Origin of the sequence: Nitrosospira lacus, from assembly GCF_000355765.4 — a bacterium.
Lineage (GTDB): Bacteria > Pseudomonadota > Gammaproteobacteria > Burkholderiales > Nitrosomonadaceae > Nitrosospira > Nitrosospira lacus.
On sequence record NZ_CP021106.3, the window covers coordinates 2,360,867 to 2,476,209 of the forward strand.

At 52.2% G+C, this 115,343-nt stretch carries 93 protein-coding genes, 4 tRNA genes and 1 pseudogene (1 of these 98 cut by a window edge); 42 read left to right on the forward strand and 56 right to left on the reverse strand.

Annotation, left to right across the window (positions count from 1 at the left end; all coding sequences use genetic code 11):
- A protein-coding gene (locus tag EBAPG3_RS10735) for a Tex family protein (protein WP_004181320.1) crosses the window boundary here: on the reverse strand, positions 1–1,231 show its 5' portion. The gene continues 1,136 nt to the left of window position 1, outside the view; the window shows 1,231 of its 2,367 coding nt (coding positions 1–1,231); it begins with the start codon at positions 1,229–1,231; its stop codon lies off the left edge, out of view.
- A 1,003-nt stretch (positions 1,232–2,234) separates the two neighbouring features.
- Here EBAPG3_RS10735 and EBAPG3_RS10740 point away from each other — a divergent pair.
- Positions 2,235–2,612, forward strand: coding sequence for a DUF2238 domain-containing protein (locus tag EBAPG3_RS10740; RefSeq protein ID WP_081607308.1), 378 nt, complete (start codon positions 2,235–2,237; stop codon positions 2,610–2,612).
- Between the two features lie 102 nt (positions 2,613–2,714).
- On the opposite strand, the gene EBAPG3_RS10745 is transcribed toward EBAPG3_RS10740, so the two are convergent.
- From EBAPG3_RS10745 to EBAPG3_RS15570, 8 genes are all read right to left on the reverse strand, one after another.
- Positions 2,715–3,284, reverse strand: a complete 570-nt coding sequence (locus tag EBAPG3_RS10745) for a lipocalin family protein (protein ID WP_004181315.1) — start codon at positions 3,282–3,284, stop codon at positions 2,715–2,717.
- A gap of 94 nt (positions 3,285–3,378) precedes the next feature.
- The gene (gene mnhG / locus EBAPG3_RS10750; RefSeq protein WP_004181314.1) at positions 3,379–3,744 is read right to left on the reverse strand and encodes a monovalent cation/H(+) antiporter subunit G; all 366 of its coding nucleotides are present in this window, start codon (positions 3,742–3,744) and stop codon (positions 3,379–3,381) included.
- Positions 3,741–4,022 (reverse strand): K+/H+ antiporter subunit F, encoded by a 282-nt coding sequence (locus EBAPG3_RS10755; RefSeq protein ID WP_004181313.1) that lies wholly within the window; start codon positions 4,020–4,022, stop codon positions 3,741–3,743. The genes mnhG and EBAPG3_RS10755 overlap by 4 nt, the downstream gene beginning before the upstream one ends.
- Positions 4,019–4,507 carry a Na+/H+ antiporter subunit E gene (locus tag EBAPG3_RS10760; RefSeq protein WP_004181312.1) on the reverse strand — a complete coding sequence of 163 codons (489 nt, stop codon included), beginning with the start codon at positions 4,505–4,507 and terminating at the stop codon, positions 4,019–4,021. Before EBAPG3_RS10760 ends, EBAPG3_RS10755 begins: the two co-directional genes overlap by 4 nt.
- A complete protein-coding gene (locus EBAPG3_RS10765) occupies positions 4,504–6,210 on the reverse strand; it encodes a monovalent cation/H+ antiporter subunit D (RefSeq protein WP_004181310.1) in 1,707 nt (568 codons plus the stop codon). Before EBAPG3_RS10765 ends, EBAPG3_RS10760 begins: the two co-directional genes overlap by 4 nt.
- The gene (locus EBAPG3_RS10770) at positions 6,207–6,551 is read right to left on the reverse strand and encodes a Na+/H+ antiporter subunit C (protein WP_004181309.1); all 345 of its coding nucleotides are present in this window, start codon (positions 6,549–6,551) and stop codon (positions 6,207–6,209) included. Before EBAPG3_RS10770 ends, EBAPG3_RS10765 begins: the two co-directional genes overlap by 4 nt.
- A complete protein-coding gene (locus tag EBAPG3_RS10775) occupies positions 6,551–9,538 on the reverse strand; it encodes a monovalent cation/H+ antiporter subunit A (RefSeq protein ID WP_051049127.1) in 2,988 nt (995 codons plus the stop codon). The genes EBAPG3_RS10770 and EBAPG3_RS10775 overlap by 1 nt, the downstream gene beginning before the upstream one ends.
- Positions 9,539–10,011: 473 nt before the next feature.
- Complete coding sequence (locus tag EBAPG3_RS15570; RefSeq protein ID WP_257789914.1) at positions 10,012–10,137, reverse strand: hypothetical protein; 126 nt, start codon at positions 10,135–10,137, stop codon at positions 10,012–10,014.
- A gap of 130 nt (positions 10,138–10,267) precedes the next feature.
- Here EBAPG3_RS15570 and msrB point away from each other — a divergent pair, with 130 nt between their 5' ends.
- Positions 10,268–11,455, forward strand: a complete 1,188-nt coding sequence (gene msrB, locus EBAPG3_RS10780) for a peptide-methionine (R)-S-oxide reductase MsrB (RefSeq protein ID WP_237089671.1) — start codon at positions 10,268–10,270, stop codon at positions 11,453–11,455.
- 228 nt (positions 11,456–11,683) lie between these two features.
- Positions 11,684–12,145 carry a universal stress protein gene (locus tag EBAPG3_RS10785; protein ID WP_004181298.1) on the forward strand — a complete coding sequence of 154 codons (462 nt, stop codon included), beginning with the start codon at positions 11,684–11,686 and terminating at the stop codon, positions 12,143–12,145.
- Between the two features lie 67 nt (positions 12,146–12,212).
- Here EBAPG3_RS10785 and EBAPG3_RS10790 read toward each other — a convergent pair whose 3' ends face one another.
- The 4 genes from EBAPG3_RS10790 to EBAPG3_RS10805 all read right to left on the reverse strand — a co-directional run bounded on the left by EBAPG3_RS10790 (position 12,213) and on the right by EBAPG3_RS10805 (position 14,944).
- Positions 12,213–12,626, reverse strand: coding sequence for a hypothetical protein (locus tag EBAPG3_RS10790; RefSeq protein WP_004181295.1), 414 nt, complete (start codon positions 12,624–12,626; stop codon positions 12,213–12,215).
- A 443-nt stretch (positions 12,627–13,069) separates the two neighbouring features.
- Positions 13,070–13,615, reverse strand: coding sequence for an NlpC/P60 family protein (locus EBAPG3_RS10795; RefSeq protein ID WP_004181293.1), 546 nt, complete (start codon positions 13,613–13,615; stop codon positions 13,070–13,072).
- 347 nt (positions 13,616–13,962) lie between these two features.
- Positions 13,963–14,217 (reverse strand): hypothetical protein, encoded by a 255-nt coding sequence (locus tag EBAPG3_RS10800; protein WP_004181284.1) that lies wholly within the window; start codon positions 14,215–14,217, stop codon positions 13,963–13,965.
- 349 nt (positions 14,218–14,566) lie between these two features.
- Positions 14,567–14,944, reverse strand: a complete 378-nt coding sequence (locus tag EBAPG3_RS10805) for a VOC family protein (protein WP_004181282.1) — start codon at positions 14,942–14,944, stop codon at positions 14,567–14,569.
- Between the two features lie 273 nt (positions 14,945–15,217).
- Here EBAPG3_RS10805 and EBAPG3_RS10810 point away from each other — a divergent pair, with 273 nt between their 5' ends.
- On the forward strand, positions 15,218–15,553 hold the full coding sequence (locus EBAPG3_RS10810; protein ID WP_004181280.1) for a YegP family protein: 336 nt from the start codon (positions 15,218–15,220) through the stop codon (positions 15,551–15,553).
- 183 nt (positions 15,554–15,736) lie between these two features.
- Here the strand turns inward: EBAPG3_RS10810 and EBAPG3_RS10815 are convergent, their stop codons facing one another.
- The 8 genes from EBAPG3_RS10815 to gltX all read right to left on the reverse strand — a co-directional run bounded on the left by EBAPG3_RS10815 (position 15,737) and on the right by gltX (position 25,386).
- On the reverse strand, positions 15,737–16,057 hold the full coding sequence (locus EBAPG3_RS10815) for a hypothetical protein (RefSeq protein ID WP_004181278.1): 321 nt from the start codon (positions 16,055–16,057) through the stop codon (positions 15,737–15,739).
- 314 nt (positions 16,058–16,371) lie between these two features.
- On the reverse strand, positions 16,372–17,715 hold the full coding sequence (astB, locus tag EBAPG3_RS10820) for an N-succinylarginine dihydrolase (protein ID WP_004181277.1): 1,344 nt from the start codon (positions 17,713–17,715) through the stop codon (positions 16,372–16,374).
- Positions 17,716–17,763: 48 nt separating this feature from the next.
- Positions 17,764–18,441: an HNH endonuclease gene (locus EBAPG3_RS10825; protein WP_004181276.1), complete on the reverse strand. Its 678-nt coding sequence runs from the start codon at positions 18,439–18,441 to the stop codon at positions 17,764–17,766.
- 73 nt (positions 18,442–18,514) lie between these two features.
- Positions 18,515–20,302, reverse strand: coding sequence for an ABC1 kinase family protein (locus EBAPG3_RS10830; RefSeq protein WP_004181275.1), 1,788 nt, complete (start codon positions 20,300–20,302; stop codon positions 18,515–18,517).
- A 1,927-nt stretch (positions 20,303–22,229) separates the two neighbouring features.
- Positions 22,230–22,580: an exosortase system-associated protein, TIGR04073 family gene (locus EBAPG3_RS10845; RefSeq protein WP_004181272.1), complete on the reverse strand. Its 351-nt coding sequence runs from the start codon at positions 22,578–22,580 to the stop codon at positions 22,230–22,232.
- A 1,110-nt stretch (positions 22,581–23,690) separates the two neighbouring features.
- Positions 23,691–23,766 (reverse strand) — tRNA-Glu (locus EBAPG3_RS10860).
- A 48-nt stretch (positions 23,767–23,814) separates the two neighbouring features.
- A tRNA-Ala gene (locus EBAPG3_RS10865) sits at positions 23,815–23,890 on the reverse strand.
- Positions 23,891–23,994: 104 nt separating this feature from the next.
- The gene (gene gltX, locus EBAPG3_RS10870) at positions 23,995–25,386 is read right to left on the reverse strand and encodes a glutamate--tRNA ligase (RefSeq protein WP_004181262.1); all 1,392 of its coding nucleotides are present in this window, start codon (positions 25,384–25,386) and stop codon (positions 23,995–23,997) included.
- Between the two features lie 260 nt (positions 25,387–25,646).
- Between gltX and EBAPG3_RS10880 the strand changes: the two genes are divergently transcribed.
- Positions 25,647–25,721: transfer RNA gene (locus tag EBAPG3_RS10880), tRNA-Val, on the forward strand.
- 278 nt (positions 25,722–25,999) lie between these two features.
- Here the strand turns inward: EBAPG3_RS10880 and EBAPG3_RS10885 are convergent.
- The 8 genes from EBAPG3_RS10885 to EBAPG3_RS10920 all read right to left on the reverse strand — a co-directional run bounded on the left by EBAPG3_RS10885 (position 26,000) and on the right by EBAPG3_RS10920 (position 43,501).
- Complete coding sequence (locus EBAPG3_RS10885) at positions 26,000–27,502, reverse strand: glycosyltransferase family 4 protein (RefSeq protein ID WP_161493796.1); 1,503 nt, start codon at positions 27,500–27,502, stop codon at positions 26,000–26,002.
- A gap of 158 nt (positions 27,503–27,660) precedes the next feature.
- The gene (locus EBAPG3_RS10890; protein WP_161493797.1) at positions 27,661–29,328 is read right to left on the reverse strand and encodes an asparagine synthase; all 1,668 of its coding nucleotides are present in this window, start codon (positions 29,326–29,328) and stop codon (positions 27,661–27,663) included.
- A 117-nt stretch (positions 29,329–29,445) separates the two neighbouring features.
- Positions 29,446–31,797, reverse strand: a complete 2,352-nt coding sequence (locus EBAPG3_RS10895; RefSeq protein ID WP_004181257.1) for a hypothetical protein — start codon at positions 31,795–31,797, stop codon at positions 29,446–29,448.
- A gap of 56 nt (positions 31,798–31,853) precedes the next feature.
- Positions 31,854–32,423 (reverse strand): hypothetical protein, encoded by a 570-nt coding sequence (locus EBAPG3_RS10900; protein WP_004181255.1) that lies wholly within the window; start codon positions 32,421–32,423, stop codon positions 31,854–31,856.
- A gap of 131 nt (positions 32,424–32,554) precedes the next feature.
- Positions 32,555–38,833: a laminin G domain-containing protein gene (locus EBAPG3_RS10905; RefSeq protein ID WP_004181254.1), complete on the reverse strand. Its 6,279-nt coding sequence runs from the start codon at positions 38,831–38,833 to the stop codon at positions 32,555–32,557.
- Positions 38,834–39,679: 846 nt separating this feature from the next.
- Positions 39,680–40,177: a VOC family protein gene (locus EBAPG3_RS10910; protein WP_004181252.1), complete on the reverse strand. Its 498-nt coding sequence runs from the start codon at positions 40,175–40,177 to the stop codon at positions 39,680–39,682.
- Between the two features lie 148 nt (positions 40,178–40,325).
- Positions 40,326–42,884, reverse strand: coding sequence for a PEP/pyruvate-binding domain-containing protein (locus EBAPG3_RS10915; protein ID WP_004181251.1), 2,559 nt, complete (start codon positions 42,882–42,884; stop codon positions 40,326–40,328).
- A 2-nt stretch (positions 42,885–42,886) separates the two neighbouring features.
- On the reverse strand, positions 42,887–43,501 hold the full coding sequence (locus EBAPG3_RS10920; RefSeq protein WP_004181250.1) for a TetR/AcrR family transcriptional regulator: 615 nt from the start codon (positions 43,499–43,501) through the stop codon (positions 42,887–42,889).
- Between the two features lie 315 nt (positions 43,502–43,816).
- Here EBAPG3_RS10920 and EBAPG3_RS10925 point away from each other — a divergent pair, with 315 nt between their 5' ends.
- Positions 43,817–44,758 (forward strand): c-type cytochrome, encoded by a 942-nt coding sequence (locus EBAPG3_RS10925; RefSeq protein ID WP_004181246.1) that lies wholly within the window; start codon positions 43,817–43,819, stop codon positions 44,756–44,758.
- 345 nt (positions 44,759–45,103) lie between these two features.
- Here EBAPG3_RS10925 and EBAPG3_RS10930 read toward each other — a convergent pair whose 3' ends face one another.
- Together EBAPG3_RS10930 and EBAPG3_RS10935 are read right to left on the reverse strand one after the other, a co-directional pair.
- Positions 45,104–47,020, reverse strand: coding sequence for an Lnb N-terminal periplasmic domain-containing protein (locus tag EBAPG3_RS10930; RefSeq protein ID WP_151898933.1), 1,917 nt, complete (start codon positions 47,018–47,020; stop codon positions 45,104–45,106).
- A 66-nt stretch (positions 47,021–47,086) separates the two neighbouring features.
- A complete protein-coding gene (locus tag EBAPG3_RS10935; protein ID WP_040853301.1) occupies positions 47,087–47,596 on the reverse strand; it encodes a DUF3015 domain-containing protein in 510 nt (169 codons plus the stop codon).
- Positions 47,597–48,748: 1,152 nt separating this feature from the next.
- On the opposite strand from EBAPG3_RS10935, the gene EBAPG3_RS10940 reads away from it, so the two are divergent.
- Positions 48,749–49,249: a methylated-DNA--[protein]-cysteine S-methyltransferase gene (locus tag EBAPG3_RS10940; protein WP_040853299.1), complete on the forward strand. Its 501-nt coding sequence runs from the start codon at positions 48,749–48,751 to the stop codon at positions 49,247–49,249.
- A gap of 251 nt (positions 49,250–49,500) precedes the next feature.
- Here EBAPG3_RS10940 and EBAPG3_RS10945 read toward each other — a convergent pair whose 3' ends face one another.
- From EBAPG3_RS10945 to EBAPG3_RS10960, 4 genes are all read right to left on the reverse strand, one after another.
- Positions 49,501–51,438: a S41 family peptidase gene (locus EBAPG3_RS10945; RefSeq protein ID WP_227869200.1), complete on the reverse strand. Its 1,938-nt coding sequence runs from the start codon at positions 51,436–51,438 to the stop codon at positions 49,501–49,503.
- Between the two features lie 14 nt (positions 51,439–51,452).
- The gene (locus EBAPG3_RS10950) at positions 51,453–53,009 is read right to left on the reverse strand and encodes an amidohydrolase family protein (protein ID WP_004178292.1); all 1,557 of its coding nucleotides are present in this window, start codon (positions 53,007–53,009) and stop codon (positions 51,453–51,455) included.
- Positions 53,010–53,027: 18 nt separating this feature from the next.
- Positions 53,028–53,849 carry a uracil-DNA glycosylase family protein gene (locus EBAPG3_RS10955; RefSeq protein WP_004178290.1) on the reverse strand — a complete coding sequence of 274 codons (822 nt, stop codon included), beginning with the start codon at positions 53,847–53,849 and terminating at the stop codon, positions 53,028–53,030.
- 393 nt (positions 53,850–54,242) lie between these two features.
- Positions 54,243–54,698 (reverse strand): hypothetical protein, encoded by a 456-nt coding sequence (locus EBAPG3_RS10960; RefSeq protein WP_004178287.1) that lies wholly within the window; start codon positions 54,696–54,698, stop codon positions 54,243–54,245.
- A 118-nt stretch (positions 54,699–54,816) separates the two neighbouring features.
- Between EBAPG3_RS10960 and EBAPG3_RS10965 the strand changes: the two genes are divergently transcribed.
- From EBAPG3_RS10965 to EBAPG3_RS10975, 3 genes are all read left to right on the forward strand, one after another.
- Positions 54,817–56,046 carry a PA0069 family radical SAM protein gene (locus EBAPG3_RS10965; protein WP_040852502.1) on the forward strand — a complete coding sequence of 410 codons (1,230 nt, stop codon included), beginning with the start codon at positions 54,817–54,819 and terminating at the stop codon, positions 56,044–56,046.
- 139 nt (positions 56,047–56,185) lie between these two features.
- Entirely contained in the window at positions 56,186–56,719 is a 534-nt protein-coding gene (locus EBAPG3_RS10970) for a hypothetical protein (protein WP_004178281.1), read from the forward strand.
- 155 nt (positions 56,720–56,874) lie between these two features.
- Positions 56,875–57,666, forward strand: a complete 792-nt coding sequence (locus EBAPG3_RS10975) for a hypothetical protein (protein WP_004178279.1) — start codon at positions 56,875–56,877, stop codon at positions 57,664–57,666.
- Between the two features lie 403 nt (positions 57,667–58,069).
- Here EBAPG3_RS10975 and EBAPG3_RS10980 read toward each other — a convergent pair whose 3' ends face one another.
- From EBAPG3_RS10980 to EBAPG3_RS11015, 8 genes are all read right to left on the reverse strand, one after another.
- Positions 58,070–60,340, reverse strand: a complete 2,271-nt coding sequence (locus tag EBAPG3_RS10980) for a tetratricopeptide repeat protein (RefSeq protein ID WP_151898934.1) — start codon at positions 60,338–60,340, stop codon at positions 58,070–58,072.
- A gap of 249 nt (positions 60,341–60,589) precedes the next feature.
- Positions 60,590–60,910, reverse strand: coding sequence for a P-II family nitrogen regulator (locus EBAPG3_RS10985; protein WP_004176093.1), 321 nt, complete (start codon positions 60,908–60,910; stop codon positions 60,590–60,592).
- Between the two features lie 9 nt (positions 60,911–60,919).
- Complete coding sequence (locus EBAPG3_RS10990; protein ID WP_004176091.1) at positions 60,920–63,985, reverse strand: efflux RND transporter permease subunit; 3,066 nt, start codon at positions 63,983–63,985, stop codon at positions 60,920–60,922.
- Positions 63,982–65,139, reverse strand: coding sequence for an efflux RND transporter periplasmic adaptor subunit (locus EBAPG3_RS10995; protein ID WP_004176089.1), 1,158 nt, complete (start codon positions 65,137–65,139; stop codon positions 63,982–63,984). The genes EBAPG3_RS10990 and EBAPG3_RS10995 overlap by 4 nt, the downstream gene beginning before the upstream one ends.
- 70 nt (positions 65,140–65,209) lie before the next feature.
- Positions 65,210–66,526, reverse strand: coding sequence for a TolC family protein (locus EBAPG3_RS11000; protein WP_004176086.1), 1,317 nt, complete (start codon positions 66,524–66,526; stop codon positions 65,210–65,212).
- 329 nt (positions 66,527–66,855) lie between these two features.
- Positions 66,856–67,581, reverse strand: coding sequence for a DNA polymerase III subunit epsilon (gene dnaQ / locus EBAPG3_RS11005; RefSeq protein WP_004176081.1), 726 nt, complete (start codon positions 67,579–67,581; stop codon positions 66,856–66,858).
- Positions 67,582–67,677: 96 nt separating this feature from the next.
- Entirely contained in the window at positions 67,678–68,151 is a 474-nt protein-coding gene (rnhA, locus tag EBAPG3_RS11010; RefSeq protein ID WP_040851696.1) for a ribonuclease HI, read from the reverse strand.
- A complete protein-coding gene (locus EBAPG3_RS11015) occupies positions 68,148–68,993 on the reverse strand; it encodes a class I SAM-dependent methyltransferase (RefSeq protein WP_004176078.1) in 846 nt (281 codons plus the stop codon). The genes rnhA and EBAPG3_RS11015 overlap by 4 nt, the downstream gene beginning before the upstream one ends.
- 141 nt (positions 68,994–69,134) lie before the next feature.
- On the opposite strand from EBAPG3_RS11015, the gene gloB reads away from it, so the two are divergent.
- The 6 genes from gloB to EBAPG3_RS11045 all read left to right on the forward strand — a co-directional run bounded on the left by gloB (position 69,135) and on the right by EBAPG3_RS11045 (position 75,824).
- The gene (gloB, locus tag EBAPG3_RS11020) at positions 69,135–69,920 is read left to right on the forward strand and encodes a hydroxyacylglutathione hydrolase (RefSeq protein WP_040851716.1); all 786 of its coding nucleotides are present in this window, start codon (positions 69,135–69,137) and stop codon (positions 69,918–69,920) included.
- A gap of 265 nt (positions 69,921–70,185) precedes the next feature.
- Positions 70,186–71,313 carry a transaldolase gene (gene tal / locus EBAPG3_RS11025; protein WP_004176073.1) on the forward strand — a complete coding sequence of 376 codons (1,128 nt, stop codon included), beginning with the start codon at positions 70,186–70,188 and terminating at the stop codon, positions 71,311–71,313.
- 184 nt (positions 71,314–71,497) lie between these two features.
- Positions 71,498–72,403 carry a phosphogluconate dehydrogenase (NAD(+)-dependent, decarboxylating) gene (gene gnd / locus EBAPG3_RS11030; RefSeq protein ID WP_004176071.1) on the forward strand — a complete coding sequence of 302 codons (906 nt, stop codon included), beginning with the start codon at positions 71,498–71,500 and terminating at the stop codon, positions 72,401–72,403.
- A gap of 370 nt (positions 72,404–72,773) precedes the next feature.
- Positions 72,774–73,190 (forward strand): hypothetical protein, encoded by a 417-nt coding sequence (locus EBAPG3_RS11035; protein ID WP_004176069.1) that lies wholly within the window; start codon positions 72,774–72,776, stop codon positions 73,188–73,190.
- A gap of 95 nt (positions 73,191–73,285) precedes the next feature.
- Complete coding sequence (locus EBAPG3_RS11040) at positions 73,286–73,882, forward strand: TetR/AcrR family transcriptional regulator (protein WP_004176067.1); 597 nt, start codon at positions 73,286–73,288, stop codon at positions 73,880–73,882.
- A 169-nt stretch (positions 73,883–74,051) separates the two neighbouring features.
- Positions 74,052–75,824: a hypothetical protein gene (locus EBAPG3_RS11045; RefSeq protein WP_004176063.1), complete on the forward strand. Its 1,773-nt coding sequence runs from the start codon at positions 74,052–74,054 to the stop codon at positions 75,822–75,824.
- Between the two features lie 160 nt (positions 75,825–75,984).
- Here EBAPG3_RS11045 and EBAPG3_RS11050 read toward each other — a convergent pair whose 3' ends face one another.
- Positions 75,985–76,230: a hypothetical protein gene (locus EBAPG3_RS11050; RefSeq protein ID WP_227869201.1), complete on the reverse strand. Its 246-nt coding sequence runs from the start codon at positions 76,228–76,230 to the stop codon at positions 75,985–75,987.
- Positions 76,231–76,662: 432 nt separating this feature from the next.
- On the opposite strand from EBAPG3_RS11050, the gene EBAPG3_RS11055 reads away from it, so the two are divergent.
- Together EBAPG3_RS11055 and pgl are read left to right on the forward strand one after the other, a co-directional pair.
- Entirely contained in the window at positions 76,663–77,067 is a 405-nt protein-coding gene (locus tag EBAPG3_RS11055; protein WP_004176060.1) for a DoxX family protein, read from the forward strand.
- Positions 77,068–77,235: 168 nt separating this feature from the next.
- Entirely contained in the window at positions 77,236–77,886 is a 651-nt protein-coding gene (gene pgl, locus EBAPG3_RS11060; protein WP_004176058.1) for a 6-phosphogluconolactonase, read from the forward strand.
- A gap of 32 nt (positions 77,887–77,918) precedes the next feature.
- On the opposite strand, the gene EBAPG3_RS11065 is transcribed toward pgl, so the two are convergent.
- On the reverse strand, positions 77,919–78,578 hold the full coding sequence (locus EBAPG3_RS11065) for a helix-turn-helix transcriptional regulator (RefSeq protein WP_004176055.1): 660 nt from the start codon (positions 78,576–78,578) through the stop codon (positions 77,919–77,921).
- A gap of 210 nt (positions 78,579–78,788) precedes the next feature.
- Here EBAPG3_RS11065 and EBAPG3_RS11070 point away from each other — a divergent pair, with 210 nt between their 5' ends.
- A complete protein-coding gene (locus EBAPG3_RS11070) occupies positions 78,789–79,205 on the forward strand; it encodes a hypothetical protein (protein WP_004176053.1) in 417 nt (138 codons plus the stop codon).
- 61 nt (positions 79,206–79,266) lie between these two features.
- Here the strand turns inward: EBAPG3_RS11070 and EBAPG3_RS11075 are convergent, their stop codons facing one another.
- Entirely contained in the window at positions 79,267–80,052 is a 786-nt protein-coding gene (locus EBAPG3_RS11075; protein WP_004176051.1) for an N-acyl homoserine lactonase family protein, read from the reverse strand.
- A 318-nt stretch (positions 80,053–80,370) separates the two neighbouring features.
- Between EBAPG3_RS11075 and tal (EBAPG3_RS11085) the strand changes: the two genes are divergently transcribed.
- Positions 80,371–81,498 (forward strand): transaldolase, encoded by a 1,128-nt coding sequence (gene tal, locus EBAPG3_RS11085; protein WP_004176049.1) that lies wholly within the window; start codon positions 80,371–80,373, stop codon positions 81,496–81,498.
- Here the strand turns inward: tal (EBAPG3_RS11085) and EBAPG3_RS11090 are convergent.
- Positions 81,470–81,715 carry a hypothetical protein gene (locus EBAPG3_RS11090; protein WP_004176046.1) on the reverse strand — a complete coding sequence of 82 codons (246 nt, stop codon included), beginning with the start codon at positions 81,713–81,715 and terminating at the stop codon, positions 81,470–81,472. The two genes, tal (EBAPG3_RS11085) and EBAPG3_RS11090, sit on opposite strands and share 29 nt — an antisense overlap.
- 412 nt (positions 81,716–82,127) lie before the next feature.
- On the opposite strand from EBAPG3_RS11090, the gene EBAPG3_RS11095 reads away from it, so the two are divergent.
- From EBAPG3_RS11095 to EBAPG3_RS11115, 5 genes and pseudogenes are all read left to right on the forward strand, one after another.
- Positions 82,128–82,203: transfer RNA gene (locus EBAPG3_RS11095), tRNA-Asn, on the forward strand.
- 419 nt (positions 82,204–82,622) lie between these two features.
- The gene (locus tag EBAPG3_RS11100; protein WP_040851686.1) at positions 82,623–83,549 is read left to right on the forward strand and encodes a PEP-CTERM sorting domain-containing protein; all 927 of its coding nucleotides are present in this window, start codon (positions 82,623–82,625) and stop codon (positions 83,547–83,549) included.
- Positions 83,550–84,089: 540 nt separating this feature from the next.
- Positions 84,090–86,192: an ATP-dependent nuclease gene (locus EBAPG3_RS11105; RefSeq protein WP_004176039.1), complete on the forward strand. Its 2,103-nt coding sequence runs from the start codon at positions 84,090–84,092 to the stop codon at positions 86,190–86,192.
- On the forward strand, positions 86,189–88,480 hold the full coding sequence (locus EBAPG3_RS11110) for an nSTAND3 domain-containing NTPase (RefSeq protein ID WP_004176037.1): 2,292 nt from the start codon (positions 86,189–86,191) through the stop codon (positions 88,478–88,480). Before EBAPG3_RS11105 ends, EBAPG3_RS11110 begins: the two co-directional genes overlap by 4 nt.
- A 136-nt stretch (positions 88,481–88,616) precedes the next feature.
- A pseudogene (locus EBAPG3_RS11115) lies at positions 88,617–88,847 on the forward strand (transposase); the annotation flags it as partial.
- A gap of 14 nt (positions 88,848–88,861) precedes the next feature.
- Here the strand turns inward: EBAPG3_RS11115 and EBAPG3_RS11120 are convergent.
- From EBAPG3_RS11120 to EBAPG3_RS11135, 4 genes are all read right to left on the reverse strand, one after another.
- Positions 88,862–89,976 (reverse strand): IS3 family transposase gene (locus tag EBAPG3_RS11120; RefSeq protein WP_418304113.1). Its coding sequence is split into 2 segments (ribosomal slippage): positions 88,862–89,715 and positions 89,715–89,976, totalling 1,116 coding nucleotides; the frame shifts between segments, so codons are not numbered across the junction.
- A complete protein-coding gene (locus EBAPG3_RS11125; RefSeq protein WP_004176034.1) occupies positions 89,918–91,567 on the reverse strand; it encodes a replication endonuclease in 1,650 nt (549 codons plus the stop codon). Before EBAPG3_RS11125 ends, EBAPG3_RS11120 begins: the two co-directional genes overlap by 59 nt.
- Positions 91,564–91,767 (reverse strand): helix-turn-helix transcriptional regulator, encoded by a 204-nt coding sequence (locus EBAPG3_RS11130; RefSeq protein ID WP_004176031.1) that lies wholly within the window; start codon positions 91,765–91,767, stop codon positions 91,564–91,566. The genes EBAPG3_RS11125 and EBAPG3_RS11130 overlap by 4 nt, the downstream gene beginning before the upstream one ends.
- A gap of 223 nt (positions 91,768–91,990) precedes the next feature.
- Positions 91,991–92,569, reverse strand: a complete 579-nt coding sequence (locus tag EBAPG3_RS11135; RefSeq protein WP_040851706.1) for a hypothetical protein — start codon at positions 92,567–92,569, stop codon at positions 91,991–91,993.
- A gap of 134 nt (positions 92,570–92,703) precedes the next feature.
- Here EBAPG3_RS11135 and EBAPG3_RS11140 point away from each other — a divergent pair, with 134 nt between their 5' ends.
- From EBAPG3_RS11140 to EBAPG3_RS15220, 4 genes are all read left to right on the forward strand, one after another.
- Complete coding sequence (locus EBAPG3_RS11140; protein ID WP_004176024.1) at positions 92,704–93,501, forward strand: hypothetical protein; 798 nt, start codon at positions 92,704–92,706, stop codon at positions 93,499–93,501.
- Positions 93,502–94,691: 1,190 nt separating this feature from the next.
- Positions 94,692–94,952: a hypothetical protein gene (locus tag EBAPG3_RS11145; protein WP_004176017.1), complete on the forward strand. Its 261-nt coding sequence runs from the start codon at positions 94,692–94,694 to the stop codon at positions 94,950–94,952.
- Positions 94,953–95,542: 590 nt separating this feature from the next.
- A complete protein-coding gene (locus EBAPG3_RS11150; protein ID WP_004176016.1) occupies positions 95,543–95,953 on the forward strand; it encodes a nitrosocyanin in 411 nt (136 codons plus the stop codon).
- A 518-nt stretch (positions 95,954–96,471) separates the two neighbouring features.
- Complete coding sequence (locus EBAPG3_RS15220; RefSeq protein ID WP_004176014.1) at positions 96,472–96,729, forward strand: hypothetical protein; 258 nt, start codon at positions 96,472–96,474, stop codon at positions 96,727–96,729.
- A gap of 242 nt (positions 96,730–96,971) precedes the next feature.
- Here the strand turns inward: EBAPG3_RS15220 and EBAPG3_RS11160 are convergent, their stop codons facing one another.
- Positions 96,972–97,754, reverse strand: a complete 783-nt coding sequence (locus EBAPG3_RS11160) for a Crp/Fnr family transcriptional regulator (RefSeq protein WP_004176012.1) — start codon at positions 97,752–97,754, stop codon at positions 96,972–96,974.
- 356 nt (positions 97,755–98,110) lie between these two features.
- Here EBAPG3_RS11160 and EBAPG3_RS11165 point away from each other — a divergent pair, with 356 nt between their 5' ends.
- From EBAPG3_RS11165 to EBAPG3_RS11180, 3 genes are all read left to right on the forward strand, one after another.
- The gene (locus EBAPG3_RS11165) at positions 98,111–98,827 is read left to right on the forward strand and encodes a class I SAM-dependent methyltransferase (RefSeq protein ID WP_004176010.1); all 717 of its coding nucleotides are present in this window, start codon (positions 98,111–98,113) and stop codon (positions 98,825–98,827) included.
- Positions 98,828–98,881: 54 nt separating this feature from the next.
- Entirely contained in the window at positions 98,882–99,781 is a 900-nt protein-coding gene (locus EBAPG3_RS11170; protein WP_227869297.1) for a bile acid:sodium symporter family protein, read from the forward strand.
- A gap of 1,516 nt (positions 99,782–101,297) precedes the next feature.
- Positions 101,298–101,741 carry a flagellar hook assembly protein FlgD gene (locus tag EBAPG3_RS11180; RefSeq protein WP_004176002.1) on the forward strand — a complete coding sequence of 148 codons (444 nt, stop codon included), beginning with the start codon at positions 101,298–101,300 and terminating at the stop codon, positions 101,739–101,741.
- A gap of 67 nt (positions 101,742–101,808) precedes the next feature.
- On the opposite strand, the gene EBAPG3_RS11185 is transcribed toward EBAPG3_RS11180, so the two are convergent.
- Positions 101,809–102,639, reverse strand: a complete 831-nt coding sequence (locus EBAPG3_RS11185; RefSeq protein ID WP_004176001.1) for a Cof-type HAD-IIB family hydrolase — start codon at positions 102,637–102,639, stop codon at positions 101,809–101,811.
- Positions 102,640–103,389: 750 nt separating this feature from the next.
- Between EBAPG3_RS11185 and EBAPG3_RS11190 the strand changes: the two genes are divergently transcribed.
- From EBAPG3_RS11190 to bfr, 5 genes are all read left to right on the forward strand, one after another.
- Positions 103,390–104,202: a hypothetical protein gene (locus tag EBAPG3_RS11190; RefSeq protein ID WP_004175998.1), complete on the forward strand. Its 813-nt coding sequence runs from the start codon at positions 103,390–103,392 to the stop codon at positions 104,200–104,202.
- A gap of 56 nt (positions 104,203–104,258) precedes the next feature.
- On the forward strand, positions 104,259–104,621 hold the full coding sequence (locus tag EBAPG3_RS11195) for an exosortase system-associated protein, TIGR04073 family (RefSeq protein WP_004175997.1): 363 nt from the start codon (positions 104,259–104,261) through the stop codon (positions 104,619–104,621).
- A gap of 371 nt (positions 104,622–104,992) precedes the next feature.
- Entirely contained in the window at positions 104,993–105,175 is a 183-nt protein-coding gene (gene hemP, locus EBAPG3_RS11200) for a hemin uptake protein HemP (protein ID WP_418304114.1), read from the forward strand.
- 19 nt (positions 105,176–105,194) lie between these two features.
- Positions 105,195–105,389 carry a (2Fe-2S)-binding protein gene (locus tag EBAPG3_RS11205; RefSeq protein WP_085921873.1) on the forward strand — a complete coding sequence of 65 codons (195 nt, stop codon included), beginning with the start codon at positions 105,195–105,197 and terminating at the stop codon, positions 105,387–105,389.
- A 39-nt stretch (positions 105,390–105,428) separates the two neighbouring features.
- Positions 105,429–105,893, forward strand: coding sequence for a bacterioferritin (gene bfr, locus EBAPG3_RS11210; RefSeq protein WP_085922027.1), 465 nt, complete (start codon positions 105,429–105,431; stop codon positions 105,891–105,893).
- Positions 105,894–106,025: 132 nt separating this feature from the next.
- Here bfr and EBAPG3_RS11215 read toward each other — a convergent pair whose 3' ends face one another.
- From EBAPG3_RS11215 to EBAPG3_RS15450, 3 genes are all read right to left on the reverse strand, one after another.
- On the reverse strand, positions 106,026–107,267 hold the full coding sequence (locus EBAPG3_RS11215; RefSeq protein WP_051048886.1) for a sialidase family protein: 1,242 nt from the start codon (positions 107,265–107,267) through the stop codon (positions 106,026–106,028).
- A gap of 86 nt (positions 107,268–107,353) precedes the next feature.
- Positions 107,354–108,370, reverse strand: a complete 1,017-nt coding sequence (locus EBAPG3_RS11220; protein WP_151898935.1) for a transporter — start codon at positions 108,368–108,370, stop codon at positions 107,354–107,356.
- Positions 108,371–109,390: 1,020 nt separating this feature from the next.
- Positions 109,391–109,657, reverse strand: a complete 267-nt coding sequence (locus EBAPG3_RS15450) for a hypothetical protein (protein ID WP_227869202.1) — start codon at positions 109,655–109,657, stop codon at positions 109,391–109,393.
- Here EBAPG3_RS15450 and EBAPG3_RS11225 point away from each other — a divergent pair.
- The 5 genes from EBAPG3_RS11225 (at position 109,647) to EBAPG3_RS11245 (ending at position 115,339) form a co-directional block, all read left to right on the forward strand.
- Entirely contained in the window at positions 109,647–111,056 is a 1,410-nt protein-coding gene (locus EBAPG3_RS11225; RefSeq protein WP_227869203.1) for an alginate export family protein, read from the forward strand. The genes EBAPG3_RS15450 and EBAPG3_RS11225 overlap by 11 nt on opposite strands.
- A gap of 180 nt (positions 111,057–111,236) precedes the next feature.
- Complete coding sequence (locus tag EBAPG3_RS11230; RefSeq protein WP_004174702.1) at positions 111,237–112,322, forward strand: urease accessory protein UreH domain-containing protein; 1,086 nt, start codon at positions 111,237–111,239, stop codon at positions 112,320–112,322.
- 49 nt (positions 112,323–112,371) lie between these two features.
- On the forward strand, positions 112,372–114,780 hold the full coding sequence (locus tag EBAPG3_RS11235; RefSeq protein WP_004174704.1) for a heavy metal translocating P-type ATPase: 2,409 nt from the start codon (positions 112,372–112,374) through the stop codon (positions 114,778–114,780).
- Between the two features lie 39 nt (positions 114,781–114,819).
- A complete protein-coding gene (locus tag EBAPG3_RS11240; protein ID WP_004174705.1) occupies positions 114,820–115,029 on the forward strand; it encodes a heavy-metal-associated domain-containing protein in 210 nt (69 codons plus the stop codon).
- Complete coding sequence (locus EBAPG3_RS11245; RefSeq protein WP_335582679.1) at positions 115,013–115,339, forward strand: metal-sensitive transcriptional regulator; 327 nt, start codon at positions 115,013–115,015, stop codon at positions 115,337–115,339. The genes EBAPG3_RS11240 and EBAPG3_RS11245 overlap by 17 nt, the downstream gene beginning before the upstream one ends.
- Positions 115,340–115,343 lie beyond the last annotated feature (4 nt).

A 115,343-nucleotide genomic window follows, 5' to 3' on the forward strand; every position in this document is an offset into this window, starting at 1 on the left:
TCGCCAGCTTGTCGGTTTCCCGCGAGGCCGTGCCGTTACCGATGGAAATCAGCGATACTCCATGTTTTTCAGCCAGTTTTCCCAGAGCATGCAGTGATCCCTCCCAATCGTTCTTCGGCTGGTGGGGATAAATCACGGCGGTTTCCATGACCTTGCCGGTGGCATCCACCACCGCCACCTTTACGCCGGTGCGCAGGCCAGGGTCGAGGCCCATGGTGGCGCGCGGCCCGGCGGGTGCCGCCAGCAGCAGCGCCTTCAAGTTGCGCGCAAAAACATGGATGGCCTCGGTTTCTGCACGCTTGCGCAGTGCGCCCATCAATTCGTTTTCCAGATGCGGAAAACTCTTCACCCGCCAAGTCCAGCGGACGGTATCGCTGAGCCATGCGTCAGCCGGCCGGCCCTGATTTTTGATGCGGAAGCGGGTGGCAATATGCGCCTCGCAGGGATTGAGCGGTGCATCCCATTTGGGTTTTTCCGCTTCGGAATCGAGCCGCAAGCCGACATGCAGGATTTCCTCGCGGCGGCCACGCAGCATCGCCAGGGCGCGGTGCGAAGGGATGGTATTGATCGTTTCGGAAGAGTCGAAGTAATCGGCAAATTTGGCGCCCTCTTCTTCTTTTCCCTTGATGATCTTCGACTCCACTACGCCATGCGCCAGCAGGTATTCACGTAGCCATTGAAGCAGCGTTGCATCTTCGGCAAAGCGCTCCACCAGGATCTGGCGCGCGCCTTCAAGCGCGGCTTTGGCATCTTCCACACCCGGGTTGTCGCCCTGATCGGTGGTAAAAGCGGCTTTCAGGTATTTACCGGCTTCTTCCTCGGGTTGCAGCATTGGGTTAGCCAGCAACGCATCCGCCAACGGTTCCAACCCGGCCTCCAGTGCGATTTGCGCCTTGGTGCGGCGCTTTTTCTTGAAGGGCAGATACAGGTCTTCGAGGCGCGTCTTGTCTTCCGCCTGGTTGATCGAGGCCAGCAATGCCGGTGTCATCTTTCCCTGCTCCTCGATGGAAGCAATGATCGCGGCGCGCCGGTCCTCCAGTTCGCGCAGATAGGTCAGCCGCTCCTCCAGCAGGCGCAACTGGATATCGTCCAGCCCGCCGGTAGCCTCCTTGCGGTAGCGTGCGATAAACGGCACAGTAGCGCCTTCATCGAGCAAGGCAATGGCGGCGGCAACCTGTGCAGGCTTGGCGGCAAGTTCATGGGATAAACGTTGTTCGATGGATGGCAGCATAGGTCTGATTGGGGAATAATGTTTTTGAATATGCCTGATACGGCATGGCGAGGCAGGTCTGACGCAGGACCGCGCCCATCATATCATCGATGGCGGCTGATCCGGAGGCGAGTGCCGCGCAGACAGGTTAAAACCCGGATTCACGAGTCCAACGAAATAACCCGTGAGTGCCAAATAGTCCACCCCGCTCGGGCTGGGCTATTTTTTTCAGGCTTTGAGTTTTCGTATTTCCTCTGCCAGTACCCACAAGGCGCGGTTGATCCTTATCTTTTGGTCAATGCCGGTAACAGCGCGAGCGGTGGTGGCGCGTCCGTTGCTGCTGCGGCCACGCAAACCGCCCCTCTTCCCTTTATCTGACCTTGCAGGCAATTAACATTGTTCTTTCATTTGTCTTAGCACCAAATGCACCTTGAAAACCGCCACCTATCGCTGCCATACTTTCACTGTTTCTATCAAGTACGTCGTAGCCGTGTGTGCCGCATATTTCACCTGCTGCTGAGTAACACTTATCCCAGCCTCTTGCAGTTCCACTACAATTGAGTGCATATGCTTTACGGCCGTCTGGCCCATAACTTTCTCGTACAGTCGCACAGCCTGTTAAGAGCATTGCTACAAGGAATGCGGTTATCCCACTTTTAAACATTGAAAGGCCCTAAAGGTGAAAAATTATGGATGTTTACATTTTATTCTTATATTTTAGGCTTTATGGCTGAGCTAGCGAATTGGACTTAAGTACAGCAGAACATCTACTCAACCAAAGGTTTGCCAAGCAAGAGAAAACTTTTGTTTGGCAGGCCTAAAAAGCCGGAAATTTCCATTTTAGACCGGTGCTGATTTTGGGTCCCACCATTGAGTATTAAAGTAAAATTTGGTGAATCAAATACGCTGTATGCGACTTTGGAAAGCGTGAAGCTGTCAGAGTGCTAATGGGGTCATGACCACGTCTATTATTCATTCACCGCAAACAGGTTCCTGCACCTGGCTCTGATAGCTTCTTAAAAATATTCTTGTCATTATCTTTGCTGGTTTGCTCACGGTCACCTACCGCCGATTTACCTTTTCAAACCTTTTGTATCTGTTAATAGCAATCTTCCTCACCTGCATGCCGTCGGCACAAATACCGGCTATGCCCAATCCCTATCGGGGTTGGTTGAAAGAATTGTTCGGCCTGAGCAGAAATCCATATGATCGCGTTATCCATTTCGGGTTTGAGTTCCTGCTGACCTATCCGTTTCGAGGGCTTATGGTACGCACCAGCAACGTTCGAGGCTGGGCGGCGAACTGGCTGCCGGTAAGCTTGATCCTGACCGCGAGTATTGGCTTTGAGGTAATGGAATCATTGGTAGCCAAAATTGTCAGTCCCGGCACTGGGCCGGCGTAATAGACGGCAATCAAATCAATGGCATTGATCTCTCAATCACGCCGCGTTCAGCCGGAATAGATAACGAGAATTTTCTCTACTGGACGCTTCAGGGGCAAGCGCTTAATCCTTGGCGCCCATCGCCTGGGTTTTCGGAGCCGCAACCCCTCCCTGGTCTACATAGATAAGCTTCTTTGTATCGAACCCCAGCTCGTCAGCTTTTTTTATAAACCTTTGCAATGCTTCGTCGTCGACGTGCGGCGTTCTGGAAAGAAACCATAAATAACTGCGATCCGGTCCGGTGACGTACGAATACTGGTAGGCGGCTTCATCCAGGTCGAACACCACGTATGAACCATAAAATGGGCCAAAGAACGACACCTTGAGATAACCGATGTCAGGGCTTTCCACGAAATACGCCTTGCCCTCCGCTGTCCGCCACACTTTTTTCTGCGGATCATATCCGCTGTTCAGGACCCGGATGCCGCCGTCCTCACGGAGGCTGTAATTGGCCGTGATGTTGCTCAACCCTTTTTCATACGAATGCTCGAGCCGCGCAATCTCGAACCAGTCTCCGAGATATCGCTGGGTATCGAAGTTCTTCACCGGGGTAATCCCCTTGGGAACCCCCACCGCGCATCCTGTCAGTATCAGCGAATATGCCGCTACCAGTATAAGCAATAATTTTTGCATTGGGCTTCCTCTCCAATTTGTTGAACGGCGACGTGCCCTCATGGCGGATCAGCGTTACCGCTAGAATATCGCAACCCGCCGCCCGCGGAAAGATCTATTCAGAGACTCCCTCGGCACCACCCCGAGGGTGCGTGGCTTTCTTGCCCGCATCCGCGCGCCTGCGGTACATCCCCGCCCGCATCAGCAGCATCGCGGTTACGGGCGACGTGCCTACCACAAACAGCGTGATCAGCACCTCCTGGAACACCAGCCGGTGTGCCTGCAAGGAAGCAATCAATATCGACGCCAGCAATACGCAACCCAAACCAAGCGTATTGCCCATGGTAGGCCCGTGTATGCGCGCGAACAAATCGGGCAATCTCAGCAAGCTGAATGAGCCGATCAGCGTCAGCACGCCGCTGGCTATCAATAGCAGTGAAGCCAGCAGATCGGCCCATGGAGGAATATCCGGGATTGTCATGGCTCGATCACCTCTCCGCGCAGCAGGAACTTCGCCATCGCGGCTGAACCGACGAAACCGAACAGGGCAATCAGCAGGGCGATATCGAAATAGATTCTTGAGCCGAACTGGATACCCAGCGTCAGCACCGTCAACATGCTATTAACATATAATGTATCGAGCGCCAGCACGCGGTCTTCGGCGGCTGGTCCCCGCAACAGGCGGATCGCCGCGCATAGCATGGCCAGCGCGAACGCGATCAGCGCGAAGGATAGGGCCCAGGGCAACAGTGTAGTCATTCGAAAATCTCCATCAATGGACGTTCGTAACGGTGCTTGATCGTGCGAATCCAGGTTTCCTCATCCTGCAGATCCAGCACATGAAGCGTCAGGTCGCTCCCATCCGCCGACAGGCCGGCCCAGACGGTGCCCGGTGTCGCGGTAATTATACAGGCCAGCGCCGCCAGCCCGTATGGATCGCGCAGATCGATGGGTATCTTCATGAAGCCCGAATTGGAGCGCCGTTTTGCCGAGCCCAGGATGACGCCCGCGACGGCAATATTCGAGCGGGCGATATCCAGCAGCACAACAAAAATGAGCCTTGCCGCGACCAGCAGATGGTGGGGGCGTGCGCGTAATGGCCGCATGACAGCCGTCCCGAGCGTGATGGCAACCGTCAGTAACAGGCCCAGCAGCAGCTGGCCGGGCGCCAGCGTATCGTTGAGCAGGAACCATAAGGCAAGCAGCATCACTGTGAATAATGTCAGGGACGGCCAGCGCTTCATCGCCTTATTCCCCCTATTCCCCCGATGATCTCGATTACCTCTGTCTCTTGCAAGGAATGCGGTACCGCTCCGCCTCCCAGTACCGTGTCGATGTACGTCTGCGGCGAGGACAACGAATGTCCCGCGAGACCCAAAAAATCCGATGCCGGGCCCGCCCCTGCCGTCAGCGCCACACTGAGCAGAAGCAGCACGGCGACGGGTGCCGCTTCGATCAGGTGCAACTGCGGCGTCACGATCTCGTCCGAACTCCAGAACAGCCGCACGCCCATTTTGCACAGCGCGATGATGCCGACCAGGCTCGACCCCAGCACCGCCCCCCACAGCACCCACACCGATATCGGCAGCGCCTCGAGCGGCGTGTCGAGTGGTACGGTATCCAGCGCCGCGGAAAGAATCCAGAACTTGGCGACGAAACCCGATAATGGAGGCAGCCCGGTCACCAGGAGCGCGCATGCGATGAAGCTCATGCCCAGAAATGCCATTGCCGCCGGTATGACGATTCCCACGGCCTCGTCGGGACGGCTGGGATCAAGCGGTTCCTCAAGACCGGATGATTCGTCCGTATCTTCCGCAACGTCCTTGCCGGATCGCTGGGTACGCTCGATCATCTCGCTCAGCATGAAGAAAGCACCCGTCGCCAGCACCGAGCTGACCAGATAAAACAATGCGGCGCTCTTCATCCCGGCGCCGCCCAGACCGAGCGCTGTCAGCAGCGTGCCGGCCGATGCGATGACACAATATGCGGCCAGCCGCTGCAGCTGGCGCGCGGCCAGCATGCCGGCGGTGCCCAGCAAAAGGGTGGCCAGGCCGATGCCGAACAGCCAGTCGTCACCGAACGGGGCCGGGGCACCCAGGTGGCCGGCTGAAATGAATGAGTCGGATAACAGCGAGCCCAGGCGCAGCAACGCGTAAATCCCTACCTTTGTCATGATCGAAAATATGGCCGCCACCGGCGGCGCGGCGGCGCTATAAGTGGTCGGCAGCCAGAAGTTCAGCGGCCACGCTCCCGCCTTGAGCAGGAAAGCCACGCCCAGGATCGCCGCGCCGGTCTCGAACAGGATACGGTCGCCGTCCGCCAGTGCCGGAACGCGTACGGCGAGATCCGCCATGTTCAGCGTTCCGCTTGCACCGTAGATCAATGAAACCCCGATCAGGAAAACAAACGATCCCGCCAGATTGACGGCGATATAGTGCAGGCCTGCCTTGACCCTGGCCGCGCCCAGGCCATGCAGCGCCAGGCCATAGGAAGCGGCCAGCAGTACTTCCACGAATACGAACAGGTTGAACAGATCGCCGGTCAGGAATGCGCCGTTTATTCCCATGACGATAAACTGGAACAGCGACTGGAAATGCGGCCCCATCCGTTTCCAGCGCGCCAGTGCATACACCAGCGATGCCAGTGCCAGCACCGCGTTGAGCAGCAGCATCACCGCCGACAGCCGGTCCACCACCAGCACAATGCCGAATGGCGCCTCCCAGCCTCCCAGCAGATAGACAGCAATGCCTTCCGGCCAGGTCTCCGGCATTGCGTCGCTGACCACGTAAGTCAGCGCAACCGCGACCGCCAGATTCGCCAGTGCGGCGCAAAGGGCAACGATCGTGCGTTCCGTGCGCCGCGCTTCAGCGAACAGCAGCATGGTCGCCCCCGCCAGCAGCGGGATGACTATCGGAAATATGGGAAGATGCTGTATCCAGGTATTCATGGCTCCAGCTCTTCGCCTTCGACATGGTCAGTGCCCGTCAGGCCGCGTGAAGCCAGCAGCACCACCAGAAACAGCGCCGTGGTGGCAAAACCAATCACGATTGCCGTCAGGACCAGTGCCTGCGGCACGGGATCATCGTAGAGCGATGAATCGGCTTGCCTGAGGGTATCGATGATGGGAACGAGCCCTACGGTCAGCCGCCCCATTCCGAAAATGAACAGGTTTACCGCATACGACAGCAAGGTAAGTCCCATGATGACCTGAAAGGTGCGCGGACGCAGAAGCAGCCACACCCCCGATCCGGTCAATACGCCAATTGCCAGGGCATAGATAACTTCCATCAATTCTCCTTGCTGGCGTACGCTGAAGTACCGGCCGGAGTCTCTGAGGCCTGCGCGGTGGGCGCCGTTGCCAGCCCGGCTCCGGGTTCCACGTATGCGGTGCCCTGCTTGCGATGTCCGCGCCGCGATTGGTGTGCCAGCGCCACCAGGATCAGTACCGTGGCGCCGATCACCAGCAGAAATACACCGATATCAAACAACATCACGGTGGAAAGATGCAGCTCGCCGATTAGCGGCAAGACCGTATGCCATGTCAGGGCAGAGAGGAATGGACGCGCCGCCAGCCATGCCGCCAAACCGGCGCCCAAAGCGCACAACAGGCCCAGCGCGATCCAGTATTGCGGAAAAATCCGGGTGCGCGATTCTGCCCAGGCGGTACCCCCCACCAGATATTGGAGGATGACCGCCGTCGCCACGATCAATCCGGCGACAAAACCGCCGCCCGGCTCATTATGTCCGCGGAGGAGAAAGAAAACCGCTACCATGCCCGCGATCGGCAGCAGCAATTGCACGATCACCCCCGGCAGCATCATCGGTCCCGTTGGAAGCAATGCATGCGGGTCCGGCGGTAATGCACCGGTTTGCCCGTCCTGATCCCGCTGCTGGACCGGCAGTTCCATGCTCTCGGGTGCAGGGCGGAAGCGTCGCAGCAATGCGAAAACCGTCAGCGCCACGATTCCCAGGACTGTGATTTCGCCCAGCGTATCGAAACCCCGGAAGTCGACCAGGATCACATTGATGACATTGGCGCCACCAGCGAGCGGCAGGGAATTCTCGATGAAAAATGGTGAAATGCCTTCCACCGCCTGCCGTGTCAGTACCGCATAGCTCAACACGGCCAGGCCGGTGCCCGCAATTATCGCCAGCACCAAGTCCCGCAGCCGCCGGGTTCGGGCACGCAGGCGTACACGAAGCGGGACCTGTTTGTCGTCCACCGATTTATAGCGCGGAGGAAGCCAGCGCAAACCCAGCAGGAGCAGGACAAGCGTCACCACCTCCACGATGAGCTGTGTCAGCGCCAGGTCGGGCGCGGAAAACCAGACGAAGGTCATGCAAGTGGCGAGCCCCGCCGCACCCGCCAAGCTGAGTGCCGCGAGACGATGGTACTTGGCCTGGGTGGCGGCGCCGATCGCGCAGGCCGCGCCGACGAGCCACATGAGCGCGAAAGCCGGTTCAACCGGTGCCACGGACATATTGCTCCTGGGCAGCCCCCCGTTTGACAACGGGATCAGCGCGCTCGCAAATACCGCGCAGATCAGCAGCAGCAATTGAACTTGCAGCCGCTCTGTCGACAGCCACTGCGTCAACCAAACCGCCAGGGCGTCCAGCTTTACAAGAAGGAATTCAAAAATGAGTTTGCCGTCCAGGTGGAAGCGGTCGATCAACGGCACCACCGCCGTACCCTGTTGATATTTGCCAAGCATCCTGTACAGCACGACGCCGCCGGCCATTGCCGCCAGGCTCATGATCAGGGGCAGATTCCAGCCATGCCATACAGCCAGGCTGTAGAACGGCATGTCCGGCCCCAGCACGGATCGCGCTGCCATATCCAGATATGGCCCGACAGCTCTCGCGGGAATCATGCCGACCACAAGACAGGTCATCACCAGCAGCGCACTGGGAAACAGCATCCAGAACGGGGGTTCGTGCGGTTTTCTTGGCAAATCCGTGGCGGATGGCCCGAAATATACTTGCAGGATAAAACGCAGTGAATAGGCGACGCTGAATATTCCCCAGATCACAGCCATTGCTGGCAAGCCGATGCGCGTGATCGCGTTGCCGCTGATGAATATCGTCTCGGTGAAAAACATCTCCTTCGAGATGAAACCATTGAGCAATGGCACCCCCGCCATCGCTGCCGCCCCAACCGTGGCAAGCGTGGCGGTGAGAGGCATCGCGCGGTACAAGCCGCTCAGCCGCGACAGGTCGCGTGTACCGGTTTCGTGGTCGACTATGCCGGCCGCCATGAATAGCGACGCCTTGAACGTCGCATGGCTCATGATATGAAAAATGGCCGCTATCAATGCAAGTGAACTGTTAAGTCCGAGCAGCAGCGTAATCAGACCCAGATGGCTAATGGTCGAATACGCCAGCACGCCCTTCATGTCACGTTGAAAAATTGCCATGTATGCGCCCAGGACCAGCGAGCAAAGACCCGCGCTGCCAATGATCCAGAACCACTCATCGGTGCCTGCGAGCACGGGCCAGAGCCGCACGAGCAGAAACACGCCCGCTTTAACCATCGTCGCCGAATGCAGATAAACGGATACCGGCGTGGGTGCCGCCATCGCATGCGGCAGCCAGAAGTGAAACGGAAACTGGGCACTCTTGGTCAGGGCTCCCAGCGCGACCAGGATCAGCGCCGGCAGGTACCATGAATGCGCCCGAATCAGCTCGCCCGAAGCCAGCACTACATCCAGATCATAACTGCCCGCGATGCGCCCCAGTATCATCACCCCCGCAAGCAGGCACAACCCGCCTGCCGCGGTGACGGTCAGCGCCATGCGGGCGCCGTGACGCGCATCGGCACGGTGGTACCAGTATGCAATAAGCATGAATGATGTCAGGCTGGTCAACTCCCAGAACACCACCAGCTGAATCAGGTTGCCCGACAACACCACGCCGAGCATGGCGCCCATGAAAGCCAGCAGGAATGAGAAAAAACGCGGCACGGGATCCTGCGCAGACATGTAGTAGCGCGCATACAGCACCACCAGCGCGCCCATCACGGTCACCAGCATGGCAAACAGCCATGCGAAGCCATCCATGCGAAACACCAGATCCAGACCCAGGCCCGGTGCCCATTGCAACGTCTCCCGCAGCACCTCCCCTTCGGTTATTTGCGGATAGCACTGCAACGTCATTGCCACGCAGGCAACCGCGACCGCACCCGCAAGCCAGGCCTCGGCATTGCGGGAGTGGGAAGGCACAAACGCAGCACAGAGACTGCCTACGAATGGCAGGACGACGATCCAGACTAGCGACATGACATGTTGATTTAACCTAAATCCGGCAGGTGGATAGGGGAAGCGGATTCACCAAAAAGAAGATTAAGTTACGCAAAAATATTCCTAAATCATAATACGAGAAGCGGTCATCCGCCGGAGTCAGGGTTGATTCTCCCAGGAAGGGGCAGACCCTGACCAGTCCGCTCGATCCGGCGAATATGCCCACCTGCGGGCAAGAGCATCCGATACATTGAGATGAAAGCAGAACGGGCGGAAGCGAGCGATGCGCCACAACCCGGGCTAAGCAGTTTACATGCCAGCCCTAATAATATCATTATCTGTGAGACGCTCGCCCTGAAGAACTGGTACTCATGGCGGCACGGGTAAATGAAGAAATTACCATCCGGCGGTAAAATGGACTTGAATGCCGGACAATGATTTACCATGCTCGTTCTTATATGGCGGCTGCGTTAAAAAGCAAGTAATATCTAAAGCGGCGTTTATCGACAAGATCAACGCATACATTCGGCACTCCCTTTACCGGCTTTTAATGAACGAACCGACGCCGCCTTGAGGATGTCGAACTCACCGTGGTTAAATAACGGATCATCGTTCAGAATGAAAGCTGCGATTGCCATGGCAACCGCTTCAAGTATTATCATCCCGGCCTATGCGATGTAGAGAACCGTGACACCCACTCAAAAAACAGATTTGAAAACGGATTTCATTGTCCTGGGCATGGGTTGCTTTTGGGGCGCTGAAAAGCGCATGGGAGAAATTCCCGGGGTCGTGGATGTGGAAAGCGGCTATGCAGGGGGCGATCTACCCGGCGCGGGCTACCAGGACGTCCTTGATCACGAAAGGGCGCTTCGTACCGGTAAAGCAACCGCACGTAATCATGCGGAAGTCGTCAAAGTGACTTTCGATCCTGCCAAAGCAACGCTGGAAACGATTTTAGGCAAATTCTGGGAAAGCCATGACCCCACCCAGGGCGATCGTCAGGGCAATGATATTGGCAGCAATTACCGCAGCGCGATTTATTATCATGATATCGCCCAGAGAACCACGGCGCTGGCTACCCAAGCGGCATACCAGGCAGCGCTCGATGCTGCGGGTATTGGCTGGATAACCACCGAAATTCTGCCGGTGAAAAACTATATCGCGGCCGAGGAATATCATCAGAACTATCTGAAGAAAAATCCCGGTGGTTACTGCGGCCTGGGCGGTACCGGCGTAAAATACCCCAAACCGGCTGAGAACGTTGCGCAGAGCGACGTTCCAGCCGATGCTGCGGGCAGCTCCCTCAAGTCCCGTACACCCCTGGATAGCGGCAATCTGAATCTCGCGCAGCAACTCATCGTGTTCGAAGCTGAGAATTGCGAGTTTTGCAGGCTCTTCGACCAAGACATACTGAACCACTGGCAAGCCGAAGTTCCCATCGTCGCGACCATGAACGTCAATCCGCCCGCTGGCTGGGAATTGGAGAAACCCTTGTTCGCCGCACCCACCATTGTGCTGTTCAGAGATGGCAGGGAGGTGACCCGTTACACCGGCTACAATGGTGAGAAAGCCAATTTCTGGAAATGGCTGGGTTTTCAGCTGTTATCCCCTGAACAGCAAAAAATTGCCTTCCAGCAAGGCACCGAGCCTCCCTTTACCGCCACTAACCTGGATGAAAAACGTCCCGGAAAATTTGTTGACCCCATCACGGGTGCAACCCTTTTTCTCAGCAATGCCAAATTCGACAGCGGAACAGGCTGGCCCAGCTTTTTCGATCCAATTGAAGGGGCCGTTACCGAGCATGAAGATAAGACGCATGGGATGAGGCGGGTCGAAGTGCGCAGCGCGAGCTCCGGCATTCACCTTGGGCACGTGTTTAACGATGGGCCCGCTCCCACCTTCAAACGCTATTGCATCAATGGAAATGTCTTGAAATTTGTGCCCGACAAGAAATAACTGTGGCATGTTGCAGTTTTCTGGGGATGGGTACCGGTCAGAATCCGAATCCGGCACGATTGATTGCAGTTTTTGGAAGTGCAGAAACAGCCCGATGATGGGGGCGCTTTCGCTCATCCATCCCCATGGACTCAAGCCGGGAGTCAGCAGTCTCTGACGGAATTGAGCCGCCTATTATTTTCAGCCTCACGGAAACCCGATGATTCTTGTTGAATAAGGAGCGCACGCATGGAACCACTCATCCGGAAAATCATTCTGGCGACCGATTTTTCAGAGGCTTCTCAAGATGCCATTCGCTATGCCGTGTGGATGGCTAAGTCACTCCAGGCAGAGCTGAAGGTTCTGCATGTGTTTGAACCGAGCGGGTGGATGGTTCCCTCACCCTACTACTTCACGCCTGGATTCGAACAATGGGTGGATGCCAGCCTCGATAAAACCCGGCAGGCAGGAAAAGAATCCCTTGAAGCCCTGGCCGAGTCGCTGGACATGCAAGCCGAAACTATCTTTGCCGAAGGCCCGACGGGTAAAGAAATTGTCCGGATCGCCGCCGAACACCGTGCCGATCTGCTCATTCTTGGTACGCATGGCTACACCGGTTGGAATCATTTAACTTTGGGGAGTATCGCGGAATATGTGGTCAGGCATGCCGCCTGCCCGGTCCTCACTGTCAAGCCACGCCAGCCTTCCTGACGAGAAGCAAGGATTAACATGAAAATCGGGCCGTGCAGCCGCAACGGCTCTGCCAGGGTAAGTTTACCTATTGCTGCTTGATATCCCTGTCTTTTGCATCCTTCGCATTGCCGGTGAGGACGAGCACCATCGCTTCGGTTTTTGCATTTTTCACTATTGTGTCCACATAGGATTGCGCGAAAACCGGGTCTGTCTTTTCAGCGACCAATGCCAGCTGGAGCCGCTGAACATTCTTTTTGCATGAATCCTCCGCTGTATCCACGACCAGGCGGGCATCGGGCGAACCCGCTCTCATTTTTTCAGCGTTCGACCAGACACAGATCGAATACTCTTTCGCGGCCTTTTTGGCGATCTCTCCCACTGTTGTCTTTAACGGAGGCGCTGAGATTTGGGGCACCGGGATTGAAGGAGGTATGTTTTTGCATCCCGTAAGCGTAAGGAAACACATCCCGGTCATGGTAACGACTTGTCGCATCTGCATGGATATTCTCCGCCATAATCCGGTTTAATTGGCACCCGGTTCATCGGCACGGTTACCGGCACGGACCCGTATGGGCCGAGCCAGGATTAAACCATATTATATCCTTAAATCTGAAGCAACTTGCATGCCATAATCTAAAAGTCCTATTTAATAATTTAAAAACATATTGTTATAAAAATCAATCAAACCCGCTGAAGTAGAAGTGTCATAATTCCCGTCAATTGCACAGCGTGCGATGGCGCATAAAATAGCGCAACTGAACGTGGGAGGCAGGAATTCAAAATCAGATTTAATGAGCGGGTCGCGATCTGGCTACTTTACCTGGAAAAGATACGCTCCCTGCAGGGAATGGAAGGTATTCAAGCCGGGTGATCCATCAGAGCGCCACACGGTGCCGTCTGAGATAATGCCCTTTTATGAACCGGGAAGGTTAAACCAGGTTCTCAAATATCCAGCCGCTTCGCCTTCCAGTAGGCAGACTTCCAATAGGTCTCGCTCAAACGGGAAATAGTAACGCCCTGCTTTGTCGAGGCATGCAGAAACCTGCCTTCCTCCAGATAGACGCCCACGTGCCGGACCACTATACCGGTCTTGAAAAATACCAGATCACCTGCCCTGAGCTGACTTTTGTCAACGTCCTGCCCCAGCTCAGACTGAAATTCCGTCGATCTCGGCAGCACGATACCCAGTCTTGTCTTGAAGGTGACATGAACGAGGCCGGAGCAATCGATGCCATTTTTACTCAAACCACCAAGCTGGTATTTTGTATTTTTCCATTGACTGTACTGCGCATAAAGGCTTTCCTTCACCAGCGCAGTATTATCCAGATCAGACTTTGCACCGGTTACGTAGACAGCCTTGGGCGCTTCCCTTTCCGGAACGCTACTGCAACCGGCGAGAGCGGTGATGATGAGGACGCTCGCCAGCCACCGCAATCTATTCATCGCAAGCAGCGATTTCTTATAGAGAATAAAGTGATTCTGCGGCATAACGATTCTTCCAGTAATATCTCCCGATTGACCACCCCGCCATGAAGTATTATGACGTCAGGATAGTCAGGCGGCCCGCTCAATCACAATAACTCAGGACCGGCCCGGAGAAATATCCAGGCACCTGGCGAATTCTATAGGATTATGCGTAAACTCAGCAATAGACAGTTTCGTTTGCCACCGCGCCATTACGATGAATGACGTCGTCCCGGAGCAATACGCGCTGCCCCACAGACCACATGAACAAAATAGTGCAGCAGAAACAGCGCCCCGATACCGCGTGCGTGCCGGTACGGGGCGCCACGAATAGAATCAGTTATTAACCACGATAATCGATGACTCCTGTGTCATTCTTTTAGCACCCCCGTATGCTGGGCTCCCCGATGCCGGGCTCCAGCAGGCTGCGCATCTTTTTCATGAGTCATTTCCGGAGGACAATCGCGGCCGGGCATTGTTTTCGAGCTACCAGTCTTATCAACTTTTTTCATCTTGGACGGCTCATTTCCAATAGCCTCTGGATTGGGTTCCCCCGCCCATGCGGCTGAAGAAGAGAAACCCACGGTAATCAGCAAGAAAAACAATAATGAGTGTACGGTTTTCATATGAACCTCCTTCGTGCGAAAAACGGGTTTTACGCACAACCAGCGTGATCCATGGCTGGACAGCGATTCATGATGCTTGCAGCGCCCAGCTACAGGAAAACAATCCACCGGCTGCCGTTTTTTTATAGCATAATAACCATTATTTGTAAATGGTTATACGAGGGACGGATTGTCTCAATGAAAGGAACAGCAGGCTGAATTACGGAGAGGACCGGCAGGGGAACGATGACGCTGTTGCCTTATCGGGGAATCGCGCGAAAGACTGCTGGATTTCCTTGCTGAAGCCCCTGCTATTCGCTATTTGCGATCCTTTTGCCGCATGTTGAGCGGAGACTCCGTCGGGATGAACTCACGACATCTTGTAATCAACCGTCAGCATTTCCAGAAGATGCCCGCCGGGATCGCGGAAATAAACGCCACGCCCGCCATCGTTGTGATTGATGCTCATATTTTCCGGTTCGAAGGGACCACTGCCATAGGGAATATTCTCCGCTTTCAGGTGCTCGAATATTCCATCGAACTCTTCCTCGGGTACTTTAAACGCATAGTGATGAGGTTCATAATTCGCCTTATTATCAAAATCCAGAGAAAGCGTATCATTTACTTTCACCACAACAAAATGATGAAACTCACCTATGTAATCGAAACCGAATACCCGCGAATAGAACCTGGCGGACTCCACCTTGTCGTGTGAAGGCACAATAGTGTGATTTAGCGTAATAGCCATATTTTCTTCTCCATTGACGAGAAAGCTGCCTTACCCGCAATCATAGGGAACCTGCTTCGACATTTCAACGCTCGATGGCAAATTTGCTTTTCAGATCATGATCTCTGGCACATAATAGGAACGTCAACCATAGCCATTCGCTCTGGGTTGATTCTTCTGTCTTATGACTATTTAAACGCAACTCGAGAGTCAGAAGATTACTCCGTAAAATCAAGTAATTAAGAACGATATAGTTTTTTTCAGGCTTTATAACAATAAGAGGGGGATTTCAAAATGGCTGGGAAATTCGAGATTTATAAAGATAAAGCGGGTGAGTTCAGATTCAGATTAAAAGCAAGCAATGGCCAGTCTATTCTTGCAAGCGAGGGTTATAAGGCTAAATCCGGCTGTACCAACGGCATAGCGTCTGTCAGGAAAAATGCCCCTGACGATGCGCGCTATGAGCGTAAAACAACCGAAAGCGGTAAATTCAGGTTCAATCTTAAATCAGGCAATCATCAGATCATCGGCACGAGCGAGTCTTATGAATCAGAATCCGCTCGGGATAACGGCATAGAGTCGGTTAAGAAAAATGCCCCTGATGCTTTGATAAACGACACTACAGACTAACCTGGATAGGGCTTCCATCAGGAAGCCCTTTTTGTTTGCTTTCCGTATTAAGGCTGGCCAAGGGCGGGACGGCATAACTTATTCTGACGAAGTCCGCCGATTTGAATGTTTCATGATTTGAAGGCATCAAAAAACCCGCTTGAAGCGGGTTTAATTTAAACGGGAATGAATTGAATTCCGGTTTCAGGTGATGCCGCGGCGAGCGCGAGATTTCTGGGTTTTGCGCTGCGGCGCTCCGATAAGACCGGCCAGCGCAACGCCAATAAGCACGAGGGTTCCCAGTTCAGAGACTCCTTTTACCTCCATAAGATGCACAGGGCCTTGATCCTGGTTTTTCTTTTCCGCGACATCCGTATCCAGCGCGACTGATGCCCCAGTGAAATCCTGAAAGGATGCGTGATTTGACACCAAGGCATGGTTAGGTCCTGTTCCGCCTTCTTGCACCGTATCCATCACCAACGACGTCAAACCTATCAGCGCAATGATTACGATTGTAGTACGCATACTATTCTCCTTAGGTAAAAGGCTGCATATTTATCTCAGCCCAGCTAAAACAAACCTCTGACAGAGATACCTGCCGTCAGGCTCAAGCGTACAATGCCTGATTACATCCTACTCGTTTCGACACCATTTTCTATCGGACTTCAGTACAATTACCCCAATTACCCTACATTTAATGTGACTATAATCTAGCGGAAGAGTTCCCGATGCCAAATAACCGCCGACCCACGCTAATGCTGAGGGATCCGGATTCAAGGTTAGAAATAATGACTTCGAGTGGCGGATTTTCAAACCACCGCCACGAGACCGGGTTTACGCTATGCCTCCTGAAAGTCGTAAATCGATCCCAGCGAAAGGATAGTGGTGAGCTCATCCAGCGCGGTGCGGCTCTCTCGCAACAATAACGGATCCGCCAGATCCGGCGGCAAGATGCATTCACGATAGTTTTTCTCGATCCACGCCTTGAGCTCATCGTGAAGAGGCTGATCCAGAATAACGCGGCTCATTCTGGCGACAGCCTCGAATTCCCCCTTGGCAAGTACAACACGCAGCCGCAGACAAGCCGGGCCACCGCCATTTTTCATGCTTTGGCGCAAATTTACATACTCTATACGCGTAATGGGGTTAGTTGTGTCCTGGACGATACGCTCGAGAAAAGTTCGCGCCGAATCGCAGTCCTCGCATTCAACAGGCGCCAGCACTATCATTTCCCCGCCGGGAAGGCTTATCAGCTGGCTATTAAACAGGTAGGTGTTGATTGCGTCAGCGATAGGAATCTCGGATTCAGCGGCTCTTATGAATTGGATCGGGTAATCACATGCTGCTGCTATTTTTTCTTCGATTTCCCACCAATCATCAAATGCCGCCTCGTGATAGAGCAGAACGTTGCAGTTACTTACAGCAAGCACGTCATTGTGAAACGCACCGGCGTCGATAGCGGCCGGACTCTGCTGAATAAACAGTTTTTTCCCGGCCTTGATCTTATGGAGGCGAGCAATTGCCTCGCATGCTTCCAGCGATTGGCGGGCAGGAAATTTCAACGGTTTGGGTGCGGCCTGATCGGCGGACCGGCCAAACACGAAAATCTCAAGACCGGTGTCAGCATGATCCGAACATAGGCGCATATGATTCGCCGCGCCTTCATCGGCAAAATAAAGACCCGCCGGGAGCGGGTCATGATGCTGGAAATAGCGCTCTTCGCTGAAAATCTTCCTGAGAATCGCCGACGTGGCGGGTGGCTCAATACTTCTATGGAATTGAGAGGGCAGATTGGCTGGGGTGAGATGCACTTTTGCATCATCTGTATCTGCGCCCGGCGAAACCGTGGCGGCATTCGCGACCCACATGCTTGACGCGGAATAACAGGCGCGCAGCAATATGGGCGCAGCCGCGGCAGCTTGGCTGATAACGGATAAATCATCGCCGGCAAAACCCAACTTCCTGAGCATATCAGCAGCCGGTCGGTTTTGGGGGGGCAGCACGCCTTGCCTGATACCCAGATCGAAAAGACGTTTCATTTTCGCCAGACCCTGGAGCGCTGCTTCCCTGGGGTTGGAGCTGGTCAGCGCATTCTCCGCCGCCGCGACATTTCCCACCGCCAGTCCGCCGTAATTATGCGTGGGACCCACCAGGCCATCAAAATTAACTTCAAATGCGTTCACGTGGGCACCAGGCGTCTTAAAATGCTTGATCGATCATGCGCATACCCGCTATTCGGGAATGAGTCTGGCAACGTTATCGTATAACCAGGCCACCAGCGCATGGGCATTGGCCCCGTAATGGATCTCGCGATGACAATTGGGACAAAGCGCCACGGCATTGGATATGATGTCCTGGCCCCCATCGGCCAGTTGCCGCATGTAATGCAATTCAAGATGGGGCAGCCCATCCACATTCTTGAAAGGCGCGGCCTTCTCGCAGCACTCGCAAACCCCTCCCGCCTGCTGCAATACCCATGCTTTCACGGGCGCATTTCGTCGAAATTGCGTCACCGTCACGCGCCGGGATTTCGGGCTGGTGCTGCCATGTGGAGTAGCAGGATTTTTTTGCTTCATCTCGTCCCTTACCGCGATCTTGAATGCAGCAACAGGCATCGCCTTTTGTCGCTGGGCTTCCCACAGAAATTTTTCGATCCTTGCCGCAACGGCAGCATCAATATTTCGTGCGGGTTTGAGACCCGTCACCCAGCTGCGTCCCATGAGCGCCAGCACATACGAAATGTTTTGCATCCGGTATTCATATGCCTTTTCACTGCGGCCGAACGTCTGCGCGAGCCGTTTATAGTAATGTTTCTTTATAAAAGGCTGACCTAAACGCTCGTCGCGTTGCATCTCGACGTAGGCTTCCACGGAAGCTTTCAGTTCTTCGTCGTTCCACTCATCATTCATCCTGATATCCGTTAACATAATTAAGCCATTCGTTCGGAATGGGTTGCCCTATATTTTTCAAAAAAAGTCACGGTTAAGATTTTCTGTCCCGGTCAGCCTTGTTGCTGCGCGAAATGGAAAGCAACAGCCATATCCCCCCGATTGTCGCGCACAGAAAACCGAGCAGCCCGAAAAGAGGCAGCCCCAGCAAGGTGGGACCGCCGGACACGGTCATTACAATGGACGAAGCCACTATGATCGCCGCGACAACGATACCGATGACCATGCGGTTGGCAGCGCCATCCAGTTGGTCACCCACATGTTTGAGATGTGCGACCTCAATGTGAATATCCAGTTTGCCACGCCGGGCGGCGCGCAGCAACCGTATAAGATCACGAGGCAGGTCAGCGATAAGGGCTGCTATATCAGAGGCCGCGCGCCAGCCTCGTTTGACCACGGACAAGGGCGCGTAACGGGCAGCCAGCTCATCCCGCAGCAATGGCAGAACCTCCCCGGCCAGATCCAGGTCCGGATCGAGCTCGCGCCCCATGCCCTCCAGCGTAATGAAAGCCTTGACGAACAATGCCAAATCGGGTGGCAGGGAAAGTCGATGCCCGCGCAAGATAGTCACCAGATCGGAAAGCATATTGCCTAACTTTAGCTGCTTCAACGGCACGCCGAAATATTGATCGACAAATGTCTCGATCTCGCTGGTCAACGCATCCTCATTGATGTCGCTATCCATCGCACTACTGCCTGTCCAATCGAGCAGTACATTGGCGACATGCATGGATTCATGCTGAACCAATCCCAGCAGGAGGCGGGCCAATTGGTCGCGGCGTTCTTCGCTCAACCGCCCGACCATGCCGAAATCGATAAAAGCGATGCGATTACCAGGCAGATAAAATATGTTGCCGGGATGCGGGTCGGCGTGGAACAAACCGTCCTCGACAATCATCTTTATCACCGCATGCACACCACGGCGTGCAAGGACCTTGCGATCAAGACCGGCATGATCGGCAGCGGCGAGATTGCGGCCGGGAATGCCGCCGATATATTCCTGCACGCATACCCGCTCGCCTGTCCATTGCCAATAGACACGAGGAATGACGATGAGCGGGGGCATGGAGCCGGGCTCGGCCGTTGCCGCGGCGTTATCGCTGTGGGCAGTCGGATCACGCAGGGAATCGGGGCCGGAATATCCAGAGAAATTCGCCGCAATGCGCTCGGCATTACGGCACTCAGCGCCAAAATCCAGCTCCCGCCGAAGGGATTGTGTAAACTGCCTGACGACCTCCTCCCAGTGGAAATGGCGCAGTTCCGAATTTCCCGTTTCGATGATTTCCGCCAGCCTTGAGAGCCAGCGCAGATCCGCCTCGATGATTGACCGGATTCCGGGCCGGCGTACTTTTACCACCACCTCGCCGCCATCGTCCAGGCGGGCGCGGTGCACCTGCGCGATGGACCCCGTTGCCAGTGGCTGGGAATCAAATGCAGCGAATATTTCCTCGGGCGGCGCGCCGAGATCCTCGATTAATTGCTTATGAACCTCGGGATAGGGAGAAGCAGGCGTGCTGTCCTGCAGCTTGCTGAATTCAGCAATCCACTCGGGCTCGAAGAGATCGACACGGGTAGCCAGAATTTGGCCGAGCTTGACGAAAGTAGGTCCCATCTCCTCCAGTGCTCGCCGCACCCTCGCGTGAGGCGCTAGGTGAGCCAATTCTCCAGCCTCATGCCAGTGCAATACCCGCCCAGCCCGCTCCAGCGCATTGGCAAGTCCCATCCGGCGCACCATATCGCCAAAACCATAACGAATCAGGATTGATGCGATCTCATGCAAGCGTCCAAGATCGCGGGCCGCCACAAGTGCCTGCCAAAGCATCAGGCATCCTCCGTAGAACCGTGAACCGACCGGCTGGAAAGGCTCATGGAAAAACTCATCTAATATGATAATTGGAAATCATATGATAGCTGTTGTGAGCCTTATATCCTATTGCAAAACCCATAAAAAAACTCAGACTCTGAACAACCGTAAGATCCCTGAATAAACGGCCATTTTTTCATGAGCAGCCGCCAAAGTGGGTAACCGCACAGAACCAGACAAGTTTATTCACTAGTATAGTGCGGCTCAAGAATGATGAGCTCATTCGCGAAGAATGAAGTCGTTACTTTACTCTTTTTTCGTTTTTTCCAATCGGAGGTAATCGTGAAGCTTTATTCGACGTTAAATATAACGGCGCAACTTGTCGCACTGATTGCTTTAATCTTCGGTTTAAGCGGAGGTGTGCATGCCCAGGCCAGCATGTCTGGCGGGGACGTCCCGGCCTCGCAATCAAAGTCAGCCAAAGTCCCAAAACAACCTTGCGCGGGACCTAGTGCAATAACCTGTCCTGGCGGCATGAAGTGTATTGATGATCCATCCGACAAGTGCGACCCCACCAAGGATGGCATCAATTGCATGGGCATCTGTGTGGCTGGCGCACCCGCAAGTAAGGTAAAACAGCCCTGTGGCGGACCTAGTGGAATTGTGTGCCCTGGTGGAATGATCTGCGTGGATGATACCACGGACACCTGCGACCCCACTAAAGACGGGGTCAATTGCATTGGTCTCTGTATAAACCGCCAATAACAGGTATTAATTGTTTGTACCGCTCACCGTCAAAATTTCTTTTCTGGCCAACTGAGGGTGAGCGGTTACAGTCCCGCATGGCTGATGGGCTTTCTCGGCGGACTGCCAAGAAAATTGATAGACCTGTGGCGTGGCGCCGCAATGTCCTAATGGCGGTCTACGATACGCGGCAATAGCAAGATCAGGTTACCAAAGCTCCCGAACCAGCCAGAAGAATCAGAATAAAGACGCCCCAATAAATCATGTTGTCCATGGCATCACCTTCCTGTTCAGTTAGATAATCTTCGCTCATGATCCTCGCAAATTGTTACACCAGTTCGTTAGGGTGCCAGTGCGAGCTCGAATGGATTCCGATTGCTAAAGAGTGTACGTCAACATGAATCTGGAAAACTTTGGCCTGTCCCCCGCAATATTCAAATCAGAAAACCTGTACCCAAAACATGGATATAGACTTTTCTCATTGATATTCATCTATATGCGAGACCAGGACGGCCATGTCGAGCGTGTGGATTACGCTTTCGCAAACTATCCAGACGGGCCGGTACAATTTTTACGTGTATGAGGAACAGCTATCCGGTTTTCCTGAATCCAAAGTTTACTGGGCATCCTGTACAGGACCGTGTCTCGGAATAGCTCTTCGTTCCCCTTGTGCCGATTCAACTTTGGACGATACAAACCAATGTCAACTCGATGGGCTAGAAACAAAAAACCCGCCAAATAGCGGGTTCTGAAATAAGCATTCGGAAAGCGATGTAAAAGCCATGTTTGTGGCCCATGGCGGATAATCCGCCAAATGAAGATTTCGTAGCGCCCCCAAGGGGATTCGTTCAAATCCCCGCCATTTCCAAGTGTGTAAATTTCCAGATTACACACATTGCGGAACGTGCTAACGTAGCGTAAATGCTCATATTTCTGACTTGACGTACTCGGCATCCTCAGGCCTGATTGCCATGCCGTTGCACGAAACGATGCAAGCTTCAGTGTGCCAGATGCGGAATGCTGGCCTGCAGCGGATAAAACAGGCAGCCATCAAGCGGCACCAAGTATAAAACGCCGAAACACCACAATATGCTGCTTGTGTTCGGTCCCGTGCGGACAACCGTCACATGCGTCTATTTGCGCTATTTCACTTTCTCCAACGCTGGCAATATTCATACCAGCGCCCAGCGGGACTAAATAGTTAGATATTGAAGGTGGTTTGCTTATTAAAATCCTCCCAAATGACTTCAGGGCTGACTAGTTTCTTGGTGGGAATTATAAATGTTGCCGCATCAAAAATGCCGAGTCCTGTACGAAAAACTGCATTCCAGAGCCCCTTGGTAAGCCCGAATGTCATACCGTAAACGGGACCCTTACTTTGACTGTCTACCATTATGGTCTTGGGGATTTCCAGAAAACCAGTAGTTGCGTTAGCGACGCCATTTGTCAGTTTCTGGCCTGCTTTCTCCGTATAGTCTTCAGCCATGGCTGCCTGCGGTGATAAAAAAAATAGCGCGAATAGTACCAGCAGGGATTTGAACGTTGTTTTCATTAGTAGCTCCATAAAAGGAATTAAATAAAAATTTGCACGCGTTTTCACATTATTATTGGAGATGCTGGCTACCGCAAACTTAATAATATCCTGTTTTATTTGACGGTAGAAAAGTATCTTAGCTCAATATGATCAGGATCGTCAGCGTTCTGTGGGAAAGTTGAGTCTAATATCGCTCTCACGAAGCGGCAAATGCTATCTGGGCCCGATTGTTTGAACAACGACCTGAGTATTTTAGTGGAATCTCTGCTGATTTTCACGCGGCCAATTCAACCGTCGGCAGCATCACGGCATAAGTTAATCAAGTGTTTTCCTGGCAAAGCTCGAATATGGCCTGGACCGGTTGTACCAGTTCCTGTATTGCATGACTGACTTTCAGGCTTCGGTGACAAAAATCATAGATTGCAAATATACCTGCTTGTTTTTTCACCGATTTCCACAGACAATCGATGAACACGCTGTATTTCCAGGCTCCGCGCCCATCCATGCTGAGGCTGCGGCCGCCCGACTCTTGACGGCTTGTACGAACTCATGCGCAGGGAACTGACTGCCTTGGTCAGCATTTACAATCTCGGGACCATCAAAAGGTAGCAGATTTTCACTTCTAGGTTTATTCAAATTCCTTGGGGCCGCTTCTCTCAGGTACTTGCGCACGTCGCCAGAGATCTCCAATCGCCGATATTCATCAAATCATGACTGAAAGTACGAGAAATCGGGAGAATTAACAGATAACGATGTCGAAGGACAGGAAATCCCAAGCGAAATAAAAGAACTTGATATGAAGATAAGCAAATTATCCGATCAGCTTTCCGAAACAACGGCAACCGAGTCGCTTATTAAAAAATAGAAGAATTTGCAGATCGCCGGGATTCGCTGAATGATCAGCTATGGACGCTTGAAGGAGTGCGGCGGCAATCAAAGGCAATGCAGGAAATAAAGGAATGAACGCAAAGGCAATGCTGTCAGCAATGGTCAATAATTTACCGAACCTTGACCACAATGATGCACTCAAAGACCTGATGCGCGGTCTTGTTGAACGTATTACGCTCAATCATCCTGATCTAGCTTATTGTATTCATTACAAAATCAAGCTACGAACAGGTGATTTGGTGGCGTCCCCAGGGGGATTCGAACCCCCGTACTCACCGTGAAAGGGTGATGTCCTAGGCCTCTAGACGATGGGGACTAAAGGACTTTTTGAATCGATTGCGACAACTGCATCATTGCCGGAATCTGGTGGAGGTAAGCGGGATCGAACCGCTGACCTCTTGCATGCCATGCAAGCGCTCTCCCAGCTGAGCTATACCCCCAATACCTGCCAATACCCGACAAAACGAAGGCGAATTATACTGAGCCACCCTGCCCCAGTCAATGTAAAGCGGGTGCAGGAAAAACGGGTCGACAATGAATTGCCTCAGGCAGGGAAGCAGCCGAGCCGCTCGTGCATGCGCTTAAGGGTTTCTTCCCTGCCGAGCAATTCCAGCACTGCGTTTATGGAGGGTGTCTGCGCTTCTCCCGTCACCATCACCCGCAGCGGCATGGCCACTTTGGGCATCTTCATGCCATGCGCCGTGGCGGCAGCCTTGATTGTATCCTGGATGGCATGGCTATCCCATTCGATAATGGCAAGCCGCTCCATCAGATCAACCAGCGCCGGTTTTGCCTCAACGGTGAAATGCTGCGTTTTGAGTTCCTCGGCAGGCTCCAGAAAACGGTAAAAATATACGGCTGCATCAGCCAGCTCCGCCACGGTGCTGACACGTTCCTTGAGAAGGTTCGTCACCTTCGGCAGGTCGGGACCCACGTCAACATTGCAGCCATCCGTTTCAAGAAAGGGCATGACGAGTTTCGCCAGGCGCGCATCATCGGCGGTTTTGAGATACTGCTGGTTGAGCCATTGCAGCTTCTCCGGGTTAAACTTCGCCGGCGAGCAATTGATCGACGCCAGATCAAACCATTCGACCAGCTGCTCGCGGCTGAATATTTCCTCGTCGCCATGCGACCAGCCGAGACGCGCGAGATAATTCACCAGTGCTTCAGGCAAATAGCCATCGTCCCGGTACTGCACCACCGACACCGCGCCGTGTCGCTTGGAAAGCCGCTCGCCGTCCGATCCCAGTATCATCGGCACATGCGCGTATTGCGGCAGCGGTGCCCCCAATGCCTTAAGAATGTTGATCTGGCGCGGCGTGTTATTGACGTGATCATCGCCGCGAATCACATGGGTGATGTTCATATCCAGATCATCGATCATCACGCCAAAGTTATAAGTCGGCACCCCGTCAGCGCGCAGCAGCACCAGATCGTCCAGCTCGCTGTTGGCGACAGTAATTTCCCCCTTGACCAGATCACGGAATGTAACCGCGCCATCCAGCGGATTTTTCAAGCGCACCACTGGCTTCACCCCGTCGGGCGGCGCTTGCTTCGAATCGCGCCAGCGCCCATCGTACCGGGGCTTCAGTCCCGCCGCGCGCTGCTGCTCGCGCATTGCATCCAACTCTTCCTTGCTGGCGTAGCAATGATACGCGTTCCCCGACCGTAGCAACTGTTCCGCCACCTCTTGGTAGCGCGACAGCCGCTGCATCTGATAAAACGGCCCCTCATCGTAATCCAGCCCCAGCCAGGCCATCCCGTCGAGTATCGCCTGCGTGGATTGCGCCGTGGAGCGCTCAAGATCGGTATCCTCGATCCGCAAAATAAATTTGCCGCCATGTCGGCGGGCATAAGCCCAGGAAAACAGCGCAGTACGCGCGCCGCCGATATGAAGATAGCCGGTGGGGCTGGGGGCGAAACGGGTGCGGATCATGGGATGCCGATTCCTGGCGATTGAAAAAGAGCGCTATTTTACGCGAAATACCGAGGCAATCGTGACTTACCTGGGATATCACCGGGCCGGCTCCTGGCAGGAGCATTGTCTTTCCCGCGAAAGCGGAATCCATGTTTTATCCAAACCATGGCCTGACCCGCTCGATCGCACGCTTCCGCGCGTTGACCAGAAGCGAGGATTCATGCTCTAATTGCGCCTCCCCGAGCGGTTATCCATGAATTAATAGGATCAAACTCAGCGGGCGGTTAACTCAGCGGTAGAGTGCCACCTTCACACGGTGGAAGCCACTGGTTCGATCCCAGTACCGCCCACCAAAATATAATCCAGAAAAATCCGAACAAAAGCATAGAAACTACAGTCTTTCTGGATCTTTCCTGCACACCAGTTGCATGCTCCAGGACTGACCTTGCGGGAAGCATAAAACATAAGAGGCTGCGAGATGACCGCTACGTCCACAGTCGGATCACCAGAAGCAATTGACTGTTCACACCAAATTGCTTACACCCTCAGTCTTAAAAACATACGCCCTAGGTGTTCCCACTTGAGCATAGCCTGAATTCTTTGAAGAACTGCGTTGGAATTTAAAACAATGCTAGAACTGAGGCACTCGCCTGACGATCCCCATTTTCATCAACCACAGAATGTGCCTGTTGGCTTGATCTTGAGAAACGTGGAATTTCGCACTTAAGCTGGCAGCCATCATGCCTAGCGAACTGGATGTGCGACTGAGTTGCATCAAGGCTGCGTGCAGTAATGGTATTAACAGTACCCCGAGTGCGCTGTGGTATGCAGGCAGTTGCGCTTCGCCATGGCAAACCTGGACGCCTAATTCACTCAGCGCAATCTTGGTATGCTGATCCAGATTTTCTGTTGGGTAGTGAGAAAATACCTGGGAAATCAACATCAGGTTGTAGTCTTTCTTTGGTTTGGCTTGCCAGGCCGTGTTGTTGGCGATGTCCGCAAGCTCGTCCCATAAGGCTTCATGTTGTCTGACCACGACTTGCCAGTCGTAATTGGCGACTGCCTGCGCCCGCGAAGCTGCGCCCAGGCATCGGCGTAAATCGGTAGAATCAATCAGTGACTGCAGACGAAATTGCAGCGCGTCCGGGTCGACCACCACGCGTTGCCCGCTCAAGAGATGATCATACATATCGTAAGCATCGTAGATGCCAGCGGAGCGGCTGATATCCTCGTCGCAGGAGGCACTCCAGGTTGGCACGCGAAAACCCGTGACGTCATGCACCACCGTATCGCGATAGCCGTTCCAGTCGGAGACCACTTGCGGCACACCACAGGACATGGCTTCTATTGGCGTAATCCCAAAGGTCTCCTGGATGCTATCTATCGGCGAAACAAAAATATCGGCAGCAGCGTGATACAACTGGCGTGTATGCGCAGGAATGGGGCACAGCAAGACCCGCTCCGCCACCCCCAGTTCTGTCGCATACGCCTTCAGCGTCTGGCTGACAAATTTGTGGCCTGAGCCACCAATGACAAGGTAGAGCGGCTGCCTGTCAATACCACGCTGCAAACGGGAAAACACTTGTACCAAGGGCAGCAGATCGGCTTTATCCAGCGGCGACAAGCGTCCAACCCACAGAATAATCACGGCATCCACTGGTAAATTGAGTTGTTCGCGCAAGGCCGTTTTTGGTCTGGGTTTAAATATCTTGCTATCCACCCCCAAGGGAATAGTTGCCAGGCGCGGCACGAATCTCAGCTTGAGTCCATGCGAACGCGACAAGTCTTCAGCAACACTGGTAATCAGATTGGAAAAAACCTGCTTTGCGGACGCGGTCGGGCAGATCATCGCATCGCAAGTTTCGCCACCCTGCAATAGCATCCTGAGTATCCAATTGTGATTCAGACCGGCATAACTAAATACATGTGGTGTCGCGGTAATCGGGTATAGGCGCGTGGAATAACGCTGGCGCAGATCATTGGCACTTTGCAGATTTCCATCCAGATCATGCCAGACAGAAAATGGGTGCGCAGCAAAATGATCGCGCAGTGCACGCATTTCACTCAAAATCGGATGCACATCCGGCGCGGCCAGCTGTTCAAAGCGCCGCAGGCTACCGGTGCGTCTTTGCAAGACCGGGCTGTTTTGAAAAAAGTGTAAATCTCCGGGTCTGGAATACCGCAATAGCGCATCACAAAAACCTTCGACTGCTATATCGCGTCCAAACACACCATCGGCATCTGGTTCCGGATCGCTGATATCCAAGTATAAACCTACCCGCGCCATGCCATTCATGCTCGTGCCCCGATGCTGCGCAAGCTCATTTCCAGGCTGGCGGCGCTGTAAAACGGCAGTGCCTCGTCGTCCGTGCCATTCTCACACCAGTCAAGGAAGCGATTTCTAAGCTGGCGCGGATCGACCAGATCCAGTTCCGCCAATAGCGGTTGATCAAACAGTTCGCACAATTGCTGCCCCGCGCTGTGCCGCAAGCCGGATGACAAGGAACTCTGAAAGCTATCGACGGTGCGACTTTCCACCACTTCCGACGGGCAATCAAGTTGGCGCAACATGGCTCTTTCTATCGTGCGACCCACCCGCCATGACCATGGCAGCGCGCCACAAAAGCGATTCAGTTCAGGCGTGCACAAGGGATGGATGGGCCAGATGCCGTGGCGCAGATAAATCGCCGAGCCAAAAGCGGCTGACTCCAGCGAAGATGCGTCGATCATGGCCCGTGGTGCAGCATCGGACAGCGTCGATCGCATAGCCCGCATGGCGCGTCGCGTCAGAAAATCCGGCGCGCTAGGCGTGGCAGAGGCAGGTTCCAGCACCGCCAATTCGGGCGGTGCCGGGTCTTCAAAGGCATAAAGCGGGCATAGCTCATCACCACCAAACCCGGTAAACATGGCTTGCACACCTTGCCTGGCGGCCGTGGCCAGCATTGCGTTGACGCCTTCATCATAGATTTCCCCCCAGGGAACCATCGTCGCTGCATGCCAACGCGGAGAATCTGCGGCCAATGGCAGATGCGCGTTCAGGTCAACGCTGGCGTCATGAAAGCCGAAGCGCTCGATCAGTGACTGGCGGCGCTGCTGCTGCCCTGGTGCGTCCAGATGAATGCCAAAGGTCGATAAACCTGGCTGGTACTGGCGGCAAAGAATGGACACCAGGCTTGAATCCAGCCCACCGCTAAGTTCCGACCCATATTGTATATCGGCATGTATCCAGCGTTTCACCGCCCCCTCCAATATCTTGAGCGCCGCCTCGGCAGGTCTGGCATCTGCACACAAGGTTCTCACACCGGCCACGGATGCTGGATTGGGGTAGCTGATTCTGAGCCCGGTGTTGCCATTCCACAGCGCACAACTGAGCGCAGTGAGCATCTGCAATTCAAAAAATAAGGTACGGCGCGAATAAGGCATATCGAAGGAATGCAAGAAACGCGATGCTCGCCCCAGATCAAGGCAGTCTAGATAGGGATAAAATTCCAGCGGATCCCAGTGTCCACGCAGGGTATGCGCTGACTCCATCAGATAGATCGGTGCGGTGCCCCATGCACCTTGTCGTAACGACATCGCGCCTGCCTGATGATCGATGACCAGAATGGTGGTTTGTAAAGGCCATGCACGCGCGGCAAGCACCGCCCTGTAAAAATTCGCAGCATCAAGGACTTGGTTGGCCGGTGCTTCTGCACCGCGCTCACGAACGATCATTGCACTAGCCTGGGGACAGCGCAAAGTGTAAGACTCCAGCATGGGATGTTGCAGAGAACGGATCCAGCTTTGCCCGCAACGCATTTCAGTTGCAGACATGCGCCATGGTCGTTTCAGGGAAGACGCCTTGATTTCCAAACTCAGCATACCGACCTCATGAAGGATTTTTTTCTGGCGAGCTTCAATCGCCGCCAGATGAAAATTTGAGCGTGCTGGTGGAATGATGCGGGCCAAGTGCATTGCCATTTGCATTTGTATTCTTGCCTGCCGCAGCATCCACGGCTAAAACCATCGTGCCCGCCTGGGAGCAGTCTGTCACCAGGCGGGTCTAAACGATATGACTACACTACAAGTACAGGGCACTCATTTCTTTTTCTTCGCTTGCCGGTCGCGTGCACCGCCGATTTTTGCCAGATAGTCTTGCCCGACAAGTTCCATCAGTTCATGAATCAAGGCAGTCAGCAAGGAAGGTCCGCCATCATCCTCATTAACCAGACTGCGCTTTTTACGACGTTGGCGATCGCGCGCACCACTGATCTTCGCCAGCAATTCGGCTTCCGCAACATCGCTCAGACGCATTTTCTTGCGACGCTGGCGATCACGCGCACCGGATATTTTTGCATTCGGCTCCAGCGCTTCATCTTCCTCGTCGCCCTCTTCAAACTGATCTGAACCATCAGCGATGTAGAGATTCTCTTCATCAGCCAGACTGCGTTTTTTACGACGCTGGCGATCGCGCGCACCGCTGATCTTCGCCAGCAATTCAGCTTCCGCAACATCACTCAGGCGCATCTTCTTGCGACGCTGGCGATCGCGCGCACCGGATATTTTTGCATTCGGCTCCAGCGCTTCATCTTCCTCATCGCCCTCTTCAAACTGATCTGAACCATCAGCGATGTCGAAATCGTCTTCATCAGCCAGACTGCGTTTTTTACGTCGTTGGCGATCGCGCGCACCGCTGATCTTCGCCAGCAATTCGGCTTCCTCAACATCGCTCAGACGCATTTTCTTGCGACGCTGGCGATCACGCGCACCGGATATTTTTGCACTTGGCTCCGGCGCTTCATCTTCCTCATCACGCTCTTCAAACTGATCTGAACCATCAGCAATGTCAAGATTCTCTTCATCAGCCAGACTGCGTTTTTTACGGCGCTGGCGATCGCGCGCACCACTGATCTTCGCCAGCAAATCGGTTTCATCACCCGCACTTGGGAGCGCCTTTTTCCTGCGTTGACGATCACGCGCACCTGCTGATTTGGCATCTCCGGTGGATAGTTGCAGATCGTCTTCCTGATCTTCATCCTCTTCCTCAGCCTCTACTGGATAGCACTGCGAGCATTTCGGCGCGGTCGGCGAAGTCATGGCGGTTTCATAGGTATTGATGCGGCAGCGATTGCTTGGGTAAGGCTGGCCTGCAAGATCTTCCGGCGCTGGGGTAATATCCAGCGTGGCATCCGATTTCTTTGCCAATTTCAGATAGGAATACAACAATTCCAACTGATCGATGGCTTTCGGCAGGCGTTCAAAATATTCTTCGCCAAACCAGATCGTGCGCAAGGCAACCGATGCGGCAAACCAATCAGCCTGCCCTTCGCAAGTCACACCGCCATCCAGTTTTGGTTTGCCCAGCAGATGCCCAACTTCGTGCGCCAATACCATGGACACGCCTTCTATGACAAAGCCTTTGATGCGCGCCAACCCGCCCGACAGGTACACATTCTGTTGACCAGTCACGGTATCAACCCAGGAATACGAATTCACCGTATCGTCATACCAGTTGAAGTTGAACTTGATGTCAGGGTAATGCGGCTCAAATACAAACTCGATCAGATATTCACACATATCGAGCAGATATTGATTCGAGGTCGGTTCTTTTGGCGCCCACCAGCCTAGTATTGCTGCCTGAATTTCTGGCAAAAAGGCACTTGCATGCACAGGAATGGCGACCTCAAAGGCAGCGGCTGGAATAAATATACCATGCTCCATTTCTATCGCCGCATCCAGCTCGTTATGCTCGCTGACATTGCGCTCCAGCCAATCGCTGGAGCCAACCACCGGCCGGTCTTCATCCCCTTTGCTCTCTGCCTCAATGGCATCGGTTGGATAGTTTTCATACACAGAGACGGCATAGTCACCCGTTACCACACCTTCGGTAATGACAAGATGACCATCCAGATTGGCATTGGGTTTTTCCACGCTGGTGGCAAATTCCCAAAATTGCCCTATGTAAGAACCCCACCTTATCGTTTCTATCGTGATCGGGTTACCTTGTTCATCGATCAGCCTGTCCTTGAGCTGCAGCGCGCCGGCACCAACCAGTTTTTTGTCGGCCAATAGAAAAGGATGATCCATGGTTACCACTCGCTCCACCATCGTGCCGTCACGCTTACGGTATTTGAGATAGATTGTATTTTTGGTTTCACCCCGATTGGTGCCGACCAGAGTTTCTACTTTCTTGGAAATAAACTTCAAATCCTTGCCAGCGGCCTTGACCTCTGTTTTGCGCTCGATTATGTCTTCCACCTTCAGTTCAGTGCCATTCGCCAGCGTCACCAATGTGCCGTTACCAAGGCAACTGCAAACGCAATAACAGGTTTTGCCGTTTACCTGGTACATGATCCATTTTCCAGCTTCTTTGCCCAGATCGTGACAAGTCACATCGATATTCTTTTTCTCGGGAATACAAAAGCCATCACCGCAATATCCCACTGCCATGTTATTTCTCCTCTGTTTGAATACTTTAATAAATATGCTACTGTCCTACTTCCTACTTACATCCCGGATTTATGTGCGTCGATGTCAAGAAGTTCACCCCAGCGGGAATATCCAGGACGATCTGTATCCTCACTGGGGCATGTTTCATGAGGAAAACGTCCTTTCGCGCGGACATTGCATCCGCACAATCTGCAGATCTTTTTTTCTGCTGAAATCAGGCTGGCAGCCGCGTACGCCAGGTTTTGCGGCGGGTCCGCCAGTTGCGGACAAGACATGCAGGCTTGCCAGCGGCGATCACGGGTTTCGCTATCCACTTGCCTGGCCCCGTCACGCATCCACCGCACCAGCGAGCCACCCGCTTTTGCCATCAGTTCGCGGCTGCTGTGGGTCGGTGCGCTTGGCAAAAGGTGAGCAGGTATGGCTGGCGGGTGATCGAGCAAATGCATTACCGCATTCGCATGATTACGCATGGCACCAAGTTTTGTTGCATAACCACGATGATTCATGACGGCCATCAGCGCCGCGTCGCTGATGGGGGCATCAACATTGAGCCAGTCGCGCAAGCGCTCCCGGATTTGCTCACGTGATCCGCTGCTTAAATCAATTTCCATAGTCTGATCTGTCATGGTCTTCACCTTTCTGATAATGGATTTCGTTAAGATTGACGCCCTGATGTCAATGCGGCAGCTCGCTTCTTGCTGCACACTTCAGCGAAGCCACCGCACTCACAATTTCTGATACTTCCGGCTGATAAAGTTTATGAAGGAATACGATAGTAAGAACGCATATAGCGCATGATGTCCTCTTTGTATTCGGCTTTTTTCTTCAACAAATCGGCGCCCCATACCGGGTTTTTACTGAGCCGCGCCAATAATTCATCCGCTTCAATACTCACTCTCGCCATGGGGTTTTGTGCATTCAGGTCAGTCGGCAATTCGGCAATCATGACCGCATTCGACAGCACGCTGTCTTCGTCCGGCAGCTGCACATTGGCGGCAATGGTCTGCCCTTTGTCCTGGACGCTGGGTGGAGTACGGTTGACATAGGTGACGCGATAAAGTACCCGCCACACCTCGTTCGGATTGTGCAAGGCAGAGCGCAATGCCAGTGCATCGGGATCGTATTTGCCAGCGTATTCGCCCTGTCCGTACAACCAGTTCTGATCAATCACTTCACTGAATTTCTCGAAATTTTGTTTGGACGGCGAGCGGTAAAAACTCATGAATCGATAGCCTTGAACCTTGCCCGGCGAGGGTTTGTTGGTGTAGCGATAATCTTCATCCGGATCTTCTTCTATCAGTCCGATATACCGCTGGTCTCCAGGCAAATCAATTTCCAGCGTGAACATTGCCGAGTCGTGATCGGTTTTCATGGATTGCGTGGTGATGCTGGTGCCAAACATTGCATCCAGACTGAAGGTGGGACCGACGCTCAGCGTCGCTTCGGTATAGAAACCGGCCTTGGTCGAGATGGAGAAAGTGCCGCCACTCGATTCTTCTCTTAATGCCATGAACTGTTGCTGCTCGGCATACAAACCGCCAAGTGCGGTCCAGACATAGGTATTCACCATACTTCTGCGTGCCATTTGCGCGCGCCATTCCTTGACCGACAAGGCAGCCTTTTGCCTGAGGCCGATCAACGCATTCACCAGGCTCTGGCTACTATCGGCAATGTCGGTACCCCGTGGCGAAAGTATGTTGGCTCTTTGCCCCAGCGCCTCGGCATCGAAATTTTCAAAGCGTGATTCTCTTTGCTTTTGTTCCCGCTCGATGGATGCTTTCATCGCATAGGCTTCCAGTGGTTTGAAATAACTGGCCTGGTCGCCCACTTGCAAATTCGGGTAGCTCTTGTCTGGCTGGAAGCCTATCCAGCCATCCAGCGTGCCATTTTTCACATACTGGTCATTCAGCTTGAACATGATGATATTCATGTCTTCCGGTATGTCAGGATTCGGGCGCGAGGTGTAACCCACCAGAGTGCCTGTCCCTTCTATGCGCATGGCAAACAGATCGGCGGTGCCGGAGCGCACCAGCGCATAGCCGACATTATTGGGATAATGGATATCGCCGACACCGGCATCGATCTGATACACATTCGGCTTCCACTCGCCGCGTGATTCCAGAAACTTGCGTGCCGTCACCGTTAGCTCTTCACTTGCCAGCCCTTCACCCAGAATGCCGACACTGCTGTCAGTCTGCAGTGCCAGTCCGGCATTGAAACCATAGGCCAAAATTTGCTGTTGCACACCGATCCCCGCACTGGTTTCTCCTTCAACCGCAAAACCGTAACGCACATTCATATCCATTACCGTGCTGCGGTCACGCGAAGCGGTATACGAGTAGGTCTTGATATCGGTTTCATCGATCAGCACGCTGGAGGCACCCACATAAGACAACGGATCGCCCGGGAACAGTTTCATGTTTTCAGCCGGGAGTGGCGGCGCCCCTTCGATATAACCAATCAATGTTGGCTCGACCTGGGCCTGGCCTATGTATTGCAGAATCAGATTGCCTATCCTGAAATCGGCAAACAGCACCATGCTGGCATCAAGCTGGTCAACGATAGCCAGCGTCTGCAACAGGCTGGCATATAGATTGCCACGCGCATCAACCTGGGTTTGGCCATAGCGACCCACCGTGGGCGCGAAGGCCGTTTTCAGGTTTTCTGGTTTGGCGATATCGCCCGGTGTGCTTTGCAATGCCGGTTCTTCCAGACCGGCTGGCGCAGTCGAGATCAACCAGACCGCATCATCATTGGCGATGCCGGTATTGCCCCAGCCTGAATAATCTGTGATGTATTGGCCGGAGCCATTATTAATTGCCCAAAATGCCGCCATGCCGGGCTCTTTCCCGCTCAACAGGGTGAACATGGCGCCGCGAATTTGTGCACCGGTTCTTTGCGTGCTCCAGATACGGGTCTGGCTGATCTGGCCGGTGAAGAAGCGCGAAATCGAGCCGCGCAAGGAAAATGCCCCCAGGTTGGCTTGTTCGCTGCCATAGTCGCCGGATGGCAAGGCACCGGGCATGCTGTTGATGGGATCCCCATTGATGAAAAAACTCCAGCCCGATTTAAAGGCGGTTTGTATCCACATCGCATCCATGATTTCGTCCGTCAGATCGACGCGCCCGTCTCGTATCAAGGCATTATTGTTGCTCTTGTCATCAAACACCGTGCCGCCTTTGCCGGTACGAAAGGGCCAGTTGGCTAGCAAGCCCTTAGCATTCGGCTCCAGTGGTTCAGTCCTGAAATAATCGATTTGCCAGTTCATCCGGCCAACTTTCCAGAGGCGTGATTCCGACACCGCACCTTGCAGGTATTTGGTAAAGACACTCGAACCCATGGTCAGGCTGGAATTGGAAATGGCGATCGGGTCCACCACTCTTTCGAAGGCTTCCATGCTACCGTTGATAAATAGCTTGTGCGCGAATGCTCCCTTGTCGATGCGAATGAAATTCCCGGTCACCAGGCTGCCATTGGCCGTGCCAGCCAGATCCATGACGGTGTTGCCAAACAGATCGTTGAATTTCCAATAGCCAGCCAGGCCACGCTCATTGGATGCCAGAGGCTGCAAAATCTTTTGCCTGACTTCATTCAGGCTCAGGCCGCGATCCCACAGGCTGACTTCATTCATGGTGCCGATAAAGCTGAGCTGGGCAGCAATACCGCCGACCGAATAGGCGGCTTCTGCCTCTCCCTGTGCCGCTTTGGCAGCTTGCAGGCCAAGCAATGACACACCCGTCGATGTCAGGGTTCGGCGGCTACCGACGCGTTCAGCAACTCCGGTCATAGGTAGTATCGGCACGCCATCAATAATCAAGGCAATGCCACGCACGGGGTCATAGGTGCCGGCGATGTGCACCCAATCGTCACGGCGCAAAGTGGCGCTGTCCTTGATGCTGTAGGTGCCATCGTCAACATACACGGTAAATTGCGGCACGCCCTTGTACAAACTCAGGGTAAACACCAGGCTGGCGGCGGCGTCGGTGGAGGAGAACATCACCTCTTCGGTATTCGAACTGTTTTGCGTGCGTTTGAGCCACATCATCACGCTGACGCCGGTCTTGGGTGGAGTTCCGACTTGCGGAATCTTCACATAAGATTTTTGATCAAAGGCAATCGCCACTTGACGTTCGAAGGCGACATCATAGACACCGGCGACATGGGTCCAACTGCCTATGCTGAGTGCCGATCTGGAGGTGACGGCACGCTCATAGGTGCCGGTTTCTGTCGATTGATTGACGCGAAACACCAGCTTGCCTTTGCTGTCTATGGCAAGCGACCAGCTGCTGTCGGTGCCAGTGCCAGTCTTGGCGATGACGACTTGCTCTGCGCCCAGCGCATCGAGCCTGACCCAGGCTTCTACGGTGACGGCTTCGGCGGTGTTTAAACTTTCGTCGGAACCGGCATTCAGGTAACGGCTACCCCCCAGCTGCAGACCGAAGGATGTTCGATACGAAGCGGCAAGATGGCTCCAGCCCTGATCGAGCGGCACTTTCTCACTTGCGACATTGATCACCTCGCCTTTGCCAGCGAATGGACGACCATCATTCAGCCCTAAAATATAGCGTACCGTCTGTTCCTTGGTTTTTCCATTTTTGTTGAACACAAATACGGTGTGCACATTATCCATCTCATTGCTAAGAGGATTCAGCCATGCCTCTATCGTCATATCGCGGTCTAACAGCAAACTTCCCTGATAATCCACCATCTCATTGGGGCTGATGATCTCTATGTATTGCCCCAGGTCTTGCATATCCAGACCCAATAAAGGCGCGTACGGCAACCAGCGCCCGCCCGCGCCTATCCTGCCGCGTGCCGGTGGGGCCGTATCACTGGTCTCCTGCACTAAGGCCGCCATGCCATTGGCTGGTTCGGCATCAATGAACACCACGAAGATTGATGAGCCCGTGCCAGCGGCAGGTGCCGGACCGCTCTGACCGTACCCGGGCGTAATCGTCACCTTGGTGTAGTCATACATCAATTGATCTTCATCGATTTCTGCAGGGTCATTGCTTAACTGCGCGGCCTGTCCGTTGATGACCTGGACAAACTCATCGACGGCTTGCGGTACACCCGGCCAGACTTCGGTGTAGCCGGTGTAACTGCTCAACGTGACTTGGCACTTTTGCTTGGGTTTTTTGACGATCTTGATCCAGACCTGTTTGGTATTCTTATTGTTCATCGCGGTGCCAGCCATGCGCGCCACAAAGCTGAGTTGTCCTGATTCTGAATTCTCTGGCGTGCTCGCATCGGCAGCGATCCACGGCACCAGATAACTCGCACGCGTGACGACAGGGCAAAAATGCGCGGCGCAAGCTTGCTGACTGCCCTTTTCCGCGTAATAAAGGTGCAACAGCGAGTCCGCTCCTTCATCAATACTTGGCGTCGCATCGGTGGCGGCGTAAGCCAGCATGCCGCTTAAAAACGTCAGGCCACGCGGGTCTATCGCCAACGCCACACCGGTGTTGGTGCTTGGCACCCGGCTGGCGACCCAGCGTGCCCCAGCTAGCACGCCATCATTCGCTGCTCCGGCCTGGGATTGATTCGGCACCGTGGTGAAGCGGCGTGCATCGTTAGGCTCGTTCATTTGCCAAGCCCCAAGCAGATGCGGCCAGTCCGGATCTTGATCGGTGATGATGGTATTCATGCCCGCCCAGATTTGCTCCTGGCTGCGGACGCTGTTCCACAAACGTACCGCCGCCAAATCACCGGTAAAACCCTGTTCACCACCGAGACGATATCCGCTTGCCGGTGCTTCGGCATTCTCGCCCTCGACCCCATTATCTGTGGTGTATGCCTGGCCGTTGATATACAAGGTGCAGCTCGCATCCCACACCGCCGCCACATGCGTCCAGTCATGATTACTGATTGCATCTGTGCCAGCGACGGTATGCCCGTCCGGGCCAATAAAATACGGTATGCCGCCATCCAGCCCAAGAGTAAACAACACCGCCTCGCTCGCGGCACTGGCAGCGATGATGCAGGCACCCTCCGGGTTTTTCGACGGCAGCAGCCAAGTCTCAAATGTCATGGTCGGGCCTGTTGCGATGGACGGCAGATCAACCTGGGCGGCAATTTCAGGACAAAAATTCAATGCCCCCTGCAATACCGCCTTATCGGCAACCGTTAGTTTATTGCCGACCTGCGCCAGCATTCCATCCTTACCCAGGCCAAAATCCAGATAGGCAATCTGCCTGGCACTGCCAACAGCCAGCGCGACCATCACGCGCACTTCGCGTTTTTGTAAATTGATTTTTCCGTATTCGTCCAACTGCCATTCTTGCTGATCGTAGCGGCAGATCGCCGGGCCCGATTCCAGTGACAACGCGGCACCATTCGCATCGACCAGCTCAAAACTGGCATTCGGAATAATCGCGCCGCTGTCCGGGTCCAGGCTGTCTCCCAGATCAAAGCCGCCATTCTGGCTGCGTGCAATGGAATAGCTGTCCAGCTTCCCGGTTTGGGCATTCTGGCAAAGCATCTGCCACTTGCTGATACCCGCCAATTCCGTAGGCAGTAAAGTCACGCAAAACCGCCCCGGCACCACCCCGTCGGCAAAATCCAGTTCCGTCGTCGGCTCGACGAAGAACACCTCGTTCATATCCCTCGCGCCGAAGCTGTCGCGCCTATCCATGGGTAGATAAGCTTTGCGGCTGCGGCGATAGCGCACCTGCACCGCATTGGTCAGCTTGCCCGTCGTCTGATCGAGCACAAATTTGTCGCAATAAATCGTCTGATTGGTCGACGGCCGGAATACATAAATAAATTCCGCATCTGACATCACATCAAAACCGGCATCGCTCATCGGCGCTGCCTCACTCATTTTGACAACCAGCAGTCCCCTGCCCAGCGTACAAATTTCTTTTGGAAATTGCAGATTTCTTGGTTCACTCCAGGACGAGTCGGAATCGACGTTGTCATTCTCCATGACATGCACCGAATACACCATTTGCGGCGCCAGATCGGCCTCAACAACTATGGAAAAAGCAATGACGGTGCCGGAATGCGCGATGGTCCTTGAATATTTTATTGGCATATATCTATCCCAAGAAAACGGGTTGATGTTCATGAAGGCAACTCTATTCAGTCGCCACGGGTTCCTTCTTGTACCTGCGTGGATTCGACGAATGCAGGCGATCAGTTAAACCGTGCTGTGAATAATTGCTAAGGCTTCCAGCGAGACTGCGATAAAGATGGTGATGAGCACGCCTGAACCTATCCCCGAAAAAATGCAGTGTTTAAGGCGTGATCAAGATTAATGTTGCGTGGCAACTTGTCCAATACGGTCGAGATCAATTTTCATGACGATGGAAACTAAATGGAAAATGAGTTGAAGGGCTGGCAGCATGACCCTTTCTCATTATTCCTTCTCTTATTGCCTACTGAAAACGTCGCTATTAGACAGTGAAGTGAAACACTTGAATAGCTGTAAGATGTTACAGGTAAGGATGAGCTTGAATGGTTGGAATCAACGGCGGGCGAGCTTCAAACACTTGTCGAATGCGTGAATAACAGGATCGACTCGTCTCCAGCACGATAACTAAGCCCAATGCAGCCTGGGAGTTTATGCAATGCCCTGAGTCCAAAATTGAAGGCTAACAGTTGTTCTATTGGCCGAAAAAGCCTTGAAATATGGGCCGGCCAGACGCTTCAGCCGATTTCCTTTAAGTCCGACAGGCTGCTAGAGCGAGCTGCCATGCTGGTAATGAAGACCGATTACGTATTGGGTGCAACCTTTCCGAGAGGTCAGGAGGTGAACGGAAACGCTATGTCGATCCATAGCTTGTACGCTCCCTCCTATACCAGCACTCGATTTCTCACACCGACACTTGCCACACTGAAACAAGGATATCCGAATAGCGGATTTCTGCGGCGCAAAAAACTATCCGGCATATGCCTTCATCAATTCATCAATGTCGAGTTTCTTCATACGGAGCATCGCCTCCATAGCCCTGCCCGACTTTTCCGGGTCGGGATCACTCATTATTTTTGGCAAAACACTGGGGACAATTTGCCAGGACGCGCCATATTTATCCTTCAGCCAACCGCACTGCTGAGCTTTTTCGTCTCCACCCTGGGATAATTTCTCCCAGTAATAGTCGACTTCTTCCTTTGTTTCACAATTGACCTGAAACGAGATGGCCTCGTTGAACTTGAACATGGGGCCGCCGTTAAGCGCGGTGAAATCCTGTCCATCAAGTTCAAACGCGATGGTCATGACTGATCCCGCTGGTTTTCCGTGTATCTCGCGTCCTGCTTCTCCATAGCGGGAAATGTTCAAAATCCTTGAATTCCGGAAAATGCCGGTATAAAACTTGACCGCTTCTTCAGCCTGACTATCGAACCACAAGCAAGGGGTGATCTTTTGAGTATTTGGCATGACGTTTTCTCCGGTTGGGATAATAATAAATATGAATGACCATACCATCGACTAGTCGTTTGCGGAGTGCTGATATCGACACATTGGGGAATTGAAATTATTTTCACACCTCCCACTACTGCCAGATTCCTTTCGCTTGCGATCACCTCTACTGCTCAAGCAATGTCACCACGCCACTTGTACCGTCAACTTCCACCATGTCCCCGTCCTTGAGTCTATCCAGTATTCCCGGCAAATTGACCACCGCGGGAATGCCGAATTCACGGGCAACGATCGCGCCATGCGACAAATAGCCGCCGGCCTCCACCACCAGACCGCCCGCAATGAGGAAAAGCGGTGTCCAACCGGGATCAGTGGAGGGAGCGACGAGAATATCGCCTGGCTGCAACCTGTAACTCTCGGACGGATGGCGAAAAAGACGGGCTTTGCCTCTGGCGCGGCCTGTGCCGGTGGGTATTCCCTGGTAGCGTGATGAATCATTTTCTGGTGCAGCAGTGATATCTTGCTCCCGCAAGCCCCATGTCAAATACTGGGCTGGATCAATCAGAACATCCGGCGCTATTTCCTGCGACCATTGCTCGAACAGCCTGTTCCGCTCGGCCACGCGCGCCCTTACACCGGCTGCGGGAATATCGCCGCCTAGTGCCCGCAGTATTTCAGAGAGCATGAGCTGAAAAATGTCCGCTTCCTGCGCCAGCGCCCCCTGCTCGGCCAAATGGCGCCCGGCAGCCAGCAAGAGCCGGCGTTCCGGTTCCATATAGGCAACCAGCGCGCTGCGTGCGGCTTCACGCTGGTTGCATTCCTGGCGCGCCGCTTTTGCCAGTCCCTCGATAAACGCCCGTTTCCAGAATGGCACGCCGGCCTTGATCCGCGTCAGGGCTTCCGCCACGGCTGCCTGCTGGCGAGCCCGCAGAGCCGCTTCATCAACTTCGGCCAGTTGTGCCAGTGACGACAACAAGTATTCCGGCGCTTCCCGCCATCGCGGATTGCGGAAATAAGTTTCATACAACCCGCGATGGCCGTAATGTTCAAGAAATCTATCGAAAGCATGCTGAAATTCCGGATCTTTCCCGTACTGGCAGAGCTGACGGCTGCCTAAAGCTCCATGGCTTTCTCGCGACGCGATTTCCCGTGACAAACGTGCCAGAGCCATCAGCTCATAGCCTTGACGTGCCGTTACGCTCGACTCGCCGCCTGCGAGCAAGGCCGTACCCAGCGCATATCCCTCGCCCGGAAAATATTTGTCCAGCTGCTCGACCAGCATTGACAAACTTCCGCCGCCGGAGCCCTGCAGAAAGAATAGATCGACCGCGCCCCGCCCTGCTCGAAACTGGCGCAGGATTTCCACCTGCAATCCTGCCGCATCCCCGGGAGGCGTTTGTTTACGCCACTGGCCCGCCTCAATCATCGCGCGCTCAACGGCTCGCATGCCCCGGCGGCGTTGAGCCGGAGAACGCAGCACATAACGAAGCACCCGGCGTAAACGTGCGAGACGATCGCCAAGCCTCGTTGCGGGTACTGCAATTTCCGGTTGATGACCGCCAATCAGCACATTCACCGCCTTGGGAACGACGCCCAGTGCATCAAAACATTCCCACTGCAACAAGGAAAGCGCCAGATAAAGCCGGCCGTGGAAGAGCCCGGCGCGTTGCGCGCCCGGCAGCAGCGGGTAACCGGCCAGTAGGTAACCCTGCGTGAGCAGTCCATTGACGAGCTTGCGTGAATTGCTCCAGTCGATCGGCGATAGCGGCTCGGGCACCACCTCGCAGGTATTGCCGCGCGTCCAGTACGCGGGCTGGGTTTGCAATGGGGTGTAGGTATAATGGGGCCTTGCGGTAACCGGCCGGCCCTGGGTCAGCCAAAATCGGTCGCCATCCCACACCCATTCCAGATCGTAGAACGGATGGGTGAAATCCAGTGCCACAGCGGCGTCACGCAGCAACTCGGCCAAATGCAAGGCTTGACTGGAAGAAAGAACAAAAGCTCCGGCTTCAGCCGCCGGTGTGGGGATCATTGCGGTTCCACCACCCGGCTGGGCGACGGCTTTGGCCGCCTTGCCGCCCATTCGCCGGTGAAGCAATGTCCAGTGATCATCGAGTGGATCTTCGGCAAAAACATATTCATCGCCGTCGGTCTTCCCTCCGACCAGCGCCTCGCCCAAGCCCCATTGTGCGTGAATGACCAGCCGGTCGTCACGGCTGCTAATAGGGTCGCACGTAAAGGCGATGCCGGAAGCAACAGCGGGCAGCAAGGGCATGATAATCACCGCCATGTCCGGCACCGTATCGTCCGTACCCAGCCCCAGTTTCTGCCGGTAAGCGATAGCCGCCGAGGACCACAGCGACGCCCAGACCTCAAGAATAGCCGCCTGTACTTGCTCCATGCCGTATACATTCAGGCACGAGCGGTAAATGCCGGCGAAAGAAACCTTGGCCGAGTCTTCCCCGGCAGCTGAAGAGCGCACGACCAGCGGCTTATTCAACCAGTCACGGACGGCCAGGGCTTCCTGCAATGCGCCCGATAATTCCGGTGGCAGTGCCGCCGCTCCCGTATGTGACGGACACCACCCAGCTGGAATCACCAGCCCCTCCGGTACCGGCAAACCAAATTGCTTGAGCCGCGCCAATTGCCAGGCTTTGCCCCCCACCGTCACCGCATCGGCGGCCAGAACGCCTTGCCAGTCGAGTATCGCCGGTTGCGCTGCCATGATTATGGCCGTGGCCTGAGTCCAAACAGAAAGAGATCAAGCATCCGGGAAAATTCCTCAGTCAATGACAGATCCTCATGCAGCAACCAGCGCAGCAGCGCCGCCAAATAAAGAAATTCCAGGTAGACCGCCAGGATGGCTGGCTCACACGCTGCGCAGAACTCTTCGCTTGCCTGTCCTTGCGCGATAAAATAGCCGAAAATGCAATCTAGACCGCTACGGGAATCATCATCCCGCCGGCGGGGCTCGCTCAGCCGGAACTGTACGTAAGGCAGCAGGAAGGCACGATGCGATTGGGACCATGCGGCGCTGCGTTCCAGAAAAGCCCGTAATTGACCCTCGAAACTCGGCAAGGAAGTAATGTCAGCCAAAACTTCGGGCCATGCCTTTTCCAGTTCGCGATGGAAGCGGTGGCACAGTAAGGCTTCCTTGGCCGAGAAATGCTTGTACAGTGTCCCCTTGGCGACATCGGCCACGTCGGCAATGCGCTCCATGGTCACCACCGCGAAACCCTCGCTTTCAAACAATGCCCAAGCCGTATCCGCCAAGTTATCGAGTAACTGCAGGCGCTTACGCTCGCGGCGGCCGAGCTCAGCGAAATGGTTCTTAATATGCATTTTTATTCCTGAGTTCGGTACACCCACCTCCTATTCAGAAATTACCTATCGTGAAAATATAGACTAGGTGTATAAATATACGATGTTCATTTATTTCTGGCAATAGATGGTTCATATTTTTTGAGATGTAAATCGGCCGCGCACATGGGCAACCCGCTTAAGCTTTCCTGTAAGCGGTAACGTATACTTCATACATTCGCCATCATGAAAGGCAAGGTCAGAGAACACGCCATGCATACGGAAGAGAGAATTACCCGCCTGCTCCGACGATCCTTGAACGCCGGTCTTCATCGCTCCGGTGGATATGACGAGAGTATGAAACAACCTGTTGGTGGCCGCCGTGAACTGGTCATGCTATCCCTGGTCCTCAAAGTTTTGCGATATGCTTTCCATGGCCTGTTCGCCAGTGCTTTATCTCTTGCGCCAGCATTTGCACAAAGCCCAATTACCATCGAGTTCAAAGGCGGGGATCAGGCTGTCAAGGCACTCTCTTTGAAAGACCTTGCGGCCCTTACGCCAGCGGTCTCGCTCAAGGTTTTTGAAGTACACGAAAATGCGGAACGCATTTATCGTGCTTTCCCGGTCCGGCCTGTATTGGATAAGGTATTCGGCAACGAGTGGAAAAAAGCGCAGGAGATCGTATTCACTTCCATCGACGGGTATCAGCCAAGCGTGCCTGTCGCCAAGTTCCTCGCCCATGACGCCTATTTTGCCTTCGCGCATGAAAACGGCAGACCATTCACGATGACCAACACGCTCCAGAACAACGAAATCGTGCAACTCGGACCGTTGTACCTGATCTGGGACAATATCAACTCAAAAGAACTGCTTGAATCCGGCGCCTCGGACATGCCCTACCAGATCAAGAGCATCGAGATTAAGTCCATTGCTCCGTTTCCCAATATGGCTCCCCCGGCAAATGCCTCCGCGGAAGTTCAGCGCGGGTTCACGCATTTTCGCAAGCACTGCATGGCATGCCATACAATCAATGGCGAGGGGGGTGGCAAGGCGGTGGAACTCAACTATCCGGTCAGCGTGGTCGAATACATCAAGCCTGAATACCTGAAGCGCTGGATCGAGAATCCCCAAACCATCCGGTACAACACGACGATGCCGGGACTTGCGAGGGAGATCCCCAACCGGGGAAAGGTCGCGGAAGAACTGATCCTGTATCTCAAGGTAATGAGTATTGCAAAGCGCGCCCCGGCAAAATCGTCTGAAAATATTTCTGAGCAGCCGGAATCCAGATTTCGATAACACATCCGGCAACACGCGCATTCAAAACGATCCCCGCGAGCCTGGCCACCCGGTTCGCGATGCGGTCAGATCAGGGTTCGACCTTTCCCCTCGATACCACGCCGAACTTCAACCCGCTGCTGCCTTCACCGCAGCCGGTAACCTGGCTGGGCCAATCCACAGCAAGCACGTCCTTGGGCATCACGGGCTAGTCGAAGCTGCGGCTCCCCGAGGTGCCCTCTACATGCTTCTCGATGCCCCACACCAGGTTGGCCATTTCGTCGCTTATCATCGGCACGTACTCAGGGGGCGGAGCCTTCGAACGTGTCCAGTTTCGGACATGAATACAAATACATTCTCCGCAATCTAAAAGAAATAATTGACGGAAAAAACACCCTCGTTGTAATGGTCGTAGCGGTTCAATTCCACCCGCACATCCAGATCCTGCGAGAGCGCATAGCGGGTGATGAACTGGGAAGTGAAAAAACGCTTGCTATCCCCCAGGAAAAAAATCTGGTAGCTGCCTGCAAGCTTGACCCTCAAATTTTTCGTGACATCGTAGTACGCACCCACCTCGATATCGCCACCCAGACGGAAATTCTCTTTCAAATGCCCCGAAACCTCCGCTTTTACATCGACAAGGGAAAACAGAAGCAGGGGCGAGAAGAAATCCGGCCGATAGGAAAGGCCTCTGCCATAGCTGCCCTTGATGGAATTGCAATAGTTGCAATTGTAGTCCTTGAGAGTGTCGATCCCCACATCCAGGCGCCAGGAAAATTTGGGAAGCAGGGGGTCGTAGGGGTTGAGCGAGGTGATGGAAAGAATCTTGGCCCGATCCAGCCTTATCCGGTCGGAATCCAGGTAATAGCGGAGCGCGAAATCCAGGAAAATGATTTCCGAGTTCTTATCGTAGCCCACATCCCTGGCCATTAAATCATGGTAGGCTGGGCGATAGGCAAATTCCATGAAAGGTTCGTGCGAGTTGTGGCCGACCCCCACACGAAACCGGTCTGTCCCGTGGCCCTGGTCCGGCCGGGTGGAGAAGTGCGTGATTTCACTTTTGACATCTTCGACAACCTGCAGGCGGCTTCTCGCCCGCAGAACCGAACGCGGTATTTTTATTTCCTTGTCGCTCTTTTCCTGCATGCTCTGATATTGCAGGTAGTCCATATAAGCATTCAGCACGAGCGCTTGCGATGGAGGGGAAAGATTTACAAAAGCAGTGCTTTCGGGCGAGATTTTCCCCTTGACCAGCTTTTCCAAGATCTTTTTTTCGCGCTTGATCATCTTGAGGCGCTTATCGTTCATCTGGGTGAGCACCGCGGGCCGGTACACGACATTTTTCACCAGGCCTTCCTGCGCCATTACGATTTTTACCGTATCGGTCGGGATCACGCTAAAAAAAAACGAGTCTTTCAATCGCAGGTCGGGGTTGGCAATCTCCAGCAGGGCAAGCACATGGTAAGAGCAGTTTTCCTGAAAATAGTAATAATCGAAATAAGTGCCGCCCAGTTCCCATAAGTGCAGAATCATCGTGTTCAACTGGTCTTCGGTAAACTTGAGCTCGTATTCCCAAAGATCCCGGCTTTCCCAATTATTGTATTCCTGCACCTTGGTGTAATAGGGAAAAATGGCAAAACGGCCCTGGAATGCACCCGTCAAGCCCTTGAATGCATAAAGAAACGAATTCTCGGTATCCGTCACCGCGGCATAATTTGCACCATAGTTCATCAGATTATTGCCGCTGCCCGTCCTGCGGCTATCGATGCGCATAAGCGTATGGCCGAACATGGATGCGGGGTTGTTCAGGAAATAGGAGGCAAAGACCAATGTTGCCCCGATCGGATCTAAAGTTTTTACCCAACGGTCGAGCCGGTCACATGGCTGTATTTCCAGGCGATCAAGGTCGAACGATAGTTGCCGGTTCAGCCATTTGAACCGGGCGGGAAAGTTGCACTGCGGATGCTCCTTGCCTTCCGTAACATCGGCTAGCGGAACAAAGAAGCTGGCGAGCGTCGCCGCGAGCTCGGCTTCCGGATCAGTTTTCCCTTGGGGAGAGTTGAAAAACTCCATTCCATCGGCTTCGCTGACCATGCCACCCAGGAGTCTCGTGTCGTACTTTAAAAGCAGGTGCCAAACGCGCTCATGGGCAAGTTTCTTTTGCTTGGCTTGCTGTTGCAGTTCCGCCAGGTAGTGGGTGGCGTCTTTTTGTTTGGAATGGGCAGATGCAGGAAAAAAGCAAAACCAGCAAAGCAGCCCAACTACAATACTGATATGCCGCACAAGGAACCGTAGGAGTGATAGCGATAAAAAACGGGCATAGGCTTCCGCCTATACCCGTTGTCATTTTTAATCCAATGCGGCTTGCTTGATATTACAGGAACTTGCAAGCGTGGGATGGCGGGTTAACTGATTTTCCAGCTGACTCAATAATTCGGTTGAAGTTGTTTGATCACTTGCTACTAAACTGTCAAATTTCTCCTGAACCATTGTGCCAAATTCTTGATGCTTTGCTGCAGGACACTGGTATAAACTGGCTAGTGTAGACAGATTTTCGCCTTTGCCTTGCGCCATTTCTTTAACCAGGCTGGTGTAATTCTCCTGCGCAAATACTTCCCGTTCTTTGCTTATTTTTACTAATCCATGGTCGCCGCAGTTCGAGGTTCCGAACGTAATCCCCAAAGTCTGGGACCCGAATGTTCCATTGGTTGTTGCAGCAAAGACCTGATGGATGCCGGGCTTCGATCCTAGAACCATTGAACCCAGCCCACAACCTGCTGCACCATATCCAGCTGCAAAAACAGAAACAGGAAGTAAAAACAGAGAAGTTGCTGCCGCAATCAGACTATATCGTTTCATAATTCTCTCTCCATAAAGAGGTTGCTGTCACGTCAATTTAGATCAACTATCCAATAGTTTTAAAGTACCCAATTTCAAAAATCATAAAATGATCCAGAAAGAATAATGGCTTCTCGCTAGACCCAAATTGAATTTACTGAACGTCTCTCAGATTGTCAAATTTTTATTGAGTTTTAGGAAGTTAAAGTGAGTTCGGCCTTAATAATTTGGGTATTGCAAGGCAGAGAGTGAACTCACCATCCTCAAGAATGCTATTGATACAATTGGACACATAAGTTGGATTTTCTCGATACAATTCAGCGATTGGGCTTATCTGGCTCCATAGGGGCCAGATCATTTCCCGATCAAGGTGCCTTCCTCTCAAGAACCGCATGAGGAATGTATACCCCAAGACTTCGATTGCTGCAGACGGGCGCACAGGCCAATGACAGGCGGCCAGTCATTCGCGCGGTGTAACGGCTCGAATTGCGATAGACCGGCATATATCATGATCAATCTTTGAACGCATGATGGCTGTTTATCGATCTACAACGGCCGACATTTTAAGGATTACAGGCAGAGACGGCTGCCTGTAATCTGATAGCCCTTCTTGCGGAGTCACTGGTTCGGAGAAACTGCACGCCCTCCGCTAATATCCCGACAGACGGCGGGGTGATTTTCCCGTCGTCAAGGAGTTTATTGATAAATCTTTGGCCTTGGAGTCCTTGGGATGTGGCATTAATGGGACATAAATTTGGTATGTCACATTGACGAGGCTTCAGGGCGGTTCCATGCCTGCATGTGCGATATCTCGCATATACTTGGACTTCCCCTGAAACGGTAGACATTCCGGGGAAAGTCCAGCTCATCGATCCCGTCCAGTCGTTGCCGCCATGGAGAAGTTCTGATTTCCAGTGTTAGGTTTGGAAGACATTGTTCGATATCCCTCCAGACCGAACTACCAGGTGCGATAAGTTGGCCCGAGCGCTCGAATTTGCGTGCATCGTAAGCGCTGACTGTTGGACAGGGCGTGCTGGCGAAGATTGGCGAATCCGTCGAGAGAAAGGTCATTTGACTACCGTCGTCGAATTTTCCTTTGAAATCCACTCACGATTTATGAGCATCAACGAATCGTTGATGGAGGATGTTTCTTCAATCGTAAGGAGTTAGCAAATGTCATATGTATACAAGGTAATAGACTCACCCATCGGCAAATTAAAACTTGTTGCAAATGGGTCAAGGCTCTCTGCAATTTTATGGGAAAACGATAAACCAAATCGAGTACGGCTTGGCCCGATTCACGAAGATAAAGATAATCCCATTCTGGCAGAGACGGAACGGCAACTAAATGAGTATTTCGCGGGAAAAAGAAACTGTTTCGAGCTTGAACTCGACTTTGTTGGAACCGAATTCCAAAGAAAGGTTTGGGAGACGCTATTGACTATTCCATTCGGAGAAACTCGCAGCTACGGGGAAATTGCGGCACAAATTGGCAATGCAAAGGCAGTTCGGGCGGTGGGTGCTGCAACTGGAAAAAATCCGATCTCGATTATCACTCCTTGCCATCGCGTAATAGGTACATCGGGCGATCTCACGGGATTTGCTGGTGGACTCCGAGCAAAAAGGATGTTGCTCACATTAGAGAGCGATAATACGTCGCAAACCGCAGTGTGACCGATGGTGACTTATCGAGCGGCATGTACGAGATGTATTTTTCATATCAAATTCCATGATGCGGACGGCTTGGTGACCTTGGCGCAGCTATGCCGTGTTGCACATTTGGAGCATCAAGAAAGATGCTGCTAAAGTTTAGCGTGGCTACCAAGGCTGCTCATAGTCTACTATTATTCATAGCGCCATGAATAATGACGTCCTTTACCATTCATGAATCACAAGGAAAAGTCACGTCCAGATAAACTTTCGCCTTAGGAGCCTATCTTCCGTCGCTGGCAGACTTCTCCATTCCGCCGGCCGACGAATTCCATGATCTCTGCGTGGGGCCGTGGCAATTCCCACGTCCCATCGCTGATCTTCCGCACCGCCTCGAACGGCCGATCGTCGGCGTATGTTTCCAGTTCATCCAGACCACTTGTGGTCAATGCAACTGTACTATCGTTGACCTCCACCTTCATCGCCGTACGCGGGATGCCCGCAAGGAATCCCGCGCAGAATTCGATCAGGTCCCTGTTTTCGTGAAGCAGATCATCGCGGGTCATCTCGTAGGGAATTCCCGGAATACCCAGATCTTCTATCGGCATCCCGTCGGCGGCGCCGCTGCGAAGCGCGCGGCGAATGGCTACCGTGTAGCCGACATCGGCAGGCAGCCGTTCAAGCTCGAAAGGCGTACCCACCAAGGCTTCACGAAGATCATAATGCGTCCAGACGTTGGCTCCTCCCGCGCCGCTGCCCTCCCCCACGCATACCAGTGTGCCTATCGCATTGTCGACAAAGCCCGCGGCGAACAGATCACCCGCTGAATACGTATTGGGGTCCACCACACACACGATCGGCCCGCTATAGCGCTGGCCGATATCATTGCACCAGTCGGGATCGGTCAACGGCAAGGGTTGTGAATAAGCCTCTCCCGTGGCGATCGCCGCCTCGAGAGACGGCAACCAGGCTTCGAACTCCATCCGGTTGAAAGGACTGCGCGCCAGGGCCCGCATCAGCGGAGTCGCCAGCACGCTAAAGCGCGCGGGCGTAACAGTATTCGGCGTGAACAGCTGCAGCAATCGCTCGGCCGCCCAGATCAACCCCCCGGGATTGCCGCGCAAATCAAGGATCAGGCCGGTTTCCGGCAAAAGATCCAGCAGCCGTATCACCTCGGCGATGAAGGCGTCATCATCATCGACATCGAAGCTCCAGATACGCAAATAACCCAATTCGCCCTGCGCCTTATCTTTGATGACCTTGGCCGCAAGTGTGTCTTGAAACCAGGTCTTGATCCACCCTTTGTCACGTGCAACAGCGACACCGCTGCGCTCGGCCTGCCATACGCTTCCTGAAAACATCATTTTCTTCGCGCGCCGCACGACCTCTGCCGCCGGGTTCGCGGCAATATAACGTGATGCACGCGAGCCCGGCCGCTGGCTGGTTTCCGCGCGGGCAGGATGAACGACACGCCAGGGAATGCGAACCTCCCGGCGCGTCTCGCCGGGCAGAATCCGGTAGCCGATGTCTACCAGCATCTCATCCGGGGGCGGTCCTCCCTCAAGCGCCCTGAAAGTAAGGGACTCCAGCGCCCTGGCACGGCGCGCGTCCGGACGTCCGCCGGTTTCCCGGTCCGAGTACAAATCCACCGCCCTGGCAAAGGGAATGCTATTCCAGCTTTCCAGCACGACGCCTGCCGTAAATTTGGGATCGCGTATCAACTGGGGCGCCGACACTTTCGAAACCACGAAGACCGGATCATCGTGCGAACCATATTGCTCAACGAGAAACGGGAGTGTCGCCACCGCCCCTTGGCCGGCCCTGGGTCCACTATAACGGGTATGCGCATCGCGCAAGCCCAGAACAATCGAAGTAAGCGCCAGGTGGAATTCCCCCTCCGATAACTCGGCAACGCGGCTGCGCAGCAGATGTAATGCCTGCACTGGATCAAGCGCGTAGGCGGCGCGTTTCTGGGGAAGATGACAATAGGCGCCGCTGATTACGGTAATCAGCGCGTCAATGATCCGGAGCCGCTCTCCGCCATCCAGCACGTACGCGAGTTCAATCCGGGCGCCGGCCTCGCCCCCCGTCTCTCCTCGCCTGGCACGCGCCGCCGGGGGGGGGGTGCCAAAGAGAAATTCACTGAGAAGCTGGCCGGTCTGGGCTCTAAGCAGGGTGGCGTCAGCATCCCTGCCACCAGTCATATGGATCATGAGTTTTTCAAGAACTAATTATAAAAATCGGCCAGCCCATCCAGCAGCCCGCCATGGAATCCGCGTCCGGAGATCGAAGCAAAAAATTCGCTATCATGCTCAAGCGGCTGGATCGGCGGAACAATAATCGCCGCCAGATTTTTTGGCAGGCCTCCCACCGGCACTTTTCCCGTGGGCATATCCAGCGCCAGACGCAGGCGTGGTGCGCCACCCGAGCGAATGGATGCGAACGCGAGCCGGCGGGCACGTTCGATCGCGGTCTTGGGGTCGGCCCGGACTTCTTCAAGCCGCTTGAGGACATCATCGAAAGACCAGGGTTGGGCATCCCCGTCAAATCGGGTGAGAGCAAGGCGGCGAGGCTGGCCTCGCAGTTGCCCATCGAGATTGATCTCGCTGGTTTGGGTCGCGCCGCCCTGCCTCATGAGCGCCTCGGTACCATACAAAGGCCGCCCATTCACCACTACCAGCCGTACGTCGGTTTCGGTGGCGCGAAGTATCGTTTTGAAAGGGTCAGCCTTGGGCTTGGCCGCGATCACAGCCACGTCGCCCAGCGCGCCGGGCTGCAGGCGGCCCGCCTGCCGCTGCCACGCCTGGGCCAGCACGTCTCCCGGATTGGCGGTGATCATTTTAACAAGATCGAAGTCTGTCAACCCCCATCCATTGGCTTCGCTTACCAGCGAAGCCACCTTTACTTCACCAAGCACGTTTCGCGTGCCGGAGGGACCCCAGTCCGAACCCACGCAAAGGTTGATGCCCCGCATCAATGCCGCCGGGACATCTGTTGTAGTGCCGTACAGCCACAGATTTGAGAATGGCGACCACACAATCGCACCTGGTTCACGCCAGGTATCGTAGGCTGCCGGGTCGACCGAATTGGTATGGATGGCCACAAGGTGGCGCTGCAAGCAGCCCGCGGTGCGGGTTGCCAAGTATTCCCGCTGCACGATCGACCCCGGCCGGCCCTCGGCACAATGATAAATAAATGTCGCTCCCTGCCGCATGCGGGTGGCCCGCTCGCCAAGCTGGTCTGATTTGAGCGTGAGTGTTGACGCCAGCACCTGATGACGGCCAATTTCCCCACCCAGCGTTTCATCCTCGATATTGCGCACCAGCCATCCATCCAGCGGGCGATTACTGGGCGGTGAACCCTGGATGCTGGTTGTTCCGCCAATCAATGCACGAACCTCGGCGTAGGCAAGCAGTTCCACCGGCGTCGACTCGATAAAGGCATAAGCGGGCCAGGTCACGCTCTCGGGATAGGTAGGCCGCGTGGGCCATATATCATGATGCGCGAAGGGTACGGTACGATCGGGCTCGACCCAGAGGGGAAGCGTAGCATATGCGAGATGGCTGTGCAGGTCGATAAAGCCGGGAATGACAAGATCATTATCGACATCTGCCACCGGCGCGGTTTCGAACCCCGTCGGCCCCTGGGCTGAACCCTTCGTAACGGCGGCGATGCGCCCATCATCCCCGATCCATACCTTGCCCTGGAAGGTCGCATTCTCGCTCGGCGCAACTTTCAAAGCGCGGCTGATCGGGACAATGCGGCCGGCGACGACGAGACTCATCGGGTCATTGACGCAACCCTAAGCGGGAAGCACGCCCTTGGGTACACGGACGATAATGGTTCTGCGCTTCTCCAGCGGAGTCTCGCCCGTTCGATCCGCCCAGCCTTCCTCGGTGCGCATCCAGGCCGGTGTGCCCGGCGGCAGATCATCCGGCAGGATATCCGGCAAATCGCCGGGAGCAAAGGCAGCTCCATACAACGCAAGCGGTTCTGTTACATCGGGGTGATTAATAACCGGCCTCAGAGCCGCCAGCCCATCGTTCCAGTTCTCAAGCATTTTCGTCACCGCCACCTGCCGCTCCGCGTTCGTGCGGGCCGAACTCTCGGGCCAGGTCGGATGCGTCAGATGCCCGAATGGCAGCGGAGAACGTCCGGCCGCATCGGGAGAAACGAGCCAGCTCTGCCATGCCGTATTGGCGAGCCCGCCCAAGGCCACAACCGCTTCAATCTGGCTGCGATCGAGAATCGCCTTAATCCATCGATTGCGATAGGCAGTAATCGCGGAATCGCCGATATGGCGGGCTCCGCCGCCTTGACCGTACACGCTATAGAGAAAAGTGTTGATAAAAACGTAGCTGCGGATGATTCCGAGTCGCTGCAGGAAGCCTTGCGCGCGCTTGCCCGCCGTGCCGGCGAGAATACGCCGCACGACTACTTCATGCTGCGCGGGGTCCTGCCCGATAATGAGCACGCGTGCGCTGCCATCCAGCCGGCCCCGATGAAAAACAGGACCCCACTCCACACGGAAATCGGCTGGAGGATAAACGTCTTCCGCAGGATATTCCGATACAAGCTTGACGAAGGGCTGCCTGTAATAGCCACGATCAAACGGAATAGGCATGGATTTATTCCCTCCCGGACATAGACCTTTCGCACTCGCCCGGTTACGCTGCCGGCATACTGTTCGCCCGGCTTATTTTCTGAAGCCGAATATTATGGCCTGATGGTTAAACCTGAATCCAGCGGTTGACCGCCCGCTTGTTTGTTTAATACAACGCTACGTATGGATTTCTTGTTGCTTGATCCTCGCTGCACCGGATTTCTCGATTCCCCTCTCTGTTTCCGGATTCTGAATATCCAGGCAAAATCACGGATGGCATTTTCCGAAGGACGGAAATTGCAACCTCCCCCTTGCAACCTCCGTCCGGTTGAAAATTTACGCTCAACATACTGCTGTGTCAACGATGCCTTTCTTCTGCACAAGGCCTCTTCCTGCTCCGCCAACACGATACGGCTATTTGGCAAGTTCGATCAACTGATCGAGCAACGCCCTCTTCTGCTCGCCCAATTCAGCGTAACGCGAATACAGGCGATTGAGGTCGCGGGTGTATTGCTCGATACGTTCCTGGCGCTCCCTCTGTATCCGCACGTTATCGTCATAGCTTTGAGGAGGGTTATCCTTGAGGCCGCCCATGGCGTAAGGCGCCTGCATCATCGAGTTAGGCGTTTGTATCGCCTGGGGGTAATTCTCCTGTATCTCATTGCGGCGCAATTCCTGCGTCATCTGGAATTGCTGGTACACGGCCTGCTGCTCCTGTTGCACGTGATTTAATGCCGTTTCCAGCTGGGTGACGCGTGGGTTGGGTAGCGGAGGGGCGGTTTTTGGATAGGGATTCGAAACAGTTTGCGCCAGCGCGGAACCGCCCAGACCTGAGCCGAGTAAAAACAGGGCAAGAATGATCGGCTTCATGACTCCTCCTGGAAATGGGCAGGGGATTCCGTTACGATAGCCACGGTGATAACCTGCCTGGCAATACCTACTCGCATGTTATTGATCTACCCACTAACACAGTATATCCGAGACCATCATGCCTGGCGATGATCCCTATACAGACGTGGCACCACTGTGGGTACAATCGCCCCTTAAAGCGCGGAAAGGGCGAGGTGCGGTGTCGAATCTGCAAGGCCGCTATGAAGTGCTGGCACGGGAAGCTATTGACGACGGCTGGTCTCGTGATAATACTGAAACAGGTACCGAACATCATACCGGCAGCGATAACCTGTCAATACTGAAGACGCAAGTCATCGAGGAGCAGGCCAAATCCATCTTGACCCGCAATCTGTCTCCCGATGTGCCGTTCAGCGTGTCGCTCAATCCGTATCGCGGCTGCGAGCACGGTTGCATTTATTGCTTCGCGCGGCCCACGCACAGCTATCTCGGCTTATCGCCGGGATTGGATTTCGAGAGCAAAATTTTTGCCAAGATCAACGCACCCGAATTGCTGCGGTGCGAGCTGGCGAAAACCTCGTACGTGCCGGAACCGATCGCGCTTGGCGTCAACACAGACGCCTATCAGCCCTGTGAACGAGATCTGCGGCTGACACGCCGCATACTGGAAGTGCTGCACGAGTGCGAACATCCGGTGGTACTGATTACCAAGTCTTCATTGATCGAGCGCGATATCGATCTGCTGGCGGAAATGGCTTCCAGGCGGCAAGCGGCGGTCGCGATAACGCTCACCACGCTCGACCATGCCATGGCACGCACCCTGAAACCGCGCGCGTCGGCCCCGGCACGCCGCTTGCGCACCATCCGCACCCTGACCGATGCAGGGATTCCGGTCGGTGTCAGCATAGCGCTGGTGATTCCTTTTGTCACGGAGCCCGATCTGGAACGGGTCATGGCGGCAGCAGCGGAAGCCGGCGCTATCAATGCCAGCTATGTCGTGCTGCGCCTGCCATGGGAGGTAAGTCCGCTATTCCGGCAATGGCTGCAGGCACACTTTCCCGACCGCGCGCAACGCGTCATGAACCGGGTGTGGGATATGCGCGGTGGCAAGGATTATGATGCCACCTTCGGCAAGCGGATGCACGGTGAAGGCATATGGGCAGACATGATCCGTCAGCGCTTCGAAAAAGCGGTCGCGCGTCTCGGCATCGGCGTGCGCTCAGGACGCTTCAGGACACTGGATACTTCGCGTTTCCGTCCGCCTTCGGCGACTACAATAGCAGTGCTAGCGGGCATGCCAACTCCTGCGCTCGTGAAGGCAAGAAATAATAAAGCGAAAAACTTAGATAGACAGTTCGAGCTGTTTTAGCGGCTCAGGCTTCCATCGGACAGTCCGCACACGTAAGCCACCGCATCCAATCTTATGGCATAATTAGATTAATGCTTCATGCGATGCACATAGAGATATCGCTTCCTGCCAATGACTGTTAGGGATTTGACGTCCTGCCATGAAAATACCCGTATTCGTTTCTTCCCCAACCAGCCTGTCGCCATCGCAAGAGGCTGCCCGAACGGTCATCATCCGGCAGTTGGAGGATAATGATCTAGAGCCTCGCGCGCTGGGACGCTCCGACTATCCGACTGAGCTTCCTTTGCGCGAAGTGCTTCTGATCGCGCGCCACTGTTCGGGTGGTATTATTCTTGGATTCGAGCAGTTTCGCGCTGAAACCGGGATAAGCAAACCCGGAGTGATAAGCAAACCCGGAGAACCAGGCGAAAAACGGATCAGCATGCCGACACCATTTCCGACGGCATGGAACCATTTGGAGTCTGGCATTCTGTTCGGTCTGCGCCTCCCCATCCTCGTTTTTCGCGAGGATGGAATTACCGGGGGCGTATTCGATAACGGTGTTTCAGATGTCTTTATTCATCCAATACCGTCGCCCGAAATCAAGGGTTCTGCAAAAGACGCATTGAGGCAAGTCTTCCAGAGATGGGCAGGCAAGGTTCGCGATCACTATTATGATGACAGACATGCCTGATAGTCGGGTCGAATCAATGCCTTATCCACTCCTGCCCTCGCTGGCAGGTGTGAATTTCGATCTGGTTCCGTTACTGCTCTGCCAACGGGAGCCGTCGACCCTGGAGACCACAAACCACTTCTCGCTAGAAAGATTTCCAGATATGGGAGAATAAAATGACAACTGAAACACCTGACAATGATCAGGAAAATGAAAGAACGAGAGCGGATGCCAATGAACGCGCGAAAATTGGAAAGAATATTGTCTACTTCGCGCTAAGCGTTATAGGTATTCTTGGTTTTGTTTCAATTCTGGCCGCATCCTTTGGAACTGCTGGAGAAAAAAGTTTTACGCAGGTAAAGGACATATTGGGGATACTTTTGCCCGTTCTTGGTACCTGGGTGGGGACGGTGCTCGCATTTTATTTTTCAAAAGAGAATTTCATCGCTGCCGCGCAACAAACCTCCAATCTGGTGCGCCAGTTAACACCGGACCAGAAATTACAGGCTATCCCGGTCGAAGAAGCGATGATATCGATAACTGCCCCAACCACCGTCAAACTAACCCTGAACAAGAAAGAAGAGGAAATCAAACTTAAAGCAGACATACTCGATGCGTTGCTCCCCGAGGGAGGCAAGAACCGTTTACCCTGCGTCGATCCGGAAGGAAAAATCAAGTATGTCATTCATCGCAGCATAATCGAAGGGTACATTTCCAAGCAGGCTTTTTCAGGAAGCGTCAATCTGGCTGATCTCACGCTCAAGGATATGCTGGCCGTCAATCAAATCCAGCGCATTGCAACCGCTTTTGGCGCCGTAGGTCAAAACGCCAAACTGAATGCCGTCAAAACGCTTATGGATGGCAATCCAGAATGTTCGGATGTATTCGTGACCGTAGATGGAACGAAAAACGGTAACGCCGTGGGATGGATAACCAACATTATTCTGACGGAAAAGTGCAAGGTTTAATTGACCGAAGCCAGCTGAGCTCTTTACCGGATCAACCTCAAGTCGCCTATCGCCTAGGAAGTGGTTCATGACGTAATCTCCAGTCGCTTCCATAAACACTTGCTTTTGCTTTTACGTTCAATCATTTCCAGTTGCTGCGCGTGAGCTTCCAGTTCCTCAGCACTCGGAATGAGTACTATCAATATGCAAGTCCTGTAGGTTGACGACGATATCGGGGTCGCTTATGGGAGAGGCGCAGAGCAAAGCAATCATCGATCCAAGTTCGTAACTTTAATTTTTACTGCACGGTTTTTCCACTCTGACCACGCCCTCCCCATAGGGCATGATCCGTCAATACATCCGCTAGTTTTGACAGTCATTCGGATTGGGGATGGACTTCAGAGAAATTCTTCATGCTACTTATTCATCCCACGGCACCGATGTTCTTACGCTTTATCTGAAAGGCGGCATATTTTTCCAAAATATTCTCGTTCTTCGGATCAGCTTCTATTGCACGCTTGTACATCACCTCGGCGGCATCTAGATTCTCGCGATTGTTAGCCAGAAAATCGGCGTACCTTCCTAGAATAAACGCATCCGCCGAATCAACTTCGATCGCACGCTTGTACATTTCCTCCGCAGCATCCCAGTTTTTACGCTTATCCGCCAAAAAATTGGCATAAGAACTCAAAACATACCTGTAATTTGGGTCGACTTCGATCGCGCGCTTGTACATCTCCTCGGCAGCATCCCAGTTTTTACGCTTATCCGCCAAAAAGTTGGCATAAGAACTCAAAACATATGTGTAATTTGGGTCGACTTCGATCGCGCGCTTGTACATCTCCTCGGCAACATCCCAGTTTTTACGCTTATCCGCCAAAAAGTTGGCATAAGAATTCAAAACATATGTGTAATTTGGGTCGACTTCGATCGCGCGCTTATACATCTCCTCGGCAGCATCCCAGTTTTTACGCTTGTCCGCCAGAAAGTTGGCATAAGAACTCAAAACATATGTGTAATTTGGGTCGACTTCGATCGCGCGCTTATACATCTCCTCGGCAGCATCCCAGTTTTTACGCTTGTCCGCCAGAAAGTTGGCATAAGAACTCAAAACATATGTGTAATTTGGGTCGACTTCGATCGCACGCTTGTACATCTCCTCGGCGGCATCCCAGTTTTTACGCTTATCCACTAGAAAGTTGGCATAAGAACTCAAAACATACCTGTAATTTGGGTCGACTTCGATCGCGCGTTTGTATATCTCCTCGGCGGCATCCCAGTTTTTACGCTTATCCGCCAGAAAGTTGGCATAAAAACCCAAAACATACGTGTAATTTGGGTCGACTTCGATCGCGCGCTTGTATAATTCTTCCGCGACATCTAAGTTTGCGCGTTTGGCTTCTAAGAAGTTAGCGTAGTTGCATAAAATACGAGCGTCCTTCGGATTGACTTCAAGTGAACGCTTGTATGTTTCCTCGGCAGCCTCGAAGTCACGGTCTTCAATCTCTAGAAAGAGCGCGTAGCTATCCAATAATTCGGCGCTTGAAGGTAACGTTGCAATCCCTTCGAGATAGATATTCTTGCGCTTTTCTGGATTAGCTTCGGCAAGAGCCCGCATTTGCCATGACCACCAGTTATTCGAATCCTTGAACGCATCAGCCAAGACTTGCCGCGTCGCCTCTTGATCTACACTCGAAATGCCGATGGCGACAATATTTTTTTGAAGATTCTCTACTTGTTCACGGTAATTTTTAGCTCTTTCTCTACCACGTTCTTCAATACGGGTGAAAATTTCTCCCATCTCGAAATCGGGAATCAATTTCGCTGCCAACTGCAACATGAATGGATCGAACCCCGGTATCGCAACCATTACGCCGTCATGTTTCGCCAATAGTTTCTGTACCGCAGCCGATGGAGGCGAGCCGGCTTGATAGCACCAGATGATTCGGCCCGTAATATCGCCGAGTCTCAAACTATTAAAAAAGCCCATCAGGCTACCATCATTGCCCCCGTAGCCAATCACCAGCGGCATATAATGCTTGAACAGACGAGTGAGAGCATCTATCCAGCCTTTCTCCAGTGCCCCCACCCCTACTGCGTCGTTCTTGGGGTCAAGAAACAGATCACGATGTATTTTGGCGACCAGCGGTCTGCGCAATGCTGCCCGCACATATCCGGTAAGCGACTCATGCCCTACTATCAGCGGCGGTTTGTGGGCGTGAATAGCTAACGCGTCGGCTACCAGATTGTCGAAATTAGTAGTGACAACGACCTTGTGCCGGGTTTGTTGCATGATTTCGGCCAGCAGCGAATAACCGAGGCCGGGTTCTTTGCCGTCCATGGCAGCTTCGAGCGCAGCAAATCCGGATTCTGGGTCGCCACGAAAGCGGCGGTCGAATATCCGGGGGTAGAATTCAGCCGCATGATCCCATGTGAGGCCATCAATTCCCAGTGCATTGGAGGCTATCCATGTATCACGATCTGAATCATCGCGACACTCGCGCAAATGTAGATCATTCAGCCAGTTCTCCGCCATTACTTTTCCAGTAGAAATACCTGAAGTAACAGAGGCCCCGGAACCAAGCACGAACGCCAGGGAACGGTCTGGCATGGATTTGTTGAGGCTTGCTATTTCCTCAAGAACACCCGCTACTGTCCACTCCAATGGAGATTTTGTAGACGCTGGCTCATTCATCTATATGCCTTCATACTGTTTTCCGTAGAGTGGATGAAACGCAGCAAGATAGATTTCCGCCAGAAATTCCGCTTCCAACAGCGCCGGGGTTGTAATTCGGCCAACCCCAATTCATGATCGAGAAATGCAACATTCAACACGGTGTTGTGCATGATAAGCTCCGTTCCTCAAAAAAATCGAGCAGCTTGGGCGTCGAACGATATAACGTAGTCAGGATAATCGTCGCCCGGTTACGAAAAGCTCTCAGGTCTATTCGCTCCCCCGTTCGCCCGTACTGATACGTCCACTTTCGTTTACGTCGAGGACATAGACCTTACCGGCACCATGTTGATGAGTGTTGGCAACCGTCATTACTTCATTGAAAATACACTCCACCAGATTATCAGGGGCAAAAATTTCAATGCGCTTTTTTGGTACGTACGGCGTGAAATCCCGCCCGGTAATGAGTTTGACTCTCCCGAAGCCTTGGCAATCGGATACGCTCATACCCGGGAAATCAGGGATTTCAAGCAGGGTCTGGGTGAGTTTCGATAACATGAAAGGCTCGATATAGGCGCGGATTTCCTTCATGGCGGTACCTCAAGGATGCGGTTGTTGAAAATTGCGGTAGAGTGCTGGGAGCATGGTCAAGGTTAACAACGTCGCGGTTATCAGTCCACCAATAATAACCACGGCAAAAGGTTTGACGGTTTCTGATCCGACGCTGGTGGACAGCGCTGCGGGCAACAATCCCAGCATCGCCATCAGCGCCGTCATTATCACGGGACGCAAACGGCTGACAGAACCTTGCAATATGGCTTCATTTAGCGAAATGCCCTCGCGCCTGAGTAAGGTGATCTGTGATAGCAGGATCACGCCGTTTTGCACGGCAATGCCGAACAGCGCGATGAACCCAACCGCTGCCGATACGCTTAAATGGATGCCGGTCAATAGCAATGCGATCAATCCACCGATCATCGAGAAAGGAACGTTCATTACAATCAGGGAGGCATTCTTGATCGAGCGGAATGTCCAGAATAACAATACAAAAATCAAGATAAAACTGACGGGAATAATAAAGGAAAGCCGCTTCATCGCACGCTGCTGGTTCTCGAACTGGCCGCTCCAGACTATGCTGTAACCCGGCTGCAGATGAACCTGTTGACCGATTCTTTTCTGTGCCTCGGCCACGAAACTACCCAGATCGCGCCCTATCAGGTTGCATTTGACGGCTATACGGCGCATGTTGTCCTCGCGGCTGATACGCGAGGCACCTTGGCTCATCTTGATTTCCGCCAGTTCGGCCAATGGAATACGGCTGCCATTCGTGGATAAAACGGTGATATCTTCAATTGCCCCCACTGAATCGCGTGCCGAACTGATGAGGCGCACGGTAATGTCGAAACGGCGTTCTCCCTCCAGCATTTGGGTAGCGGTTTTACCGCCAACCGCCATGGAGATCACGTCCTCCACATCAGATACATTGATACCATAGCGCGCAATTTTATCCCGATCGATGGAAATGACGAGCTGAGCCAGCCCGGATTGCTGCTCGGCAGCCACATCAGTAGCGCCTTCTATGGAGCGCAGGATGCCGGTGATCTGATTGGCCTTCTCCTGAAGAATCCTTAGATCTTCGCCGAAAACCTTGATGGCAATTTCGCCCTTCACGCCGGAAATAGCTTCTTCCACGTTGTCCTGGATCACTTGAGAAAAATTGAACTGCAGCCCGGGAAATACCGCCAGGCGTTTCTGCATCGCTTCGACAAGCTCATCCTTGTTGCGATACCGCCAGGTATCCTTTGGCTTGAGATCGATAAGAACCTCCAGATTATTGAAACCTTTGGGATCGGTACCATCCTCCGGGCGTCCCAATTGCGTAAGTATCGACTTTGCCTCACGGAATTCGAGCAGACGCGCGCGTACATCCCTTTCCAGATCCTTGGCCTTATTGAGCGAGACCGGCGTTGGCAATGTTATGGTCAGCCAGACATTGCCCTCATCCAGTTTGGGCATGAATTCCGTACCAATCAGCGGAAAAGAAGCCAGCGACAAGGCCAGCATTAAACCCGCGCCTACGAACAATTTGCGCGGATGGCGCAATACGGCCTCCAGCAACGCCAGGTAACGCCGCTCCATGCCATGGATAAGCGGATTGTGCGATTCGGTGAGTCGAGGTCCTACCAGGTAACTCAAGAGCACCGGAACCAAGGTCAAGCTGATAAACAGCGAACCCAGCAAGGCAAAAGTAAGCGTGAATGCCATGGGAGAAAAGATTTTTTCTTCAACGCGCTGGAAGGTAAAAATGGGTAAGAAGGCGATAATAAGAATGGCTTTGGAAAAAAGTATCGGCCGAGCCATTTCCGCCGTTGTCATGAGCATGGATTGGCGCATATGCGCCACACTTGCCTGCTGGCGCATCTCCAGAGTCACTTTGACCATGATGGCCTCCACCAGCACCACGGCGCTATCCACAATGATGCCAAAATCGATTGCGCCCAGGGAAATCAGGTTGGCGGAAACCTGCATGGCATCAATCAGGATAAAGGCAAATAACAAGGATAGCGGGATAACAACGATAACCACCGCTGAAGCCCAGACTCGACGGAGAAAAATAATCAGAACTACCAGAATAAGTGCCGCGCCCTCCAGCATATTTCGCTCGACCGTATGGACGGTATGCTGTATCAGTTCCGTGCGGTCATAGATGGGGACGATCTTGACGCCTTGAGGCAAGCCATAATTATTAAGATGCTCGATTTTTCCCTTTACCCCATTTATCACTTCAATGGCATTTCTGCCCTTGATAAGCAAAACGATGCCCTGTACCACATCATCGTCCTCGTTGTAACCGACAATGCCAATACGCGGCTGGGAACCCACGACCACATCGGCAACATTCTTGACAAAAACCGGAACACCTTCCCGGCTGGCAACGATGATATTTCCAATTTCATCCCCGGATTTCAACAAACCTGTGCCACGTACCACCAATGCCTCATGGCCATGATCGAGATAACCGCCGCCGATATTGGCATTATTGATGGCGATAGCCTGGTAGACTTCAGGAAGCGTCAGCTTGTAATTCCTAAGCTTGCCTGGATCGATCTGCACCTGGTATTGCTTGATGCCCCCCCCGAAAGCTACTACATCGGCCACCCCCTGGACGGAGCGGAGCGTGCGCTCGATCATCCAATCCTGCAACGCCCGCTGTTCCACCAGGGGAATGCCGGGGGCTTCGATACGATAGCGAAAAATCTCGCCGATACCAGTCGTCAAGGGGCCCAGTATGGGCTTTACTTCCGTTGGCAGGCTAACGGTTTTTAGCCGCTCCAGCACCAGCTGCCGTGAAAAATAATCCTCGGCATCGTCATCAAACGTCAGTGTTACCACGGACAAGCCGAAAATGGATACCGAACGCATATTAATCATATGCGGCAGACCATTCATTTCCTTTTCGATGGGCAGACTGATCAGTTTCTCCACTTCTTCCGGAGCTTGGCCGGGATATTGGGTCACCACTTGTACGAAAACATTCTGCACATCGGGAAAGGCCTGTATCGGCAAACGCTCGAACGACAGAGCACCAAGGCCAGCCAGAAACACTGCCGTGCTGATAATCAACAGGCGTTGTTGCAGGCAGAAGGCGATGATCCGATGGATCACGGCGCACTTTCCCCACTTTGCTGCTCGGTATCCTGTTCGGTACGCAACAACAAGGCTCCACCCACTACGAGCCTCTCCCCGGGCTTCAATCCATCAAGAATCACCGCCCGGTCTTTCAGGCGCAGACCCACCGTGACCGGGCGCTTCTGGTAATGATAATCACCAGTATTTACATATGCCCAGTTGGATTCATTCTCGGTAAATATTGCGTTCAAGGGGACAACCACGGCCAGATCATCGGCATCACTTTGTACCATGATGCTTGCGAACATGGCAGGCAGCAGCCTTTTCTCTGCATTGGGCAAAATGCACCGTACTTTCACTGTGCGGGTCGTTTCATTCACCACTTGGCTTATATAGCCGACAGTTGCGGTAAAGTCTTCCCCCGGGTAAGCAGGAACTTGCACTAACACCATGGCGCCGGCATGAATCAGTGCGATATCTTTCTCAAAAATATCCATCTGCACCCACAACTGCTCCAGATCGGAAATAACAAACAACGGTGCAGTCAGATCAGAACGGACCTCCATCCCTGGGTTGATATTGCGTTCGGTGATCGTTCCCGAAAGGGGCGCATGCAAAACAAAGCGGTTATCGGTACGCTGGCCGCGAACACCCAGGTTGGCCAGTTTCAGGCGCGCCCGTTCCGCTTCGCTACGGGCCCGGATCAGGTTATCCTCCGCCTGCTCCCGCTCCTTGCGCGGCGCAATGCCATTATCATAAAGATCCCGTATCCTCTGGAAGGCCCGGTTAGCGAGATTCAAATCGGACGTAGCTTCCGCATAGGCCGATTGCGCCTGCCCCAGTTCCGGACTATCCAGTTCAGCCAACGTATCACCTATCCGAACATATGCACCCAAGGCTGCAATGCCACCGGTCACCCGGCCTGCAATTGGTGAGGAAACACGAGCGGTACGGGTTTCATCATAAGTTATTTTTCCCGTAACGGCATCCATCAGCGGACGTTGAACCAGCTCGATGGTTGTTTCTTTTATGAAGTCGCGCTTGGGTGAATCCGGGCTGAGAATGATCTCGTCCCTGGGGTGATTGGCGGCTGGCAATGGTTGCTCATGACTTTGCCGCTGACAGGCGACCAGCGACAAACTCAACAGTCCGATGGCGAGATGCGTGGCAGCGCAAAATCTCGTGCCCATAAGCTTTACCTGGGCTGGATTCATTCGCTTATTTGGACCAGGAGTCCACAGCAAGAAACCACCAGGCAACTTAACCATCGCTGCCCGCCAGACCCCGGGAGGAACCTTTGGTTTCCTCTCCATATGCCATTAACAGATCTGCCCAGGCTTTGCTGCGATTTGCCAGGGCGGTGTAATAATCCAGCATTATTGCCCTATAGCTGCGCTGTGCGTCGATCAAATCCAGCACGCCTACCGCTCCTTTTTGATAAGCGATTTCCTGCGCTTTACGTAAGGTCTCAATGCGCTTGACCACCGATGTCTCGAAGCGCCTTGCTATCGCGTCGGCGCTCTGCCACGATGCCGAGGCTTTCATCACCTCCGCCCGGATGTCCTGCTCAGCCTGCGCCAGCGCCAGTTCAGAGTTGGTTACACCCACACGAGCTTTGGAAATTTCACCTTTTTGTTGATAAAACACGGGAATGGGTAGACGGATACCGACGCCGCCCGTGCGCGGGAACTGGTTTCCCTGATCCTGATCATAAAAAGCGGTTATGGTCACATCGGGGATGATCTGCCGCTGCGCCAGAGTCAGCATCTTCTTGGCTTGTGCGATGCGCACCCTTGCCGCGCGCATATCCGGCCGGCGTTCCAGCGCGCGATCAACCAGCTGGTCTTGCCTGGCCAGCGCAATCTCGGGAGCCGCTTCGGGCCAGGTTTCCACTGCGGTGATCTCTATGCTGTTTTCAGGCCAGCCCAGCAGCAGCAGCAGATCGGCTCGCGCCTGATTTAATGCCGCCCGGGCCTGATCCTGATCACCCTGAACCTTGAGGCTTTCCACTTCGATGCGAATAAAATCGACTGTTGCGACATCCCCTACCCTGAGCCTGACTTCATTGACCCGCAGGATTTCCCTGTAACGCTCGAAGTTATCGCTCGCCACTTTAAGTGTCTTTTGCGCCAGCAAAAGACTGTAGTAACTGCGCCGCACGGCGTTGGTGAGCACGCGTGCGACATCCTGCACGTCAAAATTGACTGCTTCGGTGGCGAGTTCGCTGCTTTCTATCCTTAAACGGCGTTTCCCGGCAGTCACGATGAGCTGTTCAATCTGCGGGATTATCGCCGGCACCGCCAAGTTACGACTCTCCGGGGCAAATGCCTTCGGGGCCAATTCTGAAGTGGTGAGACTGAATACCGGGTTAGGAATCGCGGCGGCAATAATCTGCTCCGCCTCGGCACTATCGATATTGAGACGTGCCGCAATCAAACCGAGATTGCGCTGATAAAATAGCGCGATGGCTTGCTGTTCGGTAATAACGAGTTGATCCGTGGGTACAGCTTCTGCCCGCAGCGTTACCGCCCATGAAACCAGCAGTATGCATGCCAGAATTCGCAGGCTTGACAACACTTTAGCAAACTCGACACATCAGCAGTGTCCGTGAATTGCCATGACCGATACCCACTTGAGTGAGGCTGTGGACTGCCGGCATCCGGATGACAGGCAGAGTGCGAATGTCTGGGTTGCAGAGAGAGGGCAGCCGACGGTCAGTCAGAGGTGGAAATTTTATTGTCATACAAGGTATTTTTCCTTGCCTGATGAGCGAATTCGCCGATGTTGCCCACGACGATGCAAAGTGGGGACAAATTTTATTATGGTACTGCCGCCAGCTTTCAATCTCGCAATCGGTCACCCAACCCCTCGCTCCGAACCTGCCATCTTTCTGGGAGCCTCCACCGCTATTGCGTGACTAGCTGATCCCTATTGGCGTCGGATTCCAACCGTTTCCATAAACACTTACCCTTGCTTTCGTGCTCAATCAATTCAAGCTGTTGTGCGTGAGCTTCCAATTCCTCCCCGCTGGCGGTCAGCACCGTCAGTTGCAAATCCCGCAGATTGGCGGCGATCTCGAGCGCGGATGGTGCCTCCAGTTCCATGAGCAGACTATCCTGCCCCCGCGTCATGGCGAGATAGACTTCCGCCAATAATTCCGCATCCAGCAAAGCGCCATGCAGTGTACGCCGGGAGTTATCCACCGCGTAGCGCTCGCATAACACATCCAGATTGTTTCGCTTTCCGGGGTGCAGCTCTTTGGCCATTTTCAAGGTATCGGTCACTGAATGGCAATATTCGCTCAATGGCTGCAACTCGGCCAAGCCGAATTCGTGATCGAGGAACGCAACATCAAATGAAGCGTTGTGCATGATGAGTTCAGCCCCCTCCAGAAATTCGAGTAACTCGGGGATGACATCACGAAACTTCGGCTTGTCCTGAAGAAACTCCACGGTCAGGCCGTGAACCTGCAATGCTCCCTCATCGATCTCCCGGTCAGGATTCAGGTACCGGTGAAATCTGCGGCCGGTCAATCGCCGGCTTAGCATTTCCACCGCTGCGATTTCGATGATGCGGTGGCCGAGCCGGGGTTCCAGACCAGTGGTTTCGGTATCGATAAAAATCTGGCGCACAGCTTTATATTCCTATTCAAAATTCATGTTAATACGTACTTCTTCCGATAAAATCCGTCTGCCTCATTTTTATATAATTCCTGCCAATTCTCCGAGTCATTCCCTCGCCGATGCCGGCCTTTCCAGCACCGACTGCACCCCGCGATTGGCAAGTATGTCCGCCTGTTCGTTGCCTTTGTGTCCGGAGTGACCGCGCACCCATAGCCACTCGATTCGATGACGCTGCGTCAGCTCATCAAGCTCCTTCCATAGATCATCATTTTTTACCGGTTTTTTGTCAGCGGTGCGCCAATCGCGCTTTTTCCAGGAGTGAATCCATTCGCTGATGCCCTTTTGCACATACTGGGAATCGGTGTGGAGCCGCACTTCGCATGGCTGCGTCAGGGCTTCCAGCGCACGAATAACCGCAAGCAGCTCCATGCGGTTATTCGTCGTCAGCTTTTCGCCGCCGTACAGCTCCCGCTTGTGCCCGTTGTATTGCAGCAGCGCCCCCCACCCGCCAATACCCGGATTGCCCTTGCAAGCGCCGTCGGTAAAGATTTCCACCACCCCTCCACGCTCCGCTTTCACTCTCCGCCTTGCGCGGGCGTCTTCACTATGGTCCCGTTGCGCGCGGCCAGGCGCGGCTCTTGTCCGGAAGCGTTGCCGCCGAGTTTTTGCGCAACCGGAGCCATACCTCTCCTTGCGGCACGCACCTCTTTCCACTCGGGCTTGATCACGCGCATACCATGCACACGCTTGACCGCCGTCAGAAAGTAGATACCGCCGGAAAACGGCCACCAGCGGTCACCCGCGGTCTCCATGAAACTGAATCGCTTCAGCCACTTTTCCTGACTGAATGGGGGCACATAGCAACATAAGCGGTCGTTGGTGATTTCGAGATCCAGTAACGTCAGCCAATCCTTGAGTCTTGGCAGTGCGATGAACTTGCCATGCCAGGGAAAATGCTTCTCAACCAGCGAGTCTTTTAGCTTCGGCATCAAATTCCCATGCCAGGGAAAATGCTCCCTCATCGATCCGAAAAAGCCACGCATCCCCCAAAGACTGCGAGGATTGAAACCACAGACAATTACGTGACCCTCGGGCATAAGCACCCGTTGCACCTCGCGCAGAATCTGATGGGGATTGGCACTGAATTCGAGCACATGAGGCAGGAGTACCAGATCTATGCTGTTCGTTTCGACCGGCAAAAACTCGGGAGCTGCCCGCAGTGCAGCCCCTTCCTCAATGGCCGCACAGAACCGCAACGGCATGCGGTTGGCACGTAGAAAATCGTATTGCGGAAATCCTATCTGCATGGCGTTGTAGCCAAACACGTCGACCACGGCCTGGTCGAAGTGGCTCTGCTCCCGCTCCAGCAGATATTGGCCCAGACAAGTGTCAAACCATTTCAGCCTATTTTTTATCGGCATATATATATTGAAGAATGGCGGAAGGGAATTCGATTATGGACTAATATGAATACCTATTACTCTGTTATGTGTCAATTCATCGATCCGCACTGCCATCCATCCGATCGGACGAAAATTCAAACTGACATCAGCACCATGACTATGCCGCATATCGTTGCGATTCATGCATTCATCGATAATTATATCTGGGTTATCCGCGACCACTGCCACGCCGCCGTGGTCGATCCGGGCGACGCCGCCCCCGTGCTGGATTACCTTAACCAGGAAAAACTGAAACTCGTCGCCATCCTCAATACCCATCATCACAATGACCATGTGGGAGGCAATGCCGCGCTGTTGCGGGAATTTACGGTACCGGTATATGGCCCCGCGAATGAATCGATTCCCACCGTCACGCACCCTCTCAGGGAATGCAACAACAAAGAAAGCGGAGAAGGCGATGCCTATATTCCGGAATTCTCTCTTACCCTCAGAGTGCTGGATATTCCCGGCCATACAACCGGACATATCGCGTATTATGGCGCAAACCTGTTGTTTTGTGGGGATACTCTATTTGCCTGCGGCTGTGGGCGGTTATTTGAGGGAACCGCTGCGCAAATGGTGAACTCACTGCAAAAACTGGCTGATTTGCCCAAAGAAACCGGGGTCTATTGCGGTCATGAATATACCCTCAACAATATCCGTTTTGCCAGAACAGTCGAGCCCGGCAATCAGGCACTGATCGAACGCGAAATGGTGGTTGAAGCATTGCGCAAGCAGAATATCCCGACGTTACCCTCCAGCATCGCGATTGAAAGGGCCACCAATCCGTTCCTGCGTTGCGATCAGCCCGAAATCATCCGTAATGCCAGTATCTATGCTGGCAAACCGCTGTCCGATCCCGTCAGCGTATTTGCCATGCTGCGCGACTGGAAAAATCATTTTTAGCTCCCGATAAAAAGGAAAGAAGCGGAATAAGCAGGCAATTCGCAAGGCAAATACTCGCGAATTTGAATTTATGAAGACGCCCATGAATGATAAGGCGCTTTCGTTGTCGTATGGATGCACCTTGCTTCACCAGCACACCATCGACTGCGCAATATCGCAATACGCTTATATCAACTCAACTGCCTGCTGCGGCACAGTGAAACGGCAAATTGGCGTTCACGTACGGATTGTTCGCCACAGCGGCACATAACGGGAGTTTAAATACATGAATCCTTTAGAGCAGATACTACAGTGCGGCCAATCCATCTGGCTGGATTCGATCAGCCGCAATCTCATCAATAGTGGAGAATTGCAACGCCTGGTAACTGAAGACAAGCTGCGCGGCGTAACCAGCAATCCCACCATCTTCGAGCAAGCCATCAATCACGGCAGCAGCTACGACGACGCGCTGCGCGCATTGCTGAAAACCGATGAACAACAAACCGACAAGGCACTGTTTGAGGCACTGGCCGTTGCCGATATACGCAGGGCCACCGATGTGCTGCGGCCGGTCTATGATGCAACCCAGGGCGGCGATGGTTACGTCAGCCTCGAAGTCTCGCCACACCTCGCCTATGATACGGATGGAACCATTGCCGAAGCGAAACGGTTATGGGACGCGGTGCAGCGCCCCAATCTGATGATAAAAATTCCGGCCACCCCGGCGGGTATCCCCGCGATTTCACAATCCATCGCGGCGGGGGTAAACATCAACGTGACCCTGATGTTTTCACTGCGGCATTATGAAGATGTGGCACGAGCCTATATCCGCGGGCTCAGTGGCAGGGAGGAAGCATCACTGGGTAAAAAAGTAAGCTGGCCGGTTTCGGTTGCGTCGTTTTTTGTCAGCCGGGTGGACGGTATTGTCGATCCCTTATTGGAAAAGAACGAATCACCCGCAGCACTCGCCTTACGCGGCAAGATCGCCATCGCCAACGCCAAACTCGCCTATCAGCGCTTCCATGAAATATTCCATGGCGAGGATTTTGCCGATTTGCGCCGCAAAGGCGCAAAAGCGCAACGTCCGTTATGGGGCAGCACCGGCACCAAAAACCCCGCTTACTCCGATGTGCTCTACATTGAGCAATTGATCGGCCCCGATACCGTCAACACCGTGCCGCCTAAAACGCTCGACGCATTCCGCGATCATGGCCGCGTGCGTGAAACACTCACTGAAAATATTCAGCAGGCGGAAGCGGACATTGCACAGTTACAGGAATTCGGCATTGATCTCGACGCTGTCACGGAAAAACTCCAGGATGACGGCGTGGACGCTTTCGCAGCATCATACGACAAGCTGCTTGCCGCGCTCAAAACCAAGCGCGAGGAAATCCTGACCAATCACGCGGCCTAGCAGCCGATTTTTTAAGCCCCGGCGGGCTGCTGACCTTGGGTAGGATGGGTGGAGTATAACGCAAGCCATTAACACCGCCGGGGTGCGCTACTTTTATTGAACATCTGAATAAGCTCTTCCAAGAGTGAGTCGCTGACTACGTCGGAGATTTATTCAGAAGGACTGAATAATCGGGAGAAAAATAATGGAACTCGGAATGATCGGCCTCGGCCGCATGGGCGGTAATATGGCACAACGGCTGGTGCTCGGCGGCCACCGCGTCGTCGGCTATGCCCGCAACCCCGATACGCTCAGGGAAATCGAAAAAAAAGACATTGTGCCGGCGGCGACGCTCGAAGCACTCGTGAATGAATTGAAGTCGCCTCGCACGATATGGCTGATGGTTCCCGCGGGTGCCCCGGTGGATGAAACAATTACCGCGTTGTGGCCGCTGCTCATACCAGGCGACATCATTATCGAGGGCGGCAATTCAAATTACAAGGATACGCAACGCCGCGCGCAAATGCTGGCAACAAGCAAGATCCATCTTGTCGATGCGGGAACGAGCGGCGGCGTGTGGGGACTGCAGAACGGCTACAGCATCATGGTGGGCGGCGATGAACAGGTAATTGAGGGATTGCGCCCCATCTTTGAAACCCTGGCTCCCGCGCCGGACAAAGGCTGGGGGCGTGTTGGCCCCAGCGGTGCCGGGCACTTTACCAAAATGATTCATAACGGCATCGAATACGGCATGATGCAAGCATATGGGGAAGGGTTTGCGATTCTGCGCCACAAACAGGAATTCAACCTGGATCTGCATCAGATAGCGGAGATCTGGCGCGACGGCAGCGTGGTGCAATCATGGCTGCTCGACTTGACCGCCGCTGCCCTGGCGGAAAATCCAGGTCTGGAAGGCATTGCCCCGTATGTTGCGGATTCCGGCGAAGGACGCTGGACGGTTGCGGAAGCGATTGATCTCGATGTCGCCGCCCCGGTCATCACGTTGGCATTATTACAACGCCTGCAGTCGCGTGATTCCGATTCATTCTCGAACAAATTGCTATCGGCACTACGCAACCAGTTCGGGGGACATGCGATGAAAAAGGAATGAATCCCCTGGCGAGCAGGAGGCAAGGAAGCGCGCCAATAAGCGAAACATATTGCCCCCCGTATGCTACGGCTACTAGGCTACTGGAGCGCTGTAAAACAAAGTATAGGGTATGGGGACGACGTCCCCACACTCCTCCCATTGCCAAATCCGGCCCATCGGACTATCTCACGTTCGTCAAGACGTTCAGGTCACTCGATATGAATTCATGGGTTCAAAACACACTTTAAACATTATTAAGTTGACAAAGTGTTTTTAATTGTATAAGATTCGAACCATGAATGCTGGGAATTGAGGAAGTGCTCGACGTTTTCCCACCAGTTTCCCCACCGAATGCCAACGAAAATCGCTAGTAATATTAGTGAGGTACACGATGAAAACAGGGAATATTTTTTCAGCTTTATCCATGATCGGCTTCCTGGCCTCGGTGAGTTCATCCGTGATCGCTGTCGAGCCTGTTGATACTCCCGAGATTCGCGCGGCTGCTCAAAAAGCCGTTACTCGCAGCGACCATGAAGCCATAGCCAAGTTCTATGAAGACGCAGCGACGCTGATAAAGGCAAAAGCGAAGGAACAACAGGAACTGCTTGAGCAGTACGAAAACAAAAGTTATCTGTATGGCAGACAGGCGCAGGACCTTCAATCGCATGCCTCCGCGCAGGTGCGTGAATATGAGCGAGCTGTCGAGGCAAATATCAAGGAAGCCCGCCTTCATCACCAAATGGCTCTGAAGGCCGACGAGAATCATGCCGCTGCTAACCCGCAAAAGCTGAGTGCCGTAAACCGGTAACAAATTTTATGTAATTTCCTGATGGCAAACGGCACTTGGTTGGGTGCCGTCTTTTTTTCTTGACAATCCAAGACAACCGGTCGTATTATTTACTTATGCTTAAACCCACCAAAAAGGAATTCAACAGAGACAACCTGTTAAATCAGGGAGTCGCCCTGCTCAGGGGGCAGGGCTATCACGGCACCGGACTCCAGGAGATCCTGGATGCGGTTAATGTGCCCAAGGGTTCTTTTTACAATTACTTTGGCAGCAAGGAAGATTTTGGTGCGGAAGTCATTCAACACTATACCGATCCATTTATCGCGCTGTTAACTGATCATCTGGAACGATCCGACGCTGATGCACTCGGTGCAATAAGGCGTTATTTTGATGAGCTCATCGTGGAACTTGAGAGGGATGAGTTTAAAGGCGGTTGCCTCCTGGGTAACCTGATGGGAGAAATAGGCGATACCAGCGAAGTTTGCCGTAAATCGCTTCAATCCGCCGTCAGGCGTTACCAGGATGTATTACAGTCCGGGCTGGCCAAAGCACAGCAGCAGGGGACGGTAAGATCGGACAAATCACCTGAAATGATGGCCGATCTGCTGGTGAATACCTGGCAGGGCGCTTTATTGAGGATGAAAATAGAAAGATCATCCGCGCCGATCAAGCAGTGCTGTCAGGATTTACTGGACGATTTTTTCAAACCCTGATTTTTTTGCCCAATAATAATACGACCGGTCATATGTATTCCTGTCTCTGCATATTTTTTAGCAACCCATCATGGGGTTATTTCCATGCTTCACCACGTTGCAATCGCGCCGGCGGAAGGAATTTCCACTGCCTGGAAAATTGTGTATTTTTATTAGGGAGGTAATGTCCATGCAATCCGACATCGTCCGTTCAACACTATTAATTCTGGCCCTGGCCGTCGCGGGTATTCCCGGCGCATTCGCCGAGACCGGCGCCGGGACTGGCGACGTGGCTTCGACCAAAAAGCGCGAAGCTTCCGCAGGATCCGGAGGCGGCCACCAGCATTACGCGCAATCCGATATGGCGGCTAGGCCGGGTCCGGATGGCAAGCTCGCACCCAGGCTGCAGAACCTGGGTACGGATACATTCCCCGTCAGCACGCGCAACAAGCTGGCACAGCAATACATCAACCAGGGGCTGAACCTCGCCTATGGGTTCAACCATGCCGAGGCGCGCCGGGCATTCCGTGAAGCGGCACGGCTCGATCCTGGACTTGCGATGGCCTACTGGGGTCAGGCACTCGTGCTCGGCCCCAACATCAACGCAATGATGGAACCGAACGAGGAGCCGCAGGCTCTGGAGATCGTGCAACAGGCCAAGTCGCTCATGGCGAAAGCATCACCCAGAGAGCGTGCGCTCATCAATGCTCTCGAGAAGCGTTACTCGGGGAATCCCGAGAGCCGGACAACGAACGACAAGGCTTACGCGGAGGCGATGCGGGAAGTGCACCAACGTTTTCCGGATGATCCCGATATCGCGATGCTTTATGTAGAGTCGGTGATGGATCTGCGTCCCTGGGGCTACTGGATGCGCGATGGCCAGCCGTACGAGGGAACAGCCGAAATTGTCGCACTCACCGAAGAAGTGATGAGGCGCAATCCGAAGCATCCCGCCGCGCTGCACATGTATATTCACCTCATAGAACCGACCAGCACGCCCGAACGGGCGGAAAAGGCAGCCGACACCCTGCTGACGCTGATGCCGGCGGCGGGGCACATGATACACATGTCATCACATATCTATCAGCGCGTGGGCCGCTACGCCGACTCGATGAAGAGCAATCAGCTTGCCATCGCGGCCGACGAGGATTACATCGCGCAGTGCCGCGCCCAGGGGTTATACCCCATGATGTACTACCCGCATAACATTCACTTCCTCTGGTTCGCGGCGACGGGAGACGGTCAAAGCAAAGTTGCAATCAAATCCGCACGGGAAGCCGCCAGCAAGGTAGACGATGCAGTGCTGGAGGCGATGCCGCTGACGGCGATATTCCGCATGGTGCCGTATTGGGCGCTTGCGAGGTTCGGCCACTGGAAGGAAGTTCTTGAAGAACCCGCCCCGCCATCTACTAGCCCGTTTCTGAAGGGAAGCTGGCACTATGTACGCGGCCTCGCGTTTGTTGCCACCGGGCAGTTGCAACAGGCCGATCAGGAACTGGGTGCGTTGCGCGAAATCATGAAGAACCCGGCGCTGGATCTCCCCCTTTTCTCGAAAAATACCGCGCGCACCGTGCTGAGCGCCGCACCCGAGGTGCTCGCCGGCGAGATCGCCGCGGCGCGCGGACAGTTCGATCAGGCTATCGCGTACCTTGAACAAGCTGTTCGCCTTGAAGACGCCCTGATATACACGGAACCATCGGAATTCAGCGTTCCGCCACGGCTGACCCTCGGCGCCATCCTGCTGGAGGCAGGACGTCCGGCCGAAGCGGAAACCGTGTACTGGGAAGATCTGCGGCGCAATCGCAACAGCGGGTGGGCGCTTTATGGATTGATGCAAGCGTTGCGCGCACAAAAGAAGGACGATCAGGCGACGCTCATCGAGGCACGTTTCAACGAGGCCTGGGCGCGTGCCGATGTGAAACTCAGCGGATCACGCTTCGGACGCCGGGATGTAAAGATGTAACCACTACCCAATATCCCCAAGGAATCTTTGAATAAGTTCCCTTGCCGGCAATGCGCGCCACGGAAGACTTATTTCAGAGATTCCACCCCTGAGGAGCCCTGCTGCAAGCTTGCCATTTCTGTTCGTTGTTGATGTATGTTTCTATATTTCTCTTCCACCCTCAGTCTTTGGTCTTCAATTTTCCCTCATTCGCCGCTATGAATGCACGGATATCATCCGACATATCCACCAGCTTTAACCATTGCTCTTTGTAAAGCGTCACGGGAAACCTGCCCATGCCGTACACCGAGAGTGCTCCCTTTTCGCTCACCTTCATGGTGATCCCCGTACTGGCTCCTTTTTTGAGTGCTTCGTTTTCTTTACGCAATCGCTCCAACTCGGCTTTCATGTCCTCGTCTGACATCATTCCTCCCAGATTATTGTGTTACCCGATAAGTATGCCTTTTTTTAATCTGAAGCACGATCTTTGGCTATGATAGCGTGACTAAAAAACGTGGGGAACCACTGAACAATCCGTCAATCCGGTAAAATATCTTGAAGACTGATAAAATGGAATTGAATGACGTTATCCGGGACTAATTGATAAGTGCCCGGCTAAGTCAAAAACATTGATGGAAGTCTTCTCAGAAGGACTGCGCATCACGTCACCGCATCGGTTGTTGCCGTACTTTCACCTTCCATCTTGAATTCGTCGTCGTTACATTTAACCTGAACCCGGCGGTTGACCGTTTATCTTTTCAATTAGGCACCATGATCCACAAAGACATATACGCTTGAGCTTCACCTTTGTGGTGAGTTTCACTACAACTACCGGATTCAGGTTCAAAGAAGAACGCCCATGCGCAATCCATTTCAAAATGATGCTTTAGGCAAATTTATTTTGCGCCTTACGGTTGGCACGCTGATACTGCTGCATGGAGTATTCAAAATGCTCAATCCAGGCTCTCTCGAATTCATCAGCAAGCAACTTGCCGGGTTTAATTTACCTGCAGTTCTGGCTTACGGCGTTTACGTGGGCGAAGTTATTGCGCCACTAATGATTATTCTGGGAATTTTTTCTCGCCTGGGTGGATTGCTGGTTTTTGGCAATATGATATTTGCATTGGTACTGGCACACCGCAGCCAGCTTTTCTCGCTAACGAGCAATGGCGGCTGGGCACTTGAATTGCAGGGTTTCTATTTATTTTCCGGCCTCGCGATATTATTCCTTGGTAGCGGTAAAATGGCGATCAGACCGGATTGATCCGACAGTCTGCCAAGTTTGAAGAATCGAGGCGGCGGATTCCTTTAAGTCCGGCAGACCGCCGATTACCACTCACAATGTATGGATGGATTGGTTATGCACGTAAAACCCTCACAATCCCCTGGTTCCACCAATTCCGGACAATGCAGATGGCATGCGGTTGCGGATATGCCGGAACTGCAGAGCGTAGCGCTGAAGATGATACTCGACAGTGCCGCCACGGCGATCCGGATGCGAGGACAGTTTCACCTCGTACTCGCGGGCGGCGACACGCCGCGCGCAATCTATAAACAGCTGCGGTCGGCACATACCGACTGGTCAGCCTGGTATGTCTACTTTGGCGACGAACGCTGTGTGTCGCCCACCGATCCCAGGCGCAACTCGGTTATGGCCGGAGAAACGTGGCTCGATTATGTCGAAATTCCGGCGGATCAGCTGTACACAATTCCCGGGGAACTCGGTGCGGATCTGGCGGCTTGCGAGTACGCGCAGACCTTGAATACCGTCGGCATATTTGATTTAACGCTGCTTGGGCTCGGTGAAGATGGCCATACCGCTAGCCTGTTTCCCGGTCACGAATGGGGAGCTGAGCCCGATTCGCCTGACACGCTGGCGGTGCTGGATGCGCCCAAGCCACCGCCTCAGCGCGTTTCGCTGAGCGCGGCAAGACTCAGCCGTTCAAGACAGGTCATATTTCTCGTCAGCGGCGAGTCCAAGCGGGATGCGGTAATGCGCTGGCGCGCAGGTGAAAATATTCCTCCGCGGGCAATAGCACCGGAGAAGGGAGTTGATGTGCTGGTGGAATCCGCTTTACTCTAGCGTCTCCAAGCGGCTATTTATCTTATTAAATCTTATTTATTATCTTTGGATTCGTCATCTTTTGGCTTGAATCTGAACCGGCACAAGTTACCGCCGTGGACCATGCATTCATGTTGCTCCACTGTGCTTTCGGTGAAAGTCTCCATCAGACCCCTGTCAAGATGGCAAATGTCGGTATCTCTCACCGCCATCCTGTGAAAGACGCAATTATCGGCTTCTATTACCGTCTCGCCACCCGGAAATGTAGCGGTTTTGGCGTTATAACCAAGCTGCTCCATCACCTCGGCGAGCTTCTCGACTTTCTCTGCGTGCGTAGTCAGACCGGGATGTTCGCTGCGAAGCTGACGTCCGACACCCGCACCAATCTCGCCCAAGCGCCTGCTCATGTTTTCCGCCCCCTCTTCCTGCTGAACGGAAGCCACCACAAGTTGTGCAAGCCATGAATACTGGCGCGGAAAGCTCTCCCGTCCAAGCTCGCTAAGAATATAAAGCTGTTGAGGACGCCCCCCTCCTGAGGGTCGGGTGGCACCGGTCTCCACCAATCCTGCCGCTTCCAGCGAGGCAAGATGCTGCCGTACCGCATTGCGCGTAATTTCAAGTCCTTTCGAAAGCTCATCTACGCTCAGGCCCGGCTTGCCCCTGCGCAGCAGCTTGAGCAATTGTTTCTGCCGTTCACCCATAGTATTAAGCATTTGGCTTCCTTCCTTTCTCCTGTCTGTATTATAAGAAATTATTATGGAATGCATTATTGTCTGCTCCATCTATCAACAGAATACAACATTAAGACACTTTAAGCATGGAAAAGTTGACAAAACATCCCCGATGTTTTATGGTTTTCTCGACTCAAAGGATAATACAAATGTTCATCACTGTCGATGAACCCACTTAAAGGAGATACCTTTATGAGAACAAGGACATTTTTTGCGGCGATTTCCCTTGGTTTGTTGGCCGCCTGCGCCCAGATGAGCCCCCTCGAAGCTGTTCAGAACACCAATGTTCGCAAAGCTGCTCAGAATGCCCGAACCCGAAGCGACCATGATGCCTTGACGAAGTATTTCGAAGGTAAGGCAAAGGAAATGCACTCGAAGGCTGAGGAGCAGAAAAAATTGCTTGAGCACTATGAGCAAAAAAGCTACCTCTATGGCCGGCAGGCTCAGGATCTGAAATCCCACACCACGGCATTGGTACGCAAGTACGAAGAAACCGAACAGGCAAGCATAAAAGAAGCTACCGCGCATCGGCAAATGGCAAAGGAAGCGGCCGGCGCCGAGGGCCGCGTCGTGGATAACGCTTCCCAAACACGCCCGCAGCACAACTAAAAGCTGGGACCACTCCTTTCACGCTCTGGATATCCTGAATTCGGAATAATTGCACGCCGGGTTATTCTCTCCAGGCCGGGAAACCCGGCAAACGCCGGAAAAAATCCATGTCGTGGTTGGGCCAAAGCTCCGCGTCTTCCTTGCGGCCTAGCGCCTTGAATTTGCGGATACTCGCCAAGGCCAGCGTTTCGTTATCCTGCCAACAATAGCCCGGTGCAATTTCCTCCGACAAGTTCTCACACAGATCGGCCGCATCGCCGCACAGGATGATGGGCTGGCCCTTCTTTAGCTCGATAAATAGTGACATGTGCCCCGCCGTATGGCCAGGACTGGTGATGGCGTGCACACCCGGGGCTACCGGGTATTCGCCCACTTTCACCCGCCATTGATCCGCGGGGGCCAGTTCGCAGGCAAATACGCTGTCATCCAGCCCGGTATTTGCCGCAGCCAATTCATCGCCTTGTATATGAACCTCGCAGCCCGGCAGATCGCAAAGCCCGCCCACATGATCAAAGTGCAAATGGCTGATGAACACGAGGTCTATATCGGATGGCACAAGCCCCAGTTGCGCCAGGTAGCGCGGAATGCGCTGCGCTTCCTGCATGGCGGGCGCTTCCACCAGCGGACACATGGGGTCAAAATACCTGGCGCGCAAAAGCGGATCGGCCACCTTGCGATAATCGCATCCCGCATCGTAAAGAATGCGCCCGTTTGATGTTTCGATCAAATAGGCGAGTATCGGCGCATCGATGAATTTGCCATGACCGCGATTGCGCGTCGAGATGGTTTTCTCATAGCGGATCGTGCCGGTGAGCAGCGGCCACACCTTCGGAGCATGGGACATCATTGGGATTCCAAGCGTCGGGAATAGCGGTTCATGTCGCTATCAAAAGAATTACGCAGGATTATGTATGATATCCAGAAAGATCCTCACTTGGCACCTTTTGATGGGGAAAGAAAGTATCATGAATTCCGTCATTCCGGGCTTGATGCGGAATCCAGTCCGAACCTGCAACGGTATACATCGAACACTGCTGGACACGGAGCGCCACCGGTACGACGTTTGCACCATTTACCCTGATCCATGGTACCCCACAAAGTACCCCGAAAAAATTAGTCAGCAGCCGTCCGCGAAGCGAATGCTCATCAGTTTGGATTTTCAGAAATGCCCATACATCAATTAAAAGCGCTGGGACAGTCTGTCTGGCTCGATCATATCGACCGCGATCTTGTCCACGGCGGCGGCCTGAAGAAAATGGTGGATGAAGGTGAAATATCCGGCCTCACCACCAACCCGGCCATGTTTGCAAACGCCATCGGCTCAGATGCCGGATATGCGGAAGAAATACGCGCCCTCCTCCACCAGGGGCATCCCCCGGCAACCGTTTGCGAGAAACTTGCCGTTCCGGAAATAGCCGCCGCAGCCGACTTGCTGCACCCGGTTTATGAAAATACGCACCGCCGCGATGGCTACGTCTCCTTGCAGGTCGCTCCGGCATTTGCCGATGATACCGCAGGGACAATAGCGGAGACCCGCCGCCTGTGGCGAGCTGTGGAACGAAAAAATCTCCTGATCAAAATTCCGGCTACCGAGGCCGGCATCCCGGCTATCACCCAACTGATCGCCGAGGGCATTAATGTCAACGTTACGCTGATCTTTTCGCAAGCCCTGTACGAGCGTGCTGCGCATGCTTACCTGGATGGATTGGAGCAGCTCATTGCACATGGAGGAAATCCGGCCCCTGTTGCCAGTGTAGCGAGTTTTTTTGTCAGCCGTCTCGATGCCGCGGTCGATGCCCTCATCTCTTCTCACCTCAACCAATGCGGCTGGATCAAAACCTACAATGCGCTGGAACGCGAATTACTCAGAAATCTGTTTGGCAAAGTCGCTATCGCCAATGCCAAAGTTGCCTGCGAGCGCCAGCAGGCGATCTTCTCCGGTCCCCGCTGGGATGCGCTCGCCACGCAGGGCGCCCAAAAGCAGCGGCTTCTCTGGGCCAGCACCGGAATCAAAAATCCGGCTTACCGGGACGTAAGATACATCGAGGAACTGATCGGCCCCAACACCGTAACCACCATTTCCCCGGCAACACTGGTGGCTTTCCGTGAGCATGGGAAAGTGCGCCCCAGCCTGGGGGAAGATGTTGCAAGAGCAACCACCCTTTTAAGCACCCTCAAGACGTTGCGCATCTCGCTCGACGATATCGCAAGCAGATTAACATCCGGTGGAGTAAAGCAATTTAGCGCCGCATACGAAAAACCCATTAATGCGATTCAACAACCTTTTCCTTAGTATCTTCCGCATGATGAAGTATCTGGGATACGAAATGTGCGGAAACATTCATTACAAAAGGCACCAGCAGGATAACCACAAGCAATGCCAGCAAAGCGGTGTTGACGCTTACCCCGATCTCTCCGCGCATGACTTTCTTGAAGAACCACGCACACACCCCGATAACACCTACCAGGAACGCGGAGCCAATCATTATGTACTCGCTGTCATCCATCATTCTGAATCCGGGCGTTGGAGAGATTGAATATGCAGTGATCTGGATGACCGTCCCGTGGTAAATTCGCCATAAAAGTGAAAGCCGGGGTAGCGCAGAAAACCATTGTGGATCATAGAATTAAGCTGAATAAATAAGTGCTGGACCAGCGGTTTCAGGATCATATCCCCAATTGACACCTAACACCATCATAGACCAGATTGGCACTATCAGCCGGAAGCAATAGGATCGATACGCCCTCCCCGTTGAAGGAAAAGGGCTATCGGTTAAAAGACTACGCTTGGCTCGGATGCAAAAGATTAAGTATCACGATTAAAACAGTAAACAGGATGGCCATAACCCCATAAATCGGACATCTTAGGCTTATTTGATTGACCGACGAGCTTCAAACAATTAGTATATGCACCTCTTCAATTCCCCGATAGCTCAGTCGGTAGAGCGACGGACTGTTAATCCGCAGGTCCCAGGTTCGAGCCCTGGTCGGGGAGCCAAAACCTCCAATAAATCCAAATAGTTGCGATGATAACCCCGAGGGGGTATCAGAACTTATGCCCGGATTTGCGTCCAAAAGTAACCCCTAAAACCCCACTATTGCAGGTGGGAGAGTATCTCCCCCTGGGATGGCGCTTGTCGTTAAAGTGGATGAATTGCCAGATCCAGTATCAATAGCGTCTTCTGTGCGAGGATTTAGATAATGACGGCAGCAAACGATCAAAACCCAGTCTATATTAATAATATGTCTGGACCTATGGGTCTCTTGATTAACTGGTAAGCTCGGGACGCTTCCCAGTCAATTAAGGTTGCGCATGTTGGATACGTCCTGTTGGTGACATGCAGCAGCTCTTGCCCTGTGCAGAGTCGTAGAGTGCTATGTCGTGTTCACAAATGTCCGTATAGAGGGGGTTATGCCATGAAAAGTATTAGTATCAAAATTTTTATGATCAGTTTCATGCTGTTGGTTGCAGCGTCAGCAAGAGCTGATCTAATCGAAGACAGAGCAGATGGGAAGCAAAGAGCTGCGACAACAGGTCGGCATGTTTTACCTGGAGGAACAGGTCCTACAGGAAACTCTATCTTGTCAACCCAAGCCAGAGCTGGAAGTATGTCCGATCCAAAGGGGCCCACACCCAATCCCTACACTCCAGCAACTGGAAGCGCTTCTCTAAGCTCTAACGCCACGGGAGAGTTTTACAATGCGAAAGCGAACGCTGATATAAAGTGGAGTCCCGGAGTCTGGGATACGAGCCCCAGTTCAGCCAGCGTGACGAGAATTAATACTCAGGCCGGCGATGAGTTTGCTCTTGCCGTCGCTCACATTGCAGATCCCGCGGACTATACCCTTTTTTTTGATCCTGCTTTTACGCCTGAAATCATATTTAGCCTCATGCTTGAGTCAGGCTTGACCGTTGCAGCCGCGGCTACTACTCATGATACTGCTACCGCTTCGATCTCAGGAATATACGCAACCAGTTTGCTAGTCGATCCACTATGGAATTTTTCTTGGGTTGCTGATTCCTCCAGCCCTAGCCTCTCCTCCTTCACTTTCCATAGCAATCCGGTGTTAGGGTTGGATGATAATGTTATTCATAACCAGTTTCTGAGTAGCGTCATAAGCTCAGGTGGTATTCATACACTCAGTAGTGACTTCACCATTTCTGCGTCGCTTTTTCCACAGCTTCCATTGGGTGTCAACCAGATTACCTACCAATTCGGGGGGGAAGCTGATTACTTGGCCCAAGCCCAAACAGTGCCGGAGCCAACCACTATCACCCTAGTCGCTATCGGCACCCTTGGTCTGCTCAGCTATGGTTGGCGACAACGAAAGCGAGCTACGTGACAAGGGACCAAAAGTCCGTGCTTATCCGCATCCATGCTATCGCCGCCCGGATGTGTACTGCTCGGCGAGCTTTCACTTGATTTTTGAGCGCTTGAATGAGGTAATAAATTTCGCAAGCTAAGCTGCTTTCTTAACAAAGCGAAGGGGCAATTCAATTTCAAGCCGAATGGTTCGTAGTGAGGCCTGATCGGGGAGCCAATAAAACAGAGACTTACCATTGCATTGGAAGTCTTTGTCCTTTCTTAGTAGCCCTATAGTAGACAAATCATGCAATGCATAATAGTAGCATTGCCCAAATAACTCTGCGAAATGACTTCCTTCCTGAAATGCCTTTCTTCTGTTCCTATATTCTAGCCTGGGGGTCCTCATATCAAGGCTGTGGGAATTACAAGTTCGAAAATCTATATTTGGAATGAAAAATTGCTAAGTTAAATTTTTCTATTCCTCCTTGACCCTTAGTTTCTTATACTTGCACCAGTAGCAGTTCCATAACGAGTAAAAGATTGCTTAGACGGATAACAAATATAGGGGCATTCGGAATTGAAATTTGAAGAAATCCATATCCTAAATTTTAAAGGGATTAAAGAAGGTACGTTTCGGGCAACTGATTTTTCTTGTTTAGTGGGTGAAAATAACGCTGGTAAATCTTCAGTTTTGCAAGCAATTGTAATTGGTTTGACACGTCCAACCACCCTTGCATCAACACTCTTTTATGATCAGGCGGTACCTGTAGAACTGACATTACGTTTTTCTGCAATATCAAATGATCACCTTAAACGTTTAGCTCAAGAACACCGCTCAAAAATAGAAGAAATAATCTATGAAGGTACGTTAATTCTAATCGTTCGCTATAAATTCGGTCAAAAGGTAGAAGTCAAAGTTCTTCGAAAAACCCCTATAAATGAAAATTATAGAAAAGCCTGCATTGACGGACTTTTGAAAGGAAAAAAAGGGGTAGAACTCAAAGAAATATTTCAAAAAACTTACCCTGAATTATTAGAGTTGGTGCCAATTGATTTAACTATCTCTAAAGCCAAAACCTATCTAGATGAATGCATCTCTAAACTTGACTCATCGCATTTTGCGCTAGATGAGGCACCTTTGCCATCGGGGATAAGCTCATCAATAACGGCTTTGTTACCTGAAGCCATTTACATTCCTGCCGTTAAGAACTTAACTGATGATCTAAAGACGTCACAAACAACCTCATTTGGCCGTTTATTAGGGCTTTTATTAGAAGAAATGACTCCAGACCTTGGGTCTATAAACGAGTCTTTAAAAAGATTAAATGAGATTTTTAACAAAGTGATTGCTGATGATAAAGTCATAGATAACCGACATCAAAATGTTAAAGATTTAGAAAATCTTGTAGAAGGTTTTTTGAGTGAAAACTTTCCTAGAGTTAAACTTGAGTTATGCATACCTCCTCCCGAACTGAAAACAATTTTGCATACAGCCCAAATTTTCGTAAACGACGGTGCTCATGATTTAATTGATAATAAAGGCGATGGTATAAAACGGTCTTTGACGTTTTCTTTATTGAGAGCATACGTTCATCAATTAAGTAAAAAAGAAAGGCAAGAAGAAGATCCTGCTGAACATCCCCTAATTTTTTTATTTGAAGAACCAGAACTCTATCTACATCCGAAATCACAAAAAGTTCTTTTCGGTACTTTAGCTACCATCTCAAAGTCTCACCAGGTGGTAGTGACAACACACTCACCCTTTTTTTTTGCTCCTGGAGTTACCGCAAATTTTGTAAGAGTCGCAAAAATAGAAGATTCCCCGAAGTCAATATGTCTTTTGTATGATGTAAACTTTAAATTGGATGCAGGAAGTGCAGAGGTTTTTAAATTAGCGAAATTCGAAAATGCTGATGCTGCATTCTTTAGCACACAAGTGGTCTTGTTCGAAGGTGAATCTGATGATTCATTTTCAAAGCATCTAGCTAAATTAATCAATCCATCTTGGGATTTCGAACAAAAAAGCATTGCACTAGTAAAAGTTTCAGGAAAAGGCAACTTTTCAAGGTATCGAGGTTTTTTCGAGAAATTTGGTATTAGGGTAAAAATTGTTGCAGATCTGGATGTGATTTTTAATGGCTATCATCATCTAGGGGCCACTCCAGGTGTTACCGAAATCAAGAATGCTGCAGTTAGAAATATCGATGAGCGTATCAAAGCTGCAGATTTGAGGTGTGAGCCAACAACCAGCCAAGTCAAAGATAAAGTCAATCAAGATTCATGGCATCAGAAGTATATTCTCGCAAAAACAATACTTAGAAAAATGCAAGAGACACAATTAATTGATAAAAAGGCACTGGATGAGCTTGATGAGCTTTTTGATTGGGAATCTGAAAGTGCCCGAGTGGCAGCATGTAAGCAAGATCCATTAGCAGCATCAGCTCTATTGCCTTTGTTAGATTCTTTAAAAGAAGAAGGAATTTATATTTTTTCAAGAGGGGCTATTGAAGATTATTATCCCAATACAGTTCCCAAAAAAGGAACTAAGCCTGAAAGGGCGATTCTGGCGGCTTCTTTAATTAAAACTAAAGCTGATGTATTGGGTTTAAGTATGCCTCTTGCGAACGGGAGATCACCCGAATTAGTTGAAATTTTTGAACATATTTTTCAGGGATTATGAAGAATATCGTAAGTTCAAAAAGTACTGTTCAAGCTGGTAATGTAACTTACGAGCTTCATTCGTTAGGCTGGAAAGCGTTCCAACATCTATGCGTTTCAATAACAGCTGAAATATGGGGCCAATCCGTTCAGGCTTTTAGTGATACAAATGATGGTGGTCGGGACGGAGCTTTTCATGGAATGTGGAATCCTTCGCCCACAGATAGCTTTGTAGGAGCATTCACAGTTCAATGCAAATTCTCCTCTCGTGTAGGATCAAGTCTTACGCTATCCGATTTGTCAGACGAATTAGCTAAAGTTAGACGTTTGGCTAATCGCGGGTTAGCAGACAATTATTTCCTTTTTACTAACGCTATCCTAAGTGGGAAATCTGAGGAATTAATACGGGCGGCATTTCTTGCTATATCAAATATAAAAAACTTTAACGTCTATGGATCAGAAAGAATCTCACAAATAATTAGTGAATCTCCACGACTCCGGATGCTTGTGCCTCGGATCTATGGTTTAGGTGATTTAAGTCAAATTATGGATGAAAGAGCGTATGTTCAAGCGCAAGAAATATTAAGTTCCTTAGGTGATGAATTAGCTAAATTTGTCATCACGGATGCCTACCAGAAAAGTGCAAGAGCTTTAATAGAACATGGTTTTGTCATATTATTAGGTGAACCTGCGTGTGGAAAGTCCACTATTGCTGCCGCATTGGCAGTTGCAGCTTTAGATGAATTCAATTGTTTTACCGTTAAAATTCGGGATGCTGATGACTTCGTAAGGCATTCCAATCCAAATGAAACCAAACAATTCTTTTGGATCGACGATGCTTTCGGAGCAACACAAATTGACTGGCAAAGCGCTATTGAATGGAACAAGGCTCTTCCTCATATTCAAGCTGCGATTAGACGTGGGACGAAGGTTGTATTTACATCAAGAGATTACATCTATCGCTCAGCTAGGAGGGTGCTCAAAGAGTCTGCTCTTCCACTATTAAGAGAATCACAAGTTATTATCGAAGTTCAAAAATTAAGCAAATCTGAGCGTGAACAGATTCTTTATAATCACATCAGATTGGGCACACAAACAAAGGATTTTAAAAGTTCAATAAAGCCTTATTTGCCAGCCGTGGTAGAAAATTCAATGTTCACTCCTGAAATCTCTCGAAGACTAGGCAACCCCACCTTCACCAAAGACCTAGCATTAAATCCATTCGCGATAGAAAGGTTTGTCGCCAACCCAATGGAATTGCTACAGGAGATCATACGAACTCTCGATCCATATAGTAGGGCAGCAATAGCTCTAGTATTTATAAGAAGCGGTAATCTACTTAGCCCTATCTCATTGACGGACGAAGAGCAGAAATTTGTTGCTTTGATGGGTGGTTCAATGACGAATTTGATACCTACTCTTGAGTCCTTAAATGGGAGTTTATTAATACTGGTAAAAAACGAAGGAAATTATTCTTGGAAATTTAAACACCCAACTATTAGAGATGCTTTTGCTGAAATTCTTTCCGAAAACCGTGAGTTGATGGACTTATATTTAGCTGGAACACCTGTTCACCAACTCTTTGCAGAAGTATCTTGTGGAGATATTGGTTTAGAAGGGGTGAAAGTAATTGTACCCAGAAATAGATTCGAAATAGTAATAACTAGAATAAATTTATTAATGAATAATAAAAGAGAGTACCAGGACAGTATTTATCAATTTTTGGCAAATCGTTGTACAAAAGAATTTTTAGAAATATACATTTCGACTAACCCAAATTTTATTTCCTCATTACATATTTATTCCTACATTGAATATGTTTCAGATATTTTTGTTATTTTACGTTTAAATGAGTTTGGCTTATTACCTGAGGATCTACGCAAAACTCATGTTAACGAAATACAAAGATTGGCAATAGAGACCCCTGATAGTGGTTTCAGTAGCCCACAAATTCGAAAATTACTTACTTCTGACGAGTATTTAAAAATCATCGAAGATGTGCGTATAAATCTTTTGCCTGGGTTGTCTAATTGTGTGGACGAGTGGCGTCGTTCTTATAACGACGATGGAGACCCGGACGAACATTTTTCACCTCTCATTACGACCTTTCGAGAATTAAAGGATTTGTTTGAACAAAATGAAGATGTTTTAACGATGATTGATGCAGGTCTAAATAGTTTAGATAAAGTAATTGATGATATCAAATCTGACATACAGGATAATTCTAGTCCTCATGAAGATTATCGGGATCATATAAAAACTGCTTTTTCTTCTAGCGCACGTTCAGTGTTCGATGATGTTGATCACTAGATAGTATATTCTGCCGTACAGTTATTGACAGAACTCCAAGGGTGCAAGACTAATCTGATGTAAGGTCGTAAGCTTCCCCCTTTGAGAGACCAGCAAAAAGTAGAACTTTCTGGCAGGATTTTGCCTGGAGGTTCAAATGAAGAGATCACGATTTACGGAAAGTCAGATTGTAGGGATTCTGAAGGAAGCCGATAGCGGGGTTGCGGTCAACGAGATCTGGCGCAAGCATGGGATCAGTTCGGCGACCTACTATAAGTGGAAAGCCAAGTACGGCGGGCTTGAGGTTTCCGAATTGGTGCGTGTGAAAGAACTGGAAGCGGAAAACAGCCAGCTCAAGCGCATGTATGCGAACCTGGCGCTGGAGAATCGTAAGCTTCCCCGTCAAGTAGACAGTTCAGAAGTAGAACTCTTCCCTGCGAGCAAACGCTCACGGAACACAGCCGGGGGCAGGCTTCCCAGCGCGTCATGGGGTCGTTCTTCGTTATAGCTCTGAAGCCACTGGTGCGTGATTTCCCGTACTTCCTCAAGCGATGTGAACAGCCAACTGTCGAGCACTTCGGTCCGGTAGGACCGGTTGAAGCGCTCGATGAAAGCATTCTGGTTCGGCTTGCCCGGCTGTATGAAACGCAATTCAATACCCTTGTCCTTGCACCAGTCGGCCAGATACTGCGAGGTCAGTTCGGGGCCATTGTCGAGCCGTATCGCTTTGGGCAGTCCGCGCCAAGCTTCCAACTGTTGCAAAGCTCGCACAACGCGTTGGGCCGGCAGGCTGGTATCTACCTCAATGGCCAACGCCTCTCGCACGCCTTCATCCAGAATATTCAAGGTGCGAAATCGCCGTCCCTGATAGAGGCTGTCGCTCATGAAGTCCAGCGACCAGATCTCGTTGGGCCACAACGGTGCGTCCAGCGGCTGCATCGGCCTGATCAAGCGCCTCTTCGTGCGACGCGGCAGATTAAGCTTCATGGCACAATACACCCGCCAGGTGCGCTTGTGATTCCATGCATGACCGGCTAGCCGCAGCCGGTCGTGACATTTCCAGAACCCCCAGCGGCCATGCTTGGCAACCACCGCATTGAGCGCTTCAACTACGGGTGCATCACGCGCTGCAAGCTTGTTCTCTTCCCGGTAATACGCCGCCCGTGACAGGTTCACCAGTTGGCAGGATCGTCTTACGGATAACCTCTGATCCTGCGCCAGGCGGGAAACCATGTCCCGGCGCTCAGGCGGCGCTACAGCTTTTTTAATACCGCCTTGATCGCTTCATTCTCCAGCGCCAGGTTCGCATACATGCGCTTGAGCTGGCTGTTTTCCGCTTCCAGTTCTTTCACACGCACCAATTCGGAAACCTCAAGCCCGCCGTACTTGGCTTTCCACTTATAGTAGGTCGCCGAACTGATCCCATGCTTGCGCCAGATCTCGTTGACCGCAACCCCGCTATCGGCTTCCTTCAGAATCCCTACAATCTGACTTTCCGTAAATCGTGATCTCTTCATTTGAACCTCCAGGCAAAATCCTGCCAGAAAGTTCTACTTTTTGCTGGTCTCTCAAAGGGGGAAGCTTACGGTTCCACTGCTTGGCTAGTGATATGGGGAAATCTTTACGTTTCGCATTGGGTCCACCCATCAAAGTAACAAAACGGTCCCACCTGCCCTCATCTGCGGCCTCCCTGAGCTCTTGTAGTCCTTCGGCGACTCCTACCCCACTCATACGGCGTAACTCTCGCCATAGCGTTACAGAAGGCCCACCAATCTGCTGAAATTGACGTATTCCCCAAGTTCTTGCCCAGACATTTACCCGTTCTGCCGCGCTTGTGGGGTCTTCTCCATCGATATCACAATCCAGACCATAACCATCGATGTTCTTGGCGATGTACTTCGCAATATAACTAGCGCCAGTACCCTTTGACCGATCTATGCGTTCCTCTTTATAACGGTGCTTGGCGGCACCAGGCTCATCCCCATCCTCACGCATGGCATAGTCTCGAATGACGTTCCCAACCTGTTTAACGTCATTTTGCGGCATGAATAACAATAGATGCCAGTGAGGTGTTCCATCGTGTTGAGGCTCGGCAATCCGGAAGCCATAGACGTGTATGCCCATGCGGTGCAGCTTGGCCCGCATTCTTGCCCATATCTGAGTGAGATAGGTTTGCGCTTGACGTGGGGTAATGGTCTCTTCATATTTTGGATTCTTGCGCCCCGTTTCTGAAAACCTTGCATGCATTTTGGAAGGGCAGGTAATGGTATAGAACACGCCAGCGTCTCCCCGAGCCAGCGCAACCTTATCAAACCCTGCAATGCGAGCCATCAATTCATTGCGGCGAATCTTCGGATTCGATACGGAAACATCAGCCAATTGCTGAAGGGTATATTCCTGCCCCCGTTCGTTTGTCGCGATGCACTGTTCAAGAATGGCTCGGTTACGGCGATCCAGTTTCTGGCGTCTTTTTAAAGTCTCGTGACTGACGTACTTGCCTTTACGGCTGTGAACCAGTCCCAAGCGAATAGCGCCATGTTCGAATTTTCTGCAATAGACTTTGCGTAGTGCCCGACGCCACCAGTACTCATCAGCCAGACGTGCCGGAACTCCTGTAACGGTTAGAGGCTCATTGAGGTCGTTTATTCCTGTTACAGGGTTATTTTTTCCTGTTACCGTTACTGTTACAGAGAAGGGTTTCTGTTTCTTTTCCTTTTTATCACTCCACGGCGGAGTAACACCGTATATCTTCTGAACGAGATCGCAGAGGGCTCGCGCCGCGTAAGCGGAGTTTTTGAACTGAAGTTGCATGGTGGAAAATCGGCCCGCCAACATACGAGCAAATGCAACGATGTCCTCATCGCTTGCATCAAGGCTTAACGATTTACTGGTAAGCTCATTAGAAAGCTTATGAAGAAAAGCTTCGGCTTTTTCTTCCCCATGGGCATCATATAGACGCACATATTCCTCATGCATAGGGAACGCCAAACAATCGGGATGACGGCTGAGCAGGTCAGAACTGAATTCTTCCTGTTCCGGGAAATAAATAATGCCGTCGATAACATAGGCTCCTTCCGGCACGGTTAACGGCCATGAATGGGCTATCATTTCCGGCCCGTATCGCTGGTGGATTTACGGATACAGGACTCGATGTAGTACTCCAAGTCCTGCAACCGATAGCGAACGGCACGGGAGCCGATCTTGATGAACGGCACGCGAGCCCCTGCCCACCGGTCCCGTTCAAGAAATGCCTTGCTGAGACCCAGATAATGAGCAGCCTGGGTGGTATTAAGTAATTGCGTTTGCATGCCATGTCTCCTATTGGTTGAGCATGGAGCAAACCTTATTGATTTAAGTAAATGCTAAGAATGCCGCTACGCGCTGGGATATATTTATGTGCGCAGGAATAAACAAGGTGTAGTTTGATTTGACAAACAATGGCAGATTTGAATTGCCGCTAGGTACCAAGAAGAGACGGTCAAGCGCAAATAAAACGAAAAAGCCACAAAGGGACATTTTCCCCTTTGTGGCTTAAACCTTCACCCCATCAGTCACAATGGTCTGGATGATTTGCTGAACCAATGCAAAGACCGATGCCTGAAGGTCTGAATAAATGCCCATTAAATGTTTAGGATTACGCTGATCGAATGCCGCGTGATGCAGCATGAATAACTCCGTTTTCTTGACACATGCTGGCTGCGAGCCGCAGAAAACTCGGTCCACATCACATGTGCTGCAAAACGCATATCCATCTGGCTTGGTTGGGAAGTAAGTGGCTGTCCGCGCTGAAAGGCCGTGCTTCATCGCATTAAAACGCGTACGCTGCGCCTCTTCCTTGGTGGGATGCCCTTCCAGGTTAGCGGCGGTTGCTGCTCTTCCCTCTTCAGTACGCGGACCCGTGGCATTCGCCCAGGCCTTCATCAGCCCTTTTTCCCAGCCGACCTGCTCGCATTCCGCATCACACCGAGGGCAGTTACCGTAGTATGTGAATGGGTGATACGTCAGATCTGGCGCATCTTCAACACGCGTTGGCGCCGCCTTGAACGTGCGATAGCACGGCGAGCAGTAAAAGGTAATTTCGGAAAGGGGTTTGGAACGGTCTATCGCCATGCTTCAGAGTATCGCGTATCATGGCAAGCCAGAAACAGGGAGGATTACGGCGAAGAATGGGCGAACATCAAGGCCCTCTTCTCGTGTAATGCACATAGCTTAGACCCAGTCAGGTCTTAAATGAAAGAGGAGCAATGACTAATAATATTAATCAAAATGAAGAAATAGACGCCGGTCAAAAAATAATTGATCAGGCGATAGAAGATTGTCGAATGAACATCGTAAGACACAGCAATGCACCCGTCATGGAAGTCATCGTCGGATTGTTATTAGCCGGATTAATAATCGCCGGTTTACTGCAAGTAAGTAAACTCGAATTAGAAAGTCGGAGTCAAAATTATTTCACAATTCGTTCTGAAGTGGAAGCCGTTCGATATGAACGCAATAAGTTAAGCGAGGAGATGGCTCGACTACAAAAAATAGTTGCCGATCACCAAGTAATGAGCTCCTCGCAGAAAAGCGATTTCGCTGACCTAAATAAGCAACTGGCAAAGGTAAATAATGAGATTTCCCAAAAACAGAACGCATTGACAGAGGGTATAAAGAGCTACAGCGAAAGACCTCTTTTGTCCGACCACATGCTTTATGGCGGAGGAGCAATTGTGGTTCTCATCATTGCTTTGCTTGGAGGTACATATCGTCTTCACTTGCGAGAGATTGCAAAAAACGAACAATATAAGTTGGCATTTCATAGAATCCGGATCGCAGCTAATAACGCCCAGTCACCAGGTTTTGATAGTGAAGTGCGTGCTGCACTTACACAGGATGCATTCGATGTTCACATCGAAGAACGGACTATATTCCAGCGTAAGAAAATTGAAAGTCCATTACCCGGCCTACCATCGAGCGATCTCGCTACCTCGATAGTTAATCGTCTTCTTGACGAAGTTCATATTGTTTTTCAACCTAAAGAGAAACCAGCAAGAAAATAATAATGGGCCACTTTGAGAAATACTGCTTACTGGCCCATAAAAACTCGGAGATTTAAAGATACACAGGTAGGAGAGACTTTGTAACCCAGATATCTAGTAAGCAAATTTAGTTACATTATCAAATTAAATCTTACCGCAATTAAGCTGCTTTCTTAACAAAGCGAATAGGAAATTCAATCTCAAGTTTAGTGGTTCGTAATGAGACCCGATCGGGGAGCCATCATGCCTTACTAATCCAGTCTATTCATCAGTTTTTTGACACAGAACTCAATCCTGATTCATCCTTCATTGCTACGATCTGATCGATGAAGGAAGAAAGGATGGCCCCCATTTATTCTGGTTGCACGTAATACTCACAATATCCTGCATCGAATCCGTTCTCTCCTGTGCGTCAATTTCATCAATTGACATTGGACATTTCCTCTTCCCTGGAGGGACACGAATTGCAAATTCAGTTCATTTTATTGACGCTTCAATTCTCGCACGCATTCCCGTGAGGTCAGCCATATTTGGCGCCTTTCTTCCGTGCAGCTCGAGCATATGAAATATTTTTTCAGCTACGGGCAATAGTATAAAAGTGATCCTAGAAAGGGCTTGGAACGGTCTATCGCCATGCTCCGCCGCATCGCGTATCACAGCAGGCCATAGCCAAGAGAGAGTTCCGGCGAAGGTAACCGAAAGAGGAAGACAATAAAAACCCGCCGAAGCGGGTTTGAGTGAGAGGAGATGAGCGCGTGATTAGCCGCAAATTTTTATAGAGCCGTTCATTATCAAAAATATTGTGGATATGTATGACATGACACTCGATCAACACTCTTTCCGGGTTGTGGTTGTTATTTTAACCACTTATTACAATATTGGTAGATCCACGGTGTCTATTTGCGCTCCACATTGTGGTATCATCACTTCGCAAAATTATATACTGTTGATAGAACCACAATGCTTTCATATAACGTTGGCTGTGGTATGTGTCCTCGATTCGACTAATGCCGATGATCGGTCTTGGATCGGCTGGATCAGCCGGCAGACGTTTCTGGGGATTGTTGGCGTTGGCAAATTTATATAAGATCGATATTTCTGAATCTCTTGAAGCGATGAAATCTATTCACCCAAAAGACAGCCCTTAAGGGCTTTTAGTAAGATTTCTCGAATGGGACTCATGATACGTATTTACCTCTATTTGAACAAATATGTCGAATTCCTCGCTTAAGGCTCCTATCGAAAGTCAGAATGAAACGGATATTGCCGAATACTTTAATCATATCCAGCGAATCTTGGGTGAAATTCCTGAAGCTGAAACGCGAGCGGATTTGGCAACCAAGGTTACTGAGCTTAGCGCAGCCATTACTGCCACCCGATTCTTTGTGGCAACAAAAATCGAGGATTACATGGAGCTGAACAAGCGTCTGATAAAGCTGGAAAAAAAGATAAAAAGGCAGAGCATCCGTTGATGGCGCGGTTCTGAGAATTGTACGAAATAAATGCCGTTTGCGGAAACGATACACCAATGTTGGCCTTAAAGAAAAACGAGTGACACTCAAAAAATCACATGGAGCATGTAAAGATGCTGTAATAAGGATCAAGTAAATTGCTACACGTGTGATGTGCCCCCTTTCTTCTCCAGTCGTAGGTTTCGTGATGCGATCTCGATCAACCTGATCTGCTTCCGCAGCACGTTATTCTCGATAATCAACCCGAATTTAAGCTTTGCTGAAATGACCTCAGGGTTGCGACACGGGGCAAGATTTATGACGTGGTGGATGTCGTCGAAAAGCGGGGGATGGCGGGAACGGCAATAAAGCCGGGATAACACGGCGAATTGATCGAAGCGGGCAAGAAATCATATCTCAACGGTATATTTGGCGGGGAAGCTTATGATTTGACATCCACGATCATCCCATCTAGAGTATCAAACTGGAATCAAAAAGGTGAATCCTTAAAAAGACATACACGGAATGCTAGTGTAAGAAATTTTAAGTACCACCAAAAAGGGTAAATGCTATTTCATTAAAACGTCAATTTAAGGAAAGGAAAAGTCATCATGAAAATAACCAAAACAATGTTTGCGAGTTTTGCTTTTGGGTTGCTGTTAGTAGGAAGCGCCCAAGCGGCGGAACAAAAATTCAAGGTAATTGTGAATGCTTATGACACCAATATTCCTGAGCTCAATGTCGAAGGTGTGACAGTCAAGAACATTCGCGCTTTTAATGTTCTCAACGAACCCGAGACATTGACTGTCAAGAAAGGAACTTCGGTAAAGATTACCATAGAGAACAAATCTCCCATCAGTGAGGGATTTTCCATTGACGAATATGGAATCAAGGAAGTAATTAAGGCAGGAGAAACCAAGACTGTCGCTTTTGTGGCTAACAAGGCCGGTGCCTTCACCATTTGGTGCCAACTCCATCCCAAGAATATCCATCTGCCTGGTTCACTGAATGTCATCGAGTAAGAGAGCCTTACATAGACGATGAAGAAAAAGTAGTAGAGCGACGGTGGAAACAGACAGGGCTGATGCCCTGATTGATACCACCGTCGCAATTCCAATCACAAGAACCACGTTGGAAAAGCAACGAAAACAGCCAAGCTCATACCGGCCACCGGCAGAAGCGGAAAGACACGTGGGACAATCACGTTTTTCTGCTAAAAACAGAGCTTGCTTAAACTCTGAGACTTTCAATGCGCAAAGGAATCGCTAGAAACACGAATACGTGAAAAACACGGTTCAATCTATTGCCAACCTCATCGGGATCTAACCGCTTCGGCCTGATTCAGGTGCCAAGATCCAGTCAGCGAGCTCCATCACCGCAACTCCTTGAGTAGGCACGTGTTGTTGACCCGCAGCTGAAATGCCTCATACGGGGGGTCGGCTTCCTTCCCAGACAAACACACCCAATAAAAAAAAGATGAGGATTCCAACGTGATAAGCTGTGGCTTCCACATCGCGCCTAATCACACAGGAATCCTCCAATGAAAGATTTGCAAGAAGCCACCGTGAAAATATGCGAACTCAAGGGCGAGAATCTCGCATTACTGGCTTTGCTTGCTTGCCTGGTAAAGGCTTCGTCGCCATATGAACGCAACGCATTTCCAGATGCATTCGAACGAGAATTGGAATCCGCCCGAATCAAATGGCTGAATTCAGATGTTTCAGAACATGTCTCCGTTGGGCTGGAGAACATGGCAACTGCCATTCATTCCTTGCTGGACAGTCAGAGCCGGATCTAAGCGCAAGCAGCAAGCCAAGGGCGTCGCCAAACAGGTAGCGAGGAAAGCACAAAAGGGTGTAGGAGATATGAAGGAAGCTATTAAGGATTCAACCAAAAATCGTTAACAGCCTTTGTATGGAAGCTCAGACTTAGTCAAAGCGAGTCGGTTCACGTCAGCCGTTGTAGTCAGTTATGGCCGCTTCTAAGTATGTACGGCTAGCCTACGGTGGATACAGTAGTTTTTCTCTCACCTGAGCCTATTCAGCCCACTATGGCCACTTTTGCCACTTTTGCCACTTTTGCCACTTTCGGGAAATTGCTGGCTGCAGCCACTACAGATTTTTTCGGCAACAAACGCTTACATTCTTCTTTGAGCACCGCATAGCCATTGTCTACGCGATCCTCTATCAGTTCGCGATTCAACATCGTGATATGACCGCGCCTATATTGAATTGCTCCTATCGCCTGAAGCACTTGCGCAGCTTGCGTCACACTTTCACGACGCACCCCGAGCATATTACCCACTAACTCATGTGTCATGACGAATGAATCACTGGATAACCGGTCTCGGCTCATCAATAAGAAGCGGCATAATTGCTGCTCAATATTTTGACGGCTATCCATTGCACACTGCTCCGTTTGAAGAAGCAAAGCCTGGCTGAAACACAACAACAGTTGCTGCAGAATCCCGCCCGACTCAAATTCCTTTTTCAGAATAGTTGCCCTGATACGATAACCGTAGCCGGCGTTTTGTACAATAACCGCAGCGGATGTGCTGTTACAACCCAACAACATGGACATTCCAGTAATACCTTCATTACCAATCATCGAAACCTGTCTGGAGATGCCGGATTCTAGTTGGTATACGCGCGCAACGATGCTCGTAGTGGGAAAATAGACGTAGCTTATTCGAGCATTGGGTTCGTAAATCACTTGACCCAATGACATATCCACTAATTCAAGAAATGGTAGCAACCGGGTATATTCTGCAACGGATAGAGCCGCTATGATCTGATTCTGCCTCGGACTGTGCACTATGGGCATGAAGATCCTTTTTATGATGATGGTAAATCATCGTAGTTATGGGGCGGAATCTTATGCTAGATCTTGCGCAGGGATGATGAGTATAGCAATTTCCATGCCAATATTATTTTATTTTTAACATCAGCTTATTTATGCAGTTTACGAAATGCCCGCCACCAGTTCATATCGCGCTGCAACCTGAGTTAATCGCGAACTACACCATAATAAAAAGCCTGCAGAGAAACTCAAACCCCGTTCAACAGGTACAATCGCGAAATACCCAAACTGGGCGATCAACGGACAACCCGTGCTTGCGCCACCTTTCGCGTATGGTTAACTGCAATTCCTGAACTCTCTCCAATACTGAATTTTAATCAATGACCTCCCCCGAACCCACCGACATCTTCACCCGCTCCTGGTCGCTCTATGATTTGCTCACCGAATACAACTATATGTTTCATAAGGAGATCTATCAGGAGATTGGGGAGCTCCTGAAGCTGCGCGGCGATCAAGGATATTACCGCCTGCTTGATCTCGGTTGCGGCAATGCGCGTTACTTGGCTCCCTGCCTGAAGCAGGCGGCCCCGGCATTGTACGAAGGCGTGGATCTTTCCGAGGCGGCGTTGACAGAGGCGCGCGGCTATCTGGCGGATTTGCCCGGTCAGGTCATTCTCACCCATGGAGATCTTCTGGAGGCGATGGAGTCAACTGAAAAAACCTGGAATGTGATCTTCACGGGTTTTGCGATTCATCACCTGATGCCCGATGAAAAGATACGCTTTTTCCATGCGGCCGGGCGTTGCCTTTCAGAAAACGGCTGGTTGATCCTGGTAGACGTAGTGCGCGAGGAACATCAGGACCGGGAAAGTTATCTGAACAGGTATCTGAAATTCATGCGTGAAACATGGACGAAGGTGCCACAGGATCAATTGGAAGAAGCCTGCGCGCATGTCCATGATCATGATTATCCCGAATGCCTTTCCACTTTGCGAGAGATGGCCGCCGGAGCAGGGTTGCGTTCCACCCGGCTGATCAGCCGCTACGCACAGCACCACACCCTTCTGTTCTCGCGCTCCATTTTAGAAAAAGTCTGAGGCCGCGCGCTCAACACCATGCTGCAGCGATTGGCCCTTCTGTTCCCGCTTTGGATGATTCTCTCCGGAGCAATAGCCTTGTACCGGCCGCACTGGTTGACGGCCATGAATCAGGGGCCGGTGATGGTGCTGCTTCTGGCCTTCATCATGTTGTGCATGGGGCTGACGCTGACCCTCGATGATTTTCGCAGGATCGCCCGCCTGCCCAAGGCGGTGGCGATCGGTTTTGCGGCACAGTATTCCATCATGCCTCTGCTGGCCTGGGGAGTTGCCCAAGCGCTGAGCCTGCCGCCCCACTTCGCCGTGGGCCTGATCCTGGTGGGTTGTTGTCCAGGTGGTACCGCCTCGAATCTGGTGACCTACATCGCGGGTGCTGACGTGGCACTTTCGGTGGTGATGACAGTGTGCTCCACACTGGCGGCAGTCGTTTTAACGCCCCTGCTGACTCAGTTCTTCGCGGGTGCGCTGGTGCCGGTGGATGCCTGGCTATTGTTCAAGCAAACCCTGCAAGTTGTGATCATACCGGTCGTTGTGGGTGTCCTGCTAAACCGATGGGCGCCGCGGCAGGTTATGCGCGTGATGCCGGTGGCGCCGCTATTATCGGTAATGGGTGTGTGTTTCATCTGCGCCGTGGTGTTTGCCGCCAATGCGGAAGCCATCCTGGAATATGGCTTTCAACTGATTCTAGCGACCATGCTGCTGCATGGAGGTGGCTTCCTGATTGGGTACAACTTCGCACGCATCTTTGGCTGCCAGGAACAGAGCGCCCGTACCATTTCCATTGAAGTAGGCATGCAAAATTCCGGTCTCGCCATCGTGCTGGCGAAACAGGCCTTTCCATTGCTGCCGCTCGCCCCCGTTGTGGGCGCGGTTTCGGCGGTGATGCACTCCCTACTGGGCAGCCTGTTGGCGGTGTCGTGGCGCACGCGATTTCCCCGGCCTCATACCGAGTGATCCGAACACTTACCGCTTAGTTATCAAAGCTCCGGAACCACTCAAGCTCCCATAAAACCGGCAGTCCCGGGCAAGCAAAACAGGCTACGTATCGATTGCGTTCACTTGCGGAATTGCCGGGGTTGAAATAACTATCGCACGCGGATAAACGCTGCCATTGCAAGGTGGATCCACCCGCGCAGGGGTGGCGCTTCCGCCGTGTTGTCTCGCCTTCTTATCCGACCGTATCTGTGCACCAGGACGCGAAGCGCTATAGCCATCGTTCTGCGCAGGCTTGGGTTTAGCAAATACCCGCCGAGTGTACTTCAGTCCAATGTACCTCAGTCCAATTTCCAACACAGCCAAAACCCGTCATATTGCAATCACTGGTATTTACTTCCGTAGCGCATATCAACCACAATTCTGAGCAATCATGGCGCACTATCAAAACGCAAGCTTTCTTATTCAATCCCAGCATATCAAGTTTGATAAAAAATATCCTCCCGGCGCTGTCGTGCCGGACCCGGGAATTTACCGGTGCACAGGCTGTGGCCACGAAATAGTAATCCCGAATGGACAGGCTCTTCCCAGTCCAAACCAGCACCAGCATGCCTTCGAATTTGGTACGGTGTGCTGGGAACTTATTGTTTGCCCGGTAGATTGATTTGTCCACCCATCCTTCGGCAACAACCGGCTGCCTGGTTATTAATGGATGATTGCGCTGCTATAAATCCCTTCTGTGTGCACCACACCGGCTCCTGCCACCCCCCCAGTCCCCAACCTGCCTGTCTTCGCTGGCGAAGCAACAGCCAAAACAGCTAATGGGCACTATCGAATTACTTGATATGCATACTTACGGAACTTTTACTCAATTGTCCTTCTCACACGTACGGTATGTGGGGAATCGCACAGAGTTTATCTTGACCGAATGAGAAACTATTCAACGTTTATGATTCCCTCTCCATGCTATCAGGCATGTGCTCCACTTGGTCCTCCATAATCGCCAAGGTGTGAAGCCGGGACAACTTGCAGTCATTCCGGTTTGTTAAGTGTAAAGGAGCAATGATGAGAGAAACCAGACTAATCGATATGTCGGGCCTGAGTGGCGATCCGTCAAGTGACGATCTGCTCGACGATTTATTTTTTCGCCTCGAATCGGAAATCCTGAATGCACCCGGCCAAAGTTCGAAACGTAGCGGTTTATCATCCTGCATGACGATGGTGCATCTTACCGGCACCCCGGTAAAAGGTACTGTCGGCGGAATTAGAATGATAACGCGACGTAGAATGAAAGCTGTAGCCCGGTCTGCAACATCTAGGCGTATGACACAGTAAACGCCAGAGTACTCCAACGGCGGCAAACTGCATTTACGGGGGGTTGCCTTGTGGGCACCCGCCGATACGGTCAATTATTCGCATCCATGTCGTTCTCGTGTAACAGATATCCCATCCCGCCAGAACCACCCGGTCGTTGCCGGAGCCGGAAAGCAATTCAGAAACTCCTTATACTTGATCAATTCAGAAAGGAAGCTCTTCCATGAAAACTCAAATCAGAATCAGTCAAATAGCGATAGCCTTCACCTGTATTTTTTCCACCCCGAGTTTCGCTGAAGAAAATCCATCCCTTCCGCCCGTGCAAACACAAGGTCAAACCCAATATATTTCAGGGGGTATCGGCAAGGATGAGTCGGAAGCGATATTGCAGGCAAAGGATTCCTGGCCATTGATACTTGAATTGGTTCAAGCGGCTGACTCCAGAGCCCAGTATATCAGCGATGTCCAGATAACCATCAGGGACGAATCGGGCAACACCGTTCTGGATGCGGCCGCTGAAGGTCCTTATCTGCTGATCAAGCTTCCAGCCGGAAAATACTCCCTGGATGCCACCTACAACGCGACCACTCTGCATCGCAAGTTTAATCTTCAGAAAGGGCTTGGCAGGAAAGTTACTTTAATCTGGCCTGCCGCCAAAAATGATTAATGCCGGGCCATCCCAATAAAAATGTTTACGATGTGATGGAATGCGAATATCACTATGAAAATTCGCTCTAACCCGGCACGCCGAAGAAACGTTGCCGGAGCCAATCCTGCTCAAGCGCGAAAGCAACCCCGTCCTCACCATTGGTCAGCGTAATCCAGTCAGCAACAGCCTTGACCGTGTGCGGTGCATGGCCCATCGCCACACCGAGCCCGGCGTGTCTCAGCATTTCTATATCGTTTTCAGCATCCCCGATGGCCACCATTTCGCTGAGCGTCATGCCATGGATCTGTCCGATTCTTGTCAGACCCGCTGCCTTGTTTATCCCTTTTGGCATTATCTCAAGCATATAGTCATGGCTGAAGACCGCGGAACATTCGGATGAAATTGCGTCGCGCATGGCGCGGAGACAAACAATACCCTCTGCATTATGACTCATGATTTGCAGCTTATGAGGCGCCACGCTCAGACCCCGCAGACCTGGAACAACCACAGGCTCCTGCCTTAAAATTCTTGCTTCCTGGCGGTACAAGCCCATGGCATCAGGGGTGTACCAGTGATCCAGGGTGGACCAGGCAACACTCAACCCATTGGATAATGCCTCGTGAGCCATCGCCTCTGCATGGGCCAGTTCCAGCCGGTGCTGGAGAATAATCTCAACCCGCTTGCTCAAATCGACACGTGCCACGGCGCCGCCGGAAAACGCCACGACATAACCTTCGATTCCCAGCTCCATGAGAAGTTGGGACAGGGATCCCACATGACGGCCGGAAGCCAATATGACCTGGATCCCTTGCTGCCAGATATCATGAATGGACTTTTTTACCGCGGGTGAAACATTATGCGAAGAATTCAGCAATGTTCCATCCACATCAAGCGCAACGGCTCGCAACTTCGACATTGTCAATTTCTTGACGCTCCGGCTCCGCAGTCGGGAATGCAGATTCGCCCGGAAGCACCAGACGTGTAATAAAGTTTCATTGGAATTCTCCTTGACTATTCATGGTTGCGAGGTGCGTCGGTATCCTTTCTGATTTCATGTGCCACATCCCCTCTGGCGAACATCAGTATGCCAACGATATATATGCAGCCGCTGATCTGCTGTTCCTTACTTCGATTTTCCAACGATGTATCTTTCCAAAAACCTTGCTTTCAATATGGAATAATATATAATAAGAATAATTCTTATTATCATTCACACAAAGTTCACAAATACCATATGAAAGCTTCACAAATATTACGCCGCTCTCCAAACCTCATACATGACGATTGCGGTGGGGATCGGACGCGCAGCCAGATGTAAATTTATCTGTTGCCGCTGAGTCCTCCTACACCAGCGGCATTTCAGCCAGCCAACCCATCCCGGGCAAGCCAGCCAATTTTCTATCTGACTTGTCGGGGAGTGTAGTGAAACAACCGAGAAAGCCCGCGCAGGGGCATCACCACCCTTTTTTATTTCCAGGCACAGCCCGCAGGAATGGGGCATGGTTTGCCTGCCTCCGCGGCGTGGAAGCCCTATCCAGTCACCTTCTGCACGATCCAATCGGATATGGGTCCGGCACAGTTATTCATCTCCCGTCTGTATTCTGAAACCGTGTGAAAAAAACTACACGCGGATTGTGCCACTCAATGAAATTATATGGAAAGAAACATGAGATTCATTAACAAATGCCACATACCGATACTTCTGCTGCTTATTCTACTCATCCCTACCGCGGCAGAAGCTGTCGATCCTTTTGAACTCCAGATTTACGGGTACGCCACGCAAGGGCGAGGAAATTTCAGTCCACAGCTTCTCAATAGTTTCGTTCCTTATGGTCGCAAGGAAGGCGAAGGCGGTACCTCGGGAACCTTCGCCAGTCAAAGCATGATGCGCACCGCAATCGAATTGGAGTACGGTCTCACCAATAAGATAGATGTTGCCTATTATATAAATTTTGCACGCCCGGCTGGGGAGGATGTGCAATACGCCGGATCAAAACTCCGATTTCGCGGACGTTTCGCCGAGCAAGGTGTCTTGCCGGTGGATTTGGGATGGTATTTCGAGGTCGAGCAGTGGACGCCTAAAATCAATGAAGACACTCTTGAGTTGGAGTTCAAGCCGACCCTGCAAAAGGATATTGGCCCCATAAGTATCATTGCCAACTTTCCATTTGAAAAAGTCATACGAGGTGAAAGTGCGAAAGAGCAATTGTTCGAGGTCGGCTATCTGACCGAGGTAAGCTATCAGAAAAGCAAGCGATTGCGATTCGGCATCCAATTCATTGGCGGTCCAGGTGGGGTCAAAAACATAGACCCGTTACGCGATCAGCAGCATTACGTTATGCCGGTTGTCCACTTTATCGCTCCCGGTGAAGTTCGAAGCACTGTCGGTATCGGTTTTGGCCAGACCCATGGCTCAGATCGGATAATTCTCAAGGCAAATTTCTCCTTTGGGGGAGGAAGAGGATATATATGGGACTAGCAGGCCGTCCTCATGGAAGTTCTGGCTCGGATCGATTTATTTTATGGAGATTGCCAATGAAAAAAATGTTCAAGTCGCTGTTGGTGTTGTCCGCGCTATTCTTTTCGCCTTATGCAGCAATGGCGGACAGTTACCCTGAAAAAGCGGGTGGAAAACTGGAGAATGGCATCGCCAATGCAGTCGGCGGATTTTTGGAAATTCCAAAAACCGTGATGACAACTACTCGTAGTGAAGGCCCTGCTTATGGCATGACGGTAGGGTTGATGGCCGGTTTTCTGCATACGCTTGGGCGCACAATATATGGAGTCGTGGATATGGCGACGTTTTTGATACCTACCAAGCCATTAGTCGATCCCGATTACATCTGGAATGATCCAGACAGGATAACCACCTATAAATCAAAAGTGGAAATGCGATAACATACTTTTTTGAGTATGGCGCTTATCCTGACAGTTAATCTGATCCAATCGTAAACTCCCGCCGACCACATCATCCTTTTCCATCTCCGGAAAGATTCTGGCTGGGCATGGGTTGCGGGCGTGCCAAAGACTGGATTTACAGCTGAACTAAAATATCCTTTATTCACTTCACTCAACATTTGTTTCAGCACCCCGTTTCTCTTTCCGGATATTTCCCGTAATTCTCACAGCATCTTGTAAACCTCAATCGCTGATATGGATTTGCTTTATGTCTTGCATTTCCCGTAAAAGTGAATATCATTACGAATCATTCTCATTAATTATCGCAAAGAGGCTCAAAAATGAGTTCAATAGCGGATTCGATAATGCACATGTCAAGTATGGTCTCGGAATCCAGCACCGATAAACGTAAATTCGCCATGCTTGAGCGGAGTAGATCCATCCACAGCGATACCCTGTTTTCCGATGGGGAAGACGAGGTGTTTATCCAGCATCAGGGTGCGCAATATCGTTTGCGCCGCACCCGTAACGGCAAACTGATCTTAACCAAATAGTAGACTTGGGGCGCTTATCATGTATATTTGTGTCTGCAAAGGTGTAACCGATAGCGCAATCCGCGAGGCTGTCTATAAAGGCGCTGACCGGATGCGGGACTTGAAAACCTGCCTGGGCGTGAGCGAGCAATGCGGGATATGCGCCTGCCACGCGAAGGAGGTATTGGAACAAACACTGATGCAGAGAACGCTGGCGCAATGCCAGCCCACATAACCCACTCGTTAATTCGAGATTCCGCCTGAGGAGGCAAACATGAAAAGCAGCGCAGATATCATCCAGTGGCTAAACCGCCAACTGCAGCACGAGTTGACGGCCATCAATCAGTATTTCCTCCATGCCCGCATGTATAAAAGCTGGGGCTTCAACAGCCTGGGCAAGCACGAATACGACGAATCCATCGAGGAAATGAAACATGCCGATGCATTGATCGAACGAATCCTGTTTCTGGAGGGGCTGCCTAATCTGCAGGAACTCGGCAAGCTCATGATCGGGGAAAAGGCGGAAGAATGTGTCGCTTGTGACCTCAAGCTGGAAGTAATCTCGCGTGAAACACTGGTCGCCGCCATTGCCGCGTGCGAAACCGCCAAGGATTACGTATCGCGGGAGATTTTCGAGGATATTCTGGCGGATACCGAAGAGCATATCGACTGGCTGGAGACGCAGCTGGATGTGTTGCAAAAAATTGGGACCCAGAACTGGCTGCAGAGCCAGATATAGATTCATTCATTACCGCTGATCTCTCATCAGCGGCATTTAGCCAGCCAGCCCATGCCGGGCAAGCCGCTTTTTGCATGACGGTACAGCCGCAGATCGCTTGGGCTGGCAAATTGAAGCTCTAGCCTAGATGATTCAGTCCAGGGGAATGAGACGATAACCTTCCTTTTTGGTGTTCCATGATACGAAAACCCTTTGAGCATGGGTTAGCAAAAATGGAGAGGAGGTTTTATTTGTGCTTTCCGCAATTGGTTTAGCGGGCGACCAGGTCTGGCCTCCATTGCTGGATTGCATTATCAGAAGCTGTGTTTTGTCGCCGTCAAACTCGGTCCAGGTTAGGATGATATGCTTCCCCCGCGCCATAATATCAGGATGGCTCGGCAGTTTTGCCGGTTCCCCGAACGACAAGGGTTCTGAGAAATGTTGTCCATGGTCGGACGAATAGGCATAGAACAATCCCTGGCGGACCCTGCCCTGCGTAAACCAGGCAATATGGTATCGATCATCGGTACTAATGGAGATTGCGGGCCCATGTTCAGGACATCCTTTGATTTCCCATTGGTCGAAGGTGATACGCCAAGAAAGCGGCATTCCACCGCCAGCTCGCATCCTGAGCAGACCATGATCTCTAATGTCGCCCGGGTAAATGAAGCGCGCGAACAAAACGGGTTGACTTTCATTGTCAAAAGTAACGGCAATACGACAGCATTCGCAAAGGGTGTCCGCAAATTTCCGGTTAACGAAATTAGCGTTGCCTTGGCTGTCAATTTTTGTGAAATAGATTGCGTTGCCTGGTTGTCTCCAATCGGTGCGATCGCGTTCGTCCAGCCAGAAGATATAAGCCTGACCAGATGGACTTAAGATCAATCGGCCCTGAAACGAATTTGCTTCGGATGCTTTGTCGCTCAAGGGCACTGGCGTCGAAAAACTGCGCCCAATATCGGTGGATACGCTGAAGTACTGAGCTATTGGCTGATCGCCTTCCGCCGCATAGGTAACGTAGATCCGGCCGGAGGGGGCCACCACGATACCAGGGCGATTCTCGTCGCTTGCTTTGATGCGCTGTGATTCGTTATTGATACGTACAGGCGTACTGAAAGTTTTGCCCAGATCAGTTGAGTAATCAACATATACATGCCGATTCTCCGGCACAATCCGCCATAACCGGCCATCTGGACCAAAGGTGGCGGCGACGAACAGGCCGCCGCCATGCGGATAATGCTTGTAATCGGCCGTCCCGGCTGTTGGATGATCATGATCGCTATGGCCGGCAGTGCTAAATGCCATTGAGCCGGCCAGCAACAAGCAACTCAACAGTTGACCACTTCTCATCGAGAGACAGCCAAACAATTCCTTTGCAGTTATTTTATTCTTCATGCTGGCACTCTATCTATACTTGCCTAATTCGGGACGCGATAAACCTGAATTTGCGCCACATGCGATTAATGGCTGCTCAACATACGCTAAAATGCAAACACCAAGCGGTAAGTAATTCTGTAATCCGGTGGGGTCTGATACCCGCTGGTGTCTTTGACTATCGGTGTACCTATTGAGAGGGCAGTATTCCAATTCTTGCCACCCGCGTATCGGATGCCTGGCGAGATATAAACGGTGTTACCACCCGAATTCGGATCAGCCCCTATACCAGCGGTTTTCTGGCGATCCTGCCACATGCCATTGAGTTCCAGGACGGCTGTCCATGGCGCATTGTTGCTGCCGATGAAAAGGTTGTTTTTAGCCATGCCAATAAAAGCATAGGAAAGCGCAATGTTATACTCGAAAATGTCGCCGAGGTCGGTTTTCTGCGACCCTCTCGTTGCGACCGTGTAGAGGATGCTGCTATCCAATGAAACGTGACCCATGGCGCGAGTGAAAGAAAAACCAACGGCAGGATTCCATGAGCCCCCACTGGGTTGATGGTGTGCCTCAAAACGTTCGCCTTGGTTGGTTTGCACGTGGGTCGCACCTGATGGAGTTTTCAGGGCTACGACCAGTGATAAGTGATTTAAATTATCAACGGTATGGAAAAAACGATATTGACTAAAGATGGAAACGCCTCCAAAACCACCTGGATTGCCTTGATTATGGACGGCATCACCATCTTCATTCGGCGAGCGGACACCGAAACGCTGCACGTAGGGAAGTCTGATGCCCAAAGTTAAGTTATCGGTGACTCCGTAGGCCGCAAATACTGATGGTATCAAAAGAGATTTAACACTATGAACATCGCCATGGGCATCGTCGACAGCATTATTCTTCAAATCCAGCAGCTTGCCATCCGAAGCACTATTAAAACTGGTAAATTGGGTAATTGTACCCCCCGCCCACATACCGGCAGGAAGCGTTATTCCAGTTTGCGTGATAATCGGCGATGCGGTACCAATGCCGAAGCCCAAAGAGCCATGATCAGCAAAAACTGCATCGCAGTGAGCAACCGAGGCTAAAAGCATCACCAGCAGTATTATTTTCGATTGATTCATGACTAGTCCTGTAACCGTCTTTAACAAGTGGGTAGGTCTAAATCGAATATCACGCATAGTCATGTAGGACTAATGCACGCATTGCCACATCTTTAATACTGGAGGGGGAGAATAATCCAGTTCAAGAAGTGTGGAAATGCGGCAAATTGCCGCACCCCCAAGAGGGGATAAGTTATCAGAAAAATTCGCATTTTTTTAAGATAATAAATTGTGTTTTTCTTGCTGGGGCGCGGTGAACACAAGCACTTGCGCTTATTATCTAAATGAAAGGGTGTTATCCATTCGGATATTCCGCTCGATAGTAGGACCTTCAGCACTGGGCGCATGTTGGGCCATACTTCGTGTCTTATTCGACGGGACCTGAGGGACTGAATTGTTTCCCCGAGCTAAGAATACACAATTCTGATTGGCCTCCCTCATCACCGTTCCTTCCAGCACCACCAAGCCTTTATGCTGATTATCATTGATGCGCATGGTAGCCAGCATGGAGCGTTGGACCACCTTGTCGACTCACCCACAGCAACGCACCACGAAGGATTTATTCAGAGATTTACCACCATTTTTATCGGCAGATGCTTTTATCCCAGTAGAGTATTGACATATACCCTATACCGGTATACAGTAGGGCCGTCAAAAAATGAGGAACCGCGTCATATCTTGCTTCCAGGCGGATAATGCAGTGGTCAATTTTGCCAAAGAAAAAGTACATGTGAGATGTGGGCGGCACAATACCCTGCCCGAAGAGTGGGCCGCCTGATCGAGAAAGTCGGGCTTCACGTCACTCTACAGTCGATACAACTGCGAGTCAGGGAAATAATCCGCATTGCATGCAATGGGCATATCGAAAAAGTGCAAACAAGCTGCCTGGCGTCATGGCACCGTCAAGTCTATCCATTATTTTACTTAACTTAATCAAAAAGGGGTCGCGATGCAAACAGAAGCTGTAAAAATCAGGGGCATGAACCGGATGGGTTGCGCAAACGGTGTAGAGACCACCATGAATGTCCCTTACCCGATTTCTCAAGTGATAAGCGCCACACCCGCGGCATTTCCGGCCCGCATACGCGGACCCCTGTTGAAATTATGCCTGGGCGCGGGGACGCTGGGACTGGCATTGCATGTTTTCGCGGCAGACCCTGCTCCCGTCCCCCCTGCAACCACAACCCCGGCGGCCACGGCAACCGCAGGGGCGGTGGCGACACCCGCGGCTCCCAAGGCGAGCGCCCGATTCGATTGGTCGAAGGTTCCCCCCGTCACCGCGCCATCGCGTCCCGGCATGTTCGTCATCGCGCCCTCCGGGCCGGGGTACTACTCGCTCTGGGATGTAGTCACCGGCAATGAGCGTAAGGCCCCGCCGGTTTCTCCCAATGCGCCCTATGCCCTCATGACCAACCCCGCTTTCGAGATCGATTACCGTTACATGGAGAAACCGGGCTATGAGCCGGATCTTTTCGATCCCATCAAGCGCATCCACATGGGCGAGGACTTCCTGCTGTCTTTCGGCGGCAGCTTCTGGTACCGGTACATGCGCGAATCCGATGCCCGTTTGACCAACACCAGCGATAATTACCATCTGATACGCAGCCGCTTCCACGCCGACTTCTGGTATCAGGACAAGGTCCGCATATTCGCCGAGTTTCTGGACGCCCGCAGTTTCGGTCAGGCCCTGGCGCCGGCCGCCACCGATGTCAATCGCACCGACATGCTGAACCTCTTCGCCGATATCAAGCTGGCGAACATCAAGGATGGCCCCGCTTATCTGCGCGTCGGCCGCCAGGAATTACTCTATGGCTCGCAGCGGCTGATTTCCACCCTCGACTGGGTGAACACGCGGCGCACCTTCCAGGGCGTCAAGGCATTCTGGCGCACGCCGACATTTGACCTGGACGCATTCTGGGTGCGTCCCATGATCACGGAAAGAAACCAGTTCGACAACTGGGATACCAAACAGGAATTCTTCGGTCTGTGGGGAACCTACAAGCCCATGAAGGGCCACCTGGTCGACATGTACTTCCTGAGCTTGGACGACAATCGCCACCGCGCACTCGGCAGGAACGGCATCTTGGGCGATTCGATCACGCATACCCTCGGCGGGCGCCTGGCCGGGGACTACAACCAGTTCCTCTACGAACTGGAAGGCATGTACCAGTTCGGCCAGTATTCCAATCAGGATATCTCCGCCTTTGCGGTCGCCTCCGGCGCCGGCTACCACTTCAAGGGGGCACCCATGAATCCCCAGGCCTGGCTGCGCTATGACTTCGCCTCCGGCGACAATAATGCCAATGACGGCCGGCGCAACACCTTCAACCAGCTCTTCCCCTTCGGGAACTATTACCTGGGCTGGATCGACCGGGTGGGCCGCCAGAACATCCACGACTTCAATGCCCAGATCAACCTGCATCCCCAGCCCTGGGCCACGTTTACCGCCCAGTACCACCGCTTCTACCTGGCCAACAGGCAGGACTTCCTGTACAACGCCGCCGGTGCCGCCACCTTGCGGGATGCCACCGGGCAAGCCGGCAGTTACGTCGGCGATGAAATCGACTTCCGCTTCAACATCCACGTCGACCGTCACCAGGATATCCTGGTCGGCTACTCGAAGCTCTTTGCCGGCAATTTCCTCAAGGCCACCGCCCCGGGCGTCTCGCCAGATCTCTTCTATGTCCAATACAATATGCGATTTTGACAGGTGTCCGGAACTGATCCTATATACCCTGACAGGGTATTGACATATACCCTACCATGGTACAGAATAAGCTATCTGCACCGCTTCAAGGTGCGCACTTTCACCTAGCGCGGAATTGGTGGATTTTTCGGAAACGAACCAGGTTAATGATACTGTTAACGAAAACGTCAGGGTATACAAATGGCTGCCAAATCGGCTCATCTGAAAGTCAAAGGTATGCACTGCACCGGCTGCGAGGAAACCATCGAGAACGTGGTGAGTCATTTGCCGGGCATACGGAAAGTCAATGCAGACTATGTCAAGCAAACTGTCGATATTGAATTCGACAGCAAATCCATCGGGGAAAGCGGCATTCGTCATGCGATCGAAGAAAAAGGCTATGAATTCGAAAGCGCATCCACAGATTCTTCCGGCCATGCGGTACGAAATGCGCTGATTTTTCTCACCTTGCTGCTAGTGGTGGGTGGCGTGACGTTCTGGGGTAAGAGCATGATCCCGGGCTTGGTGGGAGAGATGAATCCTCAACTCGGCTATGCCATGCTGTTTTCCATCGGATTCTTTACCGGCTTTCACTGTATCGGCATGTGCGGCGGTTTCGTGGTGGATTATGCGACGGCTATCGAGCCGCGCACCGCAGGTACCACAGCGATGGCTCATGTGATGTACGCCACCGGCAAAACAGCGTCTTATACAATCATTGGCGGCGGTATGGGGCTACTGGGTTCCCTCATGGCCTTCACCCCCGCCATGCGGGGTGCCGTCACGCTCGCGGCCAGTCTTTTCGTAATCATCTATGGCCTCAAGATGCTGGATGTGTTTCCCCTATTGCGCAACTTCACCCTGCGTTTGCCCCGGTTTGTCGTGCGAGGCGTATCGAATGAGCTGCGTCAGCGGCGCAGCCCCTTATCCATCGGGCTTTTAAATGGTTTGATGCTGGGTTGCGGTCCGTTGCAAGCGATGTACATCATGGCCGCCGGTACCGGCAGCGCCCAGGAAGGCGCCACGATGCTATTCTTCTTTGGTCTGGGCACCCTGGTGCCGCTCCTGAGTTTCGGGCTGATCGCCAGTTCCGTATCGCGGGATATCATCAACCTGCTGGTACGTGCATCGGCCATCATGGTTATCGCCATGGGCTTGATGATGGCGGATCGGGGACTCAAGCTGACCGGGTCCGGCTATGACTTCAACTCGCTGTCGTCCCGCTGGCAGCAGGCAGCACCAGCGGATAATCATTTTGAATCAAGTGGAACTACCCGGCAGCGTTAAGTAGTACGAGTACGGCTGCTATGAATTACCGGCTGGATAGCAAATATTTATGAACACACTCGCACTTAAACAACTTGAACTGCCGATCGAAGGCATGACCTGCACTGCCTGCGCGGCGCGCATCGAAAAGAATCTGAACAAGCTGCCCGGCGTGCGTGCGGTGGTCAACTTCGCCAACGAAAAAGCGCGCGTGGAGTTCGATGACACGGCCACCCCGCCTGAAGAGCTGATCCGCTCGATCGAGAAAGCTGGGTTTCATGTCGCGCCCCAATCGGTACAACTGCAAATCAGCGGGATGACATGTGCCGCATGCAGCGGACGTATCGAAAAGGCGCTGAACAAACTTCCCGGCGTCGCTGCCACCGTCAATCTGGCCACGGAAATAGCGCACGTCCGCCTGAACCCCGGTGCCGGTGCGACGATGGTGGATAACCTGATCGCCGCCGTTGCCAAGGCAGGCTATGGTGCCAGAGAAATCAGTGAAGCCAGCCGCGCCGAGGAGAAAGCGCGAAAACTTGCCGCGTACCATGCGGAACTTCGCATGTTCTGGATTTCGGCGGCGCTTACCTTGCCGCTGATCCTGCAGATGGGTCCCATGCTCTGGGGTGATCATGCGGAATTCCTGCCGCGCTGGCTGCAGCTTCTGCTGGCAACACCGGTGCAGTTCTGGGTTGGAAAGCGCTTCTATATCGCCGCATGGCATGCATTGCGCGGGGGTGGCGCCAACATGGATGTGCTGGTCGCGCTGGGCACCAGCATGGCGTACTTTTTCAGTGCGGTGGTCACGTTGCTGTCACTGAACCAGCACGTTTATTTCGAGGCAAGCGCGGCCATCATCACCTTGGTATTGTTGGGCAAACTGATGGAAGCCCGCGCCAAGGGCAAAACTTCAGCCGCCATTGAAGCCCTCATCAAGTTGCAGCCGAAAACCGCCCGGGTGGAGCGCGGCGGCGCAATCGTCGAAGTCGACGCAAGCTCGCTCAAGGTTGGCGATATTTTTATCGTGCGCCCCGGCGAGAATCTGCCGGTGGATGGCATTGTCATCGAAGGCGCTTCCAGCGTGAATGAGGCGATGCTGACCGGCGAAAGCCTGCCCGTTGCAAAACAGACGGGGGAAAGGGTTTATGCGGCCACCCTGAACCAGCAGGGGCTGCTCAAATGCCGCGCCACCAGTGTCGGCGCCCATACCCAGCTTGCGGCCATCATTCGGCTGGTGGAAGAAGCGCAGGGCTCCAAGGCGCCGATCCAGCGATTGGCCGACGTCATTTCAGGCATATTCGTGCCGGTGGTAGTGATCATCAGTACCCTGACGCTGATCTTTACATGGTGGCTGGCGGGCGAATTTGTTCCGGCACTCGTCAACGCCGTGGCGGTACTCGTCATTGCCTGTCCCTGTGCATTGGGACTAGCTACGCCCACCGCAATCATGGTCGGCGCGGGACGCGGCGCGCAAGCCGGCGTACTGGTGAAAAATGCCGCTGCGCTGGAGCAGGCGGAGAAGATTCAGGTATTGATCGTGGACAAAACCGGCACGCTCACGGAAGGCAAACCGGCAGTCACGGATATTGTTCCCGCACAATCGATCTCAGAGCACGCGCTGATGCAAATAGCCGCGACGTTGGAGCAAGGTTCGGAACATCCCCTGGCAAAAGCGGTGATGGAACGTGCGGTCAGTATGGATATCCGGCCCCAGATGGTAAGCGATTTTACCGCTATCACCGGCAGCGGAGTCACTGCCCGCATCGATGACATTGACTATATCCTCGGTTCCCCCAGATTTCTGCGGGAACATGACGCGCTGACAAATGACGATTCGATAGCCGTTCTCCAGGCCGAGGGTAAAACAGTCGTCGGCGTGGCCGCCTCCCCTCAAGGCACTTTTGATACTTTTGAAGTTCTCGGTTATTTCGCCATTGCCGACCGGTTGCGCAATACTTCCGTACCAGCGGTACGGCGACTGCAATCAATGGGCATCGAAGTCATCATGCTGACCGGCGATAATCCTGCCACTGCTGCCGCCATTGCGAAGCAGGCGGGCATCAGCACTTATCGCGCCGAGGTGCTGCCACGAGACAAAGCCGCCGAAGTGAAAAAGATGAAGATGGGCGGCAAATTCATAGGCATGGTAGGCGACGGCATCAATGATGCTCCAGCACTGGCTGCGGCTGACGTAAGCTTCGCCATCGGCGCAGGCTCCGATGTGGCGATTGAAGCCGCCGACATCACCCTTATGCGTGATGATTTGATGAGCGTGGCCGATGCCATTTCGCTCTCGCGCGCAACGCTGGGAAAAATCCGCCAGAATCTCTTCTTTGCCTTCATCTACAACGTACTGGGCATCCCCCTGGCGGCGATAGGATTGCTTAACCCCGTAATCGCGGGTGCGGCAATGGCAATGAGTTCGGTATCGGTAGTCAGCAATTCATTGTTGCTGAACCGATGGCGGGCGGGTACGTGAGCGGAACATTCATTCAACTTAACTGAAAGGAGTCATGAAATGCAAACAGAAATCATAAAAATCAAGGGAATGACCTGCATGGGTTGTGTCAACAGCGTGAAGAACGTGTTGGAGAAGATACCTGGCGTGAATGGTGCGGATGTTTCTCTTGAACAGAAACAGGCCGTGATCCAGTACGACGCAGCCACAACCAACCCTAACCAGTTCCAGGATGCTATCAAGGAGGCCGGTTTTGAAGTCATCAACTAAGAAACCGTCTCCTGGAAAGGAACCGTGCCACGCGCCGCAGATGGTGGTGCAACCTGACAAGGAAGCCCTGATAAAGCGGCTCAACCGCATCGAGGGTCAGGTACGCGGCGTCAACAAAATGGTAGCGGAAGATCGTTATTGCGTTGACATCCTGAATCAGGTCTCCGCGCTGCAGTCGGCGCTTGACGCCGTTGCCATGCTGTTATTGGAGAATCATACCCACGGCTGCATGCAGGGTGCCATCAAGTCGGGTAAAGGCGATGAGGCAATTGATGAACTGATGGCGGTGGTACGGAAATTCGCTCGGTAGCGTT

Excerpts from the sequence above, each read along its gene's own strand:
- EBAPG3_RS10745 (WP_004181315.1), bottom strand. The coding sequence starts at position 3,284 with ATGCAAAAATTATTGCTTATACTGGTAGCGGCATATTCGCTGATACTG.
- mnhG (WP_004181314.1), bottom strand. The coding sequence starts at position 3,744 with ATGACAATCCCGGATATTCCTCCATGGGCCGATCTGCTGGCTTCACTG.
- EBAPG3_RS10755 (WP_004181313.1), bottom strand. The coding sequence starts at position 4,022 with ATGACTACACTGTTGCCCTGGGCCCTATCCTTCGCGCTGATCGCGTTC.
- EBAPG3_RS10760 (WP_004181312.1), bottom strand. The coding sequence starts at position 4,507 with ATGAAGCGCTGGCCGTCCCTGACATTATTCACAGTGATGCTGCTTGCC.
- EBAPG3_RS10765 (WP_004181310.1), bottom strand. The coding sequence starts at position 6,210 with ATGAATACCTGGATACAGCATCTTCCCATATTTCCGATAGTCATCCCG.
- EBAPG3_RS10770 (WP_004181309.1), bottom strand. The coding sequence starts at position 6,551 with ATGGAAGTTATCTATGCCCTGGCAATTGGCGTATTGACCGGATCGGGG.
- EBAPG3_RS10775 (WP_051049127.1), bottom strand. The coding sequence starts at position 9,538 with ATGTCGCTAGTCTGGATCGTCGTCCTGCCATTCGTAGGCAGTCTCTGT.
- EBAPG3_RS15570 (WP_257789914.1), bottom strand. The coding sequence starts at position 10,137 with ATGGCAATCGCAGCTTTCATTCTGAACGATGATCCGTTATTTAACCAC.
- msrB (WP_237089671.1), top strand. The coding sequence starts at position 10,268 with ATGGGAGAAATTCCCGGGGTCGTGGATGTGGAAAGCGGCTATGCAGGG.
- EBAPG3_RS10785 (WP_004181298.1), top strand. The coding sequence starts at position 11,684 with ATGGAACCACTCATCCGGAAAATCATTCTGGCGACCGATTTTTCAGAG.
- EBAPG3_RS10790 (WP_004181295.1), bottom strand. The coding sequence starts at position 12,626 with ATGCAGATGCGACAAGTCGTTACCATGACCGGGATGTGTTTCCTTACG.
- EBAPG3_RS10795 (WP_004181293.1), bottom strand. The coding sequence starts at position 13,615 with ATGCCGCAGAATCACTTTATTCTCTATAAGAAATCGCTGCTTGCGATG.
- EBAPG3_RS10800 (WP_004181284.1), bottom strand. The coding sequence starts at position 14,217 with ATGAAAACCGTACACTCATTATTGTTTTTCTTGCTGATTACCGTGGGT.
- EBAPG3_RS10805 (WP_004181282.1), bottom strand. The coding sequence starts at position 14,944 with ATGGCTATTACGCTAAATCACACTATTGTGCCTTCACACGACAAGGTG.
- EBAPG3_RS10810 (WP_004181280.1), top strand. The coding sequence starts at position 15,218 with ATGGCTGGGAAATTCGAGATTTATAAAGATAAAGCGGGTGAGTTCAGA.
- EBAPG3_RS10815 (WP_004181278.1), bottom strand. The coding sequence starts at position 16,057 with ATGCGTACTACAATCGTAATCATTGCGCTGATAGGTTTGACGTCGTTG.
- EBAPG3_RS10825 (WP_004181276.1), bottom strand. The coding sequence starts at position 18,441 with ATGAATGATGAGTGGAACGACGAAGAACTGAAAGCTTCCGTGGAAGCC.
- EBAPG3_RS10830 (WP_004181275.1), bottom strand. The coding sequence starts at position 20,302 with ATGCTTTGGCAGGCACTTGTGGCGGCCCGCGATCTTGGACGCTTGCAT.
- EBAPG3_RS10845 (WP_004181272.1), bottom strand. The coding sequence starts at position 22,580 with ATGAAAACAACGTTCAAATCCCTGCTGGTACTATTCGCGCTATTTTTT.
- gltX (WP_004181262.1), bottom strand. The coding sequence starts at position 25,386 with ATGATCCGCACCCGTTTCGCCCCCAGCCCCACCGGCTATCTTCATATC.
- EBAPG3_RS10890 (WP_161493797.1), bottom strand. The coding sequence starts at position 29,328 with ATGGCAATGCACTTGGCCCGCATCATTCCACCAGCACGCTCAAATTTT.
- EBAPG3_RS10895 (WP_004181257.1), bottom strand. The coding sequence starts at position 31,797 with ATGGCAGTGGGATATTGCGGTGATGGCTTTTGTATTCCCGAGAAAAAG.
- EBAPG3_RS10900 (WP_004181255.1), bottom strand. The coding sequence starts at position 32,423 with ATGACAGATCAGACTATGGAAATTGATTTAAGCAGCGGATCACGTGAG.
- EBAPG3_RS10905 (WP_004181254.1), bottom strand. The coding sequence starts at position 38,833 with ATGCCAATAAAATATTCAAGGACCATCGCGCATTCCGGCACCGTCATT.
- EBAPG3_RS10910 (WP_004181252.1), bottom strand. The coding sequence starts at position 40,177 with ATGCCAAATACTCAAAAGATCACCCCTTGCTTGTGGTTCGATAGTCAG.
- EBAPG3_RS10915 (WP_004181251.1), bottom strand. The coding sequence starts at position 42,884 with ATGGCAGCGCAACCGGCGATACTCGACTGGCAAGGCGTTCTGGCCGCC.
- EBAPG3_RS10920 (WP_004181250.1), bottom strand. The coding sequence starts at position 43,501 with ATGCATATTAAGAACCATTTCGCTGAGCTCGGCCGCCGCGAGCGTAAG.
- EBAPG3_RS10925 (WP_004181246.1), top strand. The coding sequence starts at position 43,817 with ATGAAACAACCTGTTGGTGGCCGCCGTGAACTGGTCATGCTATCCCTG.
- EBAPG3_RS10935 (WP_040853301.1), bottom strand. The coding sequence starts at position 47,596 with ATGAAACGATATAGTCTGATTGCGGCAGCAACTTCTCTGTTTTTACTT.
- EBAPG3_RS10940 (WP_040853299.1), top strand. The coding sequence starts at position 48,749 with ATGTCATATGTATACAAGGTAATAGACTCACCCATCGGCAAATTAAAA.
- EBAPG3_RS10945 (WP_227869200.1), bottom strand. The coding sequence starts at position 51,438 with ATGATCCATATGACTGGTGGCAGGGATGCTGACGCCACCCTGCTTAGA.
- EBAPG3_RS10950 (WP_004178292.1), bottom strand. The coding sequence starts at position 53,009 with ATGAGTCTCGTCGTCGCCGGCCGCATTGTCCCGATCAGCCGCGCTTTG.
- EBAPG3_RS10955 (WP_004178290.1), bottom strand. The coding sequence starts at position 53,849 with ATGCCTATTCCGTTTGATCGTGGCTATTACAGGCAGCCCTTCGTCAAG.
- EBAPG3_RS10960 (WP_004178287.1), bottom strand. The coding sequence starts at position 54,698 with ATGAAGCCGATCATTCTTGCCCTGTTTTTACTCGGCTCAGGTCTGGGC.
- EBAPG3_RS10965 (WP_040852502.1), top strand. The coding sequence starts at position 54,817 with ATGCCTGGCGATGATCCCTATACAGACGTGGCACCACTGTGGGTACAA.
- EBAPG3_RS10970 (WP_004178281.1), top strand. The coding sequence starts at position 56,186 with ATGAAAATACCCGTATTCGTTTCTTCCCCAACCAGCCTGTCGCCATCG.
- EBAPG3_RS10975 (WP_004178279.1), top strand. The coding sequence starts at position 56,875 with ATGACAACTGAAACACCTGACAATGATCAGGAAAATGAAAGAACGAGA.
- EBAPG3_RS10980 (WP_151898934.1), bottom strand. The coding sequence starts at position 60,340 with ATGAATGAGCCAGCGTCTACAAAATCTCCATTGGAGTGGACAGTAGCG.
- EBAPG3_RS10985 (WP_004176093.1), bottom strand. The coding sequence starts at position 60,910 with ATGAAGGAAATCCGCGCCTATATCGAGCCTTTCATGTTATCGAAACTC.
- EBAPG3_RS10995 (WP_004176089.1), bottom strand. The coding sequence starts at position 65,139 with ATGGGCACGAGATTTTGCGCTGCCACGCATCTCGCCATCGGACTGTTG.
- EBAPG3_RS11015 (WP_004176078.1), bottom strand. The coding sequence starts at position 68,993 with ATGCCGATAAAAAATAGGCTGAAATGGTTTGACACTTGTCTGGGCCAA.
- gloB (WP_040851716.1), top strand. The coding sequence starts at position 69,135 with ATGCCGCATATCGTTGCGATTCATGCATTCATCGATAATTATATCTGG.
- tal (WP_004176073.1), top strand. The coding sequence starts at position 70,186 with ATGAATCCTTTAGAGCAGATACTACAGTGCGGCCAATCCATCTGGCTG.
- gnd (WP_004176071.1), top strand. The coding sequence starts at position 71,498 with ATGGAACTCGGAATGATCGGCCTCGGCCGCATGGGCGGTAATATGGCA.
- EBAPG3_RS11035 (WP_004176069.1), top strand. The coding sequence starts at position 72,774 with ATGAAAACAGGGAATATTTTTTCAGCTTTATCCATGATCGGCTTCCTG.
- EBAPG3_RS11040 (WP_004176067.1), top strand. The coding sequence starts at position 73,286 with ATGCTTAAACCCACCAAAAAGGAATTCAACAGAGACAACCTGTTAAAT.
- EBAPG3_RS11045 (WP_004176063.1), top strand. The coding sequence starts at position 74,052 with ATGCAATCCGACATCGTCCGTTCAACACTATTAATTCTGGCCCTGGCC.
- EBAPG3_RS11050 (WP_227869201.1), bottom strand. The coding sequence starts at position 76,230 with ATGATGTCAGACGAGGACATGAAAGCCGAGTTGGAGCGATTGCGTAAA.
- EBAPG3_RS11055 (WP_004176060.1), top strand. The coding sequence starts at position 76,663 with ATGCGCAATCCATTTCAAAATGATGCTTTAGGCAAATTTATTTTGCGC.
- pgl (WP_004176058.1), top strand. The coding sequence starts at position 77,236 with ATGCCGGAACTGCAGAGCGTAGCGCTGAAGATGATACTCGACAGTGCC.
- EBAPG3_RS11065 (WP_004176055.1), bottom strand. The coding sequence starts at position 78,578 with ATGCTTAATACTATGGGTGAACGGCAGAAACAATTGCTCAAGCTGCTG.
- EBAPG3_RS11070 (WP_004176053.1), top strand. The coding sequence starts at position 78,789 with ATGAGAACAAGGACATTTTTTGCGGCGATTTCCCTTGGTTTGTTGGCC.
- EBAPG3_RS11075 (WP_004176051.1), bottom strand. The coding sequence starts at position 80,052 with ATGATGTCCCATGCTCCGAAGGTGTGGCCGCTGCTCACCGGCACGATC.
- tal (WP_004176049.1), top strand. The coding sequence starts at position 80,371 with ATGCCCATACATCAATTAAAAGCGCTGGGACAGTCTGTCTGGCTCGAT.
- EBAPG3_RS11090 (WP_004176046.1), bottom strand. The coding sequence starts at position 81,715 with ATGATGGATGACAGCGAGTACATAATGATTGGCTCCGCGTTCCTGGTA.
- EBAPG3_RS11100 (WP_040851686.1), top strand. The coding sequence starts at position 82,623 with ATGAAAAGTATTAGTATCAAAATTTTTATGATCAGTTTCATGCTGTTG.
- EBAPG3_RS11110 (WP_004176037.1), top strand. The coding sequence starts at position 86,189 with ATGAAGAATATCGTAAGTTCAAAAAGTACTGTTCAAGCTGGTAATGTA.
- EBAPG3_RS11125 (WP_004176034.1), bottom strand. The coding sequence starts at position 91,567 with ATGATAGCCCATTCATGGCCGTTAACCGTGCCGGAAGGAGCCTATGTT.
- EBAPG3_RS11130 (WP_004176031.1), bottom strand. The coding sequence starts at position 91,767 with ATGCAAACGCAATTACTTAATACCACCCAGGCTGCTCATTATCTGGGT.
- EBAPG3_RS11135 (WP_040851706.1), bottom strand. The coding sequence starts at position 92,569 with ATGGCGATAGACCGTTCCAAACCCCTTTCCGAAATTACCTTTTACTGC.
- EBAPG3_RS11140 (WP_004176024.1), top strand. The coding sequence starts at position 92,704 with ATGACTAATAATATTAATCAAAATGAAGAAATAGACGCCGGTCAAAAA.
- EBAPG3_RS11145 (WP_004176017.1), top strand. The coding sequence starts at position 94,692 with ATGTCGAATTCCTCGCTTAAGGCTCCTATCGAAAGTCAGAATGAAACG.
- EBAPG3_RS11150 (WP_004176016.1), top strand. The coding sequence starts at position 95,543 with ATGAAAATAACCAAAACAATGTTTGCGAGTTTTGCTTTTGGGTTGCTG.
- EBAPG3_RS15220 (WP_004176014.1), top strand. The coding sequence starts at position 96,472 with ATGAAAGATTTGCAAGAAGCCACCGTGAAAATATGCGAACTCAAGGGC.
- EBAPG3_RS11160 (WP_004176012.1), bottom strand. The coding sequence starts at position 97,754 with ATGCCCATAGTGCACAGTCCGAGGCAGAATCAGATCATAGCGGCTCTA.
- EBAPG3_RS11165 (WP_004176010.1), top strand. The coding sequence starts at position 98,111 with ATGACCTCCCCCGAACCCACCGACATCTTCACCCGCTCCTGGTCGCTC.
- EBAPG3_RS11170 (WP_227869297.1), top strand. The coding sequence starts at position 98,882 with ATGATTCTCTCCGGAGCAATAGCCTTGTACCGGCCGCACTGGTTGACG.
- EBAPG3_RS11180 (WP_004176002.1), top strand. The coding sequence starts at position 101,298 with ATGAAAACTCAAATCAGAATCAGTCAAATAGCGATAGCCTTCACCTGT.
- EBAPG3_RS11185 (WP_004176001.1), bottom strand. The coding sequence starts at position 102,639 with ATGTCGAAGTTGCGAGCCGTTGCGCTTGATGTGGATGGAACATTGCTG.
- EBAPG3_RS11190 (WP_004175998.1), top strand. The coding sequence starts at position 103,390 with ATGAGATTCATTAACAAATGCCACATACCGATACTTCTGCTGCTTATT.
- EBAPG3_RS11195 (WP_004175997.1), top strand. The coding sequence starts at position 104,259 with ATGAAAAAAATGTTCAAGTCGCTGTTGGTGTTGTCCGCGCTATTCTTT.
- hemP (WP_418304114.1), top strand. The coding sequence starts at position 104,993 with ATGTCAAGTATGGTCTCGGAATCCAGCACCGATAAACGTAAATTCGCC.
- EBAPG3_RS11205 (WP_085921873.1), top strand. The coding sequence starts at position 105,195 with ATGTATATTTGTGTCTGCAAAGGTGTAACCGATAGCGCAATCCGCGAG.
- bfr (WP_085922027.1), top strand. The coding sequence starts at position 105,429 with ATGAAAAGCAGCGCAGATATCATCCAGTGGCTAAACCGCCAACTGCAG.
- EBAPG3_RS11215 (WP_051048886.1), bottom strand. The coding sequence starts at position 107,267 with ATGAAGAATAAAATAACTGCAAAGGAATTGTTTGGCTGTCTCTCGATG.
- EBAPG3_RS11220 (WP_151898935.1), bottom strand. The coding sequence starts at position 108,370 with ATGAATCAATCGAAAATAATACTGCTGGTGATGCTTTTAGCCTCGGTT.
- EBAPG3_RS11225 (WP_227869203.1), top strand. The coding sequence starts at position 109,647 with ATGTTCGTCATCGCGCCCTCCGGGCCGGGGTACTACTCGCTCTGGGAT.
- EBAPG3_RS15450 (WP_227869202.1), bottom strand. The coding sequence starts at position 109,657 with ATGACGAACATGCCGGGACGCGATGGCGCGGTGACGGGGGGAACCTTC.
- EBAPG3_RS11230 (WP_004174702.1), top strand. The coding sequence starts at position 111,237 with ATGGCTGCCAAATCGGCTCATCTGAAAGTCAAAGGTATGCACTGCACC.
- EBAPG3_RS11235 (WP_004174704.1), top strand. The coding sequence starts at position 112,372 with ATGAACACACTCGCACTTAAACAACTTGAACTGCCGATCGAAGGCATG.
- EBAPG3_RS11240 (WP_004174705.1), top strand. The coding sequence starts at position 114,820 with ATGCAAACAGAAATCATAAAAATCAAGGGAATGACCTGCATGGGTTGT.